Origin of the sequence: Brevibacterium sp. CBA3109 (assembly GCF_040256645.1) — a bacterium.
Taxonomy (GTDB): Bacteria; Actinomycetota; Actinomycetes; order Actinomycetales; family Brevibacteriaceae; genus Brevibacterium; species Brevibacterium koreense.
This window is the reverse complement of record NZ_CP158281.1, coordinates 1,485,126-1,600,468: the sequence shown is the minus strand read 5'-3', so window position 1 is coordinate 1,600,468 and position 115,343 is coordinate 1,485,126. Positions and strand designations below refer to the sequence as shown.

The 115,343-nt window shown below is 61.8% G+C and carries 101 protein-coding genes, 6 tRNA genes, 1 pseudogene and 1 other annotated feature (2 of these 109 cut by a window edge); of the genes and pseudogenes, 40 read left to right on the top strand and 68 right to left on the bottom strand.

Annotation, left to right across the window (positions count from 1 at the left end; all coding sequences use genetic code 11):
• The 4 genes from AAFP32_RS07420 to AAFP32_RS07405 form a co-directional block, all read right to left on the bottom strand.
• Positions 1–113 carry the start of an ATP-dependent Clp protease proteolytic subunit gene (locus tag AAFP32_RS07420; RefSeq protein WP_101618802.1) on the bottom strand. It extends 529 nt beyond the left edge of the window, so the window shows 113 of its 642 coding nt (coding positions 1–113); the start codon lies at positions 111–113; its stop codon lies off the left edge, out of view.
• A gap of 26 nt (positions 114–139) precedes the next feature.
• Positions 140–736 (bottom strand): ATP-dependent Clp protease proteolytic subunit, encoded by a 597-nt coding sequence (locus AAFP32_RS07415; RefSeq protein WP_009884093.1) that lies wholly within the window; start codon positions 734–736, stop codon positions 140–142.
• 271 nt (positions 737–1,007) lie between these two features.
• Entirely contained in the window at positions 1,008–2,357 is a 1,350-nt protein-coding gene (gene tig, locus AAFP32_RS07410; protein WP_350271263.1) for a trigger factor, read from the bottom strand.
• A 255-nt stretch (positions 2,358–2,612) separates the two neighbouring features.
• Complete coding sequence (locus AAFP32_RS07405) at positions 2,613–3,986, bottom strand: hypothetical protein (RefSeq protein ID WP_350271262.1); 1,374 nt, start codon at positions 3,984–3,986, stop codon at positions 2,613–2,615.
• A 491-nt stretch (positions 3,987–4,477) separates the two neighbouring features.
• On the opposite strand from AAFP32_RS07405, the gene AAFP32_RS07400 reads away from it, so the two are divergent.
• Both AAFP32_RS07400 and ctaD read left to right on the top strand, forming a co-directional pair.
• Entirely contained in the window at positions 4,478–4,627 is a 150-nt protein-coding gene (locus AAFP32_RS07400; RefSeq protein ID WP_350271261.1) for a hypothetical protein, read from the top strand.
• A 1,330-nt stretch (positions 4,628–5,957) separates the two neighbouring features.
• Positions 5,958–7,655: a cytochrome c oxidase subunit I gene (ctaD, locus tag AAFP32_RS07395; protein WP_350271260.1), complete on the top strand. Its 1,698-nt coding sequence runs from the start codon at positions 5,958–5,960 to the stop codon at positions 7,653–7,655.
• A 188-nt stretch (positions 7,656–7,843) separates the two neighbouring features.
• On the opposite strand, the gene AAFP32_RS07390 is transcribed toward ctaD, so the two are convergent.
• Positions 7,844–7,917: transfer RNA gene (locus AAFP32_RS07390), tRNA-Gly, on the bottom strand.
• Between the two features lie 178 nt (positions 7,918–8,095).
• Between AAFP32_RS07390 and AAFP32_RS07385 the strand changes: the two genes are divergently transcribed.
• Together AAFP32_RS07385 and AAFP32_RS07380 are read left to right on the top strand one after the other, a co-directional pair.
• Positions 8,096–8,169: transfer RNA gene (locus tag AAFP32_RS07385), tRNA-Pro, on the top strand.
• A gap of 480 nt (positions 8,170–8,649) precedes the next feature.
• Complete coding sequence (locus AAFP32_RS07380; protein ID WP_350271259.1) at positions 8,650–9,567, top strand: PQQ-dependent sugar dehydrogenase; 918 nt, start codon at positions 8,650–8,652, stop codon at positions 9,565–9,567.
• Between the two features lie 22 nt (positions 9,568–9,589).
• Here the strand turns inward: AAFP32_RS07380 and AAFP32_RS07375 are convergent, their stop codons facing one another.
• From AAFP32_RS07375 to AAFP32_RS07365, 3 genes are all read right to left on the bottom strand, one after another.
• A complete protein-coding gene (locus AAFP32_RS07375; RefSeq protein WP_350271469.1) occupies positions 9,590–10,702 on the bottom strand; it encodes an alcohol dehydrogenase catalytic domain-containing protein in 1,113 nt (370 codons plus the stop codon).
• Between the two features lie 63 nt (positions 10,703–10,765).
• A complete protein-coding gene (locus AAFP32_RS07370; protein WP_350271258.1) occupies positions 10,766–11,239 on the bottom strand; it encodes a ribose-5-phosphate isomerase in 474 nt (157 codons plus the stop codon).
• Between the two features lie 98 nt (positions 11,240–11,337).
• Positions 11,338–11,943, bottom strand: coding sequence for a disulfide bond formation protein DsbA (locus tag AAFP32_RS07365; protein ID WP_350271257.1), 606 nt, complete (start codon positions 11,941–11,943; stop codon positions 11,338–11,340).
• Positions 11,944–11,972: 29 nt separating this feature from the next.
• On the opposite strand from AAFP32_RS07365, the gene pepN reads away from it, so the two are divergent.
• Genes pepN through AAFP32_RS07350 form a run of 3 tightly spaced genes read left to right on the top strand, consistent with a single transcriptional unit; the run spans position 11,973 to position 16,279 of the window.
• The gene (pepN, locus tag AAFP32_RS07360) at positions 11,973–14,744 is read left to right on the top strand and encodes an aminopeptidase N (RefSeq protein ID WP_420883388.1); all 2,772 of its coding nucleotides are present in this window, start codon (positions 11,973–11,975) and stop codon (positions 14,742–14,744) included.
• A gap of 12 nt (positions 14,745–14,756) precedes the next feature.
• The gene (locus AAFP32_RS07355) at positions 14,757–15,875 is read left to right on the top strand and encodes a mechanosensitive ion channel family protein (RefSeq protein WP_350271256.1); all 1,119 of its coding nucleotides are present in this window, start codon (positions 14,757–14,759) and stop codon (positions 15,873–15,875) included.
• Positions 15,876–15,877: 2 nt separating this feature from the next.
• Positions 15,878–16,279: a globin gene (locus AAFP32_RS07350; protein WP_350271255.1), complete on the top strand. Its 402-nt coding sequence runs from the start codon at positions 15,878–15,880 to the stop codon at positions 16,277–16,279.
• A gap of 32 nt (positions 16,280–16,311) precedes the next feature.
• Here AAFP32_RS07350 and AAFP32_RS07345 read toward each other — a convergent pair whose 3' ends face one another.
• Entirely contained in the window at positions 16,312–16,986 is a 675-nt protein-coding gene (locus AAFP32_RS07345; RefSeq protein ID WP_350271254.1) for a hypothetical protein, read from the bottom strand.
• A complete protein-coding gene (locus tag AAFP32_RS07340; protein WP_350271253.1) occupies positions 16,983–17,453 on the bottom strand; it encodes an acyl-CoA thioesterase in 471 nt (156 codons plus the stop codon). Before AAFP32_RS07340 ends, AAFP32_RS07345 begins: the two co-directional genes overlap by 4 nt.
• 167 nt (positions 17,454–17,620) lie before the next feature.
• On the opposite strand from AAFP32_RS07340, the gene AAFP32_RS07335 reads away from it, so the two are divergent.
• On the top strand, positions 17,621–18,529 hold the full coding sequence (locus AAFP32_RS07335; protein ID WP_350271252.1) for an acyl-CoA thioesterase II: 909 nt from the start codon (positions 17,621–17,623) through the stop codon (positions 18,527–18,529).
• Positions 18,526–18,756 carry a hypothetical protein gene (locus tag AAFP32_RS07330; protein WP_350271251.1) on the top strand — a complete coding sequence of 77 codons (231 nt, stop codon included), beginning with the start codon at positions 18,526–18,528 and terminating at the stop codon, positions 18,754–18,756. Before AAFP32_RS07335 ends, AAFP32_RS07330 begins: the two co-directional genes overlap by 4 nt.
• A gap of 114 nt (positions 18,757–18,870) precedes the next feature.
• On the opposite strand, the gene ettA is transcribed toward AAFP32_RS07330, so the two are convergent.
• The 9 genes from ettA to AAFP32_RS07285 all read right to left on the bottom strand — a co-directional run bounded on the left by ettA (position 18,871) and on the right by AAFP32_RS07285 (position 27,692).
• Positions 18,871–20,553 carry an energy-dependent translational throttle protein EttA gene (ettA, locus tag AAFP32_RS07325; RefSeq protein WP_350271250.1) on the bottom strand — a complete coding sequence of 561 codons (1,683 nt, stop codon included), beginning with the start codon at positions 20,551–20,553 and terminating at the stop codon, positions 18,871–18,873.
• A gap of 66 nt (positions 20,554–20,619) precedes the next feature.
• Positions 20,620–21,270: a DUF6993 domain-containing protein gene (locus AAFP32_RS07320; RefSeq protein WP_350271249.1), complete on the bottom strand. Its 651-nt coding sequence runs from the start codon at positions 21,268–21,270 to the stop codon at positions 20,620–20,622.
• Positions 21,271–21,414: 144 nt separating this feature from the next.
• On the bottom strand, positions 21,415–22,014 hold the full coding sequence (locus AAFP32_RS07315) for a single-stranded DNA-binding protein (RefSeq protein ID WP_350271248.1): 600 nt from the start codon (positions 22,012–22,014) through the stop codon (positions 21,415–21,417).
• A gap of 208 nt (positions 22,015–22,222) precedes the next feature.
• Entirely contained in the window at positions 22,223–23,803 is a 1,581-nt protein-coding gene (locus AAFP32_RS07310; RefSeq protein ID WP_350271247.1) for a GTPase, read from the bottom strand.
• Positions 23,800–25,497, bottom strand: coding sequence for a dynamin family protein (locus AAFP32_RS07305; protein WP_350271246.1), 1,698 nt, complete (start codon positions 25,495–25,497; stop codon positions 23,800–23,802). The genes AAFP32_RS07310 and AAFP32_RS07305 overlap by 4 nt, the downstream gene beginning before the upstream one ends.
• 119 nt (positions 25,498–25,616) lie before the next feature.
• Positions 25,617–25,690 (bottom strand) — tRNA-Arg (locus AAFP32_RS07300).
• Positions 25,691–25,832: 142 nt separating this feature from the next.
• On the bottom strand, positions 25,833–26,039 hold the full coding sequence (locus AAFP32_RS07295) for a hypothetical protein (RefSeq protein WP_350271245.1): 207 nt from the start codon (positions 26,037–26,039) through the stop codon (positions 25,833–25,835).
• Between the two features lie 124 nt (positions 26,040–26,163).
• The gene (locus AAFP32_RS07290; protein ID WP_350271244.1) at positions 26,164–26,478 is read right to left on the bottom strand and encodes a thiamine-binding protein; all 315 of its coding nucleotides are present in this window, start codon (positions 26,476–26,478) and stop codon (positions 26,164–26,166) included.
• A 23-nt stretch (positions 26,479–26,501) separates the two neighbouring features.
• Entirely contained in the window at positions 26,502–27,692 is a 1,191-nt protein-coding gene (locus AAFP32_RS07285; RefSeq protein ID WP_350271243.1) for an acetyl-CoA C-acetyltransferase, read from the bottom strand.
• 227 nt (positions 27,693–27,919) lie between these two features.
• Between AAFP32_RS07285 and AAFP32_RS07280 the strand changes: the two genes are divergently transcribed.
• Complete coding sequence (locus AAFP32_RS07280) at positions 27,920–29,479, top strand: cell division protein (RefSeq protein WP_350271242.1); 1,560 nt, start codon at positions 27,920–27,922, stop codon at positions 29,477–29,479.
• Positions 29,480–29,605: 126 nt separating this feature from the next.
• On the opposite strand, the gene AAFP32_RS07275 is transcribed toward AAFP32_RS07280, so the two are convergent.
• Positions 29,606–29,902 (bottom strand): hypothetical protein, encoded by a 297-nt coding sequence (locus tag AAFP32_RS07275; protein ID WP_350271241.1) that lies wholly within the window; start codon positions 29,900–29,902, stop codon positions 29,606–29,608.
• Between the two features lie 30 nt (positions 29,903–29,932).
• On the opposite strand from AAFP32_RS07275, the gene nucS reads away from it, so the two are divergent.
• The gene (gene nucS / locus AAFP32_RS07270) at positions 29,933–30,628 is read left to right on the top strand and encodes an endonuclease NucS (RefSeq protein WP_350271240.1); all 696 of its coding nucleotides are present in this window, start codon (positions 29,933–29,935) and stop codon (positions 30,626–30,628) included.
• 3 nt (positions 30,629–30,631) lie between these two features.
• Here nucS and murA read toward each other — a convergent pair whose 3' ends face one another.
• The 29 genes and pseudogenes from murA to AAFP32_RS07125 all read right to left on the bottom strand — a co-directional run bounded on the left by murA (position 30,632) and on the right by AAFP32_RS07125 (position 62,015).
• Positions 30,632–31,945, bottom strand: coding sequence for a UDP-N-acetylglucosamine 1-carboxyvinyltransferase (murA, locus tag AAFP32_RS07265; protein ID WP_350271239.1), 1,314 nt, complete (start codon positions 31,943–31,945; stop codon positions 30,632–30,634).
• Positions 31,945–32,412, bottom strand: coding sequence for a DUF2550 domain-containing protein (locus tag AAFP32_RS07260; protein WP_350271238.1), 468 nt, complete (start codon positions 32,410–32,412; stop codon positions 31,945–31,947). Before AAFP32_RS07260 ends, murA begins: the two co-directional genes overlap by 1 nt.
• A 22-nt stretch (positions 32,413–32,434) precedes the next feature.
• The gene (locus AAFP32_RS07255) at positions 32,435–32,695 is read right to left on the bottom strand and encodes a F0F1 ATP synthase subunit epsilon (protein WP_350271237.1); all 261 of its coding nucleotides are present in this window, start codon (positions 32,693–32,695) and stop codon (positions 32,435–32,437) included.
• 3 nt (positions 32,696–32,698) lie between these two features.
• Positions 32,699–34,147: a F0F1 ATP synthase subunit beta gene (gene atpD / locus AAFP32_RS07250; RefSeq protein WP_101620392.1), complete on the bottom strand. Its 1,449-nt coding sequence runs from the start codon at positions 34,145–34,147 to the stop codon at positions 32,699–32,701.
• Positions 34,148–34,174: 27 nt separating this feature from the next.
• Complete coding sequence (locus AAFP32_RS07245; RefSeq protein ID WP_350271236.1) at positions 34,175–35,107, bottom strand: F0F1 ATP synthase subunit gamma; 933 nt, start codon at positions 35,105–35,107, stop codon at positions 34,175–34,177.
• 31 nt (positions 35,108–35,138) lie between these two features.
• A complete protein-coding gene (gene atpA, locus AAFP32_RS07240; RefSeq protein WP_101620390.1) occupies positions 35,139–36,773 on the bottom strand; it encodes a F0F1 ATP synthase subunit alpha in 1,635 nt (544 codons plus the stop codon).
• A gap of 83 nt (positions 36,774–36,856) precedes the next feature.
• A complete protein-coding gene (locus AAFP32_RS07235) occupies positions 36,857–37,663 on the bottom strand; it encodes a F0F1 ATP synthase subunit delta (RefSeq protein ID WP_350271235.1) in 807 nt (268 codons plus the stop codon).
• A complete protein-coding gene (locus tag AAFP32_RS07230; protein ID WP_101620388.1) occupies positions 37,663–38,214 on the bottom strand; it encodes a F0F1 ATP synthase subunit B in 552 nt (183 codons plus the stop codon). The genes AAFP32_RS07235 and AAFP32_RS07230 overlap by 1 nt, the downstream gene beginning before the upstream one ends.
• Before the next feature lie 19 nt (positions 38,215–38,233).
• Entirely contained in the window at positions 38,234–38,458 is a 225-nt protein-coding gene (gene atpE / locus AAFP32_RS07225; RefSeq protein WP_101620387.1) for a F0F1 ATP synthase subunit C, read from the bottom strand.
• Between the two features lie 81 nt (positions 38,459–38,539).
• Positions 38,540–39,352, bottom strand: a complete 813-nt coding sequence (gene atpB / locus AAFP32_RS07220) for a F0F1 ATP synthase subunit A (protein ID WP_233429489.1) — start codon at positions 39,350–39,352, stop codon at positions 38,540–38,542.
• Between the two features lie 206 nt (positions 39,353–39,558).
• Positions 39,559–40,005, bottom strand: a complete 447-nt coding sequence (locus AAFP32_RS07215; RefSeq protein ID WP_350271234.1) for a hypothetical protein — start codon at positions 40,003–40,005, stop codon at positions 39,559–39,561.
• Entirely contained in the window at positions 40,002–41,111 is a 1,110-nt protein-coding gene (locus tag AAFP32_RS07210; protein WP_101620384.1) for an MraY family glycosyltransferase, read from the bottom strand. The genes AAFP32_RS07215 and AAFP32_RS07210 overlap by 4 nt, the downstream gene beginning before the upstream one ends.
• Positions 41,112–41,762, bottom strand: a complete 651-nt coding sequence (locus tag AAFP32_RS07205; protein ID WP_101620469.1) for an L-threonylcarbamoyladenylate synthase — start codon at positions 41,760–41,762, stop codon at positions 41,112–41,114. It abuts the gene before it with no gap.
• A gap of 54 nt (positions 41,763–41,816) precedes the next feature.
• Positions 41,817–42,704 (bottom strand): peptide chain release factor N(5)-glutamine methyltransferase, encoded by an 888-nt coding sequence (gene prmC, locus AAFP32_RS07200; RefSeq protein ID WP_350271233.1) that lies wholly within the window; start codon positions 42,702–42,704, stop codon positions 41,817–41,819.
• A gap of 34 nt (positions 42,705–42,738) precedes the next feature.
• Entirely contained in the window at positions 42,739–43,818 is a 1,080-nt protein-coding gene (gene prfA / locus AAFP32_RS07195) for a peptide chain release factor 1 (RefSeq protein WP_101620382.1), read from the bottom strand.
• Between the two features lies 1 nt (position 43,819).
• Positions 43,820–45,937, bottom strand: a complete 2,118-nt coding sequence (gene rho, locus AAFP32_RS07190; protein ID WP_350271232.1) for a transcription termination factor Rho — start codon at positions 45,935–45,937, stop codon at positions 43,820–43,822.
• Positions 45,938–46,134: 197 nt separating this feature from the next.
• Positions 46,135–47,064, bottom strand: a complete 930-nt coding sequence (gene thrB / locus AAFP32_RS07185) for a homoserine kinase (protein ID WP_350271231.1) — start codon at positions 47,062–47,064, stop codon at positions 46,135–46,137.
• Positions 47,065–47,066: 2 nt separating this feature from the next.
• Positions 47,067–48,155: a threonine synthase gene (thrC, locus tag AAFP32_RS07180; RefSeq protein ID WP_350271230.1), complete on the bottom strand. Its 1,089-nt coding sequence runs from the start codon at positions 48,153–48,155 to the stop codon at positions 47,067–47,069.
• A gap of 2 nt (positions 48,156–48,157) precedes the next feature.
• On the bottom strand, positions 48,158–49,465 hold the full coding sequence (locus tag AAFP32_RS07175) for a homoserine dehydrogenase (protein ID WP_350271229.1): 1,308 nt from the start codon (positions 49,463–49,465) through the stop codon (positions 48,158–48,160).
• A 43-nt stretch (positions 49,466–49,508) separates the two neighbouring features.
• Positions 49,509–50,933 (bottom strand): diaminopimelate decarboxylase, encoded by a 1,425-nt coding sequence (lysA, locus tag AAFP32_RS07170; protein ID WP_350271228.1) that lies wholly within the window; start codon positions 50,931–50,933, stop codon positions 49,509–49,511.
• On the bottom strand, positions 50,933–51,835 hold the full coding sequence (locus tag AAFP32_RS07165) for a DALR anticodon-binding domain-containing protein (RefSeq protein WP_350271227.1): 903 nt from the start codon (positions 51,833–51,835) through the stop codon (positions 50,933–50,935). Before AAFP32_RS07165 ends, lysA begins: the two co-directional genes overlap by 1 nt.
• 97 nt (positions 51,836–51,932) lie before the next feature.
• Entirely contained in the window at positions 51,933–53,108 is a 1,176-nt protein-coding gene (locus AAFP32_RS07160; RefSeq protein WP_350271226.1) for a CynX/NimT family MFS transporter, read from the bottom strand.
• 45 nt (positions 53,109–53,153) lie between these two features.
• Positions 53,154–55,703, bottom strand: coding sequence for an ABC transporter permease (locus AAFP32_RS07155; protein WP_350271225.1), 2,550 nt, complete (start codon positions 55,701–55,703; stop codon positions 53,154–53,156).
• Positions 55,700–56,468, bottom strand: a pseudogene (locus AAFP32_RS07150) (ABC transporter ATP-binding protein). The gene AAFP32_RS07155 and the pseudogene AAFP32_RS07150 overlap by 4 nt, the downstream one beginning before the upstream one ends.
• Positions 56,469–56,550: 82 nt before the next feature.
• A tRNA-Arg gene (locus AAFP32_RS07145) sits at positions 56,551–56,626 on the bottom strand.
• 101 nt (positions 56,627–56,727) lie between these two features.
• Positions 56,728–57,765 (bottom strand): M15 family metallopeptidase, encoded by a 1,038-nt coding sequence (locus AAFP32_RS07140; RefSeq protein ID WP_350271224.1) that lies wholly within the window; start codon positions 57,763–57,765, stop codon positions 56,728–56,730.
• 277 nt (positions 57,766–58,042) lie between these two features.
• Entirely contained in the window at positions 58,043–59,098 is a 1,056-nt protein-coding gene (locus tag AAFP32_RS07135; RefSeq protein WP_101620373.1) for a hemolysin family protein, read from the bottom strand.
• Positions 59,098–60,426, bottom strand: a complete 1,329-nt coding sequence (locus AAFP32_RS07130) for a hemolysin family protein (protein ID WP_350271223.1) — start codon at positions 60,424–60,426, stop codon at positions 59,098–59,100. Before AAFP32_RS07130 ends, AAFP32_RS07135 begins: the two co-directional genes overlap by 1 nt.
• Positions 60,427–60,557: 131 nt before the next feature.
• Positions 60,558–62,015 (bottom strand): GuaB1 family IMP dehydrogenase-related protein, encoded by a 1,458-nt coding sequence (locus AAFP32_RS07125; RefSeq protein ID WP_350271222.1) that lies wholly within the window; start codon positions 62,013–62,015, stop codon positions 60,558–60,560.
• A 101-nt stretch (positions 62,016–62,116) separates the two neighbouring features.
• Here AAFP32_RS07125 and AAFP32_RS07120 point away from each other — a divergent pair, with 101 nt between their 5' ends.
• The 3 genes from AAFP32_RS07120 to AAFP32_RS16685 all read left to right on the top strand — a co-directional run bounded on the left by AAFP32_RS07120 (position 62,117) and on the right by AAFP32_RS16685 (position 66,692).
• Complete coding sequence (locus tag AAFP32_RS07120) at positions 62,117–65,884, top strand: multifunctional oxoglutarate decarboxylase/oxoglutarate dehydrogenase thiamine pyrophosphate-binding subunit/dihydrolipoyllysine-residue succinyltransferase subunit (protein WP_350271221.1); 3,768 nt, start codon at positions 62,117–62,119, stop codon at positions 65,882–65,884.
• The gene (locus tag AAFP32_RS07115) at positions 65,881–66,495 is read left to right on the top strand and encodes a GDSL-type esterase/lipase family protein (RefSeq protein WP_350271220.1); all 615 of its coding nucleotides are present in this window, start codon (positions 65,881–65,883) and stop codon (positions 66,493–66,495) included. The genes AAFP32_RS07120 and AAFP32_RS07115 overlap by 4 nt, the downstream gene beginning before the upstream one ends.
• A gap of 122 nt (positions 66,496–66,617) precedes the next feature.
• Positions 66,618–66,692, top strand: a complete 75-nt coding sequence (locus AAFP32_RS16685; protein WP_371860662.1) for a 50S ribosomal protein bL37 — start codon at positions 66,618–66,620, stop codon at positions 66,690–66,692.
• An 83-nt stretch (positions 66,693–66,775) separates the two neighbouring features.
• Here the strand turns inward: AAFP32_RS16685 and rsrA are convergent, their stop codons facing one another.
• Together rsrA and AAFP32_RS07105 are read right to left on the bottom strand one after the other, a co-directional pair.
• Positions 66,776–67,048 (bottom strand): mycothiol system anti-sigma-R factor, encoded by a 273-nt coding sequence (rsrA, locus tag AAFP32_RS07110; protein WP_350271219.1) that lies wholly within the window; start codon positions 67,046–67,048, stop codon positions 66,776–66,778.
• A complete protein-coding gene (locus tag AAFP32_RS07105) occupies positions 67,045–67,701 on the bottom strand; it encodes a sigma-70 family RNA polymerase sigma factor (RefSeq protein WP_420883387.1) in 657 nt (218 codons plus the stop codon). The genes rsrA and AAFP32_RS07105 overlap by 4 nt, the downstream gene beginning before the upstream one ends.
• Positions 67,702–67,850: 149 nt before the next feature.
• On the opposite strand from AAFP32_RS07105, the gene AAFP32_RS07100 reads away from it, so the two are divergent.
• The 5 genes from AAFP32_RS07100 to AAFP32_RS07080 are packed head-to-tail and all read left to right on the top strand — an operon-like array spanning position 67,851 to position 72,827.
• On the top strand, positions 67,851–68,348 hold the full coding sequence (locus AAFP32_RS07100; protein ID WP_350271217.1) for a DoxX family protein: 498 nt from the start codon (positions 67,851–67,853) through the stop codon (positions 68,346–68,348).
• Positions 68,341–69,657, top strand: a complete 1,317-nt coding sequence (gene aroA, locus AAFP32_RS07095) for a 3-phosphoshikimate 1-carboxyvinyltransferase (RefSeq protein WP_350271216.1) — start codon at positions 68,341–68,343, stop codon at positions 69,655–69,657. The genes AAFP32_RS07100 and aroA overlap by 8 nt, the downstream gene beginning before the upstream one ends.
• Position 69,658: 1 nt before the next feature.
• Entirely contained in the window at positions 69,659–70,696 is a 1,038-nt protein-coding gene (rsgA, locus tag AAFP32_RS07090; protein WP_350271215.1) for a ribosome small subunit-dependent GTPase A, read from the top strand.
• Between the two features lie 9 nt (positions 70,697–70,705).
• Positions 70,706–71,512 carry an inositol monophosphatase family protein gene (locus tag AAFP32_RS07085; RefSeq protein ID WP_350271214.1) on the top strand — a complete coding sequence of 269 codons (807 nt, stop codon included), beginning with the start codon at positions 70,706–70,708 and terminating at the stop codon, positions 71,510–71,512.
• A gap of 43 nt (positions 71,513–71,555) precedes the next feature.
• The gene (locus tag AAFP32_RS07080; RefSeq protein ID WP_350271213.1) at positions 71,556–72,827 is read left to right on the top strand and encodes an aminotransferase class I/II-fold pyridoxal phosphate-dependent enzyme; all 1,272 of its coding nucleotides are present in this window, start codon (positions 71,556–71,558) and stop codon (positions 72,825–72,827) included.
• 142 nt (positions 72,828–72,969) lie between these two features.
• Here AAFP32_RS07080 and AAFP32_RS07075 read toward each other — a convergent pair whose 3' ends face one another.
• Positions 72,970–73,524 carry a YceI family protein gene (locus AAFP32_RS07075; RefSeq protein ID WP_350271212.1) on the bottom strand — a complete coding sequence of 185 codons (555 nt, stop codon included), beginning with the start codon at positions 73,522–73,524 and terminating at the stop codon, positions 72,970–72,972.
• Between the two features lie 188 nt (positions 73,525–73,712).
• On the opposite strand from AAFP32_RS07075, the gene AAFP32_RS07070 reads away from it, so the two are divergent.
• From AAFP32_RS07070 to AAFP32_RS07050, 5 genes are all read left to right on the top strand, one after another.
• Positions 73,713–73,786: transfer RNA gene (locus AAFP32_RS07070), tRNA-Met, on the top strand.
• 358 nt (positions 73,787–74,144) lie between these two features.
• Positions 74,145–74,218: transfer RNA gene (locus AAFP32_RS07065), tRNA-Met, on the top strand.
• 263 nt (positions 74,219–74,481) lie between these two features.
• Positions 74,482–74,793 carry a transposase gene (locus AAFP32_RS07060; RefSeq protein WP_350269399.1) on the top strand — a complete coding sequence of 104 codons (312 nt, stop codon included), beginning with the start codon at positions 74,482–74,484 and terminating at the stop codon, positions 74,791–74,793.
• Positions 74,754–74,882 (top strand) — a sequence feature (AL1L pseudoknot). It overlaps the preceding gene by 40 nt.
• Positions 74,844–75,713, top strand: coding sequence for an IS3 family transposase (locus tag AAFP32_RS07055; protein WP_350271211.1), 870 nt, complete (start codon positions 74,844–74,846; stop codon positions 75,711–75,713). It overlaps the preceding feature by 39 nt.
• Positions 75,714–75,782: 69 nt before the next feature.
• Complete coding sequence (locus tag AAFP32_RS07050) at positions 75,783–76,778, top strand: iron-siderophore ABC transporter substrate-binding protein (RefSeq protein ID WP_350271210.1); 996 nt, start codon at positions 75,783–75,785, stop codon at positions 76,776–76,778.
• A gap of 127 nt (positions 76,779–76,905) precedes the next feature.
• Here AAFP32_RS07050 and AAFP32_RS07045 read toward each other — a convergent pair whose 3' ends face one another.
• Positions 76,906–79,881 carry a UPF0182 family protein gene (locus AAFP32_RS07045; protein WP_350271467.1) on the bottom strand — a complete coding sequence of 992 codons (2,976 nt, stop codon included), beginning with the start codon at positions 79,879–79,881 and terminating at the stop codon, positions 76,906–76,908.
• 32 nt (positions 79,882–79,913) lie between these two features.
• On the bottom strand, positions 79,914–81,053 hold the full coding sequence (locus tag AAFP32_RS07040) for a YlbL family protein (RefSeq protein WP_350271209.1): 1,140 nt from the start codon (positions 81,051–81,053) through the stop codon (positions 79,914–79,916).
• A 171-nt stretch (positions 81,054–81,224) separates the two neighbouring features.
• Between AAFP32_RS07040 and AAFP32_RS07035 the strand changes: the two genes are divergently transcribed.
• Together AAFP32_RS07035 and AAFP32_RS07030 are read left to right on the top strand one after the other, a co-directional pair.
• Complete coding sequence (locus AAFP32_RS07035) at positions 81,225–82,661, top strand: zinc-dependent metalloprotease (protein WP_350271208.1); 1,437 nt, start codon at positions 81,225–81,227, stop codon at positions 82,659–82,661.
• Entirely contained in the window at positions 82,662–83,231 is a 570-nt protein-coding gene (locus AAFP32_RS07030) for an NUDIX hydrolase (RefSeq protein WP_350271207.1), read from the top strand. It abuts the gene before it with no gap.
• Here AAFP32_RS07030 and AAFP32_RS07025 read toward each other — a convergent pair.
• Positions 83,209–83,766: a M48 family metallopeptidase gene (locus tag AAFP32_RS07025; protein ID WP_350271206.1), complete on the bottom strand. Its 558-nt coding sequence runs from the start codon at positions 83,764–83,766 to the stop codon at positions 83,209–83,211. The genes AAFP32_RS07030 and AAFP32_RS07025 overlap by 23 nt on opposite strands.
• Positions 83,767–84,281: 515 nt before the next feature.
• On the opposite strand from AAFP32_RS07025, the gene AAFP32_RS07020 reads away from it, so the two are divergent.
• Complete coding sequence (locus AAFP32_RS07020; RefSeq protein WP_350271205.1) at positions 84,282–85,184, top strand: hypothetical protein; 903 nt, start codon at positions 84,282–84,284, stop codon at positions 85,182–85,184.
• Here AAFP32_RS07020 and AAFP32_RS07015 read toward each other — a convergent pair.
• Positions 85,161–87,200, bottom strand: a complete 2,040-nt coding sequence (locus AAFP32_RS07015; RefSeq protein ID WP_350271204.1) for an ATP-dependent DNA helicase UvrD2 — start codon at positions 87,198–87,200, stop codon at positions 85,161–85,163. The two genes, AAFP32_RS07020 and AAFP32_RS07015, sit on opposite strands and share 24 nt — an antisense overlap.
• Positions 87,197–88,174, bottom strand: coding sequence for an NAD(+) diphosphatase (gene nudC, locus AAFP32_RS07010; protein ID WP_350271203.1), 978 nt, complete (start codon positions 88,172–88,174; stop codon positions 87,197–87,199). Before nudC ends, AAFP32_RS07015 begins: the two co-directional genes overlap by 4 nt.
• 106 nt (positions 88,175–88,280) lie before the next feature.
• Between nudC and AAFP32_RS07005 the strand changes: the two genes are divergently transcribed.
• Positions 88,281–89,396, top strand: coding sequence for an aminoglycoside phosphotransferase (locus AAFP32_RS07005; protein ID WP_350271202.1), 1,116 nt, complete (start codon positions 88,281–88,283; stop codon positions 89,394–89,396).
• Between the two features lie 25 nt (positions 89,397–89,421).
• Here AAFP32_RS07005 and AAFP32_RS07000 read toward each other — a convergent pair whose 3' ends face one another.
• Complete coding sequence (locus AAFP32_RS07000) at positions 89,422–92,643, bottom strand: ATP-dependent DNA helicase (RefSeq protein ID WP_350271201.1); 3,222 nt, start codon at positions 92,641–92,643, stop codon at positions 89,422–89,424.
• Entirely contained in the window at positions 92,643–95,921 is a 3,279-nt protein-coding gene (locus tag AAFP32_RS06995) for a PD-(D/E)XK nuclease family protein (RefSeq protein WP_350271200.1), read from the bottom strand. Before AAFP32_RS06995 ends, AAFP32_RS07000 begins: the two co-directional genes overlap by 1 nt.
• Before the next feature lie 97 nt (positions 95,922–96,018).
• Here AAFP32_RS06995 and AAFP32_RS06990 point away from each other — a divergent pair, with 97 nt between their 5' ends.
• Both AAFP32_RS06990 and AAFP32_RS06985 read left to right on the top strand, forming a co-directional pair.
• Positions 96,019–96,612, top strand: a complete 594-nt coding sequence (locus tag AAFP32_RS06990; RefSeq protein WP_350271199.1) for a TetR/AcrR family transcriptional regulator — start codon at positions 96,019–96,021, stop codon at positions 96,610–96,612.
• 90 nt (positions 96,613–96,702) lie between these two features.
• On the top strand, positions 96,703–96,924 hold the full coding sequence (locus tag AAFP32_RS06985; RefSeq protein ID WP_101620348.1) for a DUF3107 domain-containing protein: 222 nt from the start codon (positions 96,703–96,705) through the stop codon (positions 96,922–96,924).
• 126 nt (positions 96,925–97,050) lie between these two features.
• Here AAFP32_RS06985 and AAFP32_RS06980 read toward each other — a convergent pair whose 3' ends face one another.
• The gene (locus AAFP32_RS06980; protein ID WP_350271198.1) at positions 97,051–97,683 is read right to left on the bottom strand and encodes a ferritin-like fold-containing protein; all 633 of its coding nucleotides are present in this window, start codon (positions 97,681–97,683) and stop codon (positions 97,051–97,053) included.
• Positions 97,684–97,744: 61 nt separating this feature from the next.
• On the opposite strand from AAFP32_RS06980, the gene AAFP32_RS06975 reads away from it, so the two are divergent.
• Together AAFP32_RS06975 and AAFP32_RS06970 are read left to right on the top strand one after the other, a co-directional pair.
• Positions 97,745–99,214: a DEAD/DEAH box helicase gene (locus AAFP32_RS06975; RefSeq protein WP_350271197.1), complete on the top strand. Its 1,470-nt coding sequence runs from the start codon at positions 97,745–97,747 to the stop codon at positions 99,212–99,214.
• A 135-nt stretch (positions 99,215–99,349) separates the two neighbouring features.
• Positions 99,350–100,456 carry an acyltransferase gene (locus tag AAFP32_RS06970; protein WP_350271196.1) on the top strand — a complete coding sequence of 369 codons (1,107 nt, stop codon included), beginning with the start codon at positions 99,350–99,352 and terminating at the stop codon, positions 100,454–100,456.
• 37 nt (positions 100,457–100,493) lie between these two features.
• Here AAFP32_RS06970 and AAFP32_RS06965 read toward each other — a convergent pair whose 3' ends face one another.
• Positions 100,494–101,351 (bottom strand): PHP domain-containing protein, encoded by an 858-nt coding sequence (locus tag AAFP32_RS06965; RefSeq protein WP_350271195.1) that lies wholly within the window; start codon positions 101,349–101,351, stop codon positions 100,494–100,496.
• A 79-nt stretch (positions 101,352–101,430) separates the two neighbouring features.
• Here AAFP32_RS06965 and AAFP32_RS06960 point away from each other — a divergent pair, with 79 nt between their 5' ends.
• Positions 101,431–102,945, top strand: a complete 1,515-nt coding sequence (locus AAFP32_RS06960; RefSeq protein ID WP_350271194.1) for an aminopeptidase P family protein — start codon at positions 101,431–101,433, stop codon at positions 102,943–102,945.
• Positions 102,942–104,018 (top strand): P1 family peptidase, encoded by a 1,077-nt coding sequence (locus AAFP32_RS06955; protein ID WP_350271193.1) that lies wholly within the window; start codon positions 102,942–102,944, stop codon positions 104,016–104,018. Before AAFP32_RS06960 ends, AAFP32_RS06955 begins: the two co-directional genes overlap by 4 nt.
• 148 nt (positions 104,019–104,166) lie before the next feature.
• On the opposite strand, the gene AAFP32_RS06950 is transcribed toward AAFP32_RS06955, so the two are convergent.
• The gene (locus tag AAFP32_RS06950; RefSeq protein WP_350271192.1) at positions 104,167–106,098 is read right to left on the bottom strand and encodes a calcineurin-like phosphoesterase family protein; all 1,932 of its coding nucleotides are present in this window, start codon (positions 106,096–106,098) and stop codon (positions 104,167–104,169) included.
• A 192-nt stretch (positions 106,099–106,290) separates the two neighbouring features.
• On the opposite strand from AAFP32_RS06950, the gene AAFP32_RS06945 reads away from it, so the two are divergent.
• The 4 genes from AAFP32_RS06945 to AAFP32_RS06930 are packed head-to-tail and all read left to right on the top strand — an operon-like array spanning position 106,291 to position 110,739.
• Entirely contained in the window at positions 106,291–107,565 is a 1,275-nt protein-coding gene (locus tag AAFP32_RS06945) for a magnesium transporter MgtE N-terminal domain-containing protein (protein WP_350271191.1), read from the top strand.
• Positions 107,566–107,567: 2 nt separating this feature from the next.
• Positions 107,568–108,101 (top strand): DUF1003 domain-containing protein, encoded by a 534-nt coding sequence (locus AAFP32_RS06940; RefSeq protein WP_350271190.1) that lies wholly within the window; start codon positions 107,568–107,570, stop codon positions 108,099–108,101.
• Positions 108,102–108,142: 41 nt separating this feature from the next.
• Positions 108,143–109,267 (top strand): Mrp/NBP35 family ATP-binding protein, encoded by a 1,125-nt coding sequence (locus AAFP32_RS06935; protein ID WP_101642689.1) that lies wholly within the window; start codon positions 108,143–108,145, stop codon positions 109,265–109,267.
• A 5-nt stretch (positions 109,268–109,272) separates the two neighbouring features.
• Positions 109,273–110,739 carry a polysaccharide deacetylase family protein gene (locus AAFP32_RS06930; RefSeq protein WP_350271189.1) on the top strand — a complete coding sequence of 489 codons (1,467 nt, stop codon included), beginning with the start codon at positions 109,273–109,275 and terminating at the stop codon, positions 110,737–110,739.
• A 9-nt stretch (positions 110,740–110,748) separates the two neighbouring features.
• On the opposite strand, the gene AAFP32_RS06925 is transcribed toward AAFP32_RS06930, so the two are convergent.
• Positions 110,749–111,222, bottom strand: a complete 474-nt coding sequence (locus AAFP32_RS06925; RefSeq protein WP_350271188.1) for a twin-arginine translocase TatA/TatE family subunit — start codon at positions 111,220–111,222, stop codon at positions 110,749–110,751.
• A 131-nt stretch (positions 111,223–111,353) separates the two neighbouring features.
• Between AAFP32_RS06925 and AAFP32_RS06920 the strand changes: the two genes are divergently transcribed.
• Positions 111,354–111,686: an MGMT family protein gene (locus AAFP32_RS06920; RefSeq protein ID WP_350271187.1), complete on the top strand. Its 333-nt coding sequence runs from the start codon at positions 111,354–111,356 to the stop codon at positions 111,684–111,686.
• Positions 111,687–111,698: 12 nt separating this feature from the next.
• The gene (locus AAFP32_RS06915; protein ID WP_233429323.1) at positions 111,699–112,361 is read left to right on the top strand and encodes an O-methyltransferase; all 663 of its coding nucleotides are present in this window, start codon (positions 111,699–111,701) and stop codon (positions 112,359–112,361) included.
• A gap of 123 nt (positions 112,362–112,484) precedes the next feature.
• On the opposite strand, the gene AAFP32_RS06910 is transcribed toward AAFP32_RS06915, so the two are convergent.
• From AAFP32_RS06910 to AAFP32_RS06890, 5 genes are all read right to left on the bottom strand, one after another.
• Complete coding sequence (locus AAFP32_RS06910) at positions 112,485–112,655, bottom strand: DUF3117 domain-containing protein (RefSeq protein WP_101572516.1); 171 nt, start codon at positions 112,653–112,655, stop codon at positions 112,485–112,487.
• Between the two features lie 131 nt (positions 112,656–112,786).
• Positions 112,787–114,022, bottom strand: coding sequence for a hypothetical protein (locus AAFP32_RS06905; protein ID WP_350271186.1), 1,236 nt, complete (start codon positions 114,020–114,022; stop codon positions 112,787–112,789).
• Positions 114,019–114,288 (bottom strand): DivIVA domain-containing protein, encoded by a 270-nt coding sequence (locus tag AAFP32_RS06900; RefSeq protein ID WP_350271185.1) that lies wholly within the window; start codon positions 114,286–114,288, stop codon positions 114,019–114,021. The genes AAFP32_RS06905 and AAFP32_RS06900 overlap by 4 nt, the downstream gene beginning before the upstream one ends.
• A 31-nt stretch (positions 114,289–114,319) precedes the next feature.
• A complete protein-coding gene (folP, locus tag AAFP32_RS06895; RefSeq protein WP_350271184.1) occupies positions 114,320–115,219 on the bottom strand; it encodes a dihydropteroate synthase in 900 nt (299 codons plus the stop codon).
• On the bottom strand, positions 115,216–115,343 hold the 3' end of the coding sequence (locus AAFP32_RS06890; RefSeq protein WP_350271466.1) for a TIGR00730 family Rossman fold protein. Its footprint extends 649 nt past the window's final position; only the last 128 of its 777 coding nucleotides appear in the window; its start codon lies off the right edge, out of view; the stop codon is at positions 115,216–115,218. The genes folP and AAFP32_RS06890 overlap by 4 nt, the downstream gene beginning before the upstream one ends.

The following is a 115,343-nucleotide window of genomic DNA, read 5'->3' as shown; positions in this document are numbered from 1 at the left end:
TTTGTGTAGGGGTCCTGGCGTTTGAAGCCGTAGGGAGTCCGCTCTTCGAACTGCGGCATGACGTAGCGGGACTGCGGCATGTTGCCGGCGGTGGACCCTGGCATAAAGTTCATTGAATTCATTCTTCCTTGACTCCCACTCAGTTGTCGGTGACGTCGGACGAACGGGTCACCATTTTATCGATGAAGCCGTATTCCAGTGCTTCTTCGGCGGTGAACCAGTGGTCGCGGTCGTTGTCCTTGAGGATCTGCTCCAGGGTCTTGCCGGTCTGTTCGGCGGTGAGCTCTGCCATCTGCTTCTTCATGTGCAGGATGAGCTCTGCCTGGATCTTGATGTCAGTGGCGGTGCCGCCGATGCCGCCCAGCGGCTGGTGCATGAGAATGCGGGCGTGCGGGGTGGCGTACCTCTTGCCTGGCGCCCCGGATGACAGTAGGAACTGTCCCATGGATGCCGCCATTCCCATGGCAACGGTGGAGACATCTGGCTTGATGTACTGCATGGTGTCGTAGATCGCCATTCCCGCGGTGACCGAGCCACCCGGGGAGTTGATGTACAGCGAGATGTCCGCGTCGGGATCCTCTGCCGCCAGCAGCATCATCTGTGCACAGATCGCGTTGGCGTTGGAGTCACGCACTTCCGAACCGAGCCAGATAATGCGCTCTTTGAGCAGGCGGTTGAAAATATGGTCGTCGAGACCCATTGCCCCACCGGCGTCGAGGCCGACGGGCGCTGTCATTTCGTGTGCGCTCACGTTTCACTCCTGTTGGTCTTTGGTTGGCTTGATATGGACTCTAACTGCTCACCGGTCGGATTTAGTCCGTCGGAACACCTGTGTTCGCCATCAGCGTGATCGGGCAACGGATTCGCCCACGTCTGCTGGGCGGAATCGAGCCAGATGAGGCACACATATGGCAGGCGCTCTTTGGTGCACCTACGCGAAACGGTGAGCACGGAATAATTCCCGTGCCCACCGTAGTCGGCTCTGTTACCGCCGAGGCGGTACGAGATCAGTTCTCGTCGGCGCCTTCGGCCACAACAGCATCGTCTGAGTCCTCGGCACCATCAGGCGCTTCTTCCTCAGCGGGAGAGGTGAACTCTTCCATGTCAACCACGTTGCCCGCTGTGTCCTTCACGACAGCGCCAGCGAGGGCAGCGGCCAGGGCCTTGCGGCGCGAGACCTCTCCGACCAGTGCGTTGACCTGTCCGGAACTGTCGAGCATCTGCGCGAACTCGTTCGGGTTCATGCCGTACTGCTGTGAAGCGGAGATGAGGTATTCGATGAGCTCGGGCTGTGTGACCTCGACCTCTTCGGCTTCGGCGATCGAGTCGAGGATGAACTGAGTGCGAAGATTGCGCTCGGTCTCCTCGGTGACCTCCTTGCGGTGCTCATCATCTTCAACACGGCTCTCGGATTCGAGGTGACGCTCAACCTCGTCGGTGACGACCTTCTCGGGAACAGGCACATTGAGGGTCTCGATCAGAGATTCGAGGACCTTGTCGCGTGCCTGAGCACCCTGGTCGGTCTCCTTCTGCTTAGCGGCCTGCTCACGCAGATCCGTACGCAGCTCATCGATTGTGTCGAATTCGCTGGCCAGCTGGGCGAAGTCATCGTCAGCCTCTGGCAGTTCGCGAACCTTGACTGCGCTGAGCGTGATGGAGACAGTACCGGTTTCGCCGGCGTGCTCGCCGCCAGCGAAGGTGGTTTCGAAGGTCGTGGTCTCGTCTGCCGACAGGCCGTCGAGCGCTTCGTCCATGCCATCGAGCATGGTGCCCGCACCAACCTGGTAGGAGATGTCGGAGGCGGTGTCGATCTCTTCACCGTCGATCGTGGCGACGAGGTCGAGAGTCACGAAGTCGTCCTTGGCTGCGGGACGGTCAACGGAGCTCAGCGTTCCGAAGCGGGTGCGCAGCTGCTCGAGTTCGGCATCGACGTCTTCATCGGTGACCTCGATCGGGTCGACCTCGACACTGATGGTGTCGTAAGCAGGCAACTCGATCGTGGGGCGCACGTCAACCTCGACCGTGAAGGTCAGGTCGCCGTCTTCGGTGCCATCGAGGCCGGGAACCTCAGAGATCTCAACCTCGGGCTGACCCAGTGGCTTGAGATCGTGCTCTTCGACAGCCTCGCGGTAGAACCCGTCAAGACCATTGTTGACGGCTTCCTGGATCACTGCGGGTCGGCCAACGCGCTGATCGATGATGCGCGCAGGGACCTTGCCCTGGCGGAAGCCCGGAATGGTGACCTGGCCACCGATGGTCTTGTATGCCTCGTCGATGCTCGGCTTGAGTTCGGCGTATGGGACATCCACGCTGATCTTGACCCGCGTGGGGTCGAGTTGCTCGACGGAGCTCTTCACAGTGCGACCTTTCAATTTCGACAGTCATGCATATTCGGTCATCTGGTGACCTGGAGGGAGCGAAAGTCCACGATGAGATCGCGCACGTCCGCAAGACGCAGTCACCCATATTACGCGAAACACGACAGAAAACACGAAACAGGCCGCCCGCTGCAGGGCAGGAGTTCGCGAGGAGCGCAATCATTGCCTGTGTTGATGGACAACCGAGCCGCAGGTGCTCAACACACGCCGCCGAGGAAGCACCGAGCGCTCAGGTCAGGTTCGAACACCGTGGAGCTCATCGAGGGTGATGATTACGTTCGACGCCGTCCACGACAGAGGGGCAACGGACACTGCGGCACCTTCTGCGCTCACCTTCTCCGGGAAGGATCCGGCCTGGGTGCGATGACTACCCAACCAGTCGAGTACCCCGTCTGCTTGCGCCTTGGCACCGATGCGGGCGAACCCGACTCCCATGAGAGACGTTGACGGCGTCCAGCTCGTTTGGTCGAAGATCCACCCATGCCCAGGTTTGATCCCGCCGGCGGGTTGGCTCAGTCTGTCCCAGACGTGATCAAGCGTCGATTCATCCAGGCCCAGGCCCGCCCCGGCCGCAGGCAGATAGGCCACCGCCGAATCGAGCCCTCCCGAGGTGGGGTAGCGCTGCAGGCCGTTGGCGATGAATGTTCGAGAGAACGTCGCCTCGAAGGCCGAACAGCTGTCCCCAAGTGCTTCGACTCCCCCATCAATGTGCGCCCACAGCCCGCTGGTGTGCTCGGACAGCCTGACCAGCGCCTGCAGACCCAACAGCGTGGGTCCCGCAATGCCGAGCGTGACTTGGGATTCGCTGACTTCCCAGTAGTCGGAAGACACCGGTGGCAGCGCTGTTCCCTGCTCAGTGAGGTGGAGCAGGCGCTGGGATGACCGGCGCAGCATCGGCGCCATGCTCTCGAGCCCGACAGTTGATTGTCCTCGGCTCTTGGTATGGACCGCCGAAGAGTGGACGTCGCTGACGGCCCAGAGCAGGAGTCCAAGGGCATCGAACTGGGATGGACGCTCGTCCGGGGCTTCCCCCAGGTCAGGGGTGAACCGCGCAGCGAACGACCCGTCCTTCGACTGCAGCGACTGCAGATGAAGAAGGTGCTTCCACGCCAGGTCGACCATTCCGACTCGGGCCAAGGCAACGGCAGCAAACGCCGCATCGCGTGGCCAGATGTATCGCCACGGCTGGTCCCAGCTGGCCACTGTCGCCGGAAGCGAATCGGTGAGAACCCATAGATCGAGAAGCGCCGAGGTGGCGAGATCGCGACGCTGTTCGGGCAGCTGCTCGATCCATGCGGTGCACCGATCGAGAAATTCCAGTTCCCGTGCCGCCGGGCCGGGATCAACTATTCCAGGCATGACCCGAGATCTCGGATCCAAATGCTGCACAGTCTCGATGCCGATGCCATCGCGCGAGGTTCCAGAGGTGAAGGCAACGGTGGCGGAGCGGAGACTTTCGCTCCGGCCCGCCTCGGCGAAGATGTCGGTGCCGGTCGAAGTCACGAACCCGGCGCCGAGAAGGCCCGCACCGGTAAGTGCACCAGTGAGAACCTGTCGGCGGTTCAACCGGTGCCGGCGCAGTCGACGCTGATGGAACTCGGAGGTCATGTGGGAACTTGCTTTCTGCCGTCGGCTGCCTGCAGCCGCGGACAAGGCCGCCTCGGTCGTGCAGCACTGACGGAGGTCCCCGGACACACGGCGCCAGGCAGTAACGAACTCTACCGGAACCCCCTGGGGCGCGTCAGAAAGATCGGTCGAGTACTGAAATGCCGGTCGGACTGACGCACTTAGGGAGGGTATGAGCAGAACAACACAGTCTCAACATCAGTCGCGCTCGGTCGAGCCCATACACTCCCCACCGGTCGTCATGCAGACCCAGGGGCAGGACATCTACGTCCCCAACGGACTACGGTGCGGTTCACCTCCGACGTCCTCAAAGAACGACCCGGGGACTTCCTCCCCGTCGACGATGGCTGTGCCGGAGCCATACGAAATTGAGGATCTATCCGAATACCCAGGTGGAAGCCTCAAGACTAGGCAGCGGATGAAGAAACTCATCGATGAACATACCGTTGAGCTCGCCGGCAGAAAATGGGTTGATGCACAATTCCCCGCTGAGGATGCTCATCGCCTACACCCTGTCCGCCAGCGCGACTGAAAGTGACGTCACGGTCAGGGTCTCCGACAAGCAGCCCGGTCATGACACGTTCCTGGTGGTTCAGAACAGAGTGAAATGCTCGAGACTGTAGGTGATTGGCCCTGCTGACGACCCCCTTTACCGGCGACTCGATGAAGATGAGCAGTACACCTGCGCTGCCGCAGCATCGGCTTCGACTCAGCCGAGGTCTTCACCTCGATCTACTTCAACAGATCTCGCCTGCCTCTGGTCGCGTTTGCCGATGTGGAGATGACGGGACTGGGCCGTTTGGACGAGACACTGCTCGAAGTCGTGATGGTGGCGACCCACGGACCGTCGATGGCAGAGATTGGGCTTTTTCATATGCTCTCAGGAGCCCGGTGACTCGAGAGGCTGGATCACAATTTCCTCTCGACCCGCCTGTGGCGGAAACGAGCCCGATTCACCGCGCCATCGACGATGTCAGCTAGAACATTCGCCAGTTCACCTCGATGGCCTAAGCCCTACAGGCCCAGGTATTGGAAGAGCTCATATTGGACACGGACTGTTCAGCCGTGGTCGGCCTCAGCGAGGCCGTCACCAGCGATCGTCGTTGGGCAGCTTTTGGCTTGATCGAATGCCCCGGGAAACGACGATTTCGAACGATATCCACGCCCCTCCCATGACGCTGGAAGGACGCGGCTGACCGCAGGGATCAATGACTCCCCCACGAACAGACCAAAGGACTATCCCCGGAAAAGTTCGCTCAGCATCATTCGACTTGCCCAAGGTTGCAGAGAGCTTCTTCGCAAGCTTCCAGAAGCGAATTGATGGATCACAATTTCACATTCCGCAGCCTAGGACAGTGGTCTCTAACATATTCTCAAAAGAACAGTCATTTTCATATGAATTTCTTCCCAGCAACAGTAGTCTTATAGTAGATCAGCCTCGCGATGACGAAACGGGCTGTGAAAGGCTACATATGGATTCTCCAAACTAGTCAGGTCCGAAGCGGTCTCCGATGAAGTGGCTCAGCACCCTGAACACCATGGCGTTGGCCTTGTTGCTGCTGGCCGGTACGAACCTGCGCCCCGCCAAGAGATTCCCGCCTCTTGAAGTAGATGCGTGACCAATCCCATCAGGTGTCCAATCGCAAGTGTTACTCGTGACGGAGCGGCGACTGGACGTGCCTAATGATCCGAACAGTCCTATTTTCTCCCAGTGGCGCGATATCTTTTCCCGCCACGATCAGCATTTGCAGCTGCGCCGAGAACGACGGCGAGTAGGTAGGCAAGCGCATCGCTCTCTTTGGTGATTTCCAGTCGAAGACTGCTCTTCAATGTGAAGGTCGTGTCCAAAGCTGAGTTCGACGACTACACCAAGTCTCTCGCCGACGACGGCAACACTGGTCAGCTCGGTCCTGAATACGATCGCAACTGGTACCCGAAAGAAGGTGCTGAAAAATGACCGCAACGATGAATCAGTCGGTCCTTGACGCCCCTGTTGTTCCGCGGAGCAAGGGCAAGATCATCGTCGACTGGATCACGTCGACTGACCATAAGACGATCGGGTACATGTACCTGATCGCCTCGTTCTTCTTCTTCTGCGTCGGCGGCGTCATGGCGCTCATCATCCGTCTCGAGCTCTTCGATCCCGGCATGCAGATTGTCGAAACCAAAGAACAGTACAACCAGCTGTTCACGATGCACGGCACCTTGATGCTGCTGATGTTCGCGACACCACTCTTCTCGGGCTTCGCCAACGTCATCATGCCCCTGCAGATCGGTGCTCCCGACGTGGCGTTCCCACGTCTGAACGCGTTTGCCTTCTGGATGTACCTCTTCGGTTCGCTGATCGCCATCTCCGGCTTCCTCACCCCCCAGGGTGCAGCCTCGTTCGGATGGACTGCGTACGCGCCGCTGAGCAACACCACGTTCACTCCAGGCGCTGGCGGCAACCTCTGGGTTCTCGGCTTGGCGTTGCAGGGAATCGGCACGATTCTCGGCTCTGTCAACTTCATCACCACCGTCATCACGATGCGTGCTCCTGGTATGACCATGTTCCGCATGCCGATCTTCACCTGGAACACACTCATCACCGGAATTCTGGTCCTCATGGCCTTCCAGCCTCTGGCAGCAGCTCTTCTGGTGTTGGGCGCTGACCGAATATTGGGATCCCATGTCTTCAGTCCCGGCAACGGGGGACCAGTCCTGTGGCAGCACTTGTTCTGGTTCTTCGGTCACCCCGAGGTTTATGTCATCGCATTGCCGTTCTTCGGCATCGTGACCGAGATCTTCCCTGTCTTCAGCCGTAAGCCTGTCTTCGGTTACAAGGAACTGGTCTTCGCAACGATTGCGATTGCAGCGCTGTCGGTGACTGTGTGGGCCCACCACATGTACGTCACCGGTGTTGTCGCCCTCCCCTTCTTTGCGTTCATGACGATGCTCATCGCGATTCCCACGGGTGTGAAGTTCTTCAACTGGGTGGGCACGATGTGGCGTGGGTCGATCACCTTCGAGACTCCGATGGTCTGGTCCATCGGGTTCCTCGTCACATTCCTCTTCGGTGGTCTCACCGGTGTCATCCTGGCCAGCCCTGCCCTTGACCAGCAGGTCTCGGACACCTACTTCGTCGTCGCCCACTTCCACTACGTGATCTTCGGCACGGTTGTCTTCGCGATGTTCGCCGGCTTCTACTTCTGGTGGCCGAAGTGGACCGGGAAGATGCTCAACGAGAAGTTGGGACACATCCACTTCTGGATGCTGTTCATCGGCTTCCACGGCACGTTCCTCGTCCAGCACTGGCTGGGAGTCGACGGTATGCCACGTCGCTACGCGGACTACCTTCCCCAGGATGGCTTCACGTGGATGAACCAGGTGTCCACTGTCGGTGCGATGCTGCTGGGTCTGTCGATGGTTCCGTTCTTCTGGAACGTGTGGATCACCGCCCGCAATGCGCCGAAGGTCACGGTCGATGATCCGTGGGGTTATGGCGGTTCGCTGGAGTGGGCGACTTCCTGCCCACCCCCGCGCCACAACTTCACTTCGTTGCCTCGCATCCGTTCAGAGCGTCCGGCCTTTGATGTGAACCATCCGGAGCTGCTCGAATACGCCGGGCACGGCACCACTGAACCGCAACTCGCCGGAGGTAACGTCAAGTGAAGTCGTCGATCTCCGGTCTGCGAGAAGTTAAGCCGAGAACAACGATGTTCCGCTGGATCTCAGCATCACTCGTCAGCGACTCAATTACTGATCCCTGGAACACAGTGCCGACATACGGTGGCCAAGCCAGCCCTGTGCGGCATTCTCCGGAAATAACAATGTCGCCGCTGTGACCAGCGACGACATCTTGGAGGGGATGACGGGAATCGAACCCGCACCATCAGTTTGGAAGACTGAGGCTCTACCATTGAGCTACATCCCCGTGTTGCGTTAACGACTATAGTCGACATTCGCGCCGGCCGCCAAATCGACCGAAGATGAGCTGAGTCACACCCCAGGGGCGCTCGGGCCCCAGCGGTTGTGACCTGTATCCCATTCGCGACGACAGGGCGAATCGATGTGCATCTGAACCCCTGCCTGTGGTTAGATTGTCTACGTCGCGGGATGTGGCGCAGCTTGGTAGCGCATCTGTTTTGGGAACAGAGGGTCGCAGGTTCAAATCCTGTCATCCCGACGATAGTGAAGCCGTTCGGACTGAATGTCCGGGCGGCTTTCTTCGTATTCACGACGCATCGATTCCCTTGCTGAACTCCTTCTGATGCCCGATCGAGACCCATAATTCGTCCGCGCAGGAGACGATGGGAGGGCAGGCTCGCAGAATGTCGAGGCCAGAAGGTGGGCTGCTGATGCCAATCCGGAGACACGTCAGACCTTTCCTTCGCATGCCGCCGCCACACATAGGTCCCAAACACACAGCGTCGAGGATCGGATACCGTGCTGCATACACCGTTCCTCGACATGCCACGGTCGCGATCACACTTGCAGTGGCCCTGAGCGGCTGCACTTCCGACAATACAGATTGGCCCGCGGCAAGCTCGTCGGCTTCCCCCTCACAGACCAACAGCGGGTTCGACAAGGGCAGCGGGTCCGAGACCGAACCGGAGGTGGTGGCGCAGAATCTGAAGGCCCCTGGTCTCTTGCCTTCTACAAGAACATGGCTCTGGTCAGTGAACGAGATTCCGCTCGCATACTCGAAATCGACGATCAGCGCCCCGCGCAGGCCCGAGAGATCACCACGGTTGCAGGTGTCTCCGCCTCGGGTGAAGGCGGTCTCTTAGGGCTGAGCGTCAGCGGCGACAATCTCTACGCATACTTCACCACCGAGTCGGATAACCGCATCCAGCGATTCCCGCTCCTGCGTGATTCCGAGGGGGTTCAGGTCGGCCCACCGGAGACAATCCTCGACGGTATCGCCAAGGCCGGATTCCACAACGGTGGGCGTCTGGCCTTCGGCCCGGACGGAATGCTTTATGCAACCGTCGGCGACGCCGGTGACCGGAGCGTCGCGCAGGATCGTGAGTCGTTCTCGGGCTCGATCCTGCGGATGAAACCAGATGGCAGCGTGCCGGAGGACAATCCCTTCAACGATTCCCTCGTCTACTCCTATGGGCACCGCAACCCACAGGGACTGGCCTGGGACGAAGACGACACGATGTATGCCAGCGATTTCGGCCAGGACACCTGGGATGAGCTCAACATCATCGAGGCCGGGGGCAACTATGGCTGGCCGGAAGTCGAAGGAGTCGCGGAAGGTGTCGCCGATGACGATGATTTCATCGATCCGGTTCAGCAGTGGAGACCCGACCAGGCTAGCCCGAGTGGACTCGCCATCATTGAGGACACACTACTCATCGCCAACCTTCGCGGACGGGCGCTGCGGACCGTGCCCCTATCGGATATCGCCGAGGCCGAGGTCGCCTATGCCGGAGAGTTCGGTCGTCTGCGTGATGTGGTGACGACACCGAGTGGCGAGGTGTGGATCCTGACGAACAACACGGACGGGCGCGGTGATCCGGCCGCCGCCGACGACCGGATCCTCCGTATTCCCTCCGACCTCAGCGCTGGAGGATGAAGAAACCTAGTTGAGGCTGATTTCAACGCTGAAAGTCGATGACCTGCCGCACGACGGTTCCGTCAGCCAGGGCGTCGAAGGCTGCATTGAGGTCATCGAGGCCGATGGTGTCCGAAACCAGTTCCTCGACCGGCAGCTTGCCCTGACGCCACAGGTCGGCGTAGACGGGAATATCCCGACTGGGCACCGCCGAACCCAGGTACGAACCGATGACGGTACGGGCCTCGGCTGTCAGCGTGACAGGGGTGATGTGCGACTGCGCGTCAGGAGCGGGCAGCCCCACTGTGATGGTCTTCCCGCCCACCGCGGTCGCCGAGAACGCGGTTTCGAAGGCCCGCGGATGACCGACGCACTCGATGACGATCGGAGTCCGCCGCTGCCCCAGTTGATCGGGAGTGTAGACCTCGGCCGCGCCCAGTTCTTGTGCTCGGACCAGTTTGTCCGGATTCGCGTCGACGCCGATCACACCCGCAGTCTCAATGGACAGGGCCGTGATCAAGGCAGCCATCCCGACCCCTCCCAACCCGACGATCATGATCTCGTCCTCGGGTCCCGGAGCTCCCGCGTTGAGGACCGCTCCCCCGCCCGTGAGTACCGCACAGCCGAGCACGGCCGCGATCGACGCGGGAACGTCAGAAGCCACCGGAACGACAGAGGCACGATTGAGCACGGCGTGGGAGGCGAACACCGACGCACCGAGGTGGTGGAGCACTTCGGCGCCGGAGGCATCATGGAGTCGCACCTTGTGCCCGTCGAACGGCAACGTCCCCGCACCGTTCGTGGCACCGCCCGGAGTGCACGGGAGCTTCCCGTCTGTTCGACAGTTCGCACATTCGCCACAGCGCGGCAGGAACACGGTGACGACCTGGTCGCCGATCTTGAGATCATCGACGCCTTCGCCGAGCTGTTCGACGATTCCCGCACCCTCATGGCCGAGCAGCATCGGCAGAGGCCGCGGGCGGTTGCCGTCAACGACGGACAGGTCTGAGTGGCAGACACCAGCAGCGCTGAGGCGGATGAGCACCTCACCGGGACCGGGCCCGTCGAGTTCGAGTTCTTCGATCGACATCGGCTGCGTGTTCGCATAGGGACGCGCAGCGCCCATGCCACGAAGTACGGCACCACGGATCTTCACAGCTTTGCCTCCATCGTCATAGTCATACTTGGTGTCGTCATGGTGATACTCGGTTCGTGACACTCACAGCGCCGACTGGCCCTCGGATTCGTAGGCGTCCATGATCCGAATCCGACGCTCGTGGCGCTCTTCGCCGGAGAAGGCCTCTGCGAGAAAGGCATCGACGATGGCGATGGACTCAGCTTCCGTGTGCTGTCTGGCACCCACCGAGACGATCTGGGCGTTGTTGTGTTCGCGCGCGAGTTTAGCCGTGTCAGTGTTCCAAGCCAGGGCGGTCCGGGCTCCCTTGACCTTGTTCGCGGCGATCTGCTCGCCGTTGCCAGACCCGCCGATGACGACGCCCAGGGCCTCAACGCCTGCCGCCTGATCATCGACGACGGCCTGAGCCGCGGCGATGCAGAACGCGGGGTAGTCATCGAGTGCATCGTATTCGAGCGCACCGTGGTCGATGACTTCGTAACCCGATTCGCCGAGGTGTGCCTTGAGAACCTCTTTGAATTCGAATCCTGCGTGGTCGGTGCCGAGATGAACCTTCATGTGGTCACTCCTTCGAGGTGTCCAGGGCAAGGTGCCCAGGAAAGACTGTGCGTGTGGTGGTGGGTGTTTCGGGATGCTCCAGAGACGAGGCCGGAGCCTCAGTCGAAGATCGGGCCCTGATTGCGCGTGCGTTTGAGTTCGAAGAAGCCTGGAGTCGAGGCAACAGCGAGAACACCGTCGAAGAGTCGACCCGCGTCCTCTCCCTTCGGAGCCGGGGTGACGACTGGACCGAAGAAGGCTGTTCCTGCCACACGGCAGATCGGCGTGCCAACGTCGTCGCCGACAAGTGCCAGAGCTTCATCATGCGATTCCTGCAGCGCGGCGTCATAGTCGTCGCGTTCGCCGTACTTCATCAGGTCAGCCGGCAGGCCGACCTCATCCAGAGCCTCGGCGACGGCCTTGTCGAAGTCCTGCTCCCCTCCGGGGTGGATCCGAGTTCCGATTGCGGTGTACAGGGGTGCGGTGATCTCCTCGCCATGTTCGGCGATGGCGGCGGTGACGATGCGCATCGGCGCCAGCGCACGGTCCATGAGCTCCCGGTAGTCGGCGGGAATATCCTTGTCACGGTTGAGGATATGCAGGCTCATGACGTGGAACTTCACATCGATGTCGCGGACCTTAGCAACCTCCAGGCCCCAACGCGAGGTCATCCAGGCCCAGGGGCAAGCGGTGTCGAACCACAGGTCAAGTGTCTCTTTGCTCAATTTCACTCCTCAATAGCGTGGGCGCGGGCATGACTGAACAGCCCGCCATCTCCGAGGCCAATTTATCAAGCCTCGGGCCCGAAGAGGAACGTGTCCATGAAAGAATGGCCGAGTACACCCGGACCCGAAGCGGAGGCCACCCCAAAGTGCCCCAATACAACCTCACCCGCGAGGAAGCATGCAGACGTTCATCCCTCATCGACGTCTCGAGCTATGAGAACACCCTGATTCTCACTGGAGAGGGCGATCGATTCCGAGTCCGCTCCCGCATCCGCTTCACCGCAGCACCGGAGTCGGAGACATTCATCGACGCCATCACCGCCAGCGTCGAACGCATCCGCCTCAACGGGCTCGACCTCGAAGCCTCCGAGGTCGTCTCTGCCTCCCGGATCTCCCTCCCCGGTCTCGCCGCTGAGAATGAACTCATCATCGATGGGCACTTCCACTACATGAACACGGGTGAAGGCCTGCACCGCTTCGTCGATCCCATCGACGATGAGGTCTACCTCTACTCACAGTTCGAGGTCCCCGACGCCAGACGTGTCTTCCCAGTGTTCGAGCAGCCCGATCTCAAGGCTCCGTACTCCTTCACCGTTGTGGCCCCGGCACGCTGGACAGTTGTGTCGAACTCCCCCACTCCAACTCCCGGGGATCCCAGCGAAGTCTTCTCCGAACTCGACGAAACGCCGGTCGACGACACCGCAGTGTGGCAATTCGCCCCGACGACTCCGATCTCCTCCTATATCACTGCAATCGTGGCCGGCCCGTACCGCAGCGTGCATTCCGAGCTGATCTCCTCCGATGGCTCCCCAGTCCCCCTTGGCTTGTACTGCCGCGAGTCCCTCTTCGACCATCTTGATGCCGAGAATCTGTTCGGCATCACACGAGCAGGCTTCGAGTTCTATGAACGTGAGTTCGGCGTGTCCTACCCGTTCGAGAAATACGATCAGCTCTTCGTCCCTGAGTTCAACGCCGGAGCGATGGAGAACGCCGGTGCTGTGACGATCCTTGAAAACTACATCTTCCGTTCCCGACCCACCGAGGCCCTCGTTGAGCGTCGCACCGTGACCGTGCTCCATGAACTGGCACACATGTGGTTCGGAGATCTGGTGACGATGAAATGGTGGAACGACCTGTGGCTCAACGAGTCCTTCGCCGAATTCATGTCGACTCTGGCCACAGCCGAGGCCACTGAATATTCGGAGGCTTGGACGACGTTCGCCACGATTGAGAAGTCGTGGGCCTACCGCCAGGATCAGCTGCCGAGCACCCACCCGATTGTCGCCAGCATCGACGACCTTGCAGATGTCGAGGTCAATTTCGACGGCATCACCTACGCCAAGGGCGCCTCTGTGCTCAAGCAGTTGGTCGCGTGGGTCGGTCGAGACGAGTTCTTCTCCGGCCTCAAGCGCTATTTCGACAAGCACGCGTGGTCGAACACGGAACTGCCTGACCTCCTCGGCGAGCTTGAAGCGACAAGCGGACGTGACCTCGCCACCTGGTCGAAGCTGTGGCTCGAAGAATCTGGTGTCAACCTCATCGAAGCCGAGCTAGAGTTCGAGTCCGACAATGGCGCCGAGGTGGTGACCGAACTGGCTGTGACCCAGCAGCCGTGGATCATCGAAGGACAACCGGTTCCGTCCCTTCGTCCGCACCGCCTGGCCATCGGGTTCTACTCCGATAATGGGCAGGGCCGGCTGGTCCGCACCCACAGTTTCCCGCTCGACATCGATTCGGAGTCGACCACCGTTGACGAGGCCCGCGGCCTGCCCAAGCCCGACGTCATCATCGTCAATGACGAAGATCTGGCCTATGCGAAGGTCCGTTTCGATCGCGAAAGCATGGATGTCGCGGCCGACCGACTCGGGGACTTCGATGACTCTCTGACTCAGCTGCTCATCCTCGGCACCCTCTGGGACTCTGTTCGCGACGGACAACGTCCGGTCCAGGACTACATCGCCACAGTTTTGGACAACTGTGCGGCCGTGACACATTCCTCGGGACTGCTCACCCAGATGCGTCAACTCGAGACCGCTGTCGCGGCCTACCTGCCCCCGGAGGCACGGGCAGAGGCTCACACTGCCGTCGCCGACCGGTTCGCACAGCTCCTCGACACAGTGCCCGGAGGCACTGACCAGGCGTTCCAATTCGTGCGCGGCTTCATTCAGCATGCGTCATCCCAGGCGCAGATCACTCAGCTGGAGTCCTGGTTGGATGCGGCCGGGGACACAGTCCACGGGATCACCATCGACACCGATCTCACCTGGGAGATCATCATCGCACTGGCGGCACACGATGAGATCGTCGACTCCGCAATCGAGGCCATGGCAAACACGGACCCCTCGGCCACCGGGGTGCGTCAGGCGGCGACGGCTCGCAGCGCACGCCCCACCTCGGCGGCGAAGTCGAAGGCATTCACTCGCATTATTGACGAAGCTGACCTTCCGAACTCGGAACTCGCTGCTCTGGCTCAGGGGTTCGCCTCCGGTCTGCAGACTGAGACCGGTGAGATCCTCGCCTCAGAAGCACCACTGCGGGACTTCTCGAGCGAGTACTTCCAGCGGGTCTCCGGGTGGTGGGAGACCCGGACTCTGGAAATGGCGCAGACCATGACCTTGCGGCTCTTCCCCCCGGTCAGCGAGCACACTGTCCAGGCCACGCGGGCCTGGCTGAGTGACCATCCTGCTGCTCCCAAAGGACTGGTGCGCCTGATGCGCGAGAATCTTGCCAATACCCAACGGGCCCTGAGCGCTCAGGAAGTGTCCAGCAGTTCCAAGCGCGCATTGACCTTCGGTCGTTAGGCTCGGGCCATCATGACTTTCGCTGCACTGAAGACTGGCCTCTTGTCCGCGCCCAAGATCGATTGGGATTTTCTCCTCGGCGTTCCGCTGAGGATCGTCATCATCATCATCGGTGCCATCGTGCTGAACATGGTGATGCGGCTGTTCATCCGACGCTTTTCCACTGCAGTGGCCAAGGGCACCGTCGGCAGCGAGAAATCGGCTGGGCACAGCAAGTTCTCGTCCACGGCCGCCGAAGCACAGCGTACAGGCATCGAGCCGACCGTCATCCGTGAACGCCGTGCACAACGGGCGAAGACCGTGGGACGGATGCTGTCGTCTGTGACGACGATCATCATCAGCGTCATCGCCGTGCTCATGGTCCTCGACCAGATGAACTTCAACATCGCTCCGATTCTGGCTTCGGCGGGAATCGTCGGTGTGGCACTGGCCTTCGGCGCACAGGAACTCGTCAAGGACTATCTGTCCGGGTTCTTCATGGTCATCGAGGACCAGTACGGCATCGGCGACACCGTCGATCTCGGCGAAGCCGTCGGCGAAGTCGAGGACTTCGGGCTCCGCAAGACAGCGGTACGCGATCTCACTGGCACCCTCTGGCACGTGCGCAACGGTGAGATCATGCGAGTGGGCAACCTGTCGCAAGGCTGGGCCCGTGCAGTGCTCGAGATCCCAGTGAACTACTCCACCTCGATGGCTACCTATCATGAGATCACCGAATCGGTGACAAACTCCATGTTGCAGGACAAGGCCCTTGCCTCGGCCATACTCGAACGCCCCGAGGTCGCGGGAGTCCAGTCGCTCTCAGCCGAGTACAGGGTCATCAGAACGATGATCAAGACGAAGCCCAACCTGCAGTGGATGGTCGAACGTGCCTTCCGTGCGGAGCTCACGAACGAGTTCGACAGGCGCGGAATCACCATCCCGATCATTCAGGAGACCGTCCTTCGGACTCTTCCGGACACGTCCGACGCCCTCGGCTCCACCACGACGAGCACGGCCGACGACCGCCCTCAATTCGCACACGCGGGCCGGAGGCGCAACGACGATTCGCCCTCACCGCTGCCCAGCGATGATGAGATCCGGTCGACCACCGATGAAGCTGGAACCGACAGCCCAGACGGAGACAGCTGAACATGTCGCAGACATCGAACGAAACCATCTTCGACGCTGTCGGTGGCCACCCCACCTTCACCCGGCTCGTCGACGTCTTCTACGATCATGTGGACCACGACGAGGTGCTCATCGCCATGTACCCGGAGGGGCATGACCTGACTGGCGCCAAGCACCGCCTCCAGATGTTCTTGGAGCAGTACTTCGGTGGCCCGACGACCTACCAACAGGAACGGGGGCATCCGAGACTGCGGATGCGCCATTTCCCCTTCGCCGTCGACTTCGACGCTCGCGACCGCTGGCTGGCTTCCATGCGGGCAGCACTCGATGATGTAGCGCTGCCGCCACTCTATGACGAGATCTTCTGGGATTATTTCCAGCGGGCGGCCACGGCCATGGTCAACACGAACAGCAATCCGGTCTGAGAGGTCGGCTCTGAGAGGTCACCGCTGAGGGATCATCGGGCCCGGGTGAGCAGATGCCCGCCCGGAGTCGAGATTCGCAGCCACCCGGAGGTCGCGAATACTTCGTACTCCTCGGTCTCTCCCACCGAGGCGGACTCCGCCTCGGGTATGAATCGCAGCGCACTCGCGGCGAATGCGAGCCCACCAGGCAGTTCGGTGCTTCCTGTCGCCGCCATCGGCTTCGACCACACACGCGAACGCAGCGCCTTCACCGCGTGTGAGCCAGCGCCCTCGGGAGCGCCGTCGCTGATCTCTGCGACTCCCGACTCAGCGGTGGAACGCAAGACACTACCGGCAATTCTGTCGTGGGCCGTCCACCGCCCTTTTGGCGGCGCTATGCCGGTCCAGGAGACCAGCACCGAGTTCGGTGGCACCGGCAGACGAGTGGCGTTCTCCGATCTGGCGAAGCGGTCCTTGAGGTTGGCCAACGGCACGACTTCATCGAGTCCGTCCATTTCCGGTCCGTTCAGGCGCAGCATGCGCATGGCCAGCACCAGCGGCGTGGAGTCTCCGATCCCATGCGGGTACAGGGGTGCAATCGTGACGACAAGCACGGTCGATGACACGTGCAGGCGCATGGCTCCATCGGGATCGAGCCTATGGGCCAAGGAGGTGAACGCTGCCAGATCCTTCATCGCCAGCGGATCAGCGATCTCAAGTTCCGTCATCGGCGACGACCCCGCATCGGAACGGCAGGTCGAATGACATCTTCCATTGCTGCTTTCTCCTCCTGGCTCAGGCGCCGTGGTCGAGAATTCGTTCTGTCCACGAAGACGATGACCGTCTCCGCCAGCGTATAGCCGACCGAACCATCGGGTTCGGCGATGACGTAACCGATGGTCACCGACGCCGGTTTGACCTCGCTGATGACCAGATCGATGGCGATCGGTCCCGCACGGTAGGGAATCGGCCGGCGATATTCGATCAGGTGGGAGGCAACGAGTAACTCGGTCGTCTCCGAAGCCGAGGCGAAGATCGCAGGGATCGTGATCCCCGATACGGTTCCCGAGATTCCCAGCTGACCAGGGTCTGTCGGCGCGTCGGTACTGTGCGTCGGTGACCCCAGAGCCCGGACGCGCGCCTCTTCGAGCAGGCGCAGTTGGGTGACATTGTTGACGTGACCGTAGGCATCCATGTCACCCCATCTCAGCTCCAGCAGTACTCGCGTGAATTCGTTCAGATGGGGATTTATGGTGCCAGTGTGCATATGACCCATCATGCCACTTTCACTGCTGCGGCGATGGCCACGATAAGATCGTGAATTACACGGACGAGAATCATTGACGCAGGCTGGAGGCCCATATGAGCGATGTAGAACCCACGACGGCCGAGGCGAACGTCAACACGCTGCGCAGAGTGCTCCAACTCGAGAGCCTGAGCTCCACCCCGGCATCCCGCGAGAGTGACTATTTCGTGGGACACAACCAGTACAAACCCGATGGGCGCGTCTTCGGTGGTCAGGTGGTGGCGCAATCAGTTGTGGCCGCCGCCGCGACCCTGCCAGACGATCGCCTCATCCATTCACTTCACGGATATTTTCTGCGCGCCGGGGATGTCAGCGAACCGATTGAGTTCGGAGTCGAACGACTCCGCGACGGACGATCGTTCTCTGCCCGGCGTGTCCACGCGTATCAGAAGGATGTGCCGATCCTGTCCCTGATCGCCTCTTTCCAAGTCGAGCAGGAGGGCCTTGAGCATTCTGAATCCATGCCATCGGGCTTGCCAGGTCCGCTGGAGTGCCCGGAACTGCGCGACATTCTGGCAGGACAGGACACCCCGCAGGTCACAGAATGGTTGAATAAGCGCCCGTTTGAGATCCGCCCGGTGGAGGATTCCCTGTACCTCAAGTCTACCGATGATAGACAGCGCGAGCAGCAGCACGTATGGTTTCGTGCCAGCTCGGCGTTCGGCGATGATCCTGTGCTCAATGCTGCTGCTCTGGCCTACGCCAGCGACTTCAACCTGCTCGAACCGGTTCTGCGCCGACAGGGACTGAGCTGGACGAGTCCGGGACTGCGCGTGGCCAGCCTCGACCACGCGATGTGGTGGCATCGTCGGGTCCGGGTCGATGAGTGGATGCTCTATGTTCAGGAGTCCCCTGCAGCTCAGGGAGGACGCGGCCTCGGATACGGGCGCATCTTCGCCCACACCGGTGAGCTGCTGGCTACAGTGGCCCAGGAGGGCATGGTCCGCATCAAGGCACCTCGGTGAACAAAGACACCGCGATGATCGAGATTCTCGGGAAGATCCTCTCTCGCCTGGTCAATGTCGCGCTCTTCATCATCATTACCATTCTGAGCCTGGTGTTCCTGCGTGAAGCGGTGGACATGAACCTGGCACTGACTGCGCTCATATCAATCGTCATCGGAATCGTCGGCACTATCGCAGTGAGATATCTGTTCACGCTTGTGCTGAAAATCGGTGATCTGTTCTCCTGACGATCAGCAGCCTGGATGCTGCCTCCTGTCAACAGATGATGCCCCGGTCGTCGACCGGGGCATCATCTATCAGAAATCGGTTCTGCGCTCCGCGCTGTCTGGGTGCAGAGCCAGTCAGTCGCGGGTGAGGCGACGGTGGGTCACGCGGTGAGGACGAGCCGCGTCTTCACCGAGTCGTTCGACCTTGTTCTCCTCGTAGGACTCGAAGTTGCCTTCGAACCAGTACCACTTCGCGGGCTCCTCATCTGTGCCTTCCCAGGCCAGGATGTGCGTCGCAACCCGGTCGAGGAACCAACGGTCGTGCGAGACGACCACGGCGCAACCTGGGAACTCGAGGAGTGCGTTCTCCAGGGAGCCCAGCGTTTCAACATCGAGGTCGTTGGTCGGCTCATCGAGCAGCAGCAGGTTTCCGCCCTGTTTGAGGGTCAGCGCCAGATTGAGGCGGTTGCGCTCACCACCCGAGAGCACACCGGCCTTCTTCTGCTGGTCAGGACCCTTGAACCCGAATGCGGAGACATATGCTCGCGAGGGCATCTCCACGTTGCCCACCTGGATGAAGTCGAGTCCGTCGGAGACGACTTCCCACAGGTTCTTGTTCGGGTCGATTCCGCCCCGGGACTGGTCGACGTAGGAAGTCTTGACGCTGTCGCCGATCTTGAGGTCTCCCGCGTCCAGCTCTTCGAGCCCGACGATGGTTTTGAACAGAGTCGTCTTGCCGACGCCATTGGGGCCGATGACACCCACGATTCCGTTACGAGGCAGTGAGAAGCTGAGACCGTCGATGAGCAGACGATCGTCGTAGCCCTTCTGTACGTTGTCGGCCTCGATGACGATATCGCCGAGGCGAGGACCAGCCGGAATCTGGATCTCTTCGAAGTCCAGTTTCTTGGTCTTCTCCGCTTCTGCGGCCATCTCTTCGTACCGAGCCAGACGAGCCTTCGACTTCGTCTGCTTCGCCTTCGGATTCGACCGGACCCAGTCAAGTTCGTCCTTGAGACGCTTCGACAGCTTCGCGTCCTTCTTGCCCTGAACCTGCAGACGTTCCTGCTTCTTCTCCAGGTAGGTCGAGTAGTTGCCCTCGTAGGGGTAGAGATGTCCGCGGTCGATCTCGGCGATCCATTGGGCCACGTGGTCGAGGAAGTACCTATCGTGAGTAATCGCGATGACCGCGCCAGGATAGGACCGCAGGTGCTGCTCCAACCACAGCACGGATTCCGCGTCCAGGTGGTTTGTGGGCTCATCGAGCAGGAGCAGATCGGGCTTCTCGAGCAGCAGTTTGCACAACGCCACGCGGCGACGCTCACCACCCGAGAGCACACTGACGTCAGCTTCCGGGGGTGGGCAGCGCAGAGCGTCCATCGCCTGCTCGAGCTGGGAGTCGAGATCCCACGCGTCCGCGGCGTCGATCGCTTCCTGCAGCTTGCCCATCTCGCCCATCAGGGCGTCGAAGTCCGCGTCGGGACTGGCCATCTCCTCAGAGATCGCGTTGAAGCGGTCAAGCTTGGCCTTGATCTCGCCGACGCCCTCTTCGACATTGCCGAGGACGGTCTTGTCCTCGTTCAGGGGCGGCTCCTGCAACAGGATGCCCACGGTGTAGCCGGGGCTGAGCCGAGCCTCACCGTTGGACGGCTGTTCGATCCCTGCCATGATCTTGAGAATCGTTGACTTACCGGCACCGTTCGGACCGACCATGCCGATCTTCGCCCCGGGGTAGAAGGACATCGACACGTCATCAAGAATGACTTTGTCGCCGTGCGCTTTACGCGCCTTGTGGAGGGTGTAAATGAATTCGGCCATAATAACTTCAGGTTATAGGTTCAGCACGCTCAAGTGCCAATTGAGACACGTGATGAAGCCCTTGGATCAGCCGCCGCCGAGCGACGGTGCTTCACCGGACGAGGAGCCCTCGGAGGGACCTTCGGATGCAGAGCCATCTGCAGATGTTCCCTGCGACGAGGTACCTTCCGATCCCCCCTCAGGCGACGGACTCTGCGAAGCGCCGTCCTTGCCGTTGATGTCCTCACCAGGCATGTGTCCGGCACCGTTGGAATCGCCGTCCTTCTCGCGCTTGTCTCCTTCAGGTGCCTCCACACCCTTCGGACGTTCGACCTCACCGAGCAGACATGACCCGGTCGATTCGGTGGGAGGCATCAGCTCTGCAGTTGCCTTTCCCTTCCGAATCTCCCCGATAACGCACCCCTTGTCGGTTTTGACGCCGAACATCTTCGAGGGCACGTCATTGCCCAAGGGTGAGTCATCGATGGTGGCTTCGAGCTGGTCCTCATCGTATCCAGCATCGATCATGGTCTTAAAGAACTTCTTCGTCGACGGAACCTTGTCCTCATCGCCGGTCAGCGGTTCGAGAGCCGTGACGACCTTGTCGACTTCCGCGGCCGGCTTCGCGGGAGTGCGGACGGGCGTCGGCTGAGAATCGTCACCGCCGAATCCCAGCAGCGAACAGCCCGACAGAGCTAAGGTCAGTGCTCCAAGACTCAGGAGGGGAACGAGACGCATCAACAACCTCAGCAGGTGGGAACGATTAACAGTCTCACCTTAACCGATCGATCACACAATCGCGGTCAGACCCGACGTGTTCTCACCTCGGCCTGCCCACGAGGTCTTGCCGATGACGGTGCGCGGGCCCGAATCCGCCCCTGCTCAGAACGGTGCCGCTGCGCTCACCGTGTCACGTGCGATGGCATCATCGACGCTCCCCGAGTCTCCCCCATCCGCGTTCGCAGCGATATCAGCCCCGTCGTCTTCCCCGTCGTCGTGGGAACCGAGGCTCGACGCTTCGGAGATGTCGGGACCGGCACCTGCAACTTCGCCACCGAGGTCCGCCCAGCCTGATTCACCGCCTGACGCTCCCTGTTGCTGGCCGTCCTGGTGACGGTTCGCGCTGCTGGCCTTCTGATAGTTGGCGGTTCCGTACCGAAGGTCGGGACCGATGTGCTCGGCGACTACCGTCGGAGCGATTCCGCGCTTCTCCTCCGTCGACCATTCTCGAATCTTCAAGGTCCCCTGTACCACGACTGACATGCCCTGATGGAGGCTCATCGAAGCGTTGCTGGCCAAAGGCCCATAGCAATCGACGCTGAACCACGACGTTGCATCGGCGACATACTCCCCAGTCCCCTTGTCGAGGCGCCAATGATTGACGGCTAACCGAAAGGATGCGCAGGCTCTGCCCGAGGGCAGCGTCCGGCTCTGCGGATCGGCAGCCACAGTACCGCTGAGGTTGATCGGAATGATGGACATCGTGTTTCCTCATTTCTTGGAGTACTTCGTGATGGACCCTGCCGAATCGCCCATCGGGGACGAAACAGTCTGAATCGGCCGATCACGTCAAACACCAGTGAGCGCGTCAGGCGGCGACGATGTCCAGACATGAGAAATGCCCTGTGGACGGTCGTTGACCGTCCACAGGGCAGTGGCACATGAGTCGATGCTCATGTGCACAGTAGTGTCAGCGCAGTGTTTCGTAGGCGCGTCGGTGCTCGTCGATCACGGCGTTGACCGGCCCCAGATAGGAGCTCTGGGCCACACTGCCGATGGCGTCGCGAAGTTTGCGGTCAATGTCGCCGGCCGCCTCGTCAGCACCCTTACTGCGCGCGGATTTGGCAATCACCGACGTCACTACAGATCCGATGATACCGACCACGAGCAGGCCGATGCTCGCAATCCAGCTCCATCCCGGAAGTGTTCCCGGCACGACGATGGCGAGGATGGCAGTGGCGATGAGACCCAGCAGGCCAAGGATCGTGGCGAGGAAGAAGATGATCTGCAGAATCTTGGCCACGGACCACCAGTTGGGGGTCTGCGGTTTGATATCCACAGCGGTGACGGCCGAGTCCAACGTTTCGGACAACTCGGTGGTGCTCGCCTTCTCAGCTTCTGCTACCGCGCTCTGCCATGGTCGCGGCATGGAGGACACCGATTCTGCGATGAGCTCATGAGCCATCAGACGCACCTGAGAACTCTGGGCTCTGCTTGTCGCCGGCACCGACGCGCGGATGAGTTCGTCTCTGCCCTGGCCGTGCTTGGCCCCCAACGGGTCGGGGGCGTTTCTCTGCATCCATGCCAGCACCGGATATCCGGTATTGCGATAGGCGCGGCGAATATAGTCATCGTGGACGGTTTGCGCGACGGCCTCGACGCCGACGGCATCAGACATGGTCTCCACCAGACGCGAAGCCCCCGGGCGCTCATCCGGTGGAACCACCGGTTCGCCGAGTTCATTCTGCATCCGGTTGGCCATGGCCTGCATATCAGCCAACAGTCGCTCAGAGGCCGCCTGCTTGGAATCAACCGTGTCAGCCAAGATTGACCTGACCTGAGGAATCCCGTCCCGTGTGACGGCGGAGGTCAAGTGCACCTTGGTGTCGGTGAGCCCGTCCTCGACGAGCAGCTGCTGCAGGTGGTCGGCGGCAGCCTTCTGCTCTTCGTCACTGAGTTTGTCGACCTGGTTGAGAACCACAACCATGTTCGAGCTGTTCTCAGCCAGCTTCGTCAGGTATTCGGAGTGCAGTGAGAAGTCAGCGTATTTCTGTGGGTCAACGACCCAGAACACAACGTCGACGAGTCCCACGAGTCGATCGGATTCGACACGGTGTTTGACCGCGGTCGAATCGTGGTCAGGCAGATCAAGCAGAATCAGACCATGGAGCTTGCGCTGATCGTCACCGTCGAGCGCCGATTCGCGCCAGGTCCGGCTGCGCTCGGGAACATGCAGCCAATTGAGGATGTCGTTGCCGCCTTCGCCCCACACGCATGCGGTGGGGCGGGAGGTGGTCGGGCGGCGAACACCGACCCTGGCGATGTCCAGTCCGGCGACAGCATTGAACAGCGACGACTTTCCAGAACCAGTTGAACCGGCGAAGGCCACTACTGTGAACTCTTCGCCCAACCCGAGGCGATCCTCGGCACGGTTGAGGAGGTTCTGCGCGTCCGCGCGAACGTCGGGACTCAGTTTGTCTGGCCCCAGAGACAGTGTCTGTCGGATTCCTTCGGCCCGACGCCTGATCTCGGACTGTGCAGGATCGTTCACAATGCCACCTCAAGTCGATCACCGGAGGCGCGCAGAGCGCCCGCTTGCCGCGCCGGTACCGCGGATAGTTGTAATACGTTGTCAAAAGGCGTGCGGCAGCCGCCGACGATTCCTGCCGCTGTGGTCAGGAAGCGATCCCTGACGGATCCGATGAGATTCACGGCTTCCTGCTCACCGAAGATCGTGCCAGCGAGGCTGAGCGCGACATTCGCGTCATTGCGCGAATCATGACCATCTGCGGCCGTGTACTTCGGGTCCCAGAATGCCGCGTATTCCACAACGGCACAGACTCCGCCAACGCCGAACGAAAGAATTCTGGCCTTGGACTTCTTGCCCTGGCCGATGTCTCGCACCAGAGCATTCACCTCGTTGGACCAGCCGCTGACTGCAGACTTGACCGAATCCTCGAGGTCCTTCGCGCTACGGCACAGTTCGGGGTGTGCATCCAGCAATGCCGATCCGGCTGGATCTCGGCGCCACTGAGCGCTGATCTCGTCAACGACCGCGATTGCCTGTTCCCGCAATGAGATAGCTGCGCTGCGCAGTATCGCAACGTGCAGTGGAGAGGCGGCATCGTGCTTACCGGTGACCGCGGCGGAGATCCTGTCGCGCATGCGCGCCATCGTGGGTTCCAGACCGCGGAAAAGCTGTCCCGTTCCCACGAAGTCCTGCCAACGGGCGTTGACCTCTCCGTGCAGGACGCGACCGTCGGAGAATACCTCGGGAAGTCCGTCATCTGCACCACTGAAGGTCTGATCAAGGCTGAGCTGCAGACGATTGAACGTCGTCTCCTGCGACTCTGCATAATCGGCCAGGGATTTCACCTGGGCCGGCATTGCGCCGATCGAGCCGATGAGGGTCCGTTGTCGTATCCGCTCCTGCGAACGGCCTTCTGAGCTCACCTGGCTGATCCAGGACCGAATCGGATAGATCGCCGAGTGAGGAAGCAGACCGTCCTCGAGTTCGAGTTCGGCCACTGCGAAGATCGGAGAATTCGCCAGACCCGATTCCGACAGCAGACTGGAGAGATGGTGCCTGACCTCACGGTTTGCTTCCGGCGGCACCCGGTCGAGCACGATGGCCACCGAGGTGTTGCGGGTTGCGGCGTCCTTGAGCAGGGCCCATGGTGCGGCATCGGCATAGCGGTTGGCTGTGGTCACGAACATCCACAGGTCCGCGCTCATCAGGATCCGGCGCGCCAGCTCACGATTCGACTCGGCAATAGAATCGATGTCCGGGCAGTCGAGCACAGCAGTGCCAGGTTCGACGCAGTCATCAGGAATGAGTACGACAGAGGGGGTCGACGCCGTGGGGTCCGTGCTGCGTGGCAGATCGGACAGGAAGGACTGTGATTCGAAGAACTTGGCATCGGCGGGGTTGTGGACCACAACCGGGTTGCCTGTCGTCGGTCGGCGCACCCCCGCAGGACTGACCGTGCGCCCCACCAGGGAATTCACGAGAGTAGATTTGCCCGCGCCGGTCGATCCACCGACGGCGATCATGAAGGGCGTTCGTGTCCGATTGATCCGCGGCAGCAGGTAGTCAGTCAACTCCGAGGAAAGCTGACGATGCAGTTCGCGACCATCAGCGAAATCTTCAGTCTGCAGGGTGAAGCGGGTTTCAGAGACTCGCTTCGCGATATCGCTCAGCGCCCCTCCCACTGGTGGCGTCACGGCACTCTTACTGTCTGTCATCACGCATCCACTCTCTACGTTTTCCCAGCCGCGCACCAATTGCCACGCCGTACTGGGAGGTAATTGCTCACTGCAGGAAGCAATCGAAGAGCCACTGGTGACGTCACTCGATGAAAAAGTACCCCCGGCGGGGCTCGAACCCGCGACCTACCGCTTAGAAGGCGGTCGCTCTATCCAACTGAGCTACGGAGGCTCAAATATCCTAACCGATGCCCGATCCAGAACAGAAAGCGGCCCTCGTCGCTGTCTCGGAGATTGAACTCCTAGACAGCGACGAGGGCCGCTGCTATCGCGCAGTCACTCCCAGCCCGCATCACGGGATGTTCGATGAGGGGTCAGTACAGGCGAGCGACACGCTCCAGAGACTTACGCACCGTCACGAATGCGACCATCACAAGCCCGATGAGGGCGAGGATGACGGCCACCGCTTCGATGGCGAAGGCGAAGTCGACGATGACCGGAAAGAAACCGGCAGCCATGAAACCAAGCAGGGCGACCATCGTCAGTGCAGTGGCTGTAGTGAAATACGTTGAACCGTTCATTGTTCATCTCCTTCTTCCTTGAAGAAAGAGTAGACCCGAATGAGACCCACGTCACTAGGAATTGCCCGAAAGTTTCATCGGTGCATACCAATCGATGCCGATCGACTGTGATGCCACCGGTTGATCAGGCGTCGCCGCGTGCGTCGATGGCCTTCTCCAGACGCTCGAGCTTGCCATCGATCTCACCGGTGTATCCCGGACGAATATCGGCCTTCACGACCAGCGCCACTCGCGGGCCGAACTCACCGACGACGTCAGTCGCCTCTTTGACTACAGCAAACACCTCATCCCACTCACCTTCGATCGTGGTGAACATCGAATCAGTCCGGTGTGGCAGCCCGGAACGTCGAACGACCTCCACGGCTGCGGCGACCGCATCGTGGACCGATGCGTCCGTATTGTCACCTCCGCTGGGAGCGACGGAAAATGCGACGAGCATGATGCTCTCCTTTCGGATCTGGGTCAGTTCTGCGCGGGCACGGACACAATGAGCGAGTCACCCTGACCGCCACCACCGCAGAGTGCAGCGATACCTGTGCCGCCGCCTCGGCGCTGGAGCTCGAGAGCAAGGGTCAGCACGATGCGCGCTCCGGAAGCTCCGATCGGATGCCCGAGTGCCACCGCGCCACCATTGACGTTGACCTTGTCCAGGTCGATGCCCAGGTCCTTCGAACTGGCGAGTCCAACCGCTGCGAAGGCTTCGTTGATCTCGTAGAGATCGAAGGAATCAGCCGCGACACCTTCCTTCTCAGCAGCGGCCTGGATGGCCTGTGAAGGCTGATGCTGGAGGGTGGAGTCAGGACCTGCCGTCCACCCGTGCGAACGGATCTCAGCGAGGATCGGAGCACCGAGCTCTTCAGCCTTCTCACGAGACATGACGACGACCGCGCATGCACCGTCGGAGATCTGTGAAGCATTTCCGGCTGTGATCGTGCCCTCCTTACGGAAGGCTGGTCGCAGCTTCGCCATCGACTCCGGTGTGGTCTCGGCGCGCACGCCCTCATCGGTGGAGACGGTCACGTCGCCCTTGCGCCCAGAGATGGTGACAGCTTCGACTTCATCGTCGAATGCCCCCGATTCCCAAGCCTGGGCCGCACGCTGATGGGAACGGGCCGCGAAAGCGTCCTGGTCCTCGCGGGAGAATTCAAAATCACCGGCGTTGGCTTCTTCGGTTAAGCCACCCATCGCCTGGTCGGTGAAAGCATCCCACAGACCGTCGTAGTCCATATGGTCCTTCACCACGACGTCACCGTATTTGTAGCCCGAGCGCGATTTCTCCAGCAGATGGGGAGCCAGGCTCATCGACTCCTGCCCACCGGCGACGACGACGTCGTATTCCCCCGCCCGCACCAGCTGTGCAGCCTGTGTGATCGCGTTGATGCCCGACAGGCACAGTTTGTTCACGGTGACACCGGGCACGCGCATCGGGATGCCGGCCTCAACCGCGGCCTGTCGCGCAGGTCCCTGACCGAGCCCGGCCTGCAGAACCTGCCCCATGATGACGTACTCGACGTCCTCGCCGGTGATCCCTGCGCGGTCAAGTGCGCCGGAGATAGCCTTGCCGCCCAACTGCACAGCTGTCTGCGACGACAGGCCACCCTGCAGACGTCCGAATGGTGTGCGCGCACCCGCGACGATCACTGCTTCAGCCATATTTCCTCCTCAGGTATTCGAACCCTGCTCGAGCGCAGAGAACTCGGTGAAATGCTTCCTGCTCCAAGGGTAGTCGAGCTGTCTGTGGCCTCGGTCACGGGGGCCGTGTCACAACGTGGCAGGGCGTGTCCACACTTGAGAATTCGCACCCCACACTCATGGTGAGTCCGTTAGAGTAGGGGTGGAAGATGAGACCACATCCCTTGACACGACAGGAGTCCACTTCAGTGACGCCCAGCGAAGAATTCCGCACAGCGATGCGCGGCTACGAAAAAAGTGAAGTTGATTCTCGCCTGCAGCAGCTGCGAACCGAGGTCGAGTCCGTTCGTAAGGCCCTCTCCGATGCCCGCAGCCAAGTCATCAACGCTGATCGCGCGAAACTTCAGATCGCCGGAGAACTCTCTGAAGCGAAGGCTCAACTGAAGAAGGCCGCCAATGACAGCGCCGAGGCGTCTGGCCCTCCCGGAAGCCGCATCGACCATCTGCTCAAGATCGCGGAGTCCCAGGCACGTGAGACTCTCTCTCAGGCGAATTCCGATGCGGAGACGATCCGCAACAAAGCACGAGCCGAAGCCGCGTCTGCCCGTGCGCGTATGCACACAGAGAGCAACGACACTCTGTCCAATGCCCGCTCCGAGGCCGATGCGATCATCAGTTCGGCCGAGATGCGCGCCGACGAGACGGTGAAGGCCGCCGAAAAGCGTGCTGCCGAGCTCAAGGCGACTGCGGAACGCGAATACAACCAAGCCAAGGAAGCCAACGAGGCAGCCACGAAGGAAGCCCGTGAGAGTCTCGAACATGAGCTCGCCGAGCTCAAGGCCACCGCAGAGAAGCAGGCTGCCGATCTGCGGGCCGAAGCCAAGACTCAAGCCGATGAGTCGATCAGCACCGCTCAAGCACAGGCCGACGAACTCCTCGCCGCGGCGAAAGCGCGCGATGAGGCATCGACGAAGGCTGCCGACGAACTCGATGTCGAGCTGGCCGGTAAGCGCCAGGCGGCCGAGTCTGATCGCAAGAAGCGCTACGACTCCGCCCAGATTGAGAATAAGAAGCTCATCGACGAGGCTCAGGCACGCGCGGCGAAGGCCGATGCTGAGGCTAAAGAAGCCGCGGAGAGGGCAGAAACGACCCGCTCGGATGCGGTGAAGAAGGCTGACGACATCATTGCCGACGGCAAGACTCGTGCACAGACCCTCATCGGCGAAGCCCGGGCAACGGCCGAAGCCACTATCGAAGAGTCCGCCGCCGAAGCCAAGCGCAACGTGGCATCCGCCCAGTCTCAGGTCGACCTGTTGACCAAGCAGCGAAAGACGATCACAGCCCAGCTCGATCAGCTCCGTTCGTTGTTCGCCATGCCCGGTGTGATGGGAGGCGATTCCGTCGATCCGGCCAAGGCCGAGTCCGCATCACACGCCACTGAACAGATTGCCGATGAGCAGGAACTCGCCGACCTTCTGGCGGAGGACCCCGAGGACGCAGACGAGCCTGCCGACGGCGCGGATGCCGGAGCGGACGGTACCGACAGCGCCGACGGCACAACCACATCTGCGGATTCCACGGACACCGCGAAACCATCGGGCGAAGACGTCTCAACGGAGGCAGCAGAGTCCGAGGCAACCCAGTCTGACGCTGAGGAGCCTGTCGCGACCGACGGCGCTGAGGAAGCAGAGGGCTCTGACCTGCCCAATGGAGCCACCGACGCTGACACGATAGCCATCGACGCTCAGGTTTCAGGTGCCAAGAATAAGAAGGGCAAGGCATCGCGGTCAAGGAACTCGCTGCGCTGAGGTTCGCACTCTCCAGCATTCCGCACACTTGAGAAGGGGCCAGTTCACAGTGAACTGGCCCCTTCTTCAGATCCTGATCTCTGGTTCTTCAGATCCCGATCTGTGGTCAGCCGACAGCCGACTCCGTCACCGGAATCTCTGAAAGCATCTCGTGTGCCAGTGACGACGGGAATCCACGCCCACCTCGGTGCCATATCGGGCGGCCTGCCGCCAGGCAACAATATGCGCCGTCGACGATGCCAGGTCCTGCCCGCACCCGGGACAGACATAGACCTTGCCCTGAGAATTGCCGGCGACGTTCTGCACGGACCACGTCCCGTCGGGCAGATCTCGGCTTGTGCGCAGCCCATTCACGGAGTCGGAGAGTTCGCGTGGGGCCTGCCGCCATTTGTTTTTGCGACGCGAGGAGGTAGATCGTGGCATCTGCTCATTCTCTCACGTAGGGTAAAGCGCGTGCGTCTCGTCATTGCTAAGTGCTCCGTTGATTATGCCGGTCGTCTGACCGCCCATCTGCCCATGGCCACCCGTCTAATCATGCTCAAGGCCGACGGCTCGATCCTCATCCATTCGGATGGCGGATCGTACAAACCCTTGAACTGGATGACACCTCCATGTTCAATCACCGTCACTGATCCGAGCCAGGAGCAGACAGAGGTTGGTCTGGCCGAGATCTGGACGGTGTCACAGGCCAAGACCGGTGACAAGCTCGTCATCACCATCGCCGAGGTGATCGCCGATGACCAGCATGAATTCGGCATCGATCCCGGACTGGTCAAAGATGGGGTCGAAGCCCACCTGCAGGAACTGCTGTCCGAACATATAGAGACTCTCGGAGACGGCTACAGCCTGGTCAGGCGCGAATATATGACGGCCATCGGACCCGTCGACATTCTCGCCCGAGACCACGGCCACAAGTCGGTTGCCGTGGAGATCAAGCGCCGGGGCGACATTGACGGCGTGGAGCAGCTGACCAGGTATCTGGAGCTGATGAACCGGGACCCGCGGCTCGCACCGGTGCGAGGAGTGTTCGCCGCTCAGGAAATCAAACCTCAGGCCCGAACCTTGGCCGAGGATCGTGGAATCCGCTGTGTCGTCCTCGACTACGATGCACTGCGCGGTATGGACGACCCCGACTCACGCCTGTTCTGAGTTCTATTCGAAACTGAGGATGTCGGCTTTTTCGACGCGCTCGATGGTGGCGCCAAGACTGCGCAGATTCGACACGAAGTTCTCATAGCCGCGCTCGATGTGGTCGATGCCGGAGACCTCAGTGATTCCCACGGCCCGCAGCCCCGCCATCACGAGGCCGGCACCGGCGCGGATGTCTGAAGCTTCCACCTCGGCGCCGGACAGACTGTCAACACCGGAGATCAGGGCATGGTTACCGTCTACTCGAACCTTCGCACCCAGTCGAGCAATCTCCTGGACGAACCTCCAGCGGGCCTCGAACAGGTTCTCCGACAGCAGTCCGACACCATCAGATACCGAATTCAGGGCAATGACGAACGGCTGCAGATCCGTGGGGAAGCCGGGAAACGGCATCGTCGCGACACGAATCGCGTGCGGACGTTCGGCACCGATGACGCGGAACCCCTTCCCACGAGTGCCGTCACCCAGATCAATGTCACCGAGGTCATCGACTGTGGCGCCCGAGTCGCGAAGTTTGATCGCGATATTGGGCATCAGCTCAAGTCCGACGCCCTTCACGATCACATCACCGCCGGAAAGAGCGGCGCCGAAAGCGTAGGTTCCGGCCACGATCCGATCCCCCACCGTACGGTGCGCGACCGGTCGGAGTTCGTCGACACCCGTGATCGTGATGTCGGACGTACCGATCCCACTGATCTGGGCACCCATATCAACCAGCATCGTGCAGATGTCGACGATCTCCGGCTCTTTGGCCGCGTTCGAGATCGTTGTCACACCATGGGCCAGCGTCGCCGCCATCACCAGGTTCTCCGTCGCACCAACGGAGGGGAATTCGAGGTCGATGTCCGTTCCGCGAAGACCACTCGGGGCCTCCGCGACGAAGTAGCCGTGGTCGAGATGCACCGTTGCCCCGAGAGCTTCGAGACCGGCCTGATGCATGTCCAGACCCCGCGAGCCAATCGCGTCGCCGCCGGGAAGGGCCACATGCGCTGAGCGCATCCGCGCGGTGAGGGGGCCAAGCACGGAGATCGATGCTCGCATCGCACGCACGAGTTCGTAGTCGGCTTGGATGCCGACTTCGGCAGGTACATCGATGCTGACGATGCCATGATCGGCGTCGTAATCGACGTTGCAACCAAGCCGGGTGAGGAGCTGGACCATGATGCGCACGTCGAGAATCGCGGGCACATTGGTGATAGTCGTCCGGCCGACGGCCAGCAGACTGGCCGCCATCAGTTTGAGAACGCTGTTCTTGGCTCCCCTGATATCGACTTCGCCGCGCAGTCGACTCGGACCGGTCAAGCGAAAGACATCCATCAGGTGAACCTTCCCATCGTCGGGTTGAAGCCGGGGGGCGATGATTCCAGCCATGAGGCCATCGTGGACAGTGACTCGGTGTCCATAGCCAGAGATACGGAGCGGGGTCGGCCGTCGGCCTTCCCATAGGAACAGTCCACCACCACGGCGTCGGGCAGCACCGAATACTGTTCCCCGGACGTGGGTTTGCGGCGGACGAGAATATCGAGACCGGCACGCGGGAGACGGACCGCGGCCCGGCGAGTGAGTGCGAATACCGGGTACCAGTCCAGTGACGCCACCGAGAACACTGCTACACCCAAACGCCAACGTGGGCGAGAAGAGGATTCCTCGCCCACGTTGATGGAACAGTCAAAAGCACCGGACAACTTCGAAATCGACCTGCGGCGAATCGTCACGACGACGATCAGCGCAAGCGCAAGTCCCACTAACGAGAGCAGAACGATCAGCAGGACGGAAGGGTTCACGGTTGCCAGTTTAATTGACAGATCAGAGAAGTTCGGCCTGATCAGCGGCAATGATGACACGATTATTCTCGACAGACAGGAATCCACCATCGGCCTGAACCCGGATGGTCTCCTCAGAGGTCGTGAGAATACGCGCTTCACCATCGGCTACGACACCCAAAACAGGCTCATGCCCTGGCAGGATGCCGATCTCACCATCCAAGGTACGGGCGATGACGCGCTTGGCCTCACCAGCCCATACCTGTTGGTCGGCTGCTACGACGTTCACATCGAGGACAGCCATGGCTTACTTCTGCATCTCTTCGTAGTTGCGCATGACGTCGTCAAGCCCACCCACGTTGTAGAATGCCTGTTCCGGGATGTGATCGACTTCGCCGGCGCAGAGTTTCGAGAACCCTTCGATGGTGTCGGCCAGCGGAACTGTCGAACCGGGCACCTGCGTGAACTTCTCAGCGGTGTAGGTGTTCTGCGACAGGAACTGCTCGATGCGACGAGCACGGTGGACGACGAGCTTGTCCTCTTCACCGAGTTCATCGACACCGAGGATGGCGATGATGTCCTGCAGTTCCTTGTTCTTCTGCAGAATGGCCTTGACCTCGTTGGCGACCCGGTAGTGCTCTTCGCCGACGATCAGCGGATCGAGAATACGCGATGTTGAGGTCAGTGGATCAATGGCCGGGTACAGGCCGCGCGAGGCGATGTCACGGTTGAGCTCGGTCGTCGCGTCGAGGTGGGCGAAGGTCGTTGCCGGAGCCGGGTCAGTGTAGTCATCGGCGGGAACATAGATCGCCTGCATCGAGGTGATCGAGTGACCACGCGTTGAGGTGATCCGCTCCTGCAGAAGTCCCATCTCGTCCGCCAAGTTCGGCTGGTAGCCCACGGCCGAGGGCATACGACCCAGCAGGGTCGACACCTCGGAGCCGGCCTGCGTGAACCGGAAGATGTTGTCGATGAACAGCAGCACGTCCTGGTTCTGGACATCGCGGAAGTACTCCGCCATAGTCAGTGCCGACAGCGCCACGCGCAGTCGGGTGCCCGGCGGCTCGTCCATCTGCCCGAAGACCAAGGCAGTGTCCTTGAACACGCCGGCTTCGTCCATCTCCATGATGAGGTCGTTGCCCTCACGGGTGCGCTCACCCACACCGGCGAACACGGAGGTGCCGCTGTGGTTGTGTGCGATGCGGAAGATCATCTCCTGGATGAGCACGGTCTTGCCGACGCCTGCACCACCGAAGAGGCCGATCTTTCCACCCTGGACATAAGGGGTGAGGAGGTCGATGCTCTTGATGCCGACCTCGAGCATCTCGGTCTTCGACTCGAGTTCGTCGAAGGCGGGAGCCGTCCGGTGGATCGGCCAGCGCTCACTGATCTCGAGCTGTTCACCGTCTTCGAGGTTAAGGCAGTCACCGGTGACGTTCCACACATGATTCTTGGTCACGTCGCCGACGGGCACGGTGATCGGGGCGCCGGAGTCGACGACTTCCTGGCCGCGGACCAGGCCATCGGTGGGCTGCAAGGACACGGCACGCACGATGCCATTGCCCAGGTGCAGTGCAGTCTCGAAGGTCAGCTTGCGCGAGCCTTCGGAGAGTTCCACCGAGGTGGACAGTGAGTTGTAGATCGCTGGCACGGAGTCGAGCGGAAACTCGATGTCGACAACCGGGCCAATGACTCGGGAAATCCGGCCGAGGGCTGTGCCCTGCGCCGGGGAGGTATCCGTAGCTGTGGCAGTCATGGTCTCTTTCTTCTCTGCTCTCGCCGGTCAGTCGCCGGCTGATGATGCCGCGAGGGCATCGGCCCCACCGACGATCTCGGTGAGTTCCTGGGTGATTTCCGCCTGGCGAGCCGTGTTGGCCAACCGGGTATAGGTCTTGATGAGATCATCCGCATTTTCGGTCGCGGTGTGCATCGCAGCCTGACGTGAAGCCTGTTCGGACGCTGAAGCACTCAACAGCGCGGACAGGATCCGCGAGTCGATGTAGCGCGGCAGCAACGAATCCAAGACGGCCTCAGCACTGGGTTCGAACTCATAGAGAGGGAACGCAGCCGCGTCTTTCGCCGGTGCGGACGGGCCGCCGGTGGCGACCTCGCCCGCGTCTACGACCTCGAGCGGAAGCAGTCGCCGGTATTCCGGATCGTGCTTGACGCTGGAGACGAACTTCGTGAACACAATGTAGATCTCATCCACACCGCTCTGCGCGGATTCGGCATTGAAGCTCTGCAAGAGGGCCTCACCGATCTCCCGAGCATTCTCGGGAGTCGGCATCTCAGAGATGCCGGTCCAGGCCTGTTGGATCGCACGGTCGCGGAAGGTGTAGTAGTTCTGGGCCTTACCGCCGACGGTGAAGAGCGCAACGTCCTTGCCCTCGCCGCGCAGCAGCCGATTAAGCTCTTCGGCTTCGCGCAGCAGGTTCGCCGAGTAGGCCCCGGCGAATCCACGGTCCGGGCCGATCACCAGCACTGCGGCACGGGTGACAGACTCGGGCTCGGTCGTCAACACGTGGTCGACATTGGACTCACTCGCCACCGCCGAGACCGCCCGGGTCAGGGCGTTGGCGTATGGGCCGGCAGACTGCGAACGTGCAATGGCCTTCTGAATCCGTGAAGCAGCGATGAGCTCCATGGCCTTGAAGATCTTCCTCAAGGACGAAGTGGAGCGGATCTTCTGCTTGAAGACCCTCTGCTGGGCTCCCATCAGTTCTTCCTTTCGCTGTTACGGATCAGATTCAACGCTTCTGCCGAACGATCTGCTCCTGCTCGACCTCATCGGATGAGGCGGTGGCAGTGTCTTCACTGCCGGCCTTGGATCCGCTGGAGTCGGAGCTGACGAAGTTCCGGGAGAACTCCGTCAAGACGTTGTCCAGCTCGGCCGAGGTGTCATCATCGAGCTTGAGCGTCTCACGGATAGTCGTGAAGATGCCGGTCTTGCGTTCGATGTGATCATGGAGTTCGGTTTCGAACTTGAGCACGTCGGAGACAGGAATCTCATCGAGGTAGCCATGAGTTCCGGCGAAGATCGACACGGTCTGCTTCTCGAAGGCCATCGGCGAGAACTGAGACTGCTTGAGCAGCTCGGTCAGTCGTGCACCGCGAGCCAGGTCGCGCTTGGTCGTCTCGTCAAGGTCGGAGGCGAACATGGCGAACGCCTCGAGCGAACGATACTGGGCCAAGGAGATCTTCAATGTGCCGGAGACACTCTTGAGTGCCTTCGTCTGAGCAGCGCCGCCGACACGGGACACGGAGATGCCCACATCCACTGCTGGACGCTGGCCAGCGTTGAAGAGATCCGACTGCAGGAATATCTGACCGTCGGTGATCGAAATCACGTTGGTCGGAATGAATGCACCCACGTCATTGGCCTTGGTCTCAATGATCGGAAGACCCGTCATCGACCCGCCGCCGAACTCATCGGAGAGCTTCGCGCAGCGTTCGAGCAGACGCGAGTGCAGGTAGAAGACATCGCCGGGGAAGGCTTCACGGCCCGGCGGACGACGCAGCAGAAGGGACACTGCACGATAAGCCTCTGCCTGCTTCGAGAGGTCATCGAACACGATGAGGACGTGCTTGCCCTCATACATCCAGTGCTGGCCGATAGCCGAACCCGAGTACGGGGCGAGGTACTTGAAACCTGCAGGGTCCGAGGCAGGAGAGGACACGATCGTGGTGTAATCCAGCGCGCCGGCTTCTTCGAGCGAACGGCGGACACCGGCGACGGTGGAACCCTTCTGTCCGATGGCGACGTAAATGCAGCGCACCTGCTTCTTCGGGTCGCCGGTCTCCCAGTTGGTCTTCTGGTTGATGATCGTGTCGATCGCCAGAGCGGTCTTACCAGTCTTGCGGTCGCCGATCACGAGCTGACGCTGACCACGGCCAACCGGGATCATGGCGTCAATGCTCTTGTAGCCGGTCTGCAGAGGCTCGCGCACCTCCTGACGATCCATCACGCCTGCGGCTTGGAGCTCGAGCTCACGCTGACCGACGGTCTCGATGTCGCCGAGGCCGTCGACCGGCTGACCCAGAGGATCGACCACACGACCGAGGTATCCGTCACCGACCGGAATCGAGAGAACCTCGCCGGTCCGGTAAACGTTCTGCTCAGCGGCGATCCCGGAGAACTCTCCGAGGACGACGACGCCGATCTCGCGCTCGTCGAGGTTCTGTGCCAAGCCCAAAGTGCCGTCTTCGAACCGGAGAAGTTCGTTGGCCATGGTGCCGGGCAGACCCGACACGTGGGCAATTCCGTCACCAGCGGTGACGACCTTGCCGACTTCGGACTTTACCGAGCTCTCGGGGTTGTACGAGTCAACGAACTTCCCAAGAGCGTCCCGGATCTCTTCCGGGCGAATTGTCAGTTCCGCCATCTGGTTTCCCTGCTTCCTTTACTCAAAACTGTGTCCGACGACCGGTGGGCCGCCTGTGCTGCCGGACTGGCCGGCCCCTCGATTTACTTAGCGAGCTTGCGCTGCACTTCGGCCAAGCGATCAGCCACTGTGGAGCTCATCATCTCGTCGCCGACCTGAACCCGGACTCCCCCGATGACTTCGGGGTCGACCTGAACGTTGAGAACGAGGTCACGCCCGTAGCTTGCGGACAGAGCCGCCGTCAGCTTCTGGGTCTGAACCTCGCTCAGAGGTTTGGCGACTGTGACGTCAGCGACCGAACGCTGCTGTCGTGCCGCGAGGGTGTCGCTGTACTGATCGAGGGCCATCGCCACGCGAAGACCGCGTGGGTACACAGCTGCCTGTTCGATCAGTGTGATGGTGTCGGCCTGAGCCTTACCCGCCAGCAAGTCTGCGATGAGCGCACGCTTCGTCGATGCAGACGCATCGGAGTCCAAGGCGCGCGCCAGTTCATGTTCGCTTTCGCACAGACGGGCGAAACGGAAGACTTCCTCTTCCACCTGGCCGAGTTGACCGGATGCCTGAGCAGCAGCAGCGATGGCTGTCACTCCGGCAACCTCAAGGCTGGTCACCAGGTCCTGAGTTCTGGCCCAGCGCTGGCCGACGGCCAGTTCGCTCAGACGCAGAGCGGGTTCGGTGGTCCGAGTCGAGAACAGAGTCCGCAGCAGCTGCTGCTTCTTCTCAGCTGACTCGGACGAGTCCGCCAAGGCCTTGCGCAGCGTCACGTTCTCGGCGAGAACAGCAACGATGGCCAGTTCGCCCTTGCCGAACTCACGGGCGTCGCCGTGTGAGATCTCAGCATTGGCGGATTCAAGAACGGCCTGCAGGGACAATCTGCTCGACTGGAGCATCACGCCCCCTTGACCGGCTGTGCCGAAGACTGTGACTCGAGATCGGAGATGAAGCGATCGACCACGTTGGCAGAACGCTGATCGTCGGTCAGTGATTCGCCGACGATGCGTGATGCCAGATCGGTGGCCAGAGTGCCGACTTCCGAACGCAGCTGCACCATGGCGGACTGACGTTCGGCTTCGATCTGCGTCTGGGCCGAAGCGACGATGCGCTCGGACTCAGCATGAGCCTGGGTCTTCATATTGGCGATGATCTGGGCGCCTTCTTCCTGAGCTTCGGCGCGCAGCCGTGCAGCTTCTGCACGACCGTCGGCGAGCTGCTTCTGATACTCGGCCAGAGCCTGATCGGCTTCGGCCTGCACCTTCTCAGCCTTTTCAATTCCACCCTGGATACGCTCTGCGCGCTCATCGAGGGTTTTGTTGAAGGCGGGGAGGACGTACTTCCAGACAACCAGGAAGACGATCAGCAGACAGATGGCACTCCAGATGATGTCGTACCACGCCGGGAGAAGCGGGTTCTCAGACGAGGCAAGAATTAGTACCGGAGTCATCGTTTAGTCCTCTTATTGATCAGGGCAGGAAGAACGGGGTGGCGATGCCGATCAGGGCCAGGGCCTCGATCAGCGCAATGCCGAGGAACATGTTTCCGCGCAGTGCGCCGGCCATCTCAGGCTGACGTGCGGTTCCCTCGATGGTCTTACCGATGACGATACCGACACCGACACCCGGGCCGATTGCGGCGAGGCCGTATCCGACGGTGCTGATACTGCCGGAGACTTCAGCGAGCATATCCATTGAATGCTTTCCTTTCATATGTCGGCCGGGTGGTTGGCCCGGCCCTTGTAACATCTGGAGTTACAGATTGAGGGGCGTTTCTCAGTGGTCGTCTGAGATCGCGGCGTTGATGTAGACGCAGGAGAGAAGAGCGAAGATATAGGCCTGCAGGACGACAATCAGCATCTCAAGGATGAAGACGAAGAATCCGCCGGCGAAGGTGATGATCGAGAAGAACTGGAATCCGTTCGCAGCATCGATGAGGAAGAAGCTCGTCGCTGAGAAGCAGAGCACGAGGAGGAGGTGGCCGACCATCATGTTGGCGAAGAGTCGGATGGCCAGCGTAAACGGCTGGGTGACGAACTTCGTGATGAACTCGATCGGGATGAGCAGAATATGCATCGGCCATGGGACTCCGGGCAGGATGAGCGAATCCTTGAGATAGCCGCCGAGTCCCTTCTCGGCGATGCCAGCCCAATGATAAGTCACGTAAACCGTCAGCGTGAGCACGATTGGGAGGCCGATGACGCCGGTGCCCGGCATATTGAGGAACGGAATCAGCTTCGTGACGTTCCAGAACAGAATGCCGAAGAAGATCGCGACGATCAGCGGCATGAACTTCTTGGCGCGCTCCTTGCCCATGGTGTCTTCGGCGATTCCGACGGTGACGAATTCCATCGCCAGCTCCATGCTGGACTGGAAGCGGCCCGGAACGAGCTTCATGCGCTTTGCCCACACAGCAAGCAGAACAACGACTGCCACAGTGGCGATGACGCGGATGAGCATCACGCGGTTCATCTCAAAGGGAGTGCCTTCGAAGAGGAACGCGGCGGGGAAGAACTCCGCCATGGACGGGGCGTGAAAACCACCTTCAGCGGCTTGGATCGTTGTGTTCGCAGCGTTGAGTGTTCCCACGTTTCCTTTACTCTCCCATGGTCAAAAGCCTTGATGGCCTGGCCTTAGCCACACACGAGTTGCATGGCTGTAGGTTCAGGAGCGACATGGAGCAACGAATGGCTCCAGCACCGCAACAACTCTACCAATTGTAGAGCGCTGTCGACAAATTCATCACCTTTGACTGTACCTCCTCTGGCAGGGGCTGTCGCAAGCGTCGAATTCGCCTATTTCGCGTCGGGATCCACGTAGGGAACGCGTCCTTTGACCACAGTCAGCCCTTCGACGAGCGAAGAACCGATCACGGCCGCGACGATCGTGAAGAACGCCACAGTTCCGTCCAGCCAGATTGCGTCTTTGAGCCGCCAGATGACGATCATGAAGATGAACGCTTTGAAGAGGAAGCCCATGCCCAAGAATCCGGCGATCGCCGTCAACCCCATGTTGCGGCCCGCATACATGATGACCAGGGTGATGATGATGAAGACCGCGGCCAGTCCACCGCCGACAGCACCGCCGTTGAGTCCTTTGAAATCGGATACGAGGTAGCCGATGCCCATTCCGAGCACGGCGACAGCAACGACGAGGATCGCCCCGCGGATCAACATGGTCCTCCAGACTCTGGTCCACGCTGCTTGAACGTAGGTCTCCTGACGACGTGACTCATCGGTCATGAGATTTCCTCTCTGGCTTTCTGGCGGACCCGCAGGGGGTAGAACGTGAAGATCAGGGTGATGGCGAACAGGCCGCCGACGATGCAGACCACGTAGACCCACGACATCAGGAGCAGCATGACTGAGCCGAAGGCGATCAGTGCGGTCCAGCTGTAGAGGATCAGCACTGCCCGGGCATGCGAATGTCCCAGACTGAGCATTCTGTGATGAAGGTGCTTGGCGTCAGCGGAGAACGGTGATTGGCCGGCCATGAGTCGGCGGACGACAGCCAGTCCCAGGTCGAGCAGAGGCAGGAACATCACTGCAATCGGCAAGATGATGGGCAGGAATGTCGCGAACACACGCTCTTCGCCCAGAAATGCCGGATCGACCTGCCCGGTCACACGGATCGTCGACGCGGCGAGCAGCAGACCGATGAGCATCGACCCCGAATCGCCCATGAAGATCCGCGCGGGATTGAAATTGTGAGGCAGAAAGCCGAGGCAGGCGCCGACGAGGATCGCGGTGATCAACGACGCCAGGTTCGCATAGGACTCAGGGGATGTATCCCGGGCCAGCCCGTAGGAATAGATGAAGAATGCGCTGCCGCCGATCGCCACGACTCCTGCGGCCAGTCCGTCGAGTCCATCGACGAAGTTCACGGCATTGATCGTCACCAGGACGACAAGGATGGTGATGATGATCGACATCCGCGGCGATGCGATGATCACTCCCCCGAACGGAATCGACAGCAGCGCCACTCCGTTGATTGCCATGAAGCCCGCGGCCAGCGCCTGACCTGCGAGTTTGGTCATCCAGTGGAGATCCCAGATGTCGTCGATGATGCCCAGCACACATAGCACCGTGGCGGCGCCCGCGATGCCGATGATGGGGGCCATATCGACGAAGATTCTCTGCAGGAACGGGGTCTGTGAGGCGAAGATGAGGCCGACGATCACCGCTCCGAACATCGCGACTCCGCCCAACCTCGGCGTCGGAACGGAATGCACGTCCCGTTCACGCAGGGGCGAGAAGATGAGGCCGCGCTCGGCCACCCTCCTGACCATCGGGGTCAACAGGTAGGCCACAAGGGCCGAGATGATGAGGATGAAGAGGTAGGCGCGCACTCAGCCGTCCAGGTCGAGGATGTCGGGGACGATGTCACGCAGTTCCTCGATGGTCACAGGCCCTTCGCGCACGATTCGGGGAACATCTCCGGTGAGGTCGACGATCGTCGAAGAGACTCCCGACACGCGGGCTCCCCCGTCGACGTAGATGTCGACATCGTCGCCCAGCATCTCCATCGCCTCATCCGCTGAGGTGGCTGCGGGCTGACCGGAGATGTTGGCGCTCGAGACGGCCAGTGGCCCCGTACGGCCCAACAAAGCGAGAGCGTATTCGTCGTCGGGCATCCGCACCGCAACTGTGCCATGGGTGTCGCCGAGGTCCCAGTCCAACGACGGCTGAGCATTGGCGATGATCGTCAGCGGTCCTGGCCAGAATTGGGCGGTCAGCGACAACATCCTCTCGTCGACGCCGTCGACGAGGCCGAAGACGGTCTCCGCTCGGGGGACGAGAACCGGCGGCGGCATGTCGCGTCCGCGTCCCTTCGCTGCAAGCAGAGCGGAGACGGCTGAGGCGCTGAACGCGTCTGCGGCGATGCCGTACACGGTGTCCGTGGGAATGACGAGCAGATTGCCCGTTTCGCTGACCCTGGCACATTCGTCAAGGACAAGATCACGGATGTCGCTTTGGGTGACGTCGAATCGTCTCGACACGAATTCTCCGTTTCGAATCATGGTGGTCAGTAGCCCGAACCGGGTGGTCCATGGTCACAGGTCGACCCCTGTCACACGATGTGCCACCGTGTAGCGGTCGCGTCCAGTGTAGTCCGGGTAGGTTGCGGCCCGCCTGAGACTGGCCGTGGACATGATGAGTTCACAGGCTTGCGGACCCTGCTCTTCGGAATGTTCCATGATGAAGAATCCACCGGGACGCAGCAACTTCTCCGCCTGCAACAGGATGAGTCGCGGGATTTCCAAGCCCGTCGAACCTCCGTAGAGAGCGGCAGCCGGATCATGTTCGCGTACCTCGGCATCGCGGGGCACAGCGTCATCGGGCACGTAGGGAGGGTTGGTCACGACGACGTCGGCCCTGCCCCACAGGTCTGGTCGGTCATCGGCGAATCTCGTCGCGTCACCGCGGATCAGCTCGACTCTCGAATCGCCGAGGTTGACCGACGCCAGATTCTTCAGCGACCAGTTCAGGGCCTCGGCTTCGGACTCGACGCCGATGATGGCCAGCCGCGGATGTTCGGTGGCCAGGGAGAGCGTTATCGCGCCCGAACCGGAGCACAGATCGATGACTAAGCCCTCGTGTGCGTTCTGTTGCCTGTCCAGCTCCTCGAGGACCTCTGTGACGAGGAGCTCAGTCTCGGGCCGGGGGACGAAGACTCCAGGACCGACCTGCAGTTCGAGGTGACGAAACGCTGCGACTCCGATGATGTGCTGTAGTGGGACCCGCTGACGCCGCCGGTCGACGAGTTGTGCGAAGACTTCGGTGACTCCGGCGGGAACAGACTCGCCGAAGAGGCGTTTGCGCGCCAGGTCGGAGGCGTCGATTCCCCATGCGTGGGCGAGTAGAGCCGCGGAGTCAGGGTCGGGATTGGGTACATCGGCGTCGGCCAGCAGCTGGGAGGCCCCGCGCAGCACCGTCGACACGTCCTCTTCAGAAGCGGGCGGGCGCGGATTCAGGTCAGTCTCCCAGCGCGTCGAGTCGTGCTGTTTTGTCAGCCTCACGGCAGGAACCGATGACAGGGTCGAGGTCGCCGGCGAGAACCTGGTCAAGGTTGTAGGCTTTGTACCCAGTCCGATGATCCGTGATCCGGTTCTCGGGGAAATTGTAGGTGCGGATGCGTTCCGAACGGTCAACCGTGCGAACCTGGGACCGTCGAATGTCCGCGGCCTCGGCTGCGGCTTCCTCGGCCTGTTTGGCCAGGATGCGGGCGCGCAGCATCCGCAGTGCTGCTTCCTTGTTCTGCAGCTGCGATTTCTCGTTCTGACAGCTGGCGGTGATGCCCGTCGGCACATGGGTGATACGCACGGCGGAGTCCGTCGTGTTCACGGACTGACCGCCGGGGCCCGAAGATCGGTAGACATCGATGCGCAGATCGTTGTCATCGAGCGCCACTTCTTCCGGCTCGTCCACTTCCGGAAACACGAGCACGCCAGCAGCCGAGGTATGGATGCGTCCTTGGGATTCGGTCACGGGCACGCGTTGGACCCTGTGGACACCACCTTCGAACTTCACCCACCCGTAGGCACCGTCATCCTTGGCCTTCAGTGCCAGGGTCACGTCTTTGTAGCCTCCGAGGTCAGAATGCGTGGCATCCAGGATCTGCGAGGACCATCCGCGCGAGTCGATCCAGCGCTGGTACATCCGCAGAAGATCTCCTGCGAACAGCGCGGATTCGTCGCCACCCTCACCAGCTTTGATCTCGATGATCGCATCGCGTGCATCGTCGGGGTCGCTGGGAACCAAGAGGTCTCTGAGTTCGGCCTCGACGTCCGAGGCTTCCTCGTGCAGGCGTGTGGCCTCAGCGCCGAATTCGGCATCGTCGGCCGCGAGCTCTTCCGCGGCGGCGGCATCGTCTTCGAGCTGGGCGAACCGACGAGCGGTCACAGCGACCTTGTCGAGTTCTGCGTAGCGCCTGGTCAGCTTCTTGGCGCGGCCAGCGTCAGCGTGCACTGCAGGATCGGAGAGTTCCGACTGCAGACGTGCATGCTCGTCGAGCAGTGCGCTGACGCTGGCCGTGAGGGTGTCATCGTCGGCCATCTCAGTTGTTGTCGGTGGCGGACTTTTGCATGGGCGTCGTCTTCTGCACCTGCATCAGGAATTCGACGTTCGAGCCGGTTTCCTTCAGCTTCGACATGAGGAGTTCGACAGCTTGCTGCTGCTCGAGTCCGGACAACACGCGACGAAGCTGCCACATGACCTTCATCTCTTCAGTGGTCATCAGCATCTCTTCGCGGCGGGTGCTCGACGCGTTGACGTCGACGGCCGGGAAGATGCGCTTGTCGGCGAGCTGGCGCGACAGACGCAGCTCCATGTTGCCGGTGCCCTTGAACTCTTCGAAGATGACCTCGTCCATCTTGGAACCGGTCTCGACGAGGGCTGTGGCCAAAATGGTCAGCGAGCCGCCGTTTTCGATGTTGCGGGCTGCACCGAAGAAACGCTTCGGCGGGTAGAGCGCGTTCGCGTCGACACCACCGGAGAGGATGCGGCCCGAGGCCGGCTGCGCAATGTTGTAGGCGCGGCCGAGGCGCGTGATGTTGTCGAGAAGCACGACGACGTCAGAACCCATTTCGACAAGACGCTTGGCCCGCTCGATCGCCAGTTCGGCGATCGTCGTGTGATCATCGGCCGGACGGTCGAAGGTCGAAGCGATGACTTCGCCTTTCACCGCACGCTGCATGTCCGTGACTTCCTCGGGACGTTCGTCGACGAGGACGACCATCAGGTGGACTTCCGGATTGTTCTCGGTGATCGCATTGGCGACCTGCTGCATGATCATCGTCTTGCCCGCCTTGGGCGGCGCCACGATGAGACCACGCTGGCCCTTGCCGATCGGAGTCACAAGGTCGATGAGCCGTGTCGAATGCTGCTTCGAGGTGGTCTCGAGGCGCATCCTCTCCTGCGGGTAGAGCGGAGTCAGCTTCGAGAACTCGACACGGCTGCGGGCTTCGTCAACGGTCAGACCATTGACAGAGTCCAGTCGCACCAGGGCGTCGAACTTCTCACGCTTGCTGTTGCGGTCGTTATCGCGAGGCTGGCGGATGGCGCCGGCGACGGCGTCGCCCTTGCGCAGCTGGTTCTTGCGCACCATCGAGGCCGAGACATAGACGTCGTTGGGGCCAGGCAGGTAACCCGAGGTGCGCAGGAACGCGTAGTTGTCATGCACGTCGAGGATACCGCCGACGGGGATGAGCACGTCATCATTGCGGATCTCGGGCTCGTCGTTGCCGCGTCCTCCGCGACGTTTGCGGTCACGGTCACGACCGCGTCCGCGACGGTTGCCACGGTCGTCGTCGTCGTTGTTGTTGCGACCCCGTTGATCGTTGTTGCGGTCGTTGTCGTCGTTCCGACGATTGCGGCCGTTTCCACGATCGTTACGGTCACTGCTGCGATCGTTACGGTCGCTGTCGTCGTTCTGACGATTGCGACCGTTTCCACGATCGTTACGGTCACTGCTGCGATCGTTACGGTCACTGTTGCGATCGTTACGGTCGCTGTCGTCGTTCTGACGATTGCGACCGTTTCCACGATCGTTGTTGCGATCATTGCGGTCACTGTTGCGATCATTCCCGCGGTCGTTGTCATCGTTCTGACGAGCGCGGCCGTTTCCGTGATCGTTGCGGTCCGCCCGCTCACCCGAGTCATCGGAGCTGTGTCCGGTGTCCTCGTTCTGGGCCTCGGCGCCACGTGAGCGCGAACGACTGCGACGCGAACGCTGCTTGTCGGGCTCACCAGTCGAATCGGACGAATTGTCGTCTGTGGTCGGCGTTTCGGCGACAGTGGAGGCCTCAGCCGAATTCGCTGCAGCAGCTTCGCCCTGCGAGGCGGTGGCGTCATCGTCAGACGTCGCAGCTGCACTGCGACGAGCCTGCCGCCGATTGGCTTCTGCGGGCGCTTCGTTGGAATCGCGCTTGTCTTCCTTGACTTCCTTCTCGGGAGCTGCGGAAGCGGCCGGTGCGGTCTTCGGGGCTGCTTGAACCTGCCCCGAACCGCCCTGTGCGCCATTGTGGTTGTTGATGGCGTCGATCAGTTCGCCTTTGCGAAGTCGACGGTACCCTTTGATCCCGAGTCCCGCTGCCATTTCCTGGAGCTGGGGCAGACGCAAAGCGGTCAGACTGCCGGTGCGTGGTGTGGAATCTTGAGTAGTGGTTTCAGACACGAAGGTCCTTCTCCCTCTTTCGGCCGTGCGGCAAGAGCCGTTTACTCACGGCGACGGAAACACCATTGACGGTGCATTGTGAAAGATAACCTGCCTAAGAATGAGCAGGAGACGTTCCAGAATTTGTGAAAAGACAGTGGATTCGCGATACATACCGCAGAATCCGATCACTGACGGAACACTCTTAGTTTACGTGCTCAACGGCGTTCACGCGAATCCGATGGCTGGTTCATTTCTTTGAGGCGATATCCGCCGAGGTCAATGGAGGTGTGAATGAGTGTCACCGCTTCTGAGACCAGTGCCGGGGGAACCGTGCTCGCGAGTACGAGGACGGTGGGTCCGGCACCCGAGATCACGGCGGGCAGACCCTCGGCGCGCAGAGCATCGACGAGCGACATCGACTCGGGATACGCATCACGTCGAAATTCCTGGTGCAGACGATCCTCGGTGGCCTCCAGCAGAACCGAGGAATCGGTGACGAAGCCATGGATGAGCAGTCCGGCCCGCGCGGAGTTCTCTGCAGCGACCTCATGTTCGATGGAAGCAGGGATCACGCTTCGAGCGATCTCCGTGTCCAGACGCACGTCGGGCACCAGCACGGTCACCTCGGAGATGGTGTTGGCCGGTACCTGCCACGACCGTGCAGGATCCGGCAGGGAGATGGTCACTCCCCCGGAGACGGCAGGCGCCGCATTATCAGGGTGGCCCTCGAGTTCGGAGGCGAGCTCAAGCACACGCTGCCTGCTCAGCTTCGGACCTCCGGCGTGAGCGCCGACCTCACCGGCCAGCGCAATGGCGCCCACGATCGCCGCCGCGGAGGACCCAAGGCCGCGAGAATGGGGTATCCGGTTGACACATTCCAAGCTGAGCCGCTCCCCCAGGCCGGCGGGGGCCTCCGGATACTCTGCATTGAGCACATCGCCGATCACCCGCATGATGAGATGGGACCGATCCGTCGGCAGCGTCTCAGCGCTCTCCCCCGTCACGCTCACGCAGGTGCTGGGGTCGACAGGGTCATCATGGATCGTCAGAGTCAGCGTATCGAAGATCCCGAGAGCAAGGCCGAAGGCATCATAACCGGGGCCCAGGTTCGCCGAGGTCGCCGGAACCTCGATCTGGATCCTCACGCTCACCTGTCTTCGAGCCCGAGAGCCCGTGCCGCGCTGACGGCGTCGACGGAGACCCGCTTCGGCTCGATCTCGGAACCGTCAGCCGTGTGCAGTGCCCAGCTGGGATCTTTGAGGCCGTGACCGGTCACGGTGACCGCGATCGTCGCCCCGGCAGGGACCTTGCCCGCCTCGGACATCTTCAGCAGACCAGCCACCGAAGAGGCCGAACCGGGTTCGACGAAGATTCCCTCTTCCCGGGACAGGATCTTGTGCGCGCGCAGGATTTCATCGTCGGTGACCGAATCGATGACTCCACCGGAGGAATCGCGGGCCTCGACGGCCTGCTGCCAGCTGGCCGGATTGCCGATCCGGATGGCCGTGGCGATCGTATCGGGTTCGTCGACGGGGTGGCCGAGCACGATCGGTGCCGAACCGGCGGCTTGGAAGCCCCACATCTGCGGCAGGCGCGTGGCGGCTCCGATTTCTTGATACTGGCGGTACCCCTTCCAATACGCGGTGATATTGCCGGCATTGCCCACAGGCAGCACGTGGATGTCGGGGGCGTCGCCCAGGACGTCGACAACTTCGAAGGACGCGGTCTTCTGTCCCTCGATGCGATCCGGGTTGACGGAGTTGACGAGGTGAACTGGGTAGGACTCGGAGAGCTTCCGGCACAGAGTCAGGCAGTCGTCGAAGTTTCCATCAACTTCAAGCAGCGTGGCCCCATGGGCGATGGCCTGGCTCATCTTGCCCGGAGCAATCTTGCCGGTGGGCACGAGCACGGCACAGGTGAGTCCAGCCTTGGTGGCGTAGGCCGCTGCCGAGGCCGAGGTGTTGCCTGTCGAGGCGCAGATCACGGCTTTCGCACCCTGAGCCACGGCCTTCGTGATGGCCATCGTCATGCCCCGGTCTTTGAAAGACGCTGTCGGGTTGAGGCCTTCGTACTTCACCCACACGTTCGCTCCGGTGAGCTCACTGAGCTTCTCCGCGTGAATGAGCGGTGTCCCGCCTTCGCCCAGAGTCACAGCCGGTGTGGTCTCGGCAATATTGAGAAGGCTGCGATATTCCTCGACAACGCCCTGCCACTGCTTTTTGGGAAACTCGGTCATTCTCACTGTCCTTCTACACGGATCACGGATTTGACGGCGCGCACCACGGTGAGGCCGCCGAGGCGGTCGACCGTCTCCCGCAGGATCGCGTCGGTGTTCGAGTGGGTGGCGAGCACGAGCTTCGCGTGCTGAGTGCCCTGGTCGTCGACCTCTCCCACGGTCTGGCGCATGAGTTCGATCGATGCGCCCTCGTCGGAGAAGATCTCGGAGACTGCGGCGAGGACACCCGGGCGATCGACCACGTCGAGCGTGATGTGGTATCGGGTGGTGATCGCCGATATCGGCAGGATCGTCGAGTCCTCGTGGAAGGGACGCTCATACTGGCCCCGACCACCGAGAACCTTGCGACGGGCCACGGACACCACATCGCCGAGGACCGCAGACGCGGTCGGTTCGCCGCCGGCGCCCTGCCCGTAGAACATCAGTGACCCAGCAGCCTCGGCCTCGATGAAGACCGCGTTGTAGGCTCCGCGCACTGTTGCAAGAGGGTGACTGCGTCCCAGCAGCGCCGGGTAGACGCGAGCGGACAGCCCCGGCCCGGCGGGCGATTCGCTGACGCGTTCGCAGACGGCGAGGAGTTTGATGACGAATCCCTGGTCCCGAGCCGTGGCGACCATCTCCGGCGTGATTTCTTCGATGCCTTCAACGTGGACATCGTCGATCGAGACCGGAGCGTGGAACGCCAGCGACGAAAGAATCGCGGCCTTCGCAGCGGCATCATGGCCACCGATGTCAGCGCTTGGGTCCGCCTCGGCGTATCCCAGCTCCTGCGCGGTCGTGAGCGCTTCGTCGAAGCTCCAGCCTTCGGAATCCATCTGGTCGAGGATGTAGTTGGTGGTGCCGTTGACGATGCCCATGATTCGGTCGATCCGGTCCCCTGCCAGCGAGTCGCCGACGGGACGGATGATGGGAATGGCACCGGCGACGGCGGCTTCGTGCTCGAGACGGACACCGGCCGCGTCTGCCGCAGACATGAGCTCACCGTAGTTGGCAGCCAGCAGAGCCTTGTTGGCGGTGACGACGGAGGAGCCATGGTCGAGTGCCGAGCGGATGAGCGTTTTGGCAGGCTCGATGCCTCCCATCAGCTCGATGACGATATCGGCGTCGGCGATGGCCGCCTCCGCATCTGTCGTCAGCAGGCTCGGGTCGATCCCCGGGCGCTGCTTCGAGGTGTCGCGGACGACGATTGCGCTCAGTTTCAGAGGCGCACCGATCCGTTCGGCCAGAGCCTCGCTCCGGTTCTGGATACGGGTGGCGACCTCGGTGCCGACGACTCCACATCCGAGCATGGCAACTTTCAAAGCCTGCATTAGTTCACCTTTTCGCTGTCTTCAATGGCACTCATACCCGCTCTCAAACGTTCATTCCCGGATCGCTGCGCAACATCTGAGAGTAGTCCTCGGGCGTCACGATCCACTCAACCTTATCCGTTGTCACGGCCAGGACCCCCGGTTTGGGCAGGTGGTTGTAGTTATTGGCCAGTGACCGGCAGTAGGCACCGGTGCTCGGGACTGCGACGAGGTCGCCGGAGGACACATCGGATCCCATGTATTCGTCTCGGACGATGATGTCACCGGATTCGCAGTGCTTGCCCACGACGCGCACGATGGCAGGTTCGGAACTGGAGTTCCGATTGGCCAAGGTACACGAATAGTCAGCATCGTAGAGAGCTGTCCGAATGTTGTCGCTCATCCCCCCGTCGACGGCGACGTAGGTGCGCACGCCATTATCGGTGTCGACGTCTTTGACGGTGCCGACCCGGTAGAGGGTGAACATGGACGGTGACACGATCGCGCGTCCGGGCTCGATGGAGATCCGCGGCACATTCGTGCCCAGTCCGCGGCACTCCTTGGCGACCACTTCGGCGAGCTCCCGAGCCATCTCAGCCACCGGAATGGGGGTGTCCTGTGAGGTGTAGCGGATTCCGAAGCCACCTCCCAGATCGACATCGGGCAGATCGACACCATGTTCGGCCATGATCTCTGCTCGCAGAGCCAGGACACGGGCGGCAGCAACCTGGAAGCCGGAGATGTCGAAGATCTGCGAGCCGATATGCGAGTGGAGGCCGTCGAAACGCAGATGCGATGAGTTCGCCACGGCCTCGGCGGCCCTCGCTGCGGTTCCGGCGGAGACGGAGAGACCGAATTTCTGGTCCTCATGCGCTGTGGCGATGAAATCGTGGGTGTGGGCCTCCACTCCCACCGTGACACGCAGCATCACCGGGGCAACGGTGCCCTTGGCGGCCGCGATCGATTCGAGCAGGGAGATCTCGTCGAGGCTGTCGACGAAGATCCGTCCCACACCGTAGTCGAGTGCATATTCGAGCTCGGCCACAGATTTGTTGTTGCCGTGCAGTCCGACCCGGTCGCCTGGAACTCCTGCTGCCCGGGCCACCATCATCTCTCCCAGGGAACAGGTGTCGAGACCAAGGCCTGCCTCATGGACCCACCGGGCGACAGCGGTGCACAGGAATGCCTTTCCCGCATAGAAGACGTCGACTCCGGCCAGGCCCTTGTCTGCGGAGAAGGCGGCCGAGTAGGCGCTGACGTAGTTCTCGGCCCGGGCGGTGAAGTCAGCGACGTCCATGACGAGGGTCGGGGTTCCGTAGCGTTCTGCGAGGTCGGTGACTGTGTGCCCGGCGACGGTGAGAACACCGGAGTCGGACTTCGTCACATTGTCCGACCACAGGCTGGGCAGGAGCGCGTTGACGTCTTCGGGGTAGGGCAACCACACGGGTGCGGGTGTGGCGTGCATGGTGCCGGCGATGTGGGCAGGCATTACATCCTCTCCGGGGCGCAGGCGCCCAGTAGTCGAAGTCCTGTGGCCAGGACGATGATGGCGGCTCGGTCGAGGACCAGCCGGGAAGCGTGGAGCCGCGTGATGTCCTCGTCGACGCTCGGTGTCACGGGGCATGCGTCCGCCCAGTCCAGAAACAGCTGGGATGCGGCTTCGAGGAGGCAGGTGATGCGCTGTGGTTCGCCGAGGGAGGCGGCGCGGCCCGTCGTGGTGATGAAGTCGGCCAGCGCTGCAGCCAGCGCAGTCTCAGTGTCATCGGTCAGGGTGTAGGGATCGAAGTCGGAGGCATCGATCCCAGCCGATGTTGCACGGCGTTCGATTCGGCAGGCTGAGGCGTGGGCAAACTGGACGAGGTACACAGGGTTGTCCGGGTGGGCCCTGCGCAGCAATCTCATATCGCCCAGATGCGATGACGCTGCGGCGCCACGTGCGGCCGTGAAGCGAAGGACGTCGGTCCCCACAGCGGGGTGCAGCGCCTGCAGCTCGCAGCTGGAGGAGAGGCGACAGTTGACTGTGGTTTCGATGCGCGCTGCCGTGTCATGATCTCGACCGAATGGCGTGTCGGCGCTGACGATGTCAGCGGCGATCTGGGCGAGGCTGCTGGGACTGACAGTAATGTTGAGGAACCCGGGTCCAGCGACGTCGACTCGGGTCACTCCGGCGTAGTCGCGCAGCATTGCCGCGATCTCCTCTGCCAGGCTCCTGGGCTCGGTGTGCAGAGTCGCAGCACTGCGCAGTGCGATGGTCGAGACCCAGTCACCGTGACGCTGTGCCTGCGACCGGCGAAGGGTCGGGCTCGCAACAGGCCCGCTGTCGATACCTCGTGCGGCGGCGGCGCTCGCCAGCGCACGCGCCAGAGCGGTCTGCAGAAGTTCCGGGGTCACTCGATCAGATTACTCGTGTCCGGTTGTCGACGGCGAATCAGGTGCCATAGTCCTCAGCATCGTCTTCAGCATCCTCTCGGCTCGTGGGGTGCCCAGATCAGATCGAGCCGGGGCGGCAGGCGGAGAAGCTGACTGCGAACTTCACCGCGATGGAGGCCAGTACCACGGCATAAGCGGGCCACGTAGCGTCAAAATTCTGGATCAGGAAAGCGAAGATCAGCGGGCCGGTCGCAGCCATCAGGTAGCCGCCGCCTTGGACGAAGCCCGACAGTGCTGCCGAGGCTTCGGCGCTGCGAGAGCGCAGGGTGATCAGTGTCAGGGCCAGTGGGAACGTCGAGATTCCGATGCCCAACAGGACCGTCCACAGCACCGGTGCGACTTCGGGGATGAGCCACAGACCGAGGTACCCGGCGGCCAGGCAGCAGCAGAAGGCAATGACGATCGGTGAAGCGGTGGACATCTTCTGTGCGAGAAGCGGCAGGACGAACCCGAGGACGAGGGGGATGGCAGTCACAAGGGCGAGCATGGCTCCCGCGAATGCCGGGTCGAAGCCCGAGCGTGTCAGCAGGGTGGGCAGCCATGTGAATAGGATGAAGTTGTTGAAGGAGGTCAGCCCGGTCATCGTCATCAGTGCCCAGGCACGACGGGTCTTGACCAGTCGCAGAAGTTCGCTTCCGCCGACGACTGTGGCCGAGACCTGAGAACGGGGTGCAGGTTTGAGCACGACGATCACGACCCAGACGGCGATCCCCACTGCTGCGGAAGCAGCCCACACGAGCAGTGACCCTCGCCATTCGAACTTCGACGCCAGAGGCACTGCCACGAGCGGGGGGATGAATGTCCCCAGCTGCAGCAGGCCCACGTGCACTGTCGACATCAGTGCGACACGATCAGGGAAGTAGGACTTCACGATCGGTGGCACAACCACATTGCCGATGCCCATGCCCAGCAGTGCGAGGATGCTGAGCGCCAGGAAGATCGCGGGAGAGTCGACAACCGCACGCAGGCCCAGACCCGCCGTGATCATGATCATGACTGCCAGAGAGATCGTCAGACCAGAGAAGCGGTTGTACAGCCGTGGTGTGATGAAGCCGCTGATTCCGTAGAGCAGCGGCGGCAGCATTCCGATGATTGCCAGAAAGACCGCGCTGAGATGGATCTCGGCGCCCATGGCATCCAGCAGAGGTGACAGTCCCGTCACGCCTGGACGCAAGTTGAATGCGGCGACAACGATTCCGATGACGATCAGAACAGATGCCCACGCAGATTTCATGCCTGCATTTCTATCATCCTCACCACTGCATCAGCCTCGGCGGGGTCAGTTCTCCTGTTTGTGTCCTTCGACCGGTGACAGCTGTGCGGCCCGTCTGGCCGGTGCCAAGGCGGAGAGCAGGCCGGCGAGGATCGCCACCAGCAGGATGCCCAATGTGGCGGGAAGCGACCAGTCAACGATCAGCCGATGGGAATAGTCGTGGGAGATCAGCCGGGTGCCGACAATGCCGAGTGCCCCGCCGAGGAGGAGGCCGATGACTGCCGCCACTGAGGAGATGAGAGTGGCTTCGAGAGCGAGGAGCGACCTGAGCTGGGAGATGCTCAGGCCCAGCGCCCGCAGCAGAGAGTTCTCGCGCCGACGTTCGATCACCGACAAGCTCACCGTGTTTGAGACACCGAGCAAGGCGATGAGGACCGCGATGAACAGCAGGGCCACAGCAACGATGAGGAAGACGTCGATGATTTCGGAGTATTGGCCCCGGGTCACTGCTGAACCACCCACGTCGTCACTGGTGACGTCGAGTTCTTCAGCCACATCCTGTTGGATCCGGAAGATATCGGCGACCGAGGCATTCGGATCGACCTTGACCAGAACTGCAGTGGAGGTTGCGGACACGCCCAGATCGTTGCCGACATCTGGGGTGGTGAAGAACACCAGGCTCGAGTCGCCGGACTTTTCAACCGGTACCGTCGCCTCGGTGAGGCCCTTGATGCGGATGCTGTCGGGAGCGAAATCGTCGGGGACGAGCACTTTCCCCGGAACCGGCACCTCGGCGCCCTCGCTGAGCACGGTCCGCGCGGAATCAGGATCGATGCCGTAGAGCTCCGGGGACGGATCCCCGAGTTCGCCGAGCACCTGTGCCCGATGAGCGACGACGACGGCCTCCACGCCCGCGATGTCACGTAAGCCAGCTGCTTCGTCACGGTCGACCGCGGTGTCGAGCGGCACAGCGATGTCGACGGGATACCGCTGGTCGAGGCCGAACCCCAGCGTCGCCTTAGTGGACATTCCACCGACCAGAATGGTTGCCACCAGGGTGACACCGATAATGAGTGCGGTTGCTGTCGCCGCTGTTCGACGGGGATTGCGCAGGGTGTTCAGAGTCGCCAGTCGACCCGGGATGCCGAAGGGCCTGAAGATCAGTTCGCCGATCGCACCGACGATGGGCGGAATGATCATCACCGAGCACAGGATAAGGCCGAAGACGAGAAGTGCGCCCCCGAGTGCTCCGCCCAGGATCCACACCTGTGATCTCTCGATCAGACAGACAGAGGCGAGAAGGAGCACGACTCCGAGGCCGATGCTCGACCACCCGAAGATGTGACGCAGCCTGCCGTGGCGCGAAGCAGACAGGGACTCGTCGACGGGCTGCAGCGCTTCCAGCGGCGTCACCGCGATGGCACTGCGAGCTGGTCGGATGGTGGCGAACACAGTGAGAAGCACCCCAACGGCAATGCCGATCAACAGCGCCGAGGCTGGAACGCTCAGGCTCAGATAGTCAAACTCGTTGGGCCAGATCTGTTTCGCTCCTGCCGCGAGGCCGAAGCTGAAGCCTGCCCCGACAGCCGCACCGACGATCGACCCCAGCAACCCGACCAAGGCCCCGTCTGTGACCACAGACCCGTAGAGCTGAAGGCGTGAGGCTCCCAGGCAGCGCAACAGCGCCAGTTCACGTCTGCGCCCGGCCACGATCACGGAGAAGGTGTTGGACACCACCAGTATCGCTACGATGACGGAGATGCCGGCGAAGGCCAGGAGCAGCCAGGTGATGACCTCGTTGCCGCCGGAGAGTCGCTGAGCCTTGACGTCGATGGCATCCCCGACGGTCATCGCCTCCAGGCTTCCCTGCAGGGTTGAATCATCGATCGCCGCCTGCAGGCGTGTGCGGACCGCAGCCGGGTCAGCACCCTCGTCAAGTGCGACCTGGAGCGCGACGACATTCCCCTGCGCAGCGAAGTACTCCTGGTAGCTCGCCGAGGTCGTCATCCCGCGGTGCATGCCTGCAGTCGCCGGACTGCTTCCCATTGAGGCCAGACCGACGACGGTGAATATCGTGTCGCTCTGGCTCGGTCCCCGATAGATGGGCATCGAATCATCGTCAGGACCGACGGACACCGAGTCAACGGAGAAGCGGATCTCGTCGCCGATGCTCACGCCCAGATCTGTTGCAGTCGCCTTGTCCAGGACCAGGTCTGTGATCGAATCGGGGCGGGTGCCGTCGGTGATGGAGAACGTGTCCAGGCCCGGATCTGCAGGTGCAGGAGTCAGAGCAAACGTGCTCTCGGAGAATGACTGGCCCCGGCCGATCGTCGTCGTGCGAGCATGGACGGCCACCGTGCTCACTCCATCAGTCTGTTCCAGAGGCTTCTTCAGAGGAGAGACCTCCTGCCCGTCGACGAAGACGTCCTGGCTCGGGACGATGACGAGGTCAGATTTGGAGAATGTGTGCCCGACGGATTCCTTAAGGCTCGCCTGCAGTGAAGAGCTGAGGATCAGGGTTGAAACGACGAATCCCGCCGCCAGAGCGATACCGAGACCCACCGCGAGGAATCGCCCCCAGTGGATTCGGATTTCCGCCAGAGCAACTGCGATCACAGATCGCTCAGCTCACCCAGCGCCGAGACCACGGATTCATTGGTCGGCTGATGCACTTCTCCTCCAGCCCGACCGTCTTTGAGGAGCACGACTCGATCCGCGTGTGAGGCGGCCACGGGGTCGTGAGTGACCAAGATGATCGTCTGTCCATATCGGGTGGTTGCTCCATGCAGCAGGGCCAGAACCTCAGCTCCCGCCTGCGAATCAAGATTGCCCGTGGGCTCGTCGGCGAAGATCACATCGGGGCGAGTCAGGAGGGCGCGAGCCACGGCAACGCGCTGCTGCTGACCTCCGGAGAGTTCGTGCGGGCGGTGTTTGAGCCGGTCCCCCCAGCTCAAGCCGCTCGACGACTTCTGCCTTCCATTCCGGATCGATCCTCTTACGCGCCAGCGACACGGGCAGTTCGATGTTCTGCTCGGCACTGAGCGTGGGAACCAGGTTGAACGCCTGGAAGATGAAACCGACGCGGTCACGCCGCATTTTGGTGAGTTCTTTGTCGTTGAGATCAGTGATGTCCCGGCCACCCATGGTGATGGTTCCGGAGTCGACTCTGTCGAGGCCAGCGAGGACATGCATGAAGGTGGATTTGCCTGAACCCGAGGGTCCCATGATCGCGCTGAATCTGCCGGCCTCGAAGTTCACCGTGATGCCATCGAGAGCTGTCACAGCGGTGTCACCGCGGTCGAAGCTCTTGCGCACGCAGTGCGCGCTGAGCACGACATCGGCCCTAGTCACGTCCGCAGGAATCGACATCACGGCCTTCATCAGCTGGTTGAGGTTCGTTACGGGCCACCCTAGTCGGCGGTAGCAGAAACCGCCCACCTCTGGTGATGAGGAGGGCGGCATGTGGTGCCCGCGACAGGATTCGAACCTACGACCTTCTGCTCCGGAGGCAGACGCTCTATCCACTGAGCTACGCGGGCAACGGATGCAATGCTATCACCGACCTGTGGTGCTTCCCAAAACGAAACCGCGTGCAATCGAGTCTCGATTGCACGCGGTTGTCAGCACCATCTCTCGAGGCTCAGGCGCCCTTCATGTCTTTGCGTCCAGGGACGTACTCCCAGTGCCAGAGTTCGTAGGAGTTGCGCTGAGCCCAGTCCGGGTTCTCCCAGCCGTACTTTTCAGCGTTTGCGACGAGCCAGTCATACTGCACACCGGATCCGTTCTGCGTTCCCGCACCCAGATCAAGGGCAATTCCCCAACCGTGGTTGGAGGTGCCGGGGCGAGCCGCGAATCCGGGTTTGCGTTCCGCGACGGAGATCTGGGATTCAAGCGACCGATACGAGTCGGTGACCGCCAGTTCCTTGCCTGTGTCCTTCTTGAACGCGGCGTTCATCTTGGCGAACGACACCGCAGCGTCAGAGCGCAATTTGTGCTTGCCGACGCCGATCTCGCACAGCCAGTCTTCGGGAACCTCACCGTTCGATGCCTCTCCTTTGGGCGCTTCGCCTTCGCACCCGGGAAGTACAGTCTTCGTGATGGCACGCGAAGCGGCCTCCACCTTGGTCTGCTTGGCGCTCGGAGCGCCGATAGCCATGCTCGTCTTCTCGTCGTCTGCCTTGATATCGGCTGAAACAGATTCGGAGTTGATAACGCGAGTCTGCGTATCGGCAGCGGTCTCGTCGACTTTGACTTCCTGGTTGCCGCTCATATTGCCGGCGATCATGACGGCCGCGATCGCAGTTCCTGTCACAGAGACAGTGGCCAAAGCCGAGAAGGTCGTCACCCGGCGACGACGCACCGAGCGCAGAAGAGATCCGTCCGATCCGCGGCTGCCCATCCGAGCGGCGACGAACGCCGAACCGCCGTGAGCGGGACGAGCTGAGGCTTCTTTGGCCATTGCCGCCCGACGCGGAGATCCGACGGCCGCTTTTGCTTCTGCAGCCATCGCTGCGCGACGCGGAGAAAGGGGCGCTGATGGAGTTGGATCCGAGTACTGCGACACCGATGTCGCACCCTGCTTGGAGAAGACAGATGACACCGACGAGGACGTATGCTGCTTGCGCAGATCGCGACGGCGAACCGGTTGCGCCTCTGCGGTCGAGGACTCACTCGACATATTACTCCGTACTGTTGTCCGTATTTCGGCCGCCATCTACCCCGGCGAACGAAAACCTTATGTCACAACACTATAACGACCTCGTTACAGATTGTCACTTTATGCTCACGCTTAGCGTGTGACCTGGGACTTCACATGATTTCGCCCCTCCCGGGGCACGATATGCCGTGCATTTGCGCGCTCCGGGAAGGGGGTTTAGTAACATATTGTTACAAATCAGTGGGCAAGTGGATGACGCATGTCACAGATCCACTGCCATCCGTGCGTGATGTCATGCTCAGTATTGGTATCGGCTCCGCTGCATGGCGTCCTGGACTTCCCCGACGAGTTCTTCCAAGACATCTTCGAGGAAGAGCAGACCCAGCACGTCTCCCTCCGCTGAGACGACCCGGGCCACGTGGATGCCGACCTTCTGCATCTGGGATAGGGCCTCTTCGACTTCATCACCCGCTGTCACCGTGAACAGGGGGCGGAATCTCTTCGCGGGAACCGGTGCACTGTATTCGAGCGTGCTGTCGGCGTAGAGGACGTCCTTGATATGGAGATAGTCCTGCGGGGACCCGTCCTTGTCGGTGACGAAATACCGCGAGAATCCGGTCTTTCCGACCATGGTGACGAGCTCATCAGGGGTCACACTTGACGAGATCGTGATCAGTTCGGACATTGGCACCATGATGTCGGCGGCTGTTTTGTCACTGAACTCCAGCGCGCCCTTGAGCAGTCCGGTGTCATCGGTGAGCAGACCTTCGCGCTTGGACTCGGCCACGATCGACTCTACCTGCTCGATCGTGAACGCCTCGTTGACCTCGTCGCGAGCCTCGATCTTGAACAGATGCAGGATCGAGTTGGCCAAACCGTTCAGCGGTTTGATGACGAAGCCGAAGACTCGGGAGAGGAATACGAGCGGGGGTGCCAACAGCATCACGGCGCGAGCTGACCCTGCCAGAGCCATGTTCTTCGGCACCATCTCCCCGATCACCACATGCAGATATGTGACGACACCGAGGGACAGGATGAAGGAGATCGTCGAGGACAGACCTGCCGGAATGCCAAGTCCTTCGAGCGGTCCGGACAGCAGATGGTGAATGGCAGGCTCCGCGACGTTGCCCAACAGCAGGGAGCAGACGGTGATTCCGAGCTGGCAGATCGCCAGCATCACCGAGACGTGTTCCATCGCGTAGAGAGCGGTCTTCGCAGCGGTCGACCCCTCCTGCGCTCGGGGCTCGAGCTGCGAGCGTTTGGCCGCTACCACAGCGAATTCGGCTGCGACGAAGAAGGCGTTGCCCAGAAGCAGGACGACGAGCCAGATGAGGCCCAACCAGTCAGCGCTCATCAGAACTCACCACCCTGTTCATAGCCGGCCGCGTCGGTCGCCCGAAGGAGAATACGCAATCGTTCGATGCGGCGACCGTGCATCCGTTCGACGCGGATCAGCGCGTCATCAGTGCGGATCTGATCCCCAGGTTCTGGGATCCGCCCCAACTCTTTGAGGACGAAACCCGCCAACGTCTCATAATCGGAGTCTTCCGGTATCTCGAGCCCGATCGTCGAGGAGACTTCGTCGGGACGAAGCTGTCCGGGAACGATCCATGTGCCATCGCGGGCAGGCCGTGCTGCCACTCGCATCCGGTCGTGTTCGTCGGCGACCTCGCCGACGAGTTCTTCGACGACGTCTTCGAGCGTCACGACACCGGCTGTGCCTCCGAACTCGTCGACGACGACGGCCAGCTGCAGGCCCTTGGCTCGAAGTTCCATCAGAAGCGGATCGAGCAGGAGTGTTTCAGGGATCTCGGTCACCTCGGTCATCAAACCTCCGGCGTATGCATCGTCGCGATTCGCCAGCGGAACCGCAAAGGCCTGCTTGACGTGGACGACGCCGACGATATGGTCCTTGTCTTCTCCGGCGACCGGGAATCGGGAGAATCCAGTCTCCCGTGCCTGCTCGATGATTGCTCGCGCGGTCGTGTCCTTGACCACCGATGACATGCGGGTGCGTGGAGTCATCACGTCCTCCGCGGTGCGCTCGGAGAAGCTCAGAGTCCGTTCGAGCAGATCAGCCGTCTGCTCATCGAGCATTCCCTCCTCGGCGGAGTGACGCACCAAAGATGTGAGCTCTTCGGGAGAGCGGCCGACCGAGCCCTCCTCCTGAGGCTCGATGCCCACAGACAACAGGATCTTGTTCGCAGTTCCATTGAGCACGCTGATCACGGGTTTGAAGGCAACGGAGAAGACATACTGCATCGGCGCGGCAATGCGACCAGTGGCCAACGGCACGGCGATCGCCAGGTTCTTGGGCACCAGTTCGCCGAATATCATCGACAGGATCGTGGACAGGATGAGTGCGATCGTCAGCGCGATCGGGGCAGCGAGCCCCGGACTGGCGCCCATCGATTCGAACACCGGAGCCAAGAGCTTGCCCAGAGACGGCTCCATCAGGTAACCGGTCAGAAGAGTGGTGATCGTGATGCCCACCTGGGCCGCAGACAGCTGAGTGGACAGATGGGTCATCGAACGGCGGAGAGTCTTGGCTCCGACCACGCCGTCCTCCACCGCCTTATCCGCAGTGTGACGATCGAGTGTGAGGAGGGAGAACTCAGCAGCGACGAAGACGCCGGTGCCACAGATCAGGATGAGTGCGAAGGCAAGGTACAGCCATTCCATCAGCGCCGTTCCCTGCCGTCCGCCGACAGGAGATCACGGTGAGTGATGCGATCGAACCTCAGGGGGTGAGGGTCATCGTCTGGGGCGCCGGCTTCCCGCCGGCTGGGACTGTCACTGCGCATGGCTAGATCTTACCAACTCCGAGCCAGCGGTCGGCCTTCGTCATATCCCGCGGCGCTCTGAACTCCGACCGTGGCGAGTTCGGCGAATTCCGCGAGGGTGCGGGCTCCTGCATAGGTGAAGGAGCTGCGCACGCCCGAAGTGATGCCGTCGAGCAGGTCCTCGACTCCAGGAGATTCTGGGTCAATGTACATAGTCGACGAAGAAATGCCCTCTTCGAACAAGCCCTTACGTGCGCGGGAGAATGCCGACTCCGTCCGAGTTCTGTTCGCCACTGCCCGCGCCGAGGCCATGCCGAAGCTCTCCTTGTACTTGCGGCCCTCACCGTCGACGAGAAGATCACCCGGGGATTCGTGGGTGCCTGCGAACCACGAGCCGACCATGACCTGCGATGCACCTGCGGCAAGGGCCAGCGCCACGTCGCGGGGATAGCGCACTCCCCCGTCTGCCCACACATGAGCACCCAATTCCCTGGCCGCCTCGGCGCACTCGCGAACAGCCGAGAACTGCGGACGCCCGACTGCCGTCATCATGCGTGTCGTGCACATCGCACCGGGGCCGACACCGACCTTGACGATCTGCGCACCGGCCGACACGAGGTCGTGAACGCCGTCAGCGGTGACGACGTTTCCCGCGACGATGGGCACGCCCAAATCTGCCGCCGAGATCGCGCTCAAAGTGTCAAGCATCTTCACCTGATGGCCGTGTGCAGTATCGACGACAAGCACATCGGCACCGGCTGCGACGAGGGCAGAGGCTCGTTCGACGGCGTTGCCGTTGACTCCGACCGCCACAGCGATCCTCAGGGTGTTCTGGTCATCGAGGTTAGGTGCGTAGATCGAGGATCGCAGCAGCGACTTGGGAGTCAGGGAACCCAGCACCCTGTCGCGGTCATCGACGACGGCGGCGAAGGGAGTCCGGGCCTCGTTCATGGACTCGAACAGAGACTCCAGCTGCGCGCGATCAGACCAATCGATGTCCGTGGCCCTGATGACATGAGGGGACGATTCGAGCAGCGCAGACACCGCAGTGAACCGGTCGACGTCTTTGAGGTTCGTCGAATCGATCACCCCTTCAAGCCTGCCGGCTTCATCGACGACGACTCCGAAACCGTGGGCGCGTTTGGCCAGAACGTGCAGTGCGCTCAGCACAGTGTCCTCCGGGGAGAACCGCAGCGCCGAATCGAAGACGCGATCTCGGCTCTTCACCCACGCGATCGTGTCTTGCGCCGCTGACAGCGGGATGTCCTGCGGCAGAACTGCGAGACCACCTCGGCGGGCCATGGTCTCAGCCATTCGACGACCGGACACGGCAGTCATGTTTGCAGCCACGATCGGCGTCGTGGAGCCGGTCGGATCGGTCGTCGACAGATCGACGTCGAACCGGGAGGTCAGTGAGGACGAATTGGGAACCAGGAAGACATCCGAGTACGTCAGATCACTATTCTGGTCATTTGAGATGAAACGCATGACACTATTGTCCCCTATGCGGACATACTCGGGTACATCGCGTTAGGCTGGTCATGTCGTTAAGCAGCAATTCTTGAATCAGGAAGTAGGCGATCAACGCCGTGTCCGTCAATACTCCGAACCGCACCGTCGACGACTTCGGGTCGAATGAGTGGTTGGTCGAGGAATTGTATGAACAGTACAAGTCCGATAAGAACTCCGTCGACCAGTCGTGGTGGCCGTTCTTCGACAAGTACGAGAAGAACGGGGATGGAGCAGCAGCGAAGACTGCCGCCGCCAAACCCGCAGCGAAGACCGGCACCAAGCCGGCCGCAAAGACCAATGCGAAGTCATCCTCAAAAACTCATGCGAAGTCACCCGACAAGTCCACCGAGGACACGTCGGGAGAAGACTCCGTTGCGGATGACAGTCCCCGCGGAATCTCCCCTTCTTCGGCTCAGGCTGAGACCCTGAAGGCCGAGACCAAGTCCGTGCCCAAGGTCGTCGTGAAGGACACCGAGTCCAAGCCGGCTCCAGAAGAGACCGTGACTCCATTGCGCGGTCCGGCCAAGCTGATCGCTAAGAACATGGACGATTCGATCGAGGTTCCCACGGCTACGTCCGTGCGTGCGTTGCCGGCCAAGGCCCTCATCGACAACCGCATCGTCATCAACTCACACCTCAAGCGGACCCGTGGTGGAAAGGTCTCCTTCACCCACCTCATCGGCTTCGCCGTCATCCGAGCTCTGCAGAACTTCCCGTCGCAGAACGTGTCCTATGATGTGCGCGACGGCAAGCCCGTGATGGTCTCTCCTGCCCACATCAACTTCGGGCTAGCAATCGATGTGCCGAAGAAGGACGGTTCGCGCACGCTCCTCGTGCCCAGCGTAAAGAAGGCTGAGACCCTGACCTTCCGCCAGTTCGTCGACGCCTACGACGGCCTCGTGGATAAGGCACGCCAGGGCAAGCTCACAGCTGACGATTTTGCGGGCACCTCGGTCTCGCTGACCAACCCCGGCGGAATCGGAACCGTGCATTCTGTGCCTCGTCTGACCAAGGGACAGGGTTGCATCATCGGTGTCGGTGCGCTCGACTACCCGGCGGAGTTCCAGGGCGCCAGCCAGCACACGATCAACAAATTGGCCGTGTCCAAGGTGCTCACCCTGACCTCCACCTACGATCACCGCGTGATCCAGGGTGCAGGATCCGGCGAGTTCCTCAAGCTCGTCCACAGCTACCTCCTCGGTGAGGACGGTTTCTACGACGATGTCTTCGAGTCCCTGCGTCTGCCCTACGAACCAGTGCGCTGGGTTCCCGACGTCTCCGCTGAAGACCAGGACGATGTCAACAAGACCGCCCGCGTCATCGAACTCATCGACGCCTACCGCACGCGCGGTCACCTCATGGCGAACATCGATCCGCTGGTGTACCGGCAGCGTTCGCACCCGGACCTCGATATCAACCAACACGGACTGACCCTGTGGGATCTCGAACGTGAGTTCCCCACCGGCGGCTTCGGTGCCAAGCCGATGATGCCCTTCCGCAACATCCTCGGACTCCTGCGCGAGAGCTACTGCCGCACCATCGGCTTCGAGTACATGCACATCGCCGATCCGCTGCAGCGCCGTTGGTTCCAGGCCAAGATCGAGGTTCCGCATCAGGAGCTGACACGCTCTGAGCAGGGACACATCCTCGGCCGCCTCAACGCAGCCGAAGCCTTTGAGACCTTCCTCCAGACGAAGTACATCGGGCAGAAGCGCTTCAGCCTCGAGGGCGGCGAATCAGCCATCGTCCTCCTCGACGAGGTCCTCAACCAGTCGGCAGACACCGGCATGGAACAGGTCGCCATCGGGATGGCGCACCGCGGACGTCTCAATGTGCTCACCAACATCGCAGGCAAGTCCTATGCGCAGATGTTCCGTGAGTTCGACGGAACGATGTCTCCAGACAGCGTCCAGGGCTCTGGTGATGTCAAATACCACTTGGGCACCGAGGGGTCCTTCACCTCACCCGCGGGCAACTCGACCGATGTCTATGTCGCGGCCAATCCCAGCCACCTCGAGACCGTCGATCCGATCCTTGAAGGCATCGTGCGCGCCAAGCAGGACTTCATCGACCAGGGAGAAGCCGGATTCACCGTACTTCCCGTCCTCGTCCACGGCGACGCGGCATTCGCAGGTCAGGGTGTCGTGACCGAGACCCTCAACCTCTCGGAGCTTCGCGGCTACCGGACCGGTGGAACGATCCACATCATCATCAACAACCAGGTCGGCTTCACCACGCCTCCGGCCTCGGCTCGCTCGTCGTTCTACTGCACCGACGTCGCGAAATCGATCAACGCACCGATCTTCCACGTCAACGGCGATGATCCCGAAGCCGTCGTGCGAGCCGCACGGCTTGCGTTCGAGTACCGTCAGGAATTCAACCGCGACGTGATCATCGACCTCGTCTGCTACCGCCGTCGCGGACACAACGAGGGCGACGACCCATCGATGACGCAGCCGCTGATGTACTCCCTCATCGAGAAGAAGGGTTCGGTGCGCAAGCTCTACACCGAATCGCTTGTCGGCAGGAAATGCATCACCGACGATGAAGCCAGCGAAGCGCTCAAGGACTACCAGTCGAAACTGGAATCAGCATTCGCCGAGACCAAGGAAGCCGAAACCGGCTCCTACGACGGCGATGCCTTCAACGCTCCGCACGTGCCCAGCGACATCGAAGCATTCAACAATGCCGAGACCGCGATCAGCACGGACACTCTGCAGCACATCGGCGCAACATTCGCCGCTGTTCCAGAGAAATTCACCATCCACAAGAAGTTGCGTGCCCTTCTCGAGAAGCGCAAGGAGATGTCACTGTCCGGCGGCATCGACTGGGGCTTCGCCGAGCTGTTGGCCTTCGGCTCGCTGCTCATGGACGGAATTCCTGTTCGCCTCGCCGGCCAGGACTCGCGTCGCGGCACATTCGTGCAGCGCCATTCGGTGCTCATCGATGCCGACAACGGCAACGAGTGGACGCCGCTGCAGAACCTCAGCGACGAACAGGCTCGGTTCTGGGTCTACGATTCGCTGCTGAGCGAGTACGCTGCGGTCGGCTTCGAATACGGCTATTCGGTCGAACGCCAGGATGCCCTGGTCGCTTGGGAAGCTCAGTTCGGTGACTTCGCTCAGGGCGCCCAATCCGTGATCGACGAGTTCATCTCGTCCTCGGAGCAGAAGTGGCAGCAGAACTCCGGCGTCGTCATGCTCCTGCCCCACGGGTACGAAGGTCAGGGCCCCGACCACTCCTCAGCTCGCATTGAGCGCTACCTGCAGCTGTGTGCCGAGTCGAACATGACGGTGGCCCTGCCATCGAACGGTGCGTCCTACTTCCACCTGCTGCGCCGCCACGCGATGACGACGAACAAACGTCCGCTCATCGTGTTCACGCCGAAGTCGATGCTGCGGCTCAAAGCCGCGGCGAACTCTCCCGAGGACTTCACCACGGGAACTTTCGAGCCCGTCATCGACGATGCTGTCGTCGATCCCGAGAAGGTCGACCGTGTCGTCATGGTCTCCGGCAAGCTCTACTGGGAGCTCCTGGCTCAGCGGGAGAAGCGTGAAGACACGACGACAGCGCTCGTCCGCGTCGAACAGCTCTACCCGCTCGATGAGGACTCCATCACGGCTCTGCTCGACCGGTACCCTGCCAGCGCACAGCTGGTCTGGGCACAGGAGGAGCCTGAGAACCAGGGTGCTTGGCCGTTCATGGCACTGAACATGCCACAGCTGCTGGGCGACCGTGAACTCACTGTGATCTCACGGACTGCCTCCGCTGCGACTGCCACCGGTCTCAAGCATGTCCACGAAGTCCAGCAGCAGGAAGTCATCGACAGGATCTTCCGCCGGTGAGCTTCGTGACTCCGACGACCGTTGCTGTGATCGGTGGCCCGCTGGTCGCCGGTCACGGCGATGGTCGTGGGCTCGGATGGGTCGGACGCGTCACTGCCAGGACGTTGCCCAGCCTACCCGATCTCAGAGTCTTTCCACTGGCAGTGCCGCACGAAGACTCTTCAGGTCTGCATGCTCGCACCATCGCCGAGGCGTCCCTGAGGTTCACCTCCGACGGTGACAATCGGCTGGTTCTGGCTTTGGGGTCAGGCGACCTCGATTCCGGTCGTTCCGTTGCCCGCGCCCGTCTCGACGTGGCCAATGTGCTCGACGAGGCACTGGCAAGAAAAGTCGCGGCATTCGTGATCGGGCCTCCCCCTGAGTACAATTCTGAACGGAATCGTGCAATTGCTGAGCTCAATACGAGCTTCTCGGACGTCGCAAAACGACGCGGCATCGCCTATGTCGATACGTTTACGCCTCTGCTCGGGCATCCCGTGTGGCAGCGTGAGATCGCATCCTCGCGCGATCATCTTCCTGCACAGGAAGGCTACGGCCTGCTCGCCTGGCTGGTGCTCCACCGTGGTTGGTTCCCGTGGCTCGGTGTCCAAGATGCCATGGACGGTTCCTGATCTCCGCCCCCCCGAACCCAGCCGCATGAGTCTGATCCTCATGACCTGAGTGACACTTTGCCCAGGCACAGGGGCCATGAAAGAATGAAGCATCTAGTTGATCTAGTTGAAGGAGTGTAGTTATGAGCAAGCGCAGCCGTAAGCGTCACGACCGTCGCCGGAACAAGGCGAACCACGGAAAACGTCCACTCGGCTGATTCTTTCGAATCATCCGAGACAACGAAGAGGGCGGGGAGAGTGTTCACTCTCCCCGCCCTCTTCGTATGCCTGGTTCAGGCGGCTACGCCCCTGAGCCGGGCCAGACCGACTGCTCGGTGGCGATCCGCTGGCGGATCTTCTCCCGCAGTCCCATTGGTGCCTGTTCGCGACTGCAGGAACGGCGCACCAATTCCTTGAGCAGTGCTTCGATCTCGTATTCGTCGTGGCACGACGGACACTGTTCGAGGTGCACAGAGATCTCGCGGATCTCCGTCGTCGTCAGCTCTCCGTCAAGATAGTGGTAGATGCGCGTCAGAGATTCCGCGCGCAGACTCTCACAGCATTCCTCGCTCATTTCGCACCTCCCGCGGGTTTGGAGAAGCCACGATCCGTAGCATAGTCGGCCAGCAAGTCGCGCAGCTGACGACGCCCACGGTGCAAACGCGACATCACGGTGCCGATCGGCGTCTCCATGATCTCAGCGATCTCCTTGTACGGCAGACCTTCAACATCGGCATAGTAGACCACCATGCGGAAATCCTCTGGAAGCTCTGACAACGCATCTTTGACGTCAGAGTCGGGCAGATGGTCGAGAGCTTCCAGCTCCGCCGAGCGACCACCGGAGGACGAATGACTCGCGGCCTGGGCGATCTGCCAGTCCTCGATGTCCTCACTGCCGTTTTCCTGCGGCTGGCGCTGCTTCTTCCGATAGTTGTTGATGAACGTGTTCGTCAGAATCCGGTACAGCCACGCCTTGAGGTTGGTTCCCGGCTTGTACTGGTGGAACGCGGCATAGGCTTTCGCGTAGGACTCCTGGACGAGGTCCTCGGCATCAGCAGGGTTTCGGGTCATTCGCAATGCAGCCGCGTAGAGCTGATTGAGATACTCCAGAGCGTCACGCTCGAAACGGGCCGAACGCTCGGCCTTGGTCTCGGGGACTTCTTTGACTGATTCGGTCATCGTAGTCAATGGTACGCCCGTTCTCTCTAGGACGGCAGTGGCGTTCACAGACTTCTCCTTCTGCCTTTCGACTCAGCACCGACAAGATCGCCCTCACCGGTGCGTGTTCTCTGATTCAACACCGAGGCGAGGCCCCACTATTCCCAGACAGCGGTTATGCTTGCCAGTGAGATGCCCGACACGTAGGAAGGACCATAGTGTCTCCAATCAGATTCCTCGCACGGCCCATGCTGGCCGCCGGTTACATCAGCAACGGGGTCGACCGTCTGCGCCGCCCGGAAGCAGCGGCCGCGTCGATCGGTCCGCTGCTGAACATGGCACGCAAACAGATCGATGTGCCCATCGATGCTCCTACCCTGGCACGCGCCACTGGAGCGGCTCAGGTCGCTGCAGGCTCGCTGCTGGCTATCGGCAGATTCCCCCGCGTCAGTGCCACGATCCTCGTCGGCACCTACCTCCTCGACACCGTCGGTGAACGTATCGCAGCGGATAAGGCAACCTCGAAAGAAGACAAACAGGCGCGCACGGAGCGCACCCTGATCCGCACCTCGTTGCTCGGCGGCGCGCTGCTGGCCAGTGTCGACACTGCAGGCAAGCCAGGACTTTGGTGGCGCACGCAGCATGCCGCCGAAGATCTCTGGTCCTCGGTCGAAGACACCTCCAAACAGGCAATGAGTGCGCTTGGCGTTGACTGACACACCCGATCTCACTGCACCCGCCACCGGCGACTGGATTGCTCCTGTCGCCGGTGGCGGCGTCACCGCGAATGTCAGTGTTCCCGGTTCGAAGTCCCTGACCAACCGCTATCTCGTCCTCGCCGCACTCGCCGAGTCCGAGTCAATCGTGCGCGGGTGGCTGCGCAGCCGTGACACCCTGCTCATGGTCGAGGCTCTGAGAGCGCTCGGCGCCGACATCGACGAAGCCAACGGCAACTTGCACATAACTCCCATTGACTTCTCCGCACACCGTGAAGGGCCTCCGGTCACCATCGACTGCGGTCTGGCCGGAACCGTGATGCGCTTCGTTCCTCCGCTCGCCGCAGCCACCGGACGTGAGATCATCCTCGACGGCGACGAACAGGCCAGAGTCAGGCCGATGTCGGTGATCATCGATGCCCTGACCCGCCTCGGCGCTTCCATCACTGCGGAGAACAATCTGCTGCCGATGACGATCCATGCGCAGTCCCACCTGCGCGGTGGCCACCTTGAGATCGACGCCAGCGCCTCCAGCCAATTCGTGTCGGGCTTGCTCCTGACCGCCCCGGTGATGCCCTTGGGGATCGAGCTCGTCAACTGCGGCGATTCCGTGCCCAGCCGGACTCACGTCGACATGACGCTCGAAGTCCTCGCCGACGCGGGGGTCGACGTCACAGAGCCCGAACCCGAACGATGGATCGTCGAACCGGGTCTCCCCCGCGGACTCGACGTCCGCGTCGAACCGGACCTGTCCAACGCCGCGGCCTTCGTCGCCGCTGCTCTGGCCACCAGCGGAGATGTCACCGTCTCCGACTGGCCTGCCCATACAACACAAGCCGGAGATGGGTTCCGCGCAATCGCCGAGGCCTTCGGCGGCACCGTGACCCTGGACCGAAACGGTCTGCGAGTCCAAGGGCCCGACGTTCTGCGAGCCGTTGACCTCGACCTCTCTGCCGTCGGTGAACTCACACCCGTCATCGCTGCCCTGGCTGCATTGGCCGACGGCACGTCGAATCTGACTGGAATCGGTCATCTCCGCGGGCATGAGACCGATCGGCTCTCGGCCCTGCGCCGCGAGCTCGGCGCCATCGGCGTCGACGTCGACGAACAACCGACGTCTCTGACGATCACGGGCTCGACTCCGCGCCGCGGAACGTGGCATACCTACAACGATCACAGGATGGTCATGGCCGGAGCGATTCTCGGTCTGCACATCGACGGACTGGTCATCGAGAATGCCGACACCGTGGCGAAGACACTGCCGGAATTCACCCAGCTGTGGGAAGACATGTTGAGTCGGCGCGCCTGAGATGGCAAGGATCTACCGCGACGAGGACTACCGACCCCGCCCAAGCAGACGCGGCTCCAGACCGCGGACGAAGAACAGGCCGAACCACGACGCAGCGATCGACGGACTCGTCACCGCCGTTGACCGGGGACGGTATCGAGTAGTTGTCTCCGATGACACCAGCGACGTCCGAGATTCCCCCAGAACAAGTGCAGCCACCTCCGACGTTACGGCTGTACGAGCCTCCCACCTGCGCAAAGACGCGGTGGTCCCCGGCGATATCGTCAAACTAGTCGGTGACACCTCGGGCAGCAAGGGATCGTTGGCGCGCCTGGTCGAGATCACCGAGCGACGAACCCTGCTGCGCCGCAGCGCCGACGACACGGATCCGACGGAACGCGTGATCGTCGCCAATGTCGACGTCATGGCGATCGTCACAGCCACCGAGGACCCCGAACCCTCATATGGGCTCATCGATCGAGCCCTGACTGCGGCCTTCGATGCCGGCATCACTCCCCTGCTCATCGTCACCAAAACCGATCTGAAACCGGCCGATAACATCGTCGAGCGGTTCTCGGAGACCGGAGTGGAGATCGTATCCTCCGGGCTCAGACCCGACGGTACGCTGACCGATGCGACGGTTTTCGATCGCTTACAAGGCCAGATCAGCGTCCTGGTCGGACATTCGGGTGTCGGAAAATCGACCCTTATGAATGCTCTTGTTCCCCGCGCTGAGAGAGCCACCGGCCACGTCAATGACGTTACCGGGCGCGGTCGACACACCTCGTCCTCTGCGATCTGTCTTCGTCTCGACGGTGGTGGCTGGCTCGTCGACACGCCCGGTGTCCGCAGCTTCGGGCTGGCCCACGTCGATCGGGAAACGCTGATCTCGGCCTTCCCAGAGCTCGTCGGAGCCACTGCCGAGTGCCCACGCGGCTGCACCCATCACGCCGATGCGCCGGGTTGTCGGCTCGATGCCTGGGTCCGCGACGGCAACGCGGGTCCCGGTGGAGTCTCACGGTTGGAGTCACTGCGCAGGCTGCTGCCCACAACTGGATAAGGTGGAGGAATGAACGATCTCGACCTGGCAACCGAACTCGCCGACCTCGCGGACTCCATCAGCTACCGTCATTTCGTGGCACAGGACTTCACTGTCGAGACTAAACCCGATCTGACTCCCGTCACCGAATGCGACCGTGCGGTGGAGTCAGCGATCATGGAACGCCTCAACGCCGAACGACCGGAGGACAGTGTCCTGGGCGAAGAGTTCGGTTCCCACGGTTCCTCCCCCAGGCGGTGGATCATCGATCCGATCGACGGCACGAAGAACTTCGTCCGCGGTGTTCCGATCTGGGCCACTCTGATCTCCCTGTACGACGGGAAGACACCGATCGTCGGCATGATCTCAGCCCCTGCCCTGGGCCGACGCTGGTGGGCCGAGGTCGGTCAAGGTGCCTTCACCTCGGCGCTGGGAGAAGCGGCCAAGCGCATCCACGTCTCTGACATCGATTCCTTCGAAGACGCCTCGATGTCCTACGCGTCGCTGTCCGGGTGGAAGAACCTCGGGGTCCTCGACGATTTCCTCGGTCTCTGTGATCGTCTGTGGCGGACTCGAGGCTATGGCGACTTCTACTCGTACATGCTTCTGGCCGAGGGAGCAGTCGATATCGCATGCGAACCAGAGCTGGAGCTCTACGACATGGGTGCACTGGTTCCGATCGTTGTTGAAGCAGGTGGGACGTTCACGAACACAGCTGGCGTCAGCGGACCTTTCGGCGGCAATGCCCTGGCCAGCAACTCGCGCCTGCACGAACGTGCCCTTGATGCACTGGGCCGAATCACTCCTGCCACACCTCCGGCCCCTACTCCGGTGTGAGTTCTCGCCGAAACCCAATCATCTCTGAAGAAAAGGGAGACAGATGCCCGATGTGATGCGTGCCGACCTCTGGCATTCGATGGCCGATGCGGCCGGTCTGATCAACGCCGACGGAACGATCGGAGAGACGATCTACGGACAGATGACAGCATTGGCTGCGAATACCGGAGCAGTAAATCTGGGACAGGGCGCACCGGGAACCGATGCCCCTGCCGAGCTCATCAACGCCGCTGCCGACGCCATGCGTGACGGCTTCAACCAATACGCACCAGGTCAGGGCTTTCCAGCACTCCTCGAGGCCGTGGCCCAACAGCGGTCTCAAGACTTCGGTCATGAGGTGTCACCCCAGCATGTGCTCTACACGTGTGGGGCCACAGAGGGCCTCACCGCCGCAATTCTGGCCCTGCTCCCCCAGGGCGGGACCGTTCTCGCCTTCGAGCCGTTCTACGATTCCTACCCGGCGGCTATCGCCGCTGCAGGGGGATCTCTGGTCACCGTACCGATCCTGCCGACCGTTGAGGGCGGATTCGCGCCCGATTGGGCCAGCTTCGACGAGGCTGTGACAGCCCCCGGCCGCCTCCCCTCGATCATTCTCATCAATACTCCCCACAATCCGACAGGGTTCATGTTCAGCGCACAGGATCTGGCTCGCATCGGTGACGCAGCAGTTGCCGCAGACGCCTGGGTACTCACCGACGAGGTGTATGAACAATTGGTCCTCGATGGCACGCCCCATGTGGCACCAGCGGTGGCCATTGAAGACAGCGCGCGAGTCGTCACAGTCTCTTCGGCGGGAAAGTCCTGGAACACGACTGGGTGGAAGATCGGATGGGTGATCGCGGAGCCTGAGGTCAGAGAAGCCATCCAGTCGGTCAAACAATTCCTCACATTCACCGCAAGCGGTCCTCTGCAGGTGGGACTGGCCCGCACACTGTCCGGAGCTTCGACCTTCGTGGCTGAGAATCGATCATCCCTGCAGCAGCGAGCAGACGTCTTGGTGCCGGCATGTCGTGCCGTTCCAGGAGCGATCGCGTCAACGCCAGCCGCCGGGTACTTCACCGTCGTCGACTTCTCTGCCCTGACTGACCTCGACGCCTTCGAACTCAACGACCTGTTGGCGCGACGGTACTCGATCGTCGGCATTCCCGTTCCTGCCCTGTGTCGGGCGGGATCTCCTGCGCATGCGGCGTACCGGTCATCCATTCGCTACTCATTCTGCAAGTCTGCAGCGGATGTCGCTCGCGGGGCACAGCTGTTTGACGATCTCGCCGCCGAACTGGCCAAGGATCCCAATGCGCTGCGGAGGCAGACCTGACTTCACCAGCGTTGTGCTGAACACAGAACGAGCTGCCAAGAACACATAGGGCAGGGGGCCGATCGCGTTGCTGCGATCGGCCCCCTGCCCTATTCACTGCATCTGCCTCAGCGCCCGTACGTCTGTGGCATCACCTGGAGGTTCAGGCCTTGACGAGTTCGAGTTCGAGTTCGAGTTCGATCTTGATCTTGTTGGAGACGAGCAGCTCGCCACCACCGAGCACAGCGTTGAACTCCATGCCAAAGTCCTTGCGATCGACCGTGGCAGCTGCCGAGAGGCCCGCAACCTGGTTTTCGTTGGGATCGGTGGCAACTCCGCTGAACTCGGTGGCGAAGGTGACTTCCTTGGTCACGCCGCGCATGGTGAGTTCACCGACAAGTTCGAACTCATCGTTGGATATGGCGTTGATCCCGGTGGATTTGAAGGTCAGCTTGGGGTTGTTCTCGGCTTCGAAGAAGTCACTGCTCTTGAGGTGACCGTCGCGCTGGGGGTTGCGAGTGGTGATCGATTCGACGTCAGCCTCAGCGGTGACCGTACTGTCTTCGAGGGTCTCACCGACCTTGACGCTGCCTGCGATGTCTTCGAAGTGTCCGCGGACCTTCGAGACACCGGCGTGGCGAGCGGTGAACGTGAATTCGGAATGCACCGGGTCGATGTTCCAGATTCCTGCGGTGAGTCCCTGTGGTAGAGCAGTCATGATTTCTCCTGTTCGTTGAACATTGAATTACAAGATCACTCTAGTTTATCTTTCAACTATCGACAAGACCGGGCCGGGATCACCCTCGGGGTGAGGGCCTCAGGTGGACAGCAGGCGGACATGTGGCGGACGTCACCCTACTTCGGTTTGGCCTGCAAGAAACAGCTCCTGTAGGGTAGAGAATACGACGCGGGGTGGAGCAGTTCGGTAGCTCGCCGGGCTCATAACCCGGAGGTCGAGGGTTCAAATCCCTCCCCCGCCACGTTGTAAATGTGTCGCGATATCGTTCACTCGGTGTCGCGGCACATTTTTTGCGTCTGACCAGATCGCCTCTCACCACATCGTGCGCCACTCAATCCACGGCCCTCTCGTCATTGCTCACCTCAACGCTCCCCTTTCAGGCAGTTATCCTCTCTCGGAATGATTCGCGTGCTCGACGACTACCTCTCCATTCAACCGATGACCCTTGCGCTGCAGTCCTGCGTCAGCGGCGCCCGACTCACACCCAGGCTCTGCAGTGGGGCTGACGCTGCAATGCCGGCAGGGAACCATTTCGCAGATTACAACCCGATTATGCTTCTGACTTGCGAGGACGTAGTATTTACCGAGTAAACAAACGCCGCGGGGTGGAGCAGTTCGGTAGCTCGCCGGGCTCATAACCCGGAGGTCGGAGGTTCAAATCCTCCCCCCGCCACGAAAGTGGCAGAACCCCCAGTCAGTTCAACCGGCTGGGGGGTTCTTCATATTGATCCTCGACCTGACTTCCTGCCACGCAGGGACAGCCGCGGATCTGCTGCGTTCCGAGGGAATCGAGCTCCTCGGACCACGCGCGAATATGGTCATCCATGGCATTGGGAGCAGCTGAACATACTCCGGGGCAAAGGTTATTCTTACCTTATGAACTGGATCGCTCCGGGGATAATAGAGGCAGGGAGATTGGAAGAAGGAGATTCTCTCATGCCAGTGAAATACACCGATGAGCTCAAAGCTCGTGCCGTCGAGCTCGTCATGCATGCCCAGGCCGATCCTGAGACCGCGAGCAGGGCAATCACCCGCGTCGCGAACGAACTCGGCCTGAGCAAGGAGACCCTGCGAGTTTGGGTGCGCAAGCACAAGGACTCCGGCAGAGCCACGCCGACGGAGTCGGTCGACCTTGAGGCCGAAAACCGTCGACTGCGCGCCGAGTTGACCGAAGCGAAACGGGCAAACGAGATACTTCGCCGGGCGTCGGCTTTCTTCGCGGCGGAGCTCGACCGCCCATCCAAGTAATCGTCGATTTCATCGACAACAACCGCGACGAGTTCGGAGTCGAGCCAATCGTGCGCGCCCTTTCAGGGACTGCTGCACGGATTGCTGTGAGCTCGTATTACGCGTACAAATTACGCCAGCCTTCAGCCCGTGCTGTCCGGGACCGGGAGCTCAAGACCGCCATCCGGGACGTCTACGAGGCGAACTATTCCTGTTACGGGGTGCGGAAGATGTGGAAGGCGATCAACCGCGAGTATGCGGACCGGTTCGGGAATATCGCTCGGTGCACGATCGAGCGGTTGATGCACCAGCTGGGCATTGACGGGGTTCGTCGTCGGCGGAAGCGTCCGAAGACAGCCTCGGCCAGGGCCGAGGAGTGCCCGGAGGATCTCGTCGAACGCGAGTTCACAGCTGAGGGTCCGAACTGTCTCTGGGTCGCCGACATCACCTATATTCCAACCCAGGCTGGGTGGGTATACACAACGTTCATTCTCGACGTCTTCCACCGCGAGATCGTGGGCTGGCAGGTGACGAATCATATGCGTGAGTCGCTGGCCAGGGACGCGTTGACGATGGCTCTGGCAGCGAAGTTCCGGGCCGGCGAAGACGTGTCCGGGCTTGTCCACCACTCGGATCGCGGAGTCCAATTCAGGTCGATTCGCTATGGCGAGACTCTGGCAGAATCCGAGATCGTGGCGTCGGTGGGGTCACGCGGGGACTCATACGATAATGCCATGGCTGAAGCACTGAATTCAGTCTACAAAGCGGAACTGATCGACCGTCGCGAATGGTCGGGGTTGATCGAGGTGATGGCAGCGACATCGAAATGGATCGGGTGGTACAACCGGCAACGACTGCATTCGGCGATCGGATATCGACCTCCGTTCGAGGTCCAAGCTGAGTGGACCAACCAGGGTGCGACCGCGAGCGTAGCTGCATAGAAAACCAGGAAAAACAGCCTCTATGAAACCCGGTGCTTGACAAACTTATCTTCCCGCAGCAGAAGCACAGTGGCCGCAATCGCATTGTCCGTCCTCCTACTCACCAGCGCCTGCACCTCAGGCACCGCCAACGGCAAGGATGAGGGCACCGGTAAGAAGGATGTCGCCACCGGTGGTGAAGCCTTTGCCACAGCCGATGAAGAGACGGCCGAACTGGGAAGCGATGCCAAGCCCGGAGTGTTTCCACGCACGGTGAGACATGCCAGTGGCACCACCGAGATTGCAGAGCAGCCCAAGCGCGTCGTCGTCCTCGACACCGGTGAGCTCGACGATGTCCTGGCCTTGGGCATCAAGCCCGTCGGTATGGTCACAACCAAGGGAACACACCCGGTGCCCTCCTATCTTGCCGATCGGGTCAAAGACGTTGACACGGTGGGAACGATCAACGAACTCGATCTGGAGGCGATTGCCGAACTAGAACCGGATCTGATTCTTGGCAGCCAGCTGCGTGCTGACACGCTCCACGAAAAACTCGACTCCATCGCGCCCACGGTATTCTCAATTCGGCCGGGATTCCCGTGGAAGGAGAACTTCCTGCTCGTCGGCGAAGCATTGGGTATGGAAAATGAAGCCACAGACGTGCTCAACGGGTACACGAGAGCCACCGGCGACCTCGACGGTGCGGTCGATGGCAACCCGACGATCTCGCTCGTGCGCTTCATGCCCGAGAGGCTGCGACTCTACGGCAACAAATCCCTGATCGGTGTCATCCTCGAGGATGCCGGGCTCGCCCGCCCTGAGACACAGGACATTGCTGAGCTCGCGGTGGAGATCTCTCCGGAGAACCTCGACCAGGCTGGTGGCGACTACGTCTTCTACACCAGTTATGGTGACCCTGAAGCAACCGGCGAGACCACAGCGCTTTCCGGCAGCCAATGGGCGGGATTGCCGGCCGTCGAGGACGACAGAGCCTTCCGGGTCGAAGACGACGTATGGTTCCTCGGATTGGGTCCCATCGGAGCGGGGCAGATCGTCGATGACCTCGAAGGGTACCTGACTGACTGACCGGGCAGAGCGGCTGCTCCCCCCGGGTGTGCTCACCCGCAAAACGACCTCCTGCGCATGAGCCAGGCCCCTGGGATCCGATCGGATCCCAGGGGCCTGGCTCATTCAGCGTCGACCGTGTCGGGTGTCAGTTATCTCCACCCTCAGCGGCAGGGGTACTGGCCGGAGCAGAAGTTCCGTCCTTTGAACCGTCCTTCGCGAGAGAGGGATCGGCTGCCACCGCATCCTCAATCGCGTTCTTCAGGCGATCCTGCGCCTTTCCGTACTTCTCGAAGTCACCCTCCTTGAGGGCCGCGTCCGAATCCTCCATCGCCTTCTTGGCTTCCTGCAGCGCATCGTTGAGGTTCTGATCGTCAGGCGCAGCTGCGGAGTCGCCACCGCTCCCTGATCCGCCTGACTCGCCTGCACCACTGTCCTCGGTGCCTGCGTCACCGGCCTTGGCGCCTGAGTCGCCGCCGAAGACCTGGTCGAGAGCCTCATCCAGGGTCGGAGCGAACCCGATGTCCTCGCCGAAGGCCACCAGCACGTGCTGGAGCAACGGGTAGGACGTGTCGCCGGCAGACCGGACGTAGACGGGCTGAACGTAGAGCAGACCGCCACCGACGGGCAGAGTCAGCAGGTTGCCGTTCTGAACTTCAGACTCACCCTGACGCAGCAGGTTCAGGCTACGCTGCACATCCGGGGCAGTATTGAAGTTGTTCTGCGCCTGTCCAGGACCGGGTACCGTCGTGTTGCGCGGCAGCTGCAGAAGTCGCAGCTTGCCGTAGCCATCTGCCACCTCGCCGTTGGAATCGCCGGCGTCAGCATCCGCAGACAGGAATCCGGTCAAGTTGTTCCGAGCCTGGCCCTCATCGGAGCGAGCCGGAATGTAGGAACTCGTCAGCGAGAACGACGGAACCTTCTGACCCGGCATCTGCAGGGTCATGTAGAACGGAGGCTGAGTCAGACCACTGCTGGTCTTCTTCGTCGGGTCCGTTGGCAGCGTCCAGAAGTCCTGGCCGGTGTAGAACTCACTGGCCGAAGTCACGTGGTACTTCGTCAACAGATCGCGCTGTACCTTGAACAGGTCCTCCGGATACCGCACGTGGCTCATCAGGTCGCCCGACATTTCCGAAGACGGTTTGATGAGGTCAGGGAAGATCTTCATCCACGTTTTGAGGACGGGGTCTTCCTTGTCCCACTGGAACATGTCGACCTTGCCGTCGTAGGCATCGACCGTGATTTTGACCGAGTTCCGGATGTAGTTGACCTCTTCATCCGGAAGAGTGGCCACGGAGTTGGGCGCAGTAGCCGTCACCGAGTCCTCGGTCGCCTCCTGCAGTGGCTGAGGCGTCGAATACGGGTAGTCGTCTGCCGTCGTGTAGCCATCAAGGATCCATTTGATCTTGCCGTCGACGACAGCCGGGTATGGATCGCCGTCTATCTTGAGGAACGGTGCCAACTTCTGCACGCGCTCCCGTGGGTGACGTTCATAGAGGATCTGTGATTCGTCGTTGACTGCATCAGAGAGGAGGATCTGCTCGTCCTGATACTTCAGAGCATAGGCGAGGCGGTTGAAGAGGCCGCCCAAGGATGGACCGCCGTTGCCGCTGAACGTGTTATTCACCTGGCCCGAACCGCTGTCCTCATCGGAAGGGTAGTCAAGCTCTCGAGGGGTCGAGTCCTTTTCGCCGCCGACGATCGAGTAGTCCGGTGAGCTCTCACCGAAGTACACGCGCGGTTCGTAGTCCGGGAACTCGCCCTTGGGCGGAATGTCGGACTCCATGAACAACGGCTCACCATCGGGGCTGCGCTGGTTGCCATTGGCGGCAACGACACCAAACCCGTGGGTATAGACGATCGCACGGTTGTACCAGCTCTGGTTGTTCACCGAGCTTGGGGCCAACTCACGGACCGCGATCACGGTGTCGCGCATATCGCCGTCGATGTTGTACCGATCGACATCGAGCTGCTCGGGGAAGGAGTAGTAGGGCCTGACCTGTTGCAGCTGCCGGAACGTATCCGAGACCAGGTTGGGGTCGAGCAGACGGATCGACGCAGCGGTCTCGGCGTCTGCACGCAGTGCGCCCTTCTCGCCGCTCGTGCTCGGCTCATAGGGAGTCACATCGATGTCGTTGAAGTCGAAGGCGTCACGAGTCGCATCGATGTTGTGCTGAATGTACTCGGATTCCAGGCTCTGCTGGGAAGGACTGACCTGGAACTGCTGAACCATCGCGGGATAGGCGATGATCGAGATTCCGCCGAGGACGATGAGCGTGGCAGTCGCGATGAGCGAGATCCGCCAGTTTCCCTTCCAAGCCGTATAGACGAACATGAAAGCCACCAGCACCGCCGCGATCGCGACGATGGCCATGGCCGGAAGCGCTGCCCTGTCGTCGGTGTAGGTCACACCGGGCACGATGCCACCGGTCGCCGTCAGTCGTTCGTACCGGGCGAGCCACAGACGACCTGCCTGTACGAGGATCAGGACGGCGACGGTGATTCCCAACTGCCACTGGGCAGTCTTCGTGAGGACGACACCCTTCTGCTCCCCAGGACGGATGCCGCCGAAGAGATAGTGCCCGACAAGTGCAGCAATGAGCGACAGCAGAACCGCCATCCCCACCTGATCTCCGATCAGCCGCAGGCCGGGCAGGACGAAGACGAAGAACGACTTGTCCATCCCGAACTGGGCATCCTTGGAGCCGAAGGAGGTCGAGTTCATCCACTGGAGGATGGTGTTCCAGTGCGCCGAGGCGGTGATCCCGCTGAGCACACCGACGACCGCTGGGATCGCGAAGGTCGCGACTTTGCGCAGCGGTTCGATGGCTTCACGGTACCGATCGAGGTTCTCCTGGCGCGGAGTCGTCGGCGCGTACACCGGACGATTGCGGAAGGCCAGGTGCAGACTCAGCCACACGGGGACGGCCATGACGACGAATCCGGCTAGGAACGTCAGCCCGCGCGTGAACCACATGGTGCGGAACACCTGCGAGGCATCGATCTGCTTGAACCACAAGATTTCGGTGTACACCTGTGTGAACGCGATGAAAGCGACGAGCAGAATCGCCACTGACACGAGAGTGAGCAACAGGGGCGAACGTCTGGGCCGGTTCGTCGGCATTCGTGCGGAGGTGGGTGAGGACGGAGAGCTCACTACTGCCCTTTCTCGTTGTTGTCGGCGCCGTCGGCTGGACACTTCTTGAGATCTGAAGTGTCTCCGGCTGCGTACTTCTCCACGGCGTTCTGCGCATCATCGAGGGTATCGATGCGCGCCACCGTGATCTTGGACTGATCTGCAGCCTCGATGACTTCTGCACAGTTATCTGCGGGCGAAAGGAAGAGCTTCGCCCCCCGCGCAGTAGAGGCTGCTACCTTCTGTCGGGCACCACCGATGGGGCCCACATTTCCTGCAGGATCGATCTCGCCGGTTCCTGCCACGTGCTTCCCACCGGTCATGGCACCGGGTGTGAGTTCGTCGATGATCGCCAGTGCGAACATAGTGCCGGCGGAGGGCCCGCCGATGCCTTCGACGTTGAATGACACGTCGATGGGAAATTCGAAGTCCTGCTTCATGCTGATGCCGATGGCCTTGCGTCCATCGATCGTCTCGGGTTTCATTGCGACGTCGACGTCTTCGTCACCGCGTTCGACGACGATGTCGACGGAGTCGGAGGACTGCACTGTCTCGCTCATGACCCGAGCAGCTGCCGGATCAGAGTCCAGCTTCTTCCCGTTCACGGAAATGATCCGATCACCCTTGCGCAGTTTGGCCTCTGCGGGCGAGTCGGGAACGACCTCACCGACGAGAAGATGGACCTTGTACGGCTTGTCGAGTTGTCCCATCGCCGCGGCCACGGCCACATCCTGGCTGGATGACATCTCCACCGCATTGGACGCAGCCACGTCTTCCCGCGTCGTCTCAAGGGGGTAATAGGCCTCGGTGGGGATGACCGTCTCCTTGCTGTGGAGCAGAGCGCCCAGAGCCTGCGAAGCATAGGTGTCACGACCCGGACCGCCGCTCACAGCCACCGTGAGCATATCGATGCGACCATCGGTCGGGTAGGTTTTGGCACCGGAGACATCGATCATGGGCTTGCCCTGATAGTCGCCGAGGGTGTTGAACACCGGTCCAGGCAACTGCAACATGTATGGCACCGGCAGCAAAATCGCAAGAGCGATGAGGATGTAGGTCATGACCCCTGAAGTCGTGGTCAGACGTGGAACGCGTCGTCGAGTGTCGCCACGCGTCGGTGCTGCGGGCACCGGCACGGCCCGATGGGCATTAGCTGTCATGTGTTCCTTTCGCTGCACCGCCCAACCAGTCTAGTTGAAACCTGACCGTGAGTTTCACAGACTCCTTTCGCCCGGTGCGAACATCATCCGAAACCTCCCGGAATTGGGAAGCTTCCCACATCCGGAACCGTTAACGTAGAAGACAAACCGATTCTTGGGGGCTTTGAGAAAATGAGCGATGACAACAACAACGAGCAGAATCCATTCGAACAGATCTTCGGAATGCTCTTCGGAGCGAACGGTCCCGGCTCCGGTCAGGGCCAGGACAAGGACGGCGATGCCGGCTCGCAGGGCTTCCAGATCGATCCTGCGATGATGTCGACCATCATGAACCAGATGCAGGGTCTCTTCGGGCAGGGTACCGATTCCCAGGCACAGGCGATATCGATCGCGCAGAAGGCGGTTCCGACCCCCGACCCCGCAGTGGGCGAGGAATCTGCCAAGGCGACCACAGACGCCTTCCGACTTGCCGAACTGTGGCTCGCCGAGGCGACCGAACTGCCCGTGGCGAACCGAACGGCGCGCACTCTCACGCGTGCGGAATGGGTCAGCGAGACCATGCCCGGGTGGCAGAAGTTCGTTCTCCCGATCAAGGAGAACATGTCCTCTGCCCTGACAGAGACTCTCGAGACTCAGGTGCCAGCAGAGATGAAGGGCATCCTTGCCGGAGCCTCGTCGATGTTCGGCTCCATGAGCGACTCGATGTTCGCAATGCAGATCGGTCAGGCCGTGGGTGCATTGTCGGAGAGCGTTCTCACCGGCACCGAGGTGGGACTGCCCCTGCTGCCTCACGACAGCGCAGTGCTCGTGGAGACCAATGTGGAGAAATTCGCCTCCGAGATCGACGTCGATGCCTCGGAGGTCAGGATCTACCTTGCCGCTCAGGAGCTCGCGCATCTCGCGTTGTTCGAGCGTGCCCCCTGGCTCAGCGCTCAGGTCGAGACTGCACTGACCCGCTATGCGCAGGGACTCAAGGTCGATACCTCACAGATCGAGGACATGGCCTCGCAGATCGATCCGTCCAACATCTCCGATCTCAGTGACAATATCCGTCAGGGTCTGTTCAATCCTCCGACCACCGAGGACCAGAAGAAGGCACTGACGAATCTGGAGAACCTCCTCGCAGTCATCGCAGGGTGGGTCGACGTGGTCGTCTATTCCGCATCTGCGCATCTTCCCGGACGCGATCAGATCCGTGAGGCACTGCGCCGCCGCCGAGCCACTGCAGGTCCTGCCGAAAAGACGTTCTCAACGTTGGTCGGCCTGGAATTCAATCCCCGGCGTCTGCGCGACGCTGCGGCCTTGTTCGGGTATCTCGAGACGCAGGGAGGCACAGAGGCCAGGGACAAAGTGTTCTCCCACCCCGACCTTCTGCCGACGACGCAGGACCTGGACGACCCGTTGGGCTACTCCGAACGCCGACATGCCGAATGGACCAGCGAATCGACTCTTGACGAAGCATTGAACCGTATTCTCGCCGAAGGTATCGAAGGCACGGAAACCGGCGGAGACTCGGGGCCGCAGAACGATGCCGATTCCGACTCCGGGTCGAATTCCGACGATGGTGCAGACGACGACGATGAGACCGGCGGCCGCAGCGAGAACTGAATGATTTGCCTCGACACCGCCCGCGCCGAGGTTGGCGCCACGTCGGCACCGACTGACTTCACGCTCGACTTCGAGCGTCTGTTCGTCTCCGTCGGCGACGCTGCGCTGCGCCGCGAGGCGGGTGCTGAGCATGTCACTGCCAGCTGTCTCGTCTTCGACCCCGACACGGAGTCCGTGCTTCTCAACCACCACCGCAAGGCTGGCCTCTGGGGTCAGTTCGGGGGGCACCTCGAGGCCGAGGATGACAGCCTGCGCTCCGCTGCGCGCAGAGAGGCCATAGAGGAAAGTGGGCTGAACCGGCTGGCCTGGTTCTCGCCCAATCCGATCGATCTCCATGTACATGACCTCTCGGCTTCGTTCGGTGCATGCGAACGTCACTTCGATGTGGTGTTCGCCGCGGTCGCGTCCGTGGACGATGTTCCCGTCGTCTCAGACGAGTCTCTGGCGGTGAAGTGGTTCCCCCTCGCTGCACTGCCTTCCTCGCTCATGCCCGATCTCGTCGTGCGACTGCCGGAGCTCTACCGGGCAGGTGTGGAATCACGGGAAGTCAGCGACCGCCACCGCGGCTGAACTGCTCTCCCGCACTGAAGCCCTCAAGGTAGAGCTTCGCGTCCGCCTGCCTGGGGTGTCTGTCCGCAAGCTCGTGGAACGCCTTGGAATGGGGACCGATCTGCAGATGAGCGAGTTCATGGACGATGACGGTCTCCAACACCCAACGAGGCACCGCCTGCAGACGGTGGGAGACCCTGATGTCCCCTGTCGAAGTCGTCGTCGATGCCCACCGACTGATGTTCTGATTCGTCACCCACCTGATCGAGTGCGGACGCAGGCGACCATCGAAATAGCGCTGGTTCAACTCATCTGCCAGTCCGACGAGATCCGCCGCCGAAGAATGACCCCTGGCGGCAAGGCGATTGAACAGATCGGTCAACGATCGAATGTTGTGTTCCACGCTGTATCTCACAGGCGTGCTGAGAACATACGTATCCACTTCCTTCGAGACCGAGATTGTCTTCTTCCGGCGAGCAGAGCGGCGCACTTCGATCTCACCACGGGCGATCGCCCGCAGCACGTCCTCTTCGGTCCATCGCTGTTGAGTTGCCACAGACCCATCATAGGAAATTCGACAGCCGTTGCTTCATTCGTCTCTCCTTGTGAGTTTCCTGAGTATCGTCATTCCGGACTGCGCGTCGGGGTGTCCACAGGCCGAGTTGTCCGTTGCGGCCGCCGGAAACGGAAGTGACCTACGCTTTCACACTCTGCAGAGCTCCTCGCACAATCGTTCGAGGCCTCCTTCTCCACAACTCATAGCGACATATCCACAGGTTATCCACACGCTGTTGACTGGTCTGTGCATAAACCGACATTGACGGGGCGGCAATTGCAGAATAGGTTCTATGATTGACCCCGGAAAACCCGGGGATCCGTGCGGAAGGGGAAGCTGCACGAGTCTCCGCGAGCGCCTGGGGCACACAGCGGTTGAGGGCATGTCGGAATGCATTTTCTGGCCTGCCTTCAACTGTTGTCCACAGGGTTTTCCACAGATCGGCCTCGTCCATGGCAGATCTCCTCCACCTTCACTACTGTGGAAGTCCGAGGCGTTCGAGGCGAGGTGGAGACATGTTCCGGATTTTTCCCAGTGTGCCGATCACATGGCGGTCACCATCGTGTGTGCAGTTCGGCGTCGATGATCCCGTCCTCATTGACGGGCTCCTGCCAGCAGATGTCGCTCTCGTCGGGGAACTGCAAATGGGTGTCGGTTCGGCACAGTACTACTCTCGAGCACAGGATCTCGGTGCCGACCTGGGCCGGGCGAGTTCACTGATCACATTGCTCGGCGAAGCAGGCGTCATGGTTCCCGACGATTCCGATGCCGTGAAGATGACGAAGAGTTCACCACTGTTGGCGACTGCACAGATCTTCACCCTCTCACCCGATCGTGTATCGAGGCTCCTCGGTGATTCCCCGATCCTGGTGGTGGGGCCGCTGAGGGCAATCACCGAACAGTATCTCTCAGCCTCAGGCTTCGCCATCGCAGAGCAGCATCGCGTCGAAGACCTCGATCTGCTGTCCTCACCGCTGGTGATCACGACCTCGTACCTCGTCCCCGACATTCACACCGCCACTTGGCTCACAGATCGCGAGGTCCCCCATTGCCAGGTCGTGATCGGGGAATACTCTCTAGAAGTCACCGGTCTCATCCAGCCCGGGGCGACACCCTGCGCCATCTGCGACTGCCTGCGGAAGAAGGACGCCGATGATTCCTGGCTGGACCAGTACCCCCAAATCCGAGCCCTCCCCGACCGTGAGAGTCTCAGCGACCCCCTGTCACGGGCGCTCGGCGCACTCAATGTCGTCCAGATCCTCAGACGATCTCTGCTGCGCCCAGACACCGCCCCGGTGCACAGAAACGTCTCACTGGCCACCGGCATCGGGACCGACGAGACTCTGGCGTTCCATCCCCGATGCCAGTGCCGCGCTTCCGTCCCACACTTCGACCTAGTCCACGAGCAGGCTCAGTAACCCTGACCCATAGAGTTCGAGTTTGGTGGCGCCGACGCCTGGGATCTTCGCCAATGACGCCATGTCCTGCGGTCTGATCTCCGCGATCGCCGAAATCGATGTGTCGGTGAGAACAAGGTAAGGCGGAAGCCCCTGTTCCAGGCCGACGCGTACCCGCCATCGTCGCAGCCTGTCGAGGAGCTCTAGGTCGATGTCGGCAGGACAGTTCGCACACCGCGACAGGGCTCGGTCGACCTGGGACACGAGCACCTTGCCACACGATCTGCAGCGATTCATCGCCACCGAGGTCGCAGTCCGACGGCCGTGCCCCACCGATGGATCGACCCGACCGAGTTCACTGAGGAATCGGGACGCCTTGCGTGGTCGCTGTTTGGAATCATGCCGTGACTGCGACCAGCTCAAGCTGAGGTCTCTGCCCGCGCGGGTCAGCGCCACATAGAACAGGCGTCTCTCCTCAGCGACCGCGCGCGGCGTCTGGGCGTAGCTGATGGGCAACAGGCCCTCACTGAGACCGACGAGGTGCACGCTGTCCCATTCGAGGCCTTTGGCCGCGTGGAATGAGGCCAGGGTGACGCCTTCGATGTCGGGAGCGAATTGGTGTTCGGCACGATCGCTGAGATCAGCGAGAAACGTCTCCATTGGCACCGGCAGTTCAGATCCTGACTGGTGGGTCTCCGCCAGATCGACCAGAGCCTTCAGAGACTCCCATTTCTGTCGACTTGCTCCGGCTGCAGGTGGTTTGCTCGAGTAGCCCAGGGACACCAACACCTCGGCGACGACCTCCGGCAGGGGCCTGCCGCTCGAGGTGGCACGGGCCGCCTTGAGCATGAGCACGGCTTCTTTGACCTCCTTGCGCGCGAAATACCGCTCTCCGCCTCGCAGGACATACGGTATTCCGGCTGCGGCCAGCGCCTGCTCGTAAGCGGGACTCTGACCATTCGTGCGGAACAGGACCGCGACGTTTCGCGGGCGGCGGCCAGCATTGATCTCGGCAGAGATGGCTTTGACGACCCCGGTGGCTTCAGCGTCATCGGTCGGGTACTCGGTCATTGTCGGCTGTTGGCCTTCGGGATTGTCGGTGCGCAGGGTCAGCGCAGTCCGGGACGTATGCCGAAGCAGGTTGTTCGCCGTGGACACAATCGCCTTCGACGACCGATAGTTGCGGACCAACTGGATCGTCGTCGACGTCGGCAGTGAGGCATCGAGTGTCCTCAGCAGTGAAGAATCTGCTCCGGCGAACGAATAGATCGTCTGGGCCGGGTCACCCACGACACAGAGATTGTCCCGTGGTCCCAGCCAGCGTGAGAGCACATCGTATTGGAGAGGTGAGACGTCCTGGAACTCGTCGACGACGAAATGCCGGTACTGGTCGCGAATGTCTGCTGCGATGGCGGGGTACTCTGCGAGCACTCCGTTTAGAACGAGGAGAACGTCTTCGAAGTCCATGAGCCGACCGCGTGTCTTCGCTTCACTGTAGGCCTCGAAGATGCGCACCATGTCTTCGACGCCCAATTGTCCGGGAAGATCGCGCCCGGCGGCTTGAGTGGCATAGTCGTCGACTCCGAGGAGGGACGCGGCAGCGAATTCGAGCTCGGAGGCCACATCTCGATTCAATTCCCGGCTGGTCTCGATCCCCATACTCTGCAGCACTGACCCGAGGATCCCGGCTTTGTTGTCAATGATCCTGGGGAAGTCTCCTGTCGCGAATCGATCCCAGAAGAAGCGCAGCTGGCGAAGTGCGGCAGAGTGAAAGGTCCGCGCTTGGACGGCAGGAACCCCGAGGTCGCGCAGACGCGATCGCATCTCTCCTGCGGCCTTAGCTGTGAAGGTCAGAGCCAGAACGTGGTTGGGAGGGAACACCTCGGTGGCAATGCCGTAGGCGATACGGTGAGTCATCGCACGTGTCTTGCCCGTCCCGGCTCCTGCCAGGACGATCACCGGTGTTGAGAATTGGGTGGCGACCTCCTTCTGCTCCGCGTCGAGAGCATCGAGCAGTGCCGCGGCCTGAGCGTTCAAATGCTGTCCAACCAGCTGTAGAGGAGCTGACCGGCAATCGATACGAGTCCGGGGGCCCGGACCGCGCCACGTTCGATGGCCGCGCGCAGTTCCTCCCGGGTGAACCAGGTCAAGGTGGCGATCTCAGCCTTATCGGCAGCGAATTCGAGACTCGGTGCCTCAGCTGAGAAGCCGAGCATGAGTGAGCACGGGAACGGCCAGGGTTGGGACCCGAGGTACTGCGGGTTCGCTACTTCGACATGAGCCTCTTCGAACACCTCGCGAATGACTGCGTGTTCCAGGGTCTCACCGGGTTCGACGAATCCGGCCAGCAGAGAGTACCGGTCAGCTTCCCACGCGGCATTGTTGCCCAACAGCACCCTTTCGACCCCGGCCTCGTCCGTGTTGATGATGAGGACGATGACGGCCGGGTCCGTGCGGGGGAAGTGTTCGCTGCCGTTGTCCGGATCCGTTCTCACCCAGCCTCCCCGGGCGGGACGAGTCGGTCGTCCGGTGCGGGGCGAGAACTGGTGGGCTCTGTGCCAATTGCCCAGGCCAACGATCTCGCACGCCAGGGACACCTGCACGTCGTCGAGAGACTCTGCCAGCTGACGCAGCGGCAACCATACTGGTTCGGCGCTGTCGATGCCCTCCCCCGGTGCGGTCAGCAGGTCCGTGGCGTCGCGGGCACGGGAGGTCGCCAGCGACGAGTCGAGCTGACTTCGACCAGAATCATCAAGGGAGACCCCGATGTACCGGACACCTTCGTCGTCACGGCCGAGGTAGATTTCGGTCTGCTGGCCGGGCACCATGACTGAATCACTGATAAACAGGCCCCCCGCCGCCACGAGGAGTGCCCCACGATGCTCGAACACGGGTTTTGCTCCGCTGGCCCACAGTTCCTGCAGGTCACCGTCCTGACCACGAGCGAGATGGTCGCGATCGATTCCATGGCGGGCCAGACTGATCGGTTTCACGGGTGGCAGTGGCTTCATGTCCTCCACGATAACTCAGGCTCCTGACGCGGGAAGCGTGGGTGCTGACACGCTCAACAGCCGAATCTCCGGTCTCCAGCCGGTGCCAGACGGTAGATTGGGGAGGGTGAATACCAAGGCGCTCAAGTTGGCAGCTGTCGCGGCAACGATGCTCGAAGGCTTTTCCCCAACGGAATGGATCCCTCTGCCGTCACTGGGGCTGGGAATCAGAGTTCTGCTTGACGATGGCCAGCAGCAGTTGGTGGCGACGGCACAGACGAGTCTCGATCGGTCCGCAGACACCGGCTCTGCAGCCGAAGCAGCTCGGATCTACGACGCGATGTATCCGCATGCCGGATTCACCTGGCCTCATCTGCGCGCTATCACCGAGGTCGAAGCCGACTACTTCGGCACTTCTGCACCGATCACCGTGACACTTATCGAGCCATTGCCTGGTGCCCCTGTGAGCGATCAGGCAATCGCTGACGTCGCACGGGCGAGCTCGTTGGCTCAGGCTCTGGCCACCCTGCATTCGGCGGCGCCGGAATCAATTTCCGAGGCGGGGTTCCCCGTCGAAGACCCGTCTCGTTTTCAGTTTCAGATCTTGGAGCGGCTCGATCAGGCCGCGGCCACGGGCCGGGTGCCGGCGGATCTGCTCCAACATTGGGAAGAGGAGTTCGAGCAGGTCTCCCTCTGGCGCTTCCTCGCCACCCCCATCCACGGTGCGATCGACGAGACGAGTGTCTACACCGACCAGGAACGAGTGCTCGCGCTGTCGGGAATCGAGCGACTGCGCGTGTCCGATCCTGCGATCGATCTTGCCGCAGCCTCGGCGCTCATCGACCCTGCCGCTGTACCGACCTTCTTCAGCGAGTACAGAAACTCGCGACCTCGTGCAGACGAGCATGTGATCACTCGTGCCGAACTGCTGGCCGAGTTCGCAGTCCTCGACTGGCTGCTCGAGGCAGTGGATTCCGGCGACGAGGAGGCGATCCAGGACGCAGGGGAACTTCTGTCTTCGTTCAACGACGTCCTGTTCGCGAAGGACACTGCGGAGCCCAGCGCCGCTCCCCCTGGCCCGGCAGACGCAGACAACGACGACGCAACTCCAGGGGCGGTCGTGCTGTCGGAAGAGTCCGAGTCGGAGCCCGATGCTGGACTCGCGGCTGAGTCCGAAAACGTCATCGACGAGGATACTGAACCGGACGAAACTGAACCGACCGATGGCATTCATCGCCCATGATCCTGAGCCGATCCTGAACTGGGAATCAGATCTTTCTCTCCGCTCGGACCACTTCACCGCCCCATGTGCTGTCATTGGCCTCCAACCACGCGATGATCTCGACTTCCTCCGGCAGCGCAGTGAACCTCACGATGTCGTCGCTGCCAACGAAGTAGAAGGTTCCCGTCACCTCGGTGATCTCGGGATGTACCCGCTGGATGGCGAAGCGGTAGAGAGCCAGCTGCCACTTCATCACCTCAAGCGTCTTCTCCTCTGGCTGTTTCGAGGTCTTCCAATCGACGACTTCAGCGTGATCGCCTGTGATGAAGACCGCATCGATCTTGCCGGGAACTCTGAACCGCCCAAGGACGAGTTCGAATGACATCTCGATGTGGTCGGCGTGCCTGCTCGCGAACTCGGAGCAGATGAATGTCTGCTGCAGACGCTCGATCGTCGTTCTGTCGATGGCCTGGACCTGCTGTTCGTCATCAATGTCGATGCTCGCCTGCCCGAAATGCTGCTCGACCCAGGAGTGGAAAGTGGTCCCGATCTCTGCGGCTCGGCTCGGCGGATTCGGAATGGGGCGCAGTGTCTGGGTGATGAACTGCTGTGGGTCTCTGCGCCACGAAACAAGAGCCGTCGCCGACAGCCGATCCGGGACGCTTCCGGTGTTGCCTGTGCCTGGGCGGCTGCTGATCCGCAGTGCCTGTCGGGCGTACTCGCCCACGAGGCCCGGCTTCTGCGCCAGCTCGTCAAGGCCCGCTGGTGCAGCAGAACTGACCCATTCAGCCGCCTGTCGAGCCGTGGACACACGATCTGTTCGCGGTACGGGCCAGATGCTTGTCTCGACACGGTCCTCAGCGGACTCCTCGGCAGGTTCAGGCATATCGACATCGCGTTCCAGCACCTCGATCGCCTCGGTCAGGAACGGGGATGGCGCGTCGGGGTTGGCTCTGGCTCCCACCAGCTCCGCTCCCAACCACAGGTAGTGCTTGGCGCGGGTGAACGCCACGTAGGCAAGGCGCCGTTCTTCTTCCTCATGCGCATCGGCGATAGCTGGTTTGATGAATTCGCCGACCCATTCGTCGAGTGCCTTCTTTGTGTCGAAGTCGGCGGTGCGAAGATCATAGTCAACCAGATGTGCACGGTCGCCCCGCAGCGGGTACGGCAGAGCTGTTCTCTCCATCCACCCTTCTTTGTCCCGCGGTTCCGTCGGGAAGTCCTTGACCACCAGCGACGGCACAGCGACTGCGTCGAACTCCAGGCCCTTCGAGGCGTGGACCGTCATGATGTCGATCGCGTCGGAGGCCGAATTCGGCTCGGCCACGCTCAGTGCGTCCTTCGCCTCCATCAGGGACAGCCACTCCAGGAAACCCGGCACCGACGGCTGGTCGTCGGTTGCCGAGTACTGGCTGGCTGCGGACAGGAAGGAGTCGATCGCTGAGCGGTGAAGGTTACGCAGCGAATCGCTCAGCCCCCAGATGTCGGAGTCAACTCCGGTTTCGGTCATCGCGGTACGGATGATCGAAGCGATGGTCCCGGAACCGGAACGGACATAACGCAGAGCCCGTGCCAACCTCACCAGTCGGTCAAGCGCCATCGAGCTCAGGCCCGAATTCCGGAAGTTATTCACCATCGCCCGTGCGCCAGCGATGTTTGCCGACCCTGCGAGTGCGTCGGAGAGGTCGACGAGTTCGTCAAGGCCCTCGACGATCGTCGGCTGGTCGATGGCTTCGGGCACGACTCCGGTACCGTCAGGGCTCTCTCCCCTGAACTCGGTCAGTCTTGAATCGTTCTGCTTCCGGGTGAATGCCTGCAGAGCGGCGATGTCTGTGGCGCCGAGGCCCAGCAGACGTCCGCTGATCAGCCGCATCAGACTGTCCCCGGCCATCGGGTCAACGGCGGCAGTGAGCACTGCTCGCAGATCGGCGACGTAGGGGTCACTCAGGAGACCCGATGAGCCATGCACGTGAACGGCGTAGCCCGCAGTCTCCAGCGCCGCGGCAACCGGCGCGAAATGGGCACGTTTGCGGCACAGGACTGCGGTCGATGACCCTGTGGGAAGCGTGGCGACCCATTCTGTCAGTGACCTGAGTCCGACGGTGAGGAAGTCCGGATCATGTGCTCCCGAGCTGATGTCGATGGCCACGCCACCATCTCCTGCGCCTGCCCGAGCCGACAGCGGCTTTTCCTGGCTACCGGTCAATCCGTCCGCTGTCCGGTTGGCGACCTTCAGAATTGTGTGGTCGTTGCGCCAACTGGTGCTCAGCGTCAGCGCCGCCACGTTGTCGAAGTCCGCGGAGAAGCGGATCATGTTGTCGGCACTTGCGCCGCGCCACCCGTAGATGGCCTGTCTGGGATCGCCTACAGCTGTCACCGCTTTGGATTGGAACAGATCGCGCAGCAGTTTCAGTTGAGCAACCGACGTGTCCTGGAACTCATCGAGGAGAACGATTGACCACCGCTGCTGTTCAGCACTGCGGGCGGCCGGCACTTCGTCGAGGATGCGCTGGGCGAAGCGAACCTGGTCCGAGAAGTCCATGGCCAAGTTGCGCCGTTTGGCCCTCATGTATGCGTCGGCCAGTTTCGCTGTCTTGATCTTGGCTTCGAGCTTGGCACGCCGACCGTTGGGATCGACGGGCTTGCCCTTGCTTGAGACCAATGCCTGCAGGCACTGGTCAAGGTAGTCCGTGACCTCGTCGACGTCGCGACCGTGGTCGTTCATCGCTGCTGCCAGCGAAATGATGTCTGTGATCATCGTCTCTCGTGCGAAGTCGCCGGGGATCTCCTCTGTTGAGGTTGAGTCGATGATCGAGCCGGCGATCGTATGAGCAGCGGCGTCATCAAGCAGCACTGTCTCGGGTTCGATGCCGATGCTGACTCCGTGCTCGCTGACGATCGAGGCCGCATAGGAGTTATAGGTCGAGACCGTGGGATTGTCGAGACCCGGAAGGCTCGTGTCGGCGCCCAGTCCAAGACTGTGGCGCAGACGGGCCAAAAGCACCCTGATCCGAGCGCCCAGTTCGCCCACGGCCTTCCGGGTGAAGGTGAGCCCCAAGATCTCCTCAGGCGCGACGAAGCCATTGGCCACGAGCCACACGACCCGCTGGGAGATCACCGTCGTCTTGCCCGAGCCGGCGCCGGCAGTGACCTTCATCGGCTGTTGAGGGTCGGCTTCGATGATGATTCGCTGCTCTTCGCTCGGCGGGAATGCCTGGGCAGGGTCGGCGGCGGTTAAGCGGGCCAGTTGTTCTGCGGTGAAGCGCATCAGGACTCTTCCAAGGTCTGTGGCCCGATTGCCGGGCAGGAGGTGCGGACAGGACAGCTCAGACACTTCTGAGGTTCGACTCGGGCTGGAAATTCGGCGGCTCGCATACCATCGGAGACATCGTTGATGAGGTCTCGGGCCCACCCCGGATCATCATCGATCTCAAGCGCGGACTGCTCTCTCGTCGTCTGTTTGGAATTCCGCAGAAACACGAGTTCGGCTCCATACGCTTTGGCGTCGATGATCTGTTCTTCGCCGATGGTGATGGTCCCGGAATTGATCGTCTCCTGATAGACGCCGAGCTGTGCGTGACGCGGCATCTCCTTGCCCTTGACGACGTTCTTTCCGGTTTTGAAGTCGACGATCCGAATGCCGTCGGGTGTTTGTTCAAGCCGATCGACGCGCCCGGTGACCTTCCACTCCTGGCCTTTGTCATCAACCCCGGTGGCATACACCTGGGCTTCTACACCAAGGGGTTCGCCAGGCGCGGTCTTGATGTATTCGCCGAGGCGGTCAGCCATCTTCATCGCCAAGGTGTGTTCTCGATCCCGCTCCCACTCCGCGTCGAATTCGAGCGTCGTGAATTCTTTGTCCACGTATTCGCGGATTGCCGAGGTCGGGCCCGTTGGGAAGTTCTCCGCCGCTGCGTGGATGATCGTTCCCAGGCTCTGCGCCATAGAGCCTGGTCTATCTCCTCCATTGCGGGTGAGGAACCACCGCAGTGAGCAGTCGGTGAAGGTCTCGACTTGGGACGGAGACACTCTTACCGTGTCTTCGGAGGTGTAGAGAGGCTCGGAGGAGGTGATGTCTTCGGTTTCGCGCCACCGTTCGGGTGGTTCGACCGTGGCGCTGGTGGCAGTCAGTGCCGCCATCAGCTGAGCCCAGTCCTCCACATTCTCCAGATCCTCTACGGGCGTATTCTGTCCCGGGTCCGCGGCAGCCCTCAGCAGCCGTGCACGAGTGTGCGCGGCCATCTCCGCAAGAGACAGCGGCAGAAGTTCGTCCTCGTGAGTGATCGCGTAACTGTCTGCATCCTCAGTGCCCTTCGCTGTTCGCGCCGCAATCACGTCGAAGAAGGGCGAGGGATTGCTCTCGGCATCAGAGATTGCGGTGACGATGATGTGTTCTTCGGCCCGGGTCAGCGCCGTATAGAAGAGTTCGCCCTCTTCGCGCAGATTCTTCCGTTTGGCGTGGGAGTGGTAGCCCGGGTCACCGCTCGCGGTCTCACCGGTTGCCAGCACAGCGCTGAGATCGTCGAGCCCGAGGATGCCGCCACGGATCTTCGGGTTGGGCCATACCCCTTCGTTCACCTCGGCGATGATGACGAGCGGTACTCGTAGATGTGCCAGGGATGACGGTGTGCCGACCTGCACGTGGTCGTCGGTGCCGGCCCGTGCGGCCAGGGAATCCTGCGCAATATCCTGCTCTGCCACGATCCCGGCGAACGAGCGCGCTGTGAATCCTCCGCGATCGGAGATCTTCTGTGCCAAGGTGAACAGCCGCAGCACCGAGTCCAGGTGCGAATTGGCCACGGACTCTGGGTCGCGAAGCGCCTCTGACTGCCACTTTTCCGCGACGCCCGAGGCCTCCCAGATCATCCACAGTGCCTGGTGCGGGTCGACCGACCGCACCTCGGCTGCTGCTCGCAGCATCCGTGAGATCGTGGTCAGTCCCGTCGGGGATGAGCCGTCGACATCGCTGCGCAGCGCCTGTGCCAGGGAGGTCGAACTGTTCGCTGCCGGAAATTTCTTCCTCACCACGCGCTTGAATCGTCTGATCTGCACCGGGTCGAGGCGGACATAGACGCTTCCGGCCAAGGCCAGAGCCTGTGCAGCTATCGATTCGTCGTCAGCGAAGTCCGGGGTGCGTGAAAGCAGCTCGAGCAGCGGCGCGGTAGCCGGGTCGATGCTGAGAGGCTGCATGATATTCGCGGTCGCCACGCCTGAAGCACTCAGCTCGTTCGCGACGACTCGGGCTGTCGACGTGTTCCGACACAGCACGGCCACGTCCGACCACGCATGTCCGTCTTCGACGAAGTTCGTCACTCTCCGCGCCAGGTACCGATAGCTCGAAGCGGCTCCCTCGAACACATGGGTCTCCACCGTCTCAGGCACGTGACGCACGGACGTGAAGACAGAGTCGTCTGCGGTATGGGCGGCGGCCTGGGCGGGAACATCAGCGACAGCCGAGCTGTCGTCTGAGATGTCCGGCCCGCTGCTGAGTCGCGGCATATGGCGCAGGCCCCACCGTGTGGTGATGCGGCGACCGAAGTCATCGCTGACGTCGAGGATGTCGGATCCTGTGCTCTTCACTTCGGGCAGGATCACGGTTGTGAAACTGTTATCGGCAGCACTGCGATCAATGATCGAGGCATCTGCTCCGTGGAAGCGTCCGGTCACGGTCTCTGGACTGCCGAACAGCGCCAGAGCACTCCCGCGCTCACGCAGCTGCTCAAGCAGACCCCAGCTCGCAGCGGGGAAGTCCTGAACTCCATCGGCAAGGACCACTGCGGGCACCACATCGGGAGCGAAGGTCCAGGCTCGGCCCGCGGTCACCTCGGCGGGTTCACGCAGAACTTCGAACGCTGCTCGCGCCAGGACAGTCGCAGAGTCGGTTCCTCCATAGCCGGGCATGCTCATGATGTCGAGGTATTCGTCGAGAACCTGGGCCACAGCTTCCCACCGCGGATCATGATGCCTCTCAAGCGCACGATCGAGAACACTGCGTCCGAAATCGAACACGAACTCGGGAGCCCGATCGGGTCCACCGCCGGCGACCGGAGCAGGAACCCGCACACCGAAGTCGAACTCCATGACTCGGTTGAGGAAGTCACGGACCTCGGTCCGAAACGCCGAGGTGGATCGCACCTCCGCGGTGATCTCGGCCGGCCAGGAAGGCCCACGGCCGTGGCCGAGCTCGTGGCCGGCCAGGAGATCGGCAAGGAACACGTCCTGATCGGCGCCCGAGATGAACTCGAGGTCATCGCCGGTCTGCGTCGTGTGAGCTGCGCGCGCAATTCCGTAGGCGAACGATGAGATGCTTCGCGCGGGAGCAGACGCCAGCACGGCGTCTTTGGGTACGGCGAGGCGATTGCGCAGTACGTCGGCATGATCGCGATTGGGCGTGAGAACAAGCACCGATGCGGGACTGACAGCGGACATCAGCTGCGCGTACACGGATTCGAGCATCGTTGTCTTGCCCGTCCCAGGGCGCCCGACGACCGTCACTGACTTCCCCGCGAGCAGTTTCGCGCCGATCTCCTCAGTCACTTCATCCATACTCGTATTTCATCATGAGCCACGGACATGAGGTCGACGCGGCCGACATCGACCGCGCTGACGGGCCTTGGACTTGGTTTTCGCGTAGCATGAAGGGATGTCGAGTCCGCAACAGAGATTGCCCCGTGAACAGCGCCGTGACCAGTTGGTGGGGGTGGCACGTTCTGTCTTTGCGACTCGCGGATACCGGACCACCTCAATGGACACGATCGCCGAGGCGGCTGGCGTCTCAAAGCCTGTCCTCTACCAACACTTCGCGTCGAAACAAGATCTCTATCTCGCACTCATCGACGATTCCGCAGCGCATCTTGAGTCGACTCTCGATGCCGCGATCGGATCAACCTCTGATCCGCATGAAAAAGTCCGTGCCACCTATCGTTCCTACTTCGAGTTCGTTGTCTCCCACCGCGAGGAGTTCGTCATCCTCTTCAACTCCGATGTCTACGAACCGCAGGCGCAGGAGCGAATCCGCAACCTGCGAGATCGGTCTGCCTCACGTGTCATGACAGCGCTGAAGAGCTACACCGATCTCGATGACATCCAGGCCCGAATGCTGTGCCGGACTCTCATCGGCACCGCCGAGGTCGTCGTCAAACAACTCGAGACGACGCCGCAGATCGACGTTGACACCGCCGTCAGCCTGCTCACACAGATGAGTTGGGGCGGGCTCCAGTCCTTCACCACGAAGTGACCGGGAGCTCTGACCTGACCGGGAAGAAAACACGGCCTCGCTGACGTTATGCTGAGGACGACTCACACCACGACCCGTACAAGGAGCACAATGGAAATCAAGATCGGCGTCAAGCAGTCACCGCGCGAAATCGTCATGGAATCTGACGAGACCCCGAAGGATCTTGCCGCGCGCCTCGAAGAATCCGTCAAGGCCGAATCGCTGCTGTCCTTCACAGACCTGAAGGGACGCCAGGTATTCGTCCCGGCATCCGCTCTGGCCTATGTCGAGATCGGCACGGAAGCTGCCCGTCGCGTCGGGTTCGGCGCCTGAACGGATGCCTGCGCGCAGCATCGTGTCAGGATGAGCGCCGCATCTCGGTGAATTCCCCGTGAATAGGTTGGGGGCCCGGTTACTCACCGGGCCCCCAACCTATTCACGTGCCGGATTCGGGCAGTCTCAGGCCACGAGTCCCAGGGCTGACATCCGCTTCGAATGGTTGGCTGTCACTGCCGGAATCGATGCCACCACCAACTCCTCATCGATGCCGAGAAAGGGGTCGGTGAGAAGGCTGCGCGCGCGACCCAGGGTTTCGGCCACCAGCTTGCGTCCCCACAGCGCCAGACGCGAGGCCAGCTGAGTATCGGCAGCAACGTCGAGCGTCAGGCGATTGCGCACATATTCGGTCGCACGTGTATCATCGAGAATTGTAATTGCCAGGCTGTATTCGGGCTCGCTGAGCTCATCCACGGCCGTGCGGTAGAAGTCATTCATGATTCCGTCGAAGACGAATCCCTTCATGAGACTTTCGTGCCAGTCACGAGGACGAGTCCGTTCAGCCAGCACGGTGAAGGTCGGCTCGAAATGCTGACAGAGCTCGACCGCGTCCTGGCCCAATCGACTGATGTGCTGCGAGAGCTCTTCGAAGTTCGCAAAGGACAGAGAGGCCAGCCGCGCCAAAGTGACTTTATCGTCCATGTGCACAGCGGTGGTCGCATTGGTGGCCATTCGTTCGAAAGCGGTCAGCTCGCCGAACGCCAGAAGTGCGAGCGTAGCAGCATTATTACCGGCCAATGGGGCAGAATCGGGCATAACTCAAGAGTACCGGTTCACGACCATCACGAGCGCGAAGGCGCTAAAAGGAGTTTGAAACATGGCGGAGACAGAACCAGATTTCGCTGAACTTGGAGTCGCTGGACCGATCGTAGCCTCATTGGCTGCCAAGGGCATCACACATCCCTTCCCGATCCAGGCGATGACGCTGCCGGTGGCACTGTCCGGAGCCGACATCATCGGACAAGCGAAGACCGGAACTGGCAAGACGCTGGGCTTCGGCATTCCTCTCCTGCAGCGTGTCGTCGGCAAGAATGAAGATGGTGCTGCCCCGGCAGATCCCGAGAACACACCGGAGATCGGCACTGACAGCGCCGAGACACGCCTCCCCCAGGCTCTGGTCGTCGTGCCCACCCGTGAGCTGGCCAAGCAGGTCGCTGCCGATCTCGTGACCGCCTCCACACAGCGTGACATCGACATCATGACGATCTACGGCGGCATGGACTTCGACCCGCAGATCAAGCAGCTCAAGTCGGGTGTCGATGTAGTCGTCGGCACTCCCGGTCGTCTCCTCGACCTCTACGGGCGCAAGGTTCTCCGGTTGCACAAGGCCCGCACGGTCGTCCTCGACGAGGCCGACGAAATGCTCGACCTCGGGTTCCTGCCCGACGTCGAGAAGATCATCAACGCTGTGCCCGCACACCGTCAGACCATGCTCTTCTCCGCCACCATGCCCGGCGCGGTCATCACCCTGGCCCGGCGCTACATGAGTCGCCCCACGCATATTCGCGCCCACGACAACGAAGATCTGTCGCTGTTGGGCAAGAACACGGCGCAGTTCGTCTATCGTGCCCACTCGATGGACAAGAGCGAACTCGTCGCCCGCATGCTGCAGGCCGAGGGACGTGGATGCACCATCATCTTCACCCGCACCAAACGGACTGCAGACAAGCTCGCCGCGGAACTCGGCGACCGGGGCTTCCAAGTCAAACCGCTGCACGGCGACCTCGGTCAGGTACAGCGTGAGAAGGCCCTGAAGTCCTTCCGTGACGGTCAGGTCGACGTGCTCGTCGCCACCGATGTCGCGGCACGCGGAATCGACATCGACGATGTCACCCACGTCGTGAACTATCAGTGTCCAGACGATGAGAAGACCTACGTCCACCGCATCGGCCGCACCGGCCGCGCCGGCAATACGGGCATCGCAGTAACCCTCGTCGACTGGGACGACATGCCTCGCTGGCGACTGATCAACAAGGCCCTCGGACTCGACCACGATGAACCCGCCGAGACCTACTCGACGTCGTCGCACTTCTTCGCCGACCTCTCCATTCCGAAGGGAACGAAGGGCCGTCTGCGCAGGCAGCAGACCGAAGGCTCTGAGGACCATGCAGGTCCCAAGAAGTCGGAACAGCGCCGAGGCAGTTCCTCTGGCCACCGCGGATCTTCTGCCGGTGAAGAGGGGACGAAGAAGCCACGACGCAACCGCGAACGTCGCCGCACCCGTGGCGGCAAGCCTGTGGGACGCACCTCCAGTGCTCCCAGCGACGGCCAGACCTCCGCGGACTAGGGGACACAGCCAGAACCAGTCACATCCGAACAGCGGCCCCGACCACAGCGGTCGGGGCCGCTCGTTCATCTTGCGTTCAATTCATGCCCAGACAATGGTGGAGCCCATGTCGTCAAGCATGAACGAGAGTGAGTTTTGTTCGGTTCACACCGGCCGGACGCGGAGTCCGTCGAAACAGCACCACCGGATGGAATCCGCCCACAGATACGGTCTCAGGAGTCCCCTCTCGCCTCCCGGGGCCACCGCGATGACGTCGACGTCATGCGCGTCCTGGCCGGACTGACCGTGATGGTCGGCCACTCCGGCGGAGTCCTCATCGGACGCGGTGAGGAGGCGGACAACAATCACGCCTGGCTGTTGGGTCACCTCGCCGAGGCGGTCAATCCGTGGGCGGTCCCGATGTTCTTCATGATCGCCGGCTGGGCAACCCTCGTGGGTGCGCCTCCACGGTCAGGGGCGAAGGTCTGGAACCGCATCATCCGTCACCTCGTGCCGCTGTTCGCGTGGTCGATCATCTTCATCCTCGGCTTCAATCTCTTCAACACCGACAGTGTCGACGTTCGCCACGATCTGGTCCGAACCTTCCTCGAGGCTGGCCGGCCTGCGTTCCATCTCTGGTACCTCTACGCCTATATCCCTCTCACCCTCGTCTTCGGAACTCTCGTGCTGTTCTGGCGCGGGCAGCGGCCGTGGAAGCTTGCTGCTCTGGCCGTCGTCCTGGCCTGTTCGAGTGTCTGGGCGCCGTTCGTGCTCGAGCAGCTCGGTTCCACCCAGAGCACATGGAAGTGGGGCTTTGCGACCTACCAGGTGGTGTATTTCTGCATGGGTGCATTCTTCATCCACTATGCGAAGGATCTGCGTCCGCCGATGTGGACGCTCGTACTCGCTTTCGGAGTCTGCGCACTCGGAGTCTTCTGGTGGGAATCGAGCTACTCGTACCCGATCGCCAACGCGAATCCGCTCATCGTCGGGTTGGCGATCAGTGTCATCCTCATCATCTCCCGCATCGAGCTGGGCGAAGGCACGAAACGATTCTTCACAAAGCTGGCTGCGGCCTCATTCGGTGCATTCCTCGTGCATGTGTTCTTCCTCGAACTCTTCTTCGGCCGCCTCTTCGTCATCGAAGCCTCGCCCCTGCTGCTGGTCGTGCAGTATGTGGGTTACCTCGGGCTGACCGCGGTCCTGTCCTACGCACTCAGCCTGGCGTGGGGAAAGCTGCGTTTGCGCAGGATTCTCGGCTGAAGCCGGCAACCAGCGGCCGGCAACCAGCGGCCAAGCCTCAGCTCTGAATGAAGTCGACTCCCCCGGGACGGGAGTTGGCACGGTCGAGGAGCTTGGCGAACATGTGGTCCGTCGTCGCGTGCTCGCCCAGCCGGTTGGGCTTTCCGGTGCCGTGATAGTCACTTGACCCGGTGATGATGAGGTCGTGGTCGCTGGCGAGCCTGCGCATGACCTCACGTTCGTTTGGCGGGTTGTCACGATGATCGACCTCAAGACCGTCAAGACCGGCTGCGATGAAATCGGCCATCGCCGTATCGGGGACGACCAGGCCGCGCATCGCGGCGCGCGGGTGGGCGAAGACGGAGACTCCCCCGGCCTCTCGGATCAGTGAGATGGCCGTAATGGGATCAATCGTCGGCAGGCTGACATGGTATTTGCCGTGACTGGACAGGATCGAGGCGAAGGCTTCGGTGCGCGACTTGACGATGCCTGCGCCCACCAGAGCATCGGCGATATGGGGTCGACCAATCGTCGCATCTTCGCCGGAGACTGCGAGGACCGCATCCATGTCGATGGGATAGTCCTCCGCCAGACGGTCGATGATGAGGTGTGTGCGGTCAAGACGGGCGCGTCGTGTCTCCTCGACCACCGCAGCCAAGCCGGTGTCATAGGGGTCGTGGAGATAGGACAGCAGGTGCACGCTGATTCCCTCGTGCCGACACGAGATCTCCATTCCCCGGACCAGACCCAGGCCGTAGACCCTGGCGGCAGCTTCCGCTGGCGCCCACCCGGCGGTGGTGTCATGGTCCGTGACGCCGAGTACGTCGATGCCTTCCATCGACGCTTCGGATATGAGTTCGGACGGGGTTTGAGTCCCGTCCGAGAAAGCAGTGTGCACATGGAGATCAATGACCATGTGCCCAGTCTATCCGCAGTCACCGGCGATGATCGTCCTCGTCCCAGCAAGGTCTGCAGACAGTGCCTAGAATGGACGTATGACAGCCCACAATGAAGACAGCACTGAGAAGACCCAGGCCCTTGACGATCGCGTCAACAACCGTTCCCATCGCCCCAATTCGCAGGCATTCCGTAATTTCGTTGCCGAGGGATGGGACCGCACGCCGCTCGACGCCCAGGCTCTGGCCGCAGCCGGATTCACTCCCGCACGTCGGGCGAAGGTCTCCGCGGCCTTCCCAGGTGAACGACTCGTCATCCCGGCCGGCGGCCACAAGGTCCGGTCCAACGACACCGACTACCGCTTCCGTGCCCACTCGGCATTCATCCATCTGACCGGCCTCGAGGCCGATTCCGAGCCGGATGCCGTCCTCGTCTTCGAACCCGAGAACGACACCCACAGCGTGACCCTGTACTTCCGTCCCCGCGCGGGTTCGGACACCGTCGAGTTCTTCTCCGATTCCCGGTACGGCGAATACTGGGTCGGACCCCGCGCCGACCTCGAAGCGATGTCGACGATGACGGGCATCGCCACCGAGAGCTCCGCAACAGTTGACGATGCGATCACGAAAGACCTCGGTGCGATCTCCCTCCGGCTGGTCCGCCAAGCCGATGTCCGCATCGACTCGGTCATCGATGTCGCCCGCACTCAGGTGCAGGCCGATCTCGAGATCTCGGAGGCCGGCGATGTCGAACTGGCCCAGCTGCTGTCCGAGCTGCGACTGCTCAAGGACGAGCACGAGGTCGAAGCTCTGCGTGAAGCCGTCGCCATCACCCGTTCCGGCTTCGACAACGTCGTCGCCGCACTGCCCACCGCGGTCGCTCATCGTCGCGGCGAACGCGTCATCGAGACCGCCTTCGAAACAGCTGCCCGAACTGATGGCAACGGCATCGGCTACGACACGATCGCGGCCGCCGGCAACCATGCCTGCACCCTGCACTGGATCCGCAATGACGGTGCGGTCCGGGCCGGGGACCTCGTCCTCGTCGATGCCGGGGCAGAGGCTGATTCCCTCTACACCGCCGATATCACTCGCACGCTCCCGGTCTCGGGAACCTTCACCGAGGTCCAGGCGAAGATCTACGACGCTGTCCTCGACGCCTCGGACGCGGCCTTCGCCGTCGCCGCTGACCATGTCAACCGTGAGGTGAAGTTCCGCGAGATCCACGAAGCGGCGATGGAAGTCATCGCCACCCGCCTCGAAGAATTCGGCATCCTGCCGGTCTCTGCAGCCCAGTCGCTGTCGCCGGATGGCCAACATCACCGGCGCTGGATGGTGCACGGGACCAGCCACCACCTGGGGCTCGACGTCCACGACTGTGCTCAGGCCCGGGCGGACATGTATCTCGATGCAGTGCTGCAACCCGGCATGGTCTTCACGATCGAGCCCGGCCTGTACTTCAAGACCGATGACCTGCTCCTGCCTGAGGAATTCCGCGGCAACGGTGTGCGCATCGAAGACGACGTCCTCGTCACCGCCGACGGTGTCGAAAACCTCTCGGCAGGCTTTCCACGCGCCCGCGCCGATGTCGAGGCCTGGGTCCAGGGACGATGAGCATGGGCCCGATCCGGGGCCGGGGAATCCTGGAGATCCCGGGAATCGCTGTGGGCCACGCCGGCCAGTTCGCCCCGGGCCGGCTGACCGGGGTCACTGCCGTCCTGCCTCCATCGGGTGCGCAGGTCGGCGTCGACGTCCGCGGCGGCGGGCCGGCCACCCATGAGACCGACGTCATCGCCCCCGGCACCCATTCCTATGGTGCCGATGCGATCGTCCTCACCGGCGGCTCGGCCCTGGGGCTGGCGTCGGTGAGCGGTGTCGTTCGCACCCTCGCCGAGGCAGGCCGTGGATTCCCCGCCCCGGGCCTTGCCGACACGGTCATTCCCCTCGTCCCGGCTGCCGCGATCTTCGACCTCGGACGAGGCGATGGCTCGGCACGTCCGCCCACGGACGTCGACGGAGCGATGGCGGCCCGTGCGGCCCTTCGCTCCACCCACGATGGGGCAGAGGCCTCCGCAGTCAGGGGCAGCCTCGGCGCGGGTCTTGGTGCTCGGTCGGGAATGCAGAGCATGCGCAGCTCATTGGGCTCGGTCTCGATCCGTCTGCCCAGCGGCTACACCGTAGCTGCGCTTGTGGTGGCCAACCCGCTCGGGACGATCGGGACTTCCGATGGCACGCTGTGGGCTCACCCACTCCTGGGCTCCTATGGGTTCGATCTGCCGAAGATCGGGCATCTGCCCGCGGCTCCCGTATCCACGGCGGAGGCCACCTCGGCGAAGAACACGACCATCGCCATCGTCGCCACGAACGCGGCGTTGGATCCTGCACAGGTCACACGCATGGCCTCTGGTGCCCATGCCGGCATTGCCCGGGCGATCCGCCCCTCACACACGCTCTTCGACGGCGACACGGTCTTCGGCATCGCCACAGGTGATGTGGGCCTGCCTGAAGACTTCGCGGCCTCGACACTCGACCAAGTCTCGATCACCGCCGCGGCCGCGGATGCCCTGAGCTTGGCGATCATCGACGCTCACGTCGCTGCCGCACCTGTGGAGGATTCGTGGGGTCAGCCGCCGACGCTCAGCGATGTCGCCCCCGAGTTTGCAGAGGCCTTCGCCGCGCTGGCCTGAGCAGATCACGCTGGCCTGTCCGGATCACAGCTGCGGCCCGGACCGCCGAGCGCAGGCAGAGACTGGGGCGGGTGCCGACATCACTGATGCCGGCGCCCGCCCCGTCCTGTGCGAATCTGATTCGACAGCCTCGCTCAGGGGGAATCGATCAGTTCGAGTCGGCCTTGCGAGCCTCATCGGAATCGAGTCCCTTGCGCTCGTCTTCAGTGATCTTCGTCTCCTGCGCAGAGCTGAACCCGTCCTTCGCCAGCTGCCTCTTCGAGGTCTGAGCCGCTGCGGCCTCGTCCTCGACGACGGTGAAGCGGATGGTTTCCCTGTATTCACGACCGTAGCGGTCGATGCCGGTCACCTCGGCGCTGTGCGTGCCCAGGTCGAGGTCGGACGGGATCTCTGCACGCCACAGGTGCGAGCTGGTCTGACCGACGCTTCCCGATGTGCGCAGGTTCTGCGAAGTCGTGTACGGATCGGAGTATTCCCATCCCTTGGCCAAGGACTCGCCACGGCCGGGCTGAGTGTGCACGGCAACAACGTTCGCCTTGCCGTCGAAGCTCATCTCGACCCGTGCGTCCGAGGTGCCGGCGAGGAAACTCGAGGTCAGCCACGTATCGCCCTGCTTGAGATCATCGCGGGTGACAACGCGCTCGGACATCGCCTCTGGCTCGTCACCCGCCTTGTCCTCGTCCTGCCAGTCCTGTGTCTGCTGCGCCCAGTCGCGCCATCCGGGTGAGTTCACGCCCAGCAGCATCTGGTGGTCATCGGCTTCGTTGCGGACGGTGTAACGCTCACTGCGGTCAGCGCCGTCGAACTCAAGGGTGAGAATGCCTGGCTCCGATCCATCGCGGGTGAAGGAATAGGGAAGTCCGTCGGCGTTGAGCCCGCCTGAGTACCAGTCACCGGAGACCGCGCCGGCGACGATCTGGGTGTGGGAGAGGGTGTCGATGCCCTCGTCTGCCCACTCCTCACGCTGCTCGCCGGCGATGAGGTTCTCCTGCGTGTGAGTGTGACCGCCGATCGTCACCGCGTTCGGATAGTCGGCGATGACATCGTAGACGTCGGCTGCGTCGTCGACGATGGCCTGCTGGTGGGTGACGATCGGCGCGTGCGTGGCGATGACCACGTGGGCGGTCTTCGGCACATTCTTCAGATCGTTGCCCAGCCACTCGAGTTGTTCCTCGCCGATCTTCTCCTTGTACTTCTTCGTCGACTGGTTGCCCGAGTACTCGATGCTGTCGAGGACGACGAAGTGCGTCTTGCCGACGTCGTAGGAGAAGTGGTCGGGCCCGAACTGGTCACGGAAGGTGTCGAGTGCGTGTGCGTCGTCCGGAGAGTCGTAGTCCTGGTCGTGGTTGCCGGGGGCCGCCCTGACAGGTCCGTTCATGCTCGAGTAGATGTCTCGGAGTTCGTCGTTGAGGCTGAGGTCGTCGCCGACGTTGTCGCCGAGCAGGAGGACGCCGCAGCCCTGGTAATCGTCACGATCGGCGAGGTCGCCTACGGCGCCGTCGCGGGCATAGCCCATTTCGGTCGTATCATAGGCCTGCGTATCGGCGGCGATCGCGCAGTCCTGCTTCGCTGAGGCGGTCGATTCCGACTTGATCATCGGGAAGTTCACGGCCTTCGGGGTCTCCCCCGTGGGCTCGATCCCGCCGTATTCGAAGTCCCCGGGGGACCCTTCCGGCAGATGGTTGTAGCTGAATTGGGCGAAGTTGTCCGAGTCGACCGGGACCTGCCAGCCCGACGGCTGGGTGATGGAGACAGTCATATTGTCACGAACGGACAGCTCGTAGTTGCCTTCCCCGTCGGTCTGCACGACGTCGACGCCGTTGGTGACGGCGACACCGGGAATCCCGGTCTCGTCTCCGTCGAGCTTGGAGTTCTCGTTGACGTCGTCGAATACCCGCCCCTGCAGCGTCTCTGAGTCAGCGGCCTGGGCGCGGTCCACCTGCACGTGGCCTTCATAGAGTTCAGCAGGGGCCTCGACTGCCAAAGCAGAGCTTGCGCTCACTGATGGCGCCATCAGGGCGAGAGCGGCGCAGGCGATGAGTCCCGTCGCCGCACATGGACGAAGTCGTCTTTCGGACATACGTGGGTCTCCTATTTTGAGTAGTGGGACGATCTGCCGAGAAGAGACCCTAGGGAGGCTGAGAGAATCCTGAATTACTGAAGCAAGGCTGCTTGATGAACGGCAGGTGATGGGTGCATGGCACCTGCCGGCAGCCAGCGGTCTGGCCGCGTTTCGCGCACACGACGGCGATGACCCCGTAGGCTTGAGAGCATGAGTGGTCCACCGAAAAGAGTCTTCGTCGCCCGCCTCATCGCCGTCCCGGTATTCGACCCTCTGGGAGACCAGGTCGGACGCGTTCGGGACGCCGTCATCGTCTACCGCGCCACCATGCGGCAATTTCCCCGCGTCATCGGCCTCGTCGTCGAGGTTCCGGGCCGACGGCGCGTCTTCGTGCCGATGGGCCGGGTCACATCAATCGATTCCGGTCAGGTCATCACCACCGGACTGGTGAACATGCGGCGCTTCGAACAGCGTCGCTCGGAGACGCTGGTCGTCAACGACCTCCTCGACCGCCGCCTGCGATTGCGCGAGGACGACTCCCCCATCCAGATCGAAGATGTCGGCATCGAACAGCAGGTGAACAAGGACTGGGAAGTGACCCGCCTCTTCGTCCGCCGAGTACAGGAGCGCAGTGCATTCTCAGCCTTCCGTCGCCGCGGTGAGACGATGCAGGTCTCCTGGACCGACACCGAGCACCCGGCCGACTCCGACGTCGATCAGGAGGCCACACAGCTCATCGCGGCCTATCAGGACACGAAGCCGGCCGATCTCGCAGACGTCCTGTTCGAGATGAGTCCCGAGCGCCGCCTTCAGGTCGCCCGCGCCCTCGACGACGAACGGTTGGCCGATGTCATCGAGGAACTGCCCGATGAGACGCAGGTCGAGCTCCTCTCCGCCCTCGACACACAGCGCGCGGTGACCGTCCTTGAGGAGATGGAACCCGATGACGCGGCTGACCTCCTCGGCGAGCTCAGCGATGAGCAGGCCGAACGGTTCCTCGCCCTCATGGAGCCCGATGACGCCGAGGATGTGCGTACCCTGCTGTCCTACGACGAGGACACCGCCGGTGGGCTGATGACGACGGAACCGGTCATCCTGACCCCGGAGACCACCGTCGCCGAAGCGCTGGCCCATGTCCGACGGGAGGATCTTCCCGCGGCCCTGGCGGCAGCGGTCTTCGTCTGCAGACAGCCCATCGAGACTCCGACAGGCAAGTATCTGGGCATCGTCCACATTCAGGAGATGCTGCGCCATCCTCCACACGAAGCCGTCGGCATCATGCTCGACACGGAGGTCGAACCGCTGCCAGCGGACTCGCCTCTCGGCGAAGTGACCAAGCTGCTGGCGGCGTACAATCTGGTGTCGGTGCCGATCACCGACGAGAACGACCACCTCATCGGAGTGGTCACCGTCGATGACGTCCTCGACGAGCTGCTGCCAGACGATTGGCGTGTCACCGGTCGCGATGATCATAGGAGGGGATAGCTGTGGCTGCTGACGATTTCGACGTACCCCGTTCGAGCAAGCGAAGACTCCCCAACATCGCGATGTCTCCGGAGACCTTCGGACGTGGCGCCGAGGGATTCGCCCGGTTCATGGGCACTCCCGCGTTCCTCGTGGGAATGACCGTGTTCTGCGCCGTCTGGCTTGTGTGGAACACACTCCTGCCGGAATCATGGCAGTTCGATCCCCGGTCGTTGAATTTCACGCTCCTGACTCTCATCTTGTCCCTGCAGGCCTCCTACGCTGCGCCGCTGATCCTGTTGGCGGAGAACCGCAGCACCGACCGTGACCGCGTCGAGTTCGAACACGACAGGCAGCGGGCCGAACGCAATCTCGCCGACACCGAGTACCTGGCTCGTGAGGTCGCGGCACTGCGGATCGCGATGCGTGAAGTGGCCACACGCGATTTCATCCGCTCCGAGCTCAGGGAACTGCTCAAGGAGCTCGACGAAGATGCGAAGGGCCCCGTCAGCAATCCTGTCCGAAGTGACCGGGGCGACGACGAACAGGTAGGCTGAAGACCCCGCGAAGACTGAACGGGACGAGAAAGGACGTGAACATGAGTGGCCCATCCGAGGACGCAGTTCGGGAAGCTCTGACAGGCGTCATCGACCCGGAGATCCGCCGCAGCATCGTCGAACTCGACATGGTCGAGTCCATCAGCATTGACGGCGGGAAGGTCACCGTCACCGTTCTGCTGACCATCTCCGGCTGTCCCCTCAAAGACACGATCACGAAGGACACGACGGCTGCGGTATCGAAGGTCGAGGGTGTCACCGATGTATCGGTGATCCTCGGTACCATGACTCCCGAGCAGCGTACCGCGATGCGCGAGAAGCTCCAGGGCAGCGGCACCAGCCGCGAGGTCCCATTCAACAAGCCCGACTCCCTGACGAAGGTCTATGCCATCGCTTCTGGCAAGGGCGGTGTGGGCAAATCCTCGATCACCGCGAACCTTGCCGTGTCCCTGGCCCAGAACGGACTGCGCGTGGGCGTCGTCGACGCCGACATCTACGGCTTCTCGATACCGGGGATGCTCGGGCTCTCGGGCAAACCGACACGTGTCGATGACATGATCATCCCACAGGTCGCCCATGACGTGAAGGTGATGAGCATCGGCATGTTCGTGCCACCCAATCAGGCTGTCGTGTGGCGCGGACCGATGCTCCATCGCGCCCTCCAACAGTTCCTCACCGATGTCTTCTGGGGCGATCTCGACGTGCTCCTCCTCGACCTGCCTCCGGGCACCGGTGACATTGCGATCTCCGTGGCACAGCTGCTCCCCGAGTCGGAACTCCTTGTCGTCACGACACCTCAGCAGGCTGCCGCACAGGTCGCCGAACGCGCCGGCTCGATCTCCACACAGACCGATCAGCGACTGGCCGGTGTGATTGAGAATATGTCCTGGATGGAGATGCCTGATGGCACCCGAATGGAGGTATTCGGCTCCGGAGGCGGTGCCCAGGTGGCCGCGAACCTGTCCAAGACGATCGGCTCCCAGGTCGACCTGCTGGCCCAGGTGCCCCTCGATACGCGGGTTCGGGAAGGGTCTGACTCCGGAACTCCTGTGGTTCTGGGAGAGCCCGACTCCCCCGCCGCACGAGAATTCGCCTCCCTCGCCTCGACACTGGCTCGTCGCTCACGTGGCTTGTCCGGCAGGTCCCTGGGCCTCAGCCCAGTCTGATCCGCTTGATCCCGCGCCTGACACATCTGCGCCGCACTCTTACACTGCTCGCCGTCTGCTCCGTGCTGGCTCTCACCGCCGGTTGCGTCGTGGTCGGTCCCTCCCGGGACAGCCCCGATCGCACCGATCCGGAACGAACCGACCGCGCACCCGACGAGGGGAACGAGGTCACGGCGGAGAAGAACCTCGACATCCTGAGGAAGTCCATCAACAGCTATGCGATCGTCGACGCCGAACGGGATCCGAGACTGAATATCCACCTCTTCGGACTGCCAGGTGCCCACTCCCTGAGCACGGCGACAGAGACAGCACTCCTAAAGACCATCAGATCGGCAGGGGGCTTCGGCAGCCATCAGGCTTTCTCCCCCGTGGCGACTCCTCCCTCCCACCGCTGGGAGCCCACGGCATTCGATAGCCCCACGAGCGCCTCGAGCAACGTCGACGGCGATGGCGATGGCGATGGCGATGGCGATGGCGATGGCAGTGCAGGTGCTGCGGATGTCAACGTCAGCAATAACATCATCGCCGCCGGTGGGCGCTTCCTCATCTCTGCACTGACGAGGCAGTCCCCGACGACGAAGACCTGGGCCGTGCTCACGGACCTCGCCAACGACACGACAGTCCACGCTCAGGAGATGTTCACTTCGGAAATCGACCCTGCCGAGGTGGACGTCGACGAGTTCGGTGAACTGACCATCGACGGCGAGCCGGTTGCCCCCTCGGATCTCACGCCGCAGGGCACCAGCGTCGCCGAAGCCCTGCACACCCCACTCGCCCTGCCGGAGGGAGCCGATGTCCGGGACCCGGACTATTCGTGCGCGCTGCTGCCCTGCGTGGCCCTGACCTACGACGACGGGCCCGGGGAACCTGACGTCGAGGACAGGCTGCTCATGGAGGCGGAATCGGCGCAGGTCCGGCTCACCTATTTCCTCGTGGGCAAGCGGGTCGCCGCTGACCCCGGGACAGTGAAGAGGATCTCTGCAGCAGGACACGAGGTCGCCAACCACACGTACTCCCACCCTCGGCTCAACCGGACCGATTCCGACACTGTGAAGGCCGAGGTCAAGAGGACCGACAAGACGCTCGAAACGGCGGTGTCGAAAGCGCAGCCGCTCGTGCGACCGCCATTCGGCGCACTCGACAAATCGGCCGCTTCCGCACTCGATCGACCGGCGATCCTCTGGGATGTCGACACCGGTGACTGGAAGCACAAGGACTCCGACCGGACCATCACCGCGGTCAGAGACAATGCAGAACCCGGATCCATCGTCCTCATGCACTCGATCCATCCGACAACGGTGAATGCGGCACCGGGGGTCTTCAGGACAGTCGCGGACGATGGCCTCTACCCGGTCACTGTCAGTCAGCTGTTCGAAGGGATCGGATTTGAGAAGGGCGGCTCGTACTTCTGTCGCGGCTACGGTGACGAACTGTGCTCGACCCCCGAACATCCCTCGGTGCACAAGGACTGATCGATTGGTTCAGGTCGCCTCGGTATCAAAGGGAGCGGTGATGGAGCGGTCACGCATGACGGCCTGAGCCTGGAAGCGTTCGATCGGCGACAGGGTCTGTGGACGAGACTTCGCAGCAGCGGTCCCAACAGCGTCCGTGGAGCTGTCGGAACCTTCGTCGATCGCCGCAGCGGGCTGATCGCTGGCCACCGTCGACTGTTCCCGAAGCTTGGACTCTCGGATGGCTGAATCCTCTTCGACTAGCGCCTCGCGCACGATTCGGCGCGGATCATACTGACGTGGATCCAGCTTCTGCCAATCAACGTCCTTGAAGTCATCCCCGAAGTCACGACGCACGCTGTCCTTCGCGCCCTCAGCCATGCGACGCATCTGGCGCACGAGTTCACGCAGCTTCTGCGCGTATTCGGGCAGGCGTTTGGGCCCGATGACGACAAGAGCCACTACCACCAGGATCAACATCTCGGTGCCGTTGATACCCAACATGGGAACAAGTCTACCGTGCACCGCAGTAAGCTCGACTCACGGTCAGCACAGGATCGCTGACACACCGCAGGCCCGTTCGGACACCTGGGTGTCCAAGGCAGGGCCGCAGAGCACAGGAGGGAATTGAGCGCATGGACGAGGTGGTGGTGGAACGAGTGCTGCGCATCGTCGAACTCGTGCCCATGGGCAACGTGGTCAATTACGGGACCGTCGGACTGGTCGCCTCCTGCTCGCCACGCTACGTCGGACGAGTGATGAAGGAATTCGGTTCCAACGTCACCTGGTGGAGGGTCGTCAACGCCGCGGGGGTGCTGCCGGAGGCTCTGCTGCCCACCGCTCGCGGGCGCTGGGACGACGAGGGCACCCCGCACACGCATGAGAAGGCGAGCAGGTCGGCCTTCATCGACATCGATGATCTGGAGGAGCTGTGGCGAACCCACGGAATCGACCCTGGGAGCAGTTAGACTGAGAACCAAATGTCAGCCGAAAGCGAGGGTCGATTGTCACGCGAGAATGCAGGTGATCTCACCTTCTCCGAACAATACAACGGGCCCGACCCGCTCCTGGATGCCGCACGGGCCCTCTCACACGAAAACGGTCTGGCCCCGGTGTCGCAGACGACGGCGTCGACGCTGACCCTTCTGGCCCGGCTGCTCACCCCTGTGGCCGCGGTCGAAGTCGGCACAGGGGCAGGCACCTCGACATTGGCGCTGCTGCGGGGAATGCCCAAAGCGGGGATCCTGACTTCGATCGACACGAATTCCACAGCTCAGGGCGCCGCCCGTGACCTCATCGACATGGCAGGAATCCGACACAGCCGTCTGCGCCTGATGAGCGGACGCGCCGAAGACGTCCTCCTCCGCCTGGCACCGGGCGCCTATGACATGGTATTCATCGACTCGGAGCCGACGAACCTCGAACGCATGATCGAGCCTGCACTTCGTCTGCTCGACGCGCACGGGCTCCTCGTCATCCACCAGACCTTACTCAAGGGCGGTGTGGCCGATCCCGTTGACCGTTCGCCCCGGACACAGGCGGCACGTGGACTTCTCAACCGTCTGGCCGAACAGGAGCGCCTCGAACGCGTCCTCCTGCCCATCGGCCAGGGCCTGCTGATGGTGCAGAAGACACTGCGCTGAACTGTCGCCCGAGGCTGAACGGTCCGACACGGCTGTGAATGCAAAAACAGCAGAGACTCTGCGAAGTCTCTGCTGTTCGTTTCGCTGAGCTGATCGCTCAGCTGGGGAAGGGTGCTGTGCTGATCACTGACCCAAGGTCTCGGCCAAGGTGTCACGCAGATCTGTGGCTTCATCTCTGCTGAGTTCGATCACCAGACGGCCTCCGCCCTCGACTGGAAGCCGCATCACCATGTCTCGACCTTCTTTGGTCACTTCCAGAGGTCCGTCGCCGGTGCGGGGTTTCTGGGCTGCCATGTGGGCTCTTCCTTCCGTTGATCCTGCAAAGACGGTTCACGCTCGATGGACCGAATGTTGTACCTATGATTATTCCATGATCCGGTCAAGGACGGGTAACTCGACCGAATTCCGACATCTGGTCAGGGCCTTCAGGGCGGCAGATCTGCCGGTGGGGTGAAATGCCACAGGTAGGCGACCCACACGATCTGGAGCAGGATGAATGCGCATAGCACCGCCGCCCTGTACCCACGAGAGCGGACCAGCGACAGGGTCAGCGCCATCGGGAACAGCGGCAGCAGAAGCCGCAGCGTCGAGGTCTGCGGAGTGAAGAAGATGAGCAGGTAGACACCGTAGGCCAAACAGAAGTACTGCATGGTTCTGCCCATCCTCGCTCCCGCCGGCGAGAAGATCAGTGCCAGCATTCCCGCGATGACGACGAAGAGGAGCACCGGACCCAGCGGACCGATGAGACTGTTGGCCTGAGCCAGCCACTGCACCAGGTAGGTCGACTCCCCCGTATGCCATGCCGCCTCGGTGTCCGTGTACGCAGTCACCGACCCCGTCGTCAACCACGCGTGAGCGGGGTGGAGGAGGGCCGCGACGCACGAGAGCACACCCAAGGTCCAGGATCGGACCACCTCGGCGGCGGGATACGCATCCTGCCTGCGGTGAGTCATTCGGTCGATGAGGTGCAGCAGCATGAAGAAGGAGAAGGCGACACCGATGGGGCGGGACAGATCCATCAGGAACACGACAGGGATCGCGCTCAGGTAGCGTCGTTCGACGACGAGGAAAAGCGCGGTGGCCTGCAGGAGGAGCGTCAGGGACTCCGCATACCCGGTGGAGAAGATGGCTGCCGGAGGAAAGAACATGACGAGAGCCAGACCCGTCAGAGCCTGCCCCGGGTCGGTGTATTTGCGAAACAGTGCCAGGATGACGATGGCGGCGAGCCCAGCCGCGACCGTCGAGACGATCGGTGAGATCACCTCGTAGCTCAAGCCGGTCACGCTCGAGAGGTTGCCGACCACGCCCGGATGCAACGGGTAGAACGCCCATTGGTTCTCCGTCACTGCTCCCGTTTCGTTGACCGGCAGGATGCTCGGATAGCCCTCCTTCGCGACTCGGCTGTACCAGCCGCCGTCCCAGAAGTTGAGGAAGTCGTTGAGGGTGGTGGTGACCGGGCTTGAGGACCAGTTCGCCGGATCCTGGCGTTTGAGGACAGCGGCGAAGATCGAGATGCTCACGACTCGTGAGACGAAGTAGACGGCGATGGCCTGGACCCACACGGGCAGGGTGAGGAACAGGGTGCTCAACCGGGACAAGCGGGAGGAGCTGAAGACTTCGGGGGCGAGGGTGATTCCGGGGAGGTCGTGGGCTCTGCTCATTGCTGCCCGCGTGCGGCTTCCAGCTCGAGGATGCGAGTGCGCAGAACTCTCACCGCGTCGTCGACGTCTTCCATACGGTAGCCCCGCAGCGCGGGCCGGAACGAAAGTCCGTCGAGATCCTCCGGCGTGAAGTCGTGATCCAGGGGCTCCCACACTGTTTCGGTCTCCTCGGCAGATTCGGCGGAGAAGACGTTGAATGTTGCCGCCAGCACGATCACGAGCACGAAGATCGCCGCGGCCACTCCGATCACAATCCACAATGGCATAACGTCATTTTCTCACAGTGGGCTCGACTGCTCAGCGCAGGCCGCGCACGGTGTGTTTGGGAACCGCATCTCCGGTGATCGCCAGGGTCACATCAATGGCGTCTGCAGTGGCGCGAACGTCGTGGGTGCGGATCATCGCGGCACCCTCGGCCACGGCCAGGGCGGTGGCAGCGATCGTTCCGTGCAGACGCTGCGCCGGTTCCACGCCGCCGATGGCCTCGCCGACGAAGTCCTTGCGGGAGATGGCCAGCAGTACCCGGAATCGGGTTTCGGTGAACCGCTGAAGTTCGCGCAGCAGCCGCAGCGACTGATAGGTGTTCTTTCCGAAGTCAGGTGTCGGGTCGATGATGATCTTCTCAGCCGCGACACCGGCATCCAGTGCGGCCTCGGCCAGCCCGATCACTCCGGCCAGGGTCCGGTCGACAACCTCACCGGCGGTCAGACCGTACCGGTTGCGGTGGGCATCGGTGCGTGGAGACAGACCGCCCGTATGTGAGCAGACGATGCCCACGTCATTCCTCGCCGCGACGGACGCCAGCTCGGGATCGACACCGGCCCAGGTGTCGTTGAGCAGTCCCGCACCCGCGGCGCAGGCAGCCTGGGCAACCTCGTGTCGCCAGGTGTCGACGCTGATGAGCACATTGGGGTGGCTGTGAGCGACGGCTTCGATGACGGGGCAGACACGGTCGATCTCCTCGGCGATGGAGATCTCCCTGCCGCGGCCGGCCCGCACCCCACCGATGTCGACAATATGCGCACCCTCCTGCGCGGCGGTTTCGACGGCGTCGATGGCTTCCTCGGCGGTGGACGCGGATTCGTAGAACGAGTCCGTGGTCCGGTTGATCACGGCCATGATGGCAGGATTGCCCGGCCGGGCCAGTGACAAGTCGAAGCCGCCGAGGTGAGGGCTCAGTTCCGCTGCGTCCCTCACTGTCCGGCTCCGTCGATTTCGGTGCCGATGATGTCGACGACTTCGTCGATGTCGTCCGTCAGGGCGAACAGGTTCATGTCTCTGTCGTTGATGGTGCCTTCGGCCACCAGGGTCGTCGTCATCC

Coding starts and splice junctions, on each gene's coding strand:
- AAFP32_RS06900 (WP_350271185.1), bottom strand. CDS start 114,288: ATGCCATTGTGGATTGTGATCGGAGTGGCCGCGGCGATCTTCGTGCTC.
- AAFP32_RS06975 (WP_350271197.1), top strand. CDS start 97,745: ATGGCGGAGACAGAACCAGATTTCGCTGAACTTGGAGTCGCTGGACCG.
- AAFP32_RS07255 (WP_350271237.1), bottom strand. CDS start 32,695: ATGGCTGTCCTCGATGTGAACGTCGTAGCAGCCGACCAACAGGTATGG.
- AAFP32_RS07340 (WP_350271253.1), bottom strand. CDS start 17,453: ATGGATGCCTACGGTCACGTCAACAATGTCACCCAACTGCGCCTGCTC.
- AAFP32_RS07000 (WP_350271201.1), bottom strand. CDS start 92,643: ATGCGCTTCACCGCAGAACAACTGGCCCGCTTAACCGCCGCCGACCCT.
- thrC (WP_350271230.1), bottom strand. CDS start 48,155: ATGACCGAGTTTCCCAAAAAGCAGTGGCAGGGCGTTGTCGAGGAATAT.
- AAFP32_RS07045 (WP_350271467.1), bottom strand. CDS start 79,881: ATGCCGACGAACCGGCCCAGACGTTCGCCCCTGTTGCTCACTCTCGTG.
- AAFP32_RS07380 (WP_350271259.1), top strand. CDS start 8,650: ATGGCTCTGGTCAGTGAACGAGATTCCGCTCGCATACTCGAAATCGAC.
- AAFP32_RS06945 (WP_350271191.1), top strand. CDS start 106,291: ATGAGTGGTCCACCGAAAAGAGTCTTCGTCGCCCGCCTCATCGCCGTC.
- prfA (WP_101620382.1), bottom strand. CDS start 43,818: ATGGCCGACGATGACACCCTCACGGCCAGCGTCAGCGCACTGCTCGAC.
- AAFP32_RS07285 (WP_350271243.1), bottom strand. CDS start 27,692: ATGGCTGAAGCAGTGATCGTCGCGGGTGCGCGCACACCATTCGGACGT.
- lysA (WP_350271228.1), bottom strand. CDS start 50,933: ATGCCTGCCCACATCGCCGGCACCATGCACGCCACACCCGCACCCGTG.
- AAFP32_RS06980 (WP_350271198.1), bottom strand. CDS start 97,683: ATGCCCGATTCTGCCCCATTGGCCGGTAATAATGCTGCTACGCTCGCA.
- AAFP32_RS07215 (WP_350271234.1), bottom strand. CDS start 40,005: ATGACCGATGAGTCACGTCGTCAGGAGACCTACGTTCAAGCAGCGTGG.
- AAFP32_RS07130 (WP_350271223.1), bottom strand. CDS start 60,426: ATGGAATGGCTGTACCTTGCCTTCGCACTCATCCTGATCTGTGGCACC.
- AAFP32_RS06905 (WP_350271186.1), bottom strand. CDS start 114,022: ATGAGCAGAGCCCACGACCTCCCCGGAATCACCCTCGCCCCCGAAGTC.
- AAFP32_RS06955 (WP_350271193.1), top strand. CDS start 102,942: ATGAGCATGGGCCCGATCCGGGGCCGGGGAATCCTGGAGATCCCGGGA.
- AAFP32_RS07085 (WP_350271214.1), top strand. CDS start 70,706: ATGAACGATCTCGACCTGGCAACCGAACTCGCCGACCTCGCGGACTCC.
- AAFP32_RS07235 (WP_350271235.1), bottom strand. CDS start 37,663: ATGCTCCAGTCGAGCAGATTGTCCCTGCAGGCCGTTCTTGAATCCGCC.
- AAFP32_RS07075 (WP_350271212.1), bottom strand. CDS start 73,524: ATGACTGCTCTACCACAGGGACTCACCGCAGGAATCTGGAACATCGAC.
- AAFP32_RS07125 (WP_350271222.1), bottom strand. CDS start 62,015: ATGCGTTTCATCTCAAATGACCAGAATAGTGATCTGACGTACTCGGAT.
- AAFP32_RS07290 (WP_350271244.1), bottom strand. CDS start 26,478: ATGCTCGTCGCATTTTCCGTCGCTCCCAGCGGAGGTGACAATACGGAC.
- AAFP32_RS07315 (WP_350271248.1), bottom strand. CDS start 22,014: ATGTCCATCATTCCGATCAACCTCAGCGGTACTGTGGCTGCCGATCCG.
- AAFP32_RS06915 (WP_233429323.1), top strand. CDS start 111,699: ATGTCAGCCGAAAGCGAGGGTCGATTGTCACGCGAGAATGCAGGTGAT.
- pepN (WP_420883388.1), top strand. CDS start 11,973: ATGACTGAACAGCCCGCCATCTCCGAGGCCAATTTATCAAGCCTCGGG.
- AAFP32_RS06985 (WP_101620348.1), top strand. CDS start 96,703: ATGGAAATCAAGATCGGCGTCAAGCAGTCACCGCGCGAAATCGTCATG.
- AAFP32_RS06920 (WP_350271187.1), top strand. CDS start 111,354: ATGGACGAGGTGGTGGTGGAACGAGTGCTGCGCATCGTCGAACTCGTG.
- AAFP32_RS07400 (WP_350271261.1), top strand. CDS start 4,478: ATGCACAATTCCCCGCTGAGGATGCTCATCGCCTACACCCTGTCCGCC.
- AAFP32_RS07080 (WP_350271213.1), top strand. CDS start 71,556: ATGCCCGATGTGATGCGTGCCGACCTCTGGCATTCGATGGCCGATGCG.
- AAFP32_RS07020 (WP_350271205.1), top strand. CDS start 84,282: ATGTTCCGGATTTTTCCCAGTGTGCCGATCACATGGCGGTCACCATCG.
- AAFP32_RS07345 (WP_350271254.1), bottom strand. CDS start 16,986: ATGACGGAACTTGAGATCGCTGATCCGCTGGCGATGAAGGATCTGGCA.
- AAFP32_RS07320 (WP_350271249.1), bottom strand. CDS start 21,270: ATGCGTCTCGTTCCCCTCCTGAGTCTTGGAGCACTGACCTTAGCTCTG.
- AAFP32_RS07350 (WP_350271255.1), top strand. CDS start 15,878: ATGTCGCAGACATCGAACGAAACCATCTTCGACGCTGTCGGTGGCCAC.
- AAFP32_RS06995 (WP_350271200.1), bottom strand. CDS start 95,921: ATGGATGAAGTGACTGAGGAGATCGGCGCGAAACTGCTCGCGGGGAAG.
- AAFP32_RS07060 (WP_350269399.1), top strand. CDS start 74,482: ATGCCAGTGAAATACACCGATGAGCTCAAAGCTCGTGCCGTCGAGCTC.
- ctaD (WP_350271260.1), top strand. CDS start 5,958: ATGACCGCAACGATGAATCAGTCGGTCCTTGACGCCCCTGTTGTTCCG.
- nudC (WP_350271203.1), bottom strand. CDS start 88,174: ATGAAGCCACTGCCACCCGTGAAACCGATCAGTCTGGCCCGCCATGGA.
- AAFP32_RS07245 (WP_350271236.1), bottom strand. CDS start 35,107: ATGGGAGCCCAGCAGAGGGTCTTCAAGCAGAAGATCCGCTCCACTTCG.
- AAFP32_RS06960 (WP_350271194.1), top strand. CDS start 101,431: ATGACAGCCCACAATGAAGACAGCACTGAGAAGACCCAGGCCCTTGAC.
- AAFP32_RS07305 (WP_350271246.1), bottom strand. CDS start 25,497: ATGACAGACAGTAAGAGTGCCGTGACGCCACCAGTGGGAGGGGCGCTG.
- AAFP32_RS07335 (WP_350271252.1), top strand. CDS start 17,621: ATGAGCGATGTAGAACCCACGACGGCCGAGGCGAACGTCAACACGCTG.
- ettA (WP_350271250.1), bottom strand. CDS start 20,553: ATGGCCGAATTCATTTACACCCTCCACAAGGCGCGTAAAGCGCACGGC.
- AAFP32_RS07040 (WP_350271209.1), bottom strand. CDS start 81,053: ATGACAGCTAATGCCCATCGGGCCGTGCCGGTGCCCGCAGCACCGACG.
- atpA (WP_101620390.1), bottom strand. CDS start 36,773: ATGGCGGAACTGACAATTCGCCCGGAAGAGATCCGGGACGCTCTTGGG.
- AAFP32_RS07175 (WP_350271229.1), bottom strand. CDS start 49,465: ATGCAGGCTTTGAAAGTTGCCATGCTCGGATGTGGAGTCGTCGGCACC.
- AAFP32_RS06910 (WP_101572516.1), bottom strand. CDS start 112,655: ATGGCAGCCCAGAAACCCCGCACCGGCGACGGACCTCTGGAAGTGACC.
- rsgA (WP_350271215.1), top strand. CDS start 69,659: ATGGCAAGGATCTACCGCGACGAGGACTACCGACCCCGCCCAAGCAGA.
- AAFP32_RS07295 (WP_350271245.1), bottom strand. CDS start 26,039: ATGAACGGTTCAACGTATTTCACTACAGCCACTGCACTGACGATGGTC.
- AAFP32_RS07415 (WP_009884093.1), bottom strand. CDS start 736: ATGACAGCGCCCGTCGGCCTCGACGCCGGTGGGGCAATGGGTCTCGAC.
- AAFP32_RS07405 (WP_350271262.1), bottom strand. CDS start 3,986: ATGACCTCCGAGTTCCATCAGCGTCGACTGCGCCGGCACCGGTTGAAC.
- AAFP32_RS07035 (WP_350271208.1), top strand. CDS start 81,225: ATGAGCGATGACAACAACAACGAGCAGAATCCATTCGAACAGATCTTC.
- AAFP32_RS07355 (WP_350271256.1), top strand. CDS start 14,757: ATGACTTTCGCTGCACTGAAGACTGGCCTCTTGTCCGCGCCCAAGATC.
- AAFP32_RS06935 (WP_101642689.1), top strand. CDS start 108,143: ATGAGTGGCCCATCCGAGGACGCAGTTCGGGAAGCTCTGACAGGCGTC.
- murA (WP_350271239.1), bottom strand. CDS start 31,945: ATGGATGTCTTTCGCTTGACCGGTCCGAGTCGACTGCGCGGCGAAGTC.
- AAFP32_RS07230 (WP_101620388.1), bottom strand. CDS start 38,214: ATGACTCCGGTACTAATTCTTGCCTCGTCTGAGAACCCGCTTCTCCCG.
- AAFP32_RS07135 (WP_101620373.1), bottom strand. CDS start 59,098: ATGAGCGCTGACTGGTTGGGCCTCATCTGGCTCGTCGTCCTGCTTCTG.
- AAFP32_RS07370 (WP_350271258.1), bottom strand. CDS start 11,239: ATGAAGGTTCATCTCGGCACCGACCACGCAGGATTCGAATTCAAAGAG.
- AAFP32_RS07160 (WP_350271226.1), bottom strand. CDS start 53,108: ATGAAATCTGCGTGGGCATCTGTTCTGATCGTCATCGGAATCGTTGTC.
- AAFP32_RS07140 (WP_350271224.1), bottom strand. CDS start 57,765: ATGTCGAGTGAGTCCTCGACCGCAGAGGCGCAACCGGTTCGCCGTCGC.
- AAFP32_RS06950 (WP_350271192.1), bottom strand. CDS start 106,098: ATGTCCGAAAGACGACTTCGTCCATGTGCGGCGACGGGACTCATCGCC.
- AAFP32_RS07030 (WP_350271207.1), top strand. CDS start 82,662: ATGATTTGCCTCGACACCGCCCGCGCCGAGGTTGGCGCCACGTCGGCA.
- AAFP32_RS06990 (WP_350271199.1), top strand. CDS start 96,019: ATGTCGAGTCCGCAACAGAGATTGCCCCGTGAACAGCGCCGTGACCAG.
- AAFP32_RS06925 (WP_350271188.1), bottom strand. CDS start 111,222: ATGTTGGGTATCAACGGCACCGAGATGTTGATCCTGGTGGTAGTGGCT.
- AAFP32_RS07275 (WP_350271241.1), bottom strand. CDS start 29,902: ATGCCACGATCTACCTCCTCGCGTCGCAAAAACAAATGGCGGCAGGCC.
- rsrA (WP_350271219.1), bottom strand. CDS start 67,048: ATGAGCGAGGAATGCTGTGAGAGTCTGCGCGCGGAATCTCTGACGCGC.
- atpE (WP_101620387.1), bottom strand. CDS start 38,458: ATGGATATGCTCGCTGAAGTCTCCGGCAGTATCAGCACCGTCGGATAC.
- AAFP32_RS06965 (WP_350271195.1), bottom strand. CDS start 101,351: ATGGTCATTGATCTCCATGTGCACACTGCTTTCTCGGACGGGACTCAA.
- atpD (WP_101620392.1), bottom strand. CDS start 34,147: ATGACTGCCACAGCTACGGATACCTCCCCGGCGCAGGGCACAGCCCTC.